A 114,557-nucleotide genomic window follows, 5' to 3' on the forward strand; every position below is an offset into this window, starting at 1 on the left:
ATTTGTTGGACCTGGTGATGTGGTGGTAATGGAAGCACCTACCTATCCGGGGGCAATTGATATTTTTCGTGGAAGAGGTGCCACCATACTCACGGTGCCTGTTGATAAAGATGGCATGAGAATAGATATACTCCAAAATGTATGTGAAAAACATAAACCAAAAGTTATCTTTACGGTTCCTACGTTTCATAATCCAACAGGTGTTGTTATGTCTCTAAAACGACGTAAGCAATTACTTGATATAGCCAGGAGCATCCATTGTATTATTGTAGAGGACGATCCGTGCAGTGAGATTTATTTTGAAAAAAAACCACCTGTTTCCCTTAAAAGTATGGATCAGTTCGGTAATGTGATTTATTTAAGAGGATTAAGTAAAACGATTGCACCAAGTTGTAGAATAGGAATATTAACAGCTTCTGGCTCCATTTTCACCCGTTTATTAGCTGCAAAGGCGAATGCTGATTTAGGAAGTCCTTTACTCACACAAAAGGCAATTCTTCCCTTAATAAACTCTAAAAGAATGATAGACCACTCAGAGAAGTTGCGGACTGCTCTAAAAATCCGAAGAGATTTAGCTCTTGATTTACTTACAAATCTTGCTCCTGAGGGTGTATCTTGGACAATACCAGAGGGAGGATTAAATTTATGGATTAGTTTGCCTTCTTGGATTGATAGTCACCTTCTTTTATCAGAAGCAAAAAAACAACAGATTACATTTTTACCGGGATCAGCATGTTATCCAGTAGGGCAAGAAAATAATCATTTACGGATTAGTTACTCTTATATAAATGAGGAGTTATTAACTCATGGAATTACAACATTATGTAATATCTTTCATGCTACAATTTTATCCCAAAAAATAAGTGAAAATAGACCTACTTTTTAAATTGAGTTATTCCTTAAAAAATAAAACAGATTGTGAGAAAGAAGAGAGGAATAATCTAAAACTATTACAGAACAAGATACAAATGGCCTCAAAGGTGTGAAATAACTTTTTCAAGTGTTATAGAAAGGTGTTGAGTGTTATATATATGACAAACTAATATAAAACATATAGTTCAGCATAACATGACACTTGTAAGAAATTTGGCCAATACCATTCTACTACTGTTTGATGAGGGGGATGATCGTCACTAAAGGAGAAACTTAAGCTAATATTTATAAATAACCTTGTTAAATAAAATGGGATAGAAAAGGTTACACGAAAAATAGTTAGATTATTCCTCTAATTTAAATAACTATTGTAGAAATGCAAACGTTAAAATTACGGAAAAATGAATCCACCATAAAGAAAGAGAGATGGGAAAAATGGAAAAGGTAAAAACGGAGTGGGAGAACCTAGGTTTTACTTATAGAAAGACAGACAAACGATATGTTGCTAATTTTAAAGATGGAAATTGGGATGAAGGAATCTTAACAGAGGATCATACTATTGTTTTAAACGAATCTGCAGGTGTACTTCAGTATGCTCAGACTTGCTTTGAAGGGATGAAAGCATATGCCACACAAGATGGAAAAATTGTTATTTTTCGACCTGAGCTAAATGCCCAGCGTTTAGAAGATTCTGCAAAGAGAATACATATGGCTCCATTTCCAAAAGATCGGTTTGTGGATGCCGTGGTACAGACGGTAAAAGCGAACGTTCCATATGTACCACCTTACGGATCTGGGGGTTCATTATATATTCGTCCGTATCTGTTTGGAACTAATCCAGTTATTGGAGTTAAACCTGCTGAGGAATTCCAGTTCAGAATATTTACTACACCGGTTGGTCCCTACTTTAAGGATGGAGCAAAAGCCCTTACTCTTTGTGTTAGTGATTTTGACCGTGCTGCTCCTCATGGAACCGGGAATGCTAAGTTAGGCCTTAACTATGCTATGAGTCTTCATGGTCTCGTAACAGCAAATGAAAATGGGTTTGATGAAAATATGTATCTGGATTCCGCAACTAGGACGAAAGTAGAGGAAACAGGCGGGGCCAATTTTATATTTGTTACAAAGGACAATAAAGTCGTTACACCAAAATCAGAAACCATTCTTCCTTCTATTACCCGTCGTTCTCTAATGTTAATTGCAGAGGAATATCTTGGACTTGAAGTAGAGGAAAGAGAAGTATACTTTGAGGAAGTAAAAGATTTTGCTGAATGTGGTTTGTGTGGAACAGCAGCCGTTATTTCCCCTGTAGGTAAAATAAATGATCATGGAAACGAAATATGCTTTCCAAACAGTATGACAGGGATGGGGCCAATAACTAAGAAGTTATATGATACACTTACCGGAATCCAATTAGGTCGTATTAAAGCTCCTGAAGGTTGGATTAAGGTGATTGAATAATCAACAAAAATATTTTTAATAGCATTTTCAACTTTTCTAAATATCTTATTTACTAAGATAGAAGGAAAGGGCTGACCAATATTTGCAATGTTCAGCCCTTCTTTATTGTGCTATTTCTTTTCCTCTTTTTAATTTGAATAGATGTTAGTAGGATACTAAGACACACTAATATAGCTCCTATAATTATATTGCTAGTAATTCCTCTTGTATTAAATACCATTTTATCAAAAAATGATTAATGTTCAGTATGTATACTTTATACAGTTTTAATTTACATAAAATATGTTCCAAGTAGAAAAAAAGCGCAAACCTGTTTAATAATAATGAGGTGGCGTTTTTTATATTATGAACGAGTATAATTTGAATATCCAACAATTACCTTTTAACTCCATAAAAAGTGACCACAACCAGACAGTTCGCAAAGTGAACGTCCATAAAAGTGTACTTTTTACAAACTGATTAATTCTAAGAGGAATACAATCTTTTTAATGTCTGTTTAAGTCTACAATTAATTACAAACGTTCTCTAAAACATATCCACTTTAACGAGCATTTTCAGTGAAAGGATGAAGAAGAAATAAAAAAAGCCTCTCTTGATTAGAAGAGTGACTTTGGCATAGAGGTGTAAAATCAGTCAAAACATCCCGTGCGTAGAAAAACTTGTCCTTGCTATCATACACTGTTCTTTTTCCTATCTTCATATTATTTAAAAGAACAGAACAAAAGTTATGTAATGAAGTAGATCAAATCATAGTTTTTGAATTAGCCGTCAGTTAATCAATCTCCCCTTCTTCAGTTTTTTTAAGAGTCATCTCATCTTTAACTTCTAAGAAAGTTTTAAAAAATTCCTTTTTCAGTAATATTTCAGCTCAAATTCGCCATGAAGAACCGTAAAGGCGCGAACGACCATACTCTTTTTGCCTTTCCTTAAGGGCAAAATCCGTTTGTAATCTTTAGTTCTTTCACTTTTTCTGCTGCTCGTCGAAAAAGTTCTGGTACAGACAATGTACTTACTTCCGCTTTAGCCGTCTTCTTTTTAGATGATTCAATATTAAAAATGGCAAGATAACGGATTTAATCATACAAAAAGATAAAGAAGCCGGTCTTATAAGACCGACATCTTTATCCTTTATTTTTGAGCTGTACGATTTGAAAGCTTCATTGCTCTCTCTGTTGCTTCTGCTGCTTCTTTAAGAGCTTGTTTCGGATCTTTTCCTCCATACATCGATTCTAAAGCTTTAACAATGGCTTCACGAGACTCTGGTAACACTGTAATAAGAGCTCCTTGCGTTGCAGGAGATTTCTTTGTTGATTGAAGTTGTTCAACGGTTACCTGAAGCTGTGGATATTTTTTATATTGCTCTTTCACAAGCTCTTCTTTATAAGCATCAGGATTGATTGATGAATATCCTGTTCCTGTATGCCATTTTGCTTGTACTTCTTTTGTAGCAAGATACTTCATAAAGTCCCAAGCTCCTTGCTGTGTTTCATCACTTACCATATTTGTCATCCATAGAGATGCTCCTCCAATAATAACACCTTCTGGATCTACTTCATCAGGATGAGGAATATAAGCAACACCAACGTTAAAGTCTGCTGTATCAATGGTATTCCGAACGCCCGCTGAAGAATCTAAATACATCGCAACCTGCTTTGACTGAAAGGCTGCTCGAATATCGTCCCAATTTGTACCATAGTTTCCAAGAGATCCTTCTTTATTCATATCATTTAATAAATTAAAAACGCGCTCTCCTTCTTTTCCTTGGAATTTTGCTTTTTCTGCTGTACCCTCGCGACCGTTTTCTTGATCAACATAAAGTCCACCTTGCGTTGCGAGAAGTTCCTCGAAGAACCATCCATAGTTAAGCATTGAAAACCCGTATTGCTTTGTGGAATTTCCTTCTTTCTTTGTTAAAGCTTTTGCTGCTTTTTGCAATTCTGAATATGTACGCGGCGCTTTTTCAGGATCTAATCCAGCTTCTTTAAATGCGTCTTTGTTATAAATTAAAACAGGTGTAGACGAGTTAAAAGGCATCGAATACATTTTATCGTCCACTGTGTAATAGTTTGTGATGGCTTCTTCTAGCTGAGACGTGTCATAATTATCTTTATCTATCCACTCTTGCACAGGGGTAATTTTCCCGCTGTCAATCATATATTTCGTTGTAATTTCACTTGATTGGACAAGAGCAGGAGCGGTCTTCGATGTTTTTGTACTTCTAAACTTTGTTAAAGATTCTTCATATGTGCCTTGAAATTCCGCTTTAATCTCATATTTATCTTGTGATTCATTATAATCTTGTACAATATCATCCAATACTTTTTGGGTATCCCCACCCATAGCATGCCAAAACCTAACAACCGTTTTATCTCCTTCTTTTTCAACAGGAGCTACCTCTTTTTTTTCACTTGCATTTCCATTGCTACTATTAGAGGAACAGGCCGCTAAGCTCATGGCCATAACTCCAGCCGCCAACACGGCCGTACCTTTTTTCAAAAGCGTCATAACTTTCACCTTTCCTTCCCTTATTTAATGGCTCCTTTTGTTAACCCTTGCTGTAGCTGTTTTTGTCCTAAAAACAAAAGTATTAACGTTGGAATTACAATAATCGTAGCCCCTGCCATAACACCTCCCCAATCTGTTGCAACTTCTTGAGAACGAAGCTGCTTCATTCCAATTTGAACCGTTCTTGCACTGTCATCGCTTGTGACAAGAAGTGGCCAAAGGTACATGTTCCATGTTGTAAGAAAACTATATACACCAAGCGTAATAAAACTTGTTTTACAGTAAGGCACAACAACTCTCGTTAAAAAACCAAAGTGTCCCAATCCTTCAATTAAAGATGCCTCTCGAAGTTCATATGGAACAGTAAGAAAATGCTGCCTTAATAAAAAGATGCCAAAAGCTGTTGCGAAAAAAGGAATAGTTAAGCCAGCATAAGAGTTCGTCCAACCAAGACCTTGAACCATAAGGAAGTTCGGAATCATCGTAGCTTCCCAAGGAATGAGCATTGTAGAAATAAAAATAAAGAATAGTACATTTCTGCCTTTAAACTGCAGAAAAGCAAATGTATAAGCTGCTAGACTTGATAAAACAAGCTGACCGATCATCACAACTGATGAAACAATAAAACTATTTTTTAAGTAATGAAGAAGAGGCATTTGTTCAAAAGCATTTCCATAGTTAGAAAGTGTAAAATCTGATGGCCACAATTTTCTCCCTCTTACATCTCCCTCACTCATAAAGCTCACAGAAATAGCATAGAAGATTGGAAAAAAGGTAAAGAGAGCGCTAATAATTAATAGTGTATAAAAAATAAATCTCTTTCTCCTTTTCTCTCTCATTGATAATGCACCTTTCGTTCAGCAAATTTGAACTGCAAAATGGTAAGAATGAAGATGAAGACAAAAAGTACAATGGCCTGTGCACTTGCTGTTCCAAAGTGATAGTTAACAAAGGCTTCCTTATAAATGGAGTAGACAAGTAAGTTTGTCGCATCATTTGGCCCTCCTCCTGTTAAAATATCAATTTGCCCAAAGCTTTGAAATGCGTTAATAAGCGTAACAGTTGTAATGAAAAAGAGCGTCGGAGAAAGGGATGGAAGAGTAATGCGCCATAGTCTAGTAAAATACCCAGCGCCGTCAATAGCTGCACTTTCATATAATGTTTGATCAATATTTTGCAGACCACCCAGTAAAATCAAAAACGAAAACCCAAGGTTCATCCATATGGTTGTGATAGACACAGATAAAAGCGCCCAACCTGGATTGATAAGCCACTGAACAAGAGGTAAGTTTAGTGAATGTAATACGTTGTTAAAAAAGCCAACGCTTGGGTGAAATAAAAACAGCCAAATAACAGCACTTGCCGCTGCTGATATGCCCATTGTAGAGGAGAAAATTACTCTAAAAAAACCAATCCCTTTTAGTTTTTCATTTGAGAGAAGCGCAAGAAAAAGAGCTGCTCCAATGCTTGTTGGCACAGTATAGAGTACAAATAGGAAAGTAGCTTTCAAACTCTCATAGAAGACGGGGTCTTGAAATAAAAACAGATAATTTTCCATTCCTACAAAAACGCTTTGTTCTCCTGTTATATCTGTAATATGAAAGCTATAGTAGACGGTTCTTACAAGCGGATAAAAAAGAAAAACAGAAAACAGCAAAATAGAGGGAGCAAGAAAAAGGAGCCCTACTTTTAAATCAGATTTTCTTACTGACACCTTGTTAGACTTTGGTTCTTGATTTATATTTCTAGCAAGTTCCATTACACGCCCACCATTTCCTTCATTTCTTGTATAAGAATGCGTTTTGAAGTTTCTGCATCAAAGTAATAAAGTTTATCTAAAGGGAAACCAAGTTTTATCTTGTCCCCTTTTCCTAACATCACTTGGGAAGAAACTTTTGCTTTCCAAACGGACTCTCCCATATAGAAATTAATAATGGATTCGTAACCTAATACTTCAACAGAATGAATCGTAACTTCTTGCCCATTCTCATCTAGTTGAATATGTTCAGGGCGAATTCCTACTTTTACTCCCCTTCTCTTATTACTATAAAAAGGGATATGAAAATCTCCTATTTCTACTCCGTTATCTATAAAAGTTCCTTTTCCGATATTCATGGATGGTGATCCAATGAAAGAGGCAACAAATTCATTTTCAGGCTCATTATAAATACAAAGTGGAGTTCCAATTTGCTGAACTTCCCCATTGTTTAGAACCATGATTCTATCTCCCATTGTCATTGCTTCAATTTGATCATGTGTAACGTAAATCATTGTAATACCAAGCCGCTGCTGAATTTCCCTAATTTCAATTCTCATTTGCCCCCTAAGCTTAGCATCAAGGTTAGAAAGTGGTTCATCCATAAGGCAAATAGGCGTTTGGCTTACGATAGCTCGAGCTAAAGCAACACGCTGACGCTGTCCACCTGAAAGCTGCCCTGGCTTTACCTTTAAGTATTCTGTTAATCCCACCATTTCTGCAGCCTCTTTCAGTCTTTTTTCTCGCTCATCCTTTTTAACTTTTCGGACTTTGAGGCCAAAAATAATATTCTCCCCTACAGTTAAATGAGGATAAAGAGCATAATTCTGAAATACCATTGCAAGATGACGATCTTTAGGTGGCAAAAAGTTTGCATACTCTCCTTTTATATACATGCTTCCATCTGTAATGTCTTCAAGACCCGCTAACATGCGAAGAAGCGTACTCTTTCCACAACCTGACGGACCGACAAGAACGAAAAATTCTCCTTTTTCAATTGTTGCAGAAACAGCATTTACTGCCCTCTTCTGTGAGTTAGCATACACTTTTGAAATTTCATTTAATGTAATCAACTTACATCCTCCTCTAACTTCTATTCCAACCGTTCCAACAACTAGCCGAACAGTGCTTGTTACAATATTTTACTTTTTTAAAAACACCATTAGTAAAAAGAGGTATTTTTAGCTAACTTCTACCAGAATCTTTCTATGGTCTTTACTATATCGCTGATATATTAAGCTAGTTTTAATAGATGTTGTAGATTTTGTTAAAAGAGGAAGAAAAAAGAGAAAGAAAAAACCTCCTCTGTTTTCAAAGGAGATTTCTATTATCGGACTCTTCTTTTGATAAAGGGAAAGCATAAAAAAAGACTAAGAAAAGCACAGAGGAAAAGAAAAGGAAATGCCGTTCCATATAAATTGCCGAAGCTTTCTCCCATTTTATATTTTGCTTCTTTAGAAACATCAGCAACATAATTTTGTAGCTCCCTTTTAACCGCAAGAGCTTCTTGAACATTTTCTTTTTCATTTTGATTCCCAAACTTACTATGTATGGAACTTTTAATAAGTTCTTCTTGCGTCATCTCGTTGTTTTCATCGATTACGTTGCTTGTTAGTTCTAACAATTCTTCTTTATTTTGAATCAAGTTTGATTTTTCAAGTACCCCTTGTGCATAATTTACGACTTTCTGTTTTTCGGTGTTCATTTGTGCTGTTAAAGAACCAACAAAGATAGCTACAGCAAGAACAGTTCCAACACCGCGAAGCATCGAGAAGACACTTTGCGAAGAAGCTAACAGTTCTCCTTCAAAGTTAGAAGTACTTGCAATCGTAGAAGTCGCAATAAGAAAACTAAATCCTATTCCAAGTAGAATACACAACGTTACAATTTGTTGTGATGTACTTTCAACAGTCAGTTTTGATAGTAAATAATATGCAATCCCCATCGTACAAAAACCAATGACAACAGGAATAATAAATCCTATTTTTTTCACCATAAGAGCTACAAATTGAGAAAAAAGAAAGATAGCTGCTGAAACAGGTGTTACAAGAAAAGCTGCTTCAAGCTCGCTTTTCCCTTGAAAGCGTGTCAGAAACTGAGGTAAAAGAACCATAACACCTATTAAAAAAAGGTAACCTGTTGAAGCGGTAAAAATAGAACCGAGAAAAAGTCGATCTTTAAAAAGTGAGAAATCAATCATTGGGCTTTTCACTCTCTTTTCTATAAAAATAAAGAAAATGAAAGATAGAAAACCTAAGATATAACAGCTCCACCCATAGCCGCTGTTCCAGCCCCACTCATTTCCTTTAATGAGCACGAGAGTCACAGAAAATAAAAAAACGGTCGAAAAAAGAAGGCCACCACCATCCATTTTTGCTTTTACTTTCTCTTCATTCTTCATATTTAGAAAACGTAGACATGCGAGTACTCCTATTAAACAGAGAGGGATATTTATGTAAAAAACCCAGTGCCAGCTTAGTAATTCTGTAATAGCTCCTCCTATTGAAGGGCCAAGAGCTGTGGAAAGGCCTTGCGTAGCTCCTAGCAGCGTTAACGCAAAAGCACGTTTTGTATTAGGAAGAGCACTTATACTAATAACAAGACTTAAAGGAATAAGAGCAGCGGCTCCTAAGCTTTGAACAAAACGAGAAAAAATTAAAAATGTACCGTTTGAAGAAAACCCACATAGTAAGGAACCAAGTCCAAATAAAAGTAGCCCTCCTATATATACTTTGTTCTTCCCCACCATTGTGGCATAACGAGTAAGTGGAATAGCTAACACAGCAATTGTCATCGTATAGATATTCAACATCCATGAGCTTTGTTCAAGCGTTGTGCCTAAATCATTTTGGATGGCTGGCAGCGTAATGTTCATAATAGTAGAATCTAACATGCATAGAAACATTCCAATACACATGATGAATACAATTCGTTTTTCTTTCATCTCTATTCCTCTTTTTCTAAAGAAGCTAGTTCCTTGTTAATCCACTCTAACGTAAATAGCGCTTCATCAATTCCGTAGAGAAGCGTAATTTTTCGATAACGTTCCATTTCAGGGTATTTTTCATTCAAACTTGTTAGTTGTTCAGCTTGTCTGCTCGCTCTCTGTTTTTCTACTAATAGCCACTCTATTAGCTTTTCCCTGCTCGTATGCCTTCCAAAAAAGATGCGAATAAGCAAATCTGAACGAATAAGCGTTGGATGAAGCGGACTTTCTATATAACGTAAAAACTCTTCTCTTCCTTGTTCAGTTATCGCAAATAGGTTTTTATTAGGCTTTCCATCTTGTTGAATAATTTGTTTGTAAATAAGCTGTTCTTTTTCAAGTCGCTTGAGTGCTGGATAGATAGCCCCAAAGGAAGCATCAAAAAAATAGGAAACAGAGTTTTCTATCTTCCCTTTTAAATCATATCCGCTCATTGGCTCCTCCAGTAAAAATCCTAGTATAACGTGTTTAATATTCATCAACAATTCCCCTTTCATATTAACAACATCAATATTAACATTGTTAATATGATAGTCAATCCCTTTATACAAAAAAAAGGAATGATTTTAAAATCATTCCTTTTTCCTTCTTTATAAGTCTCTTTTTATTAACTTTTAATGAACAGGGTCTGATTCATCATATGTGACATATTTGTAGAGTTGTTCTCTTAGCACATCTTTCCCAAATGCTTGCTCATATTCAAAAAGAGCATTTTGCAAACGGGCTTCTGCAATAAGCTTCCGTGTATCTGTGTTTGACAATTTAGCAATAATATTTTCAACAACGTCACGCATAAGAGCTGTTCTTGTAACACCTTTTTGTGCGATGTTTTCAACAAATTCATCAAGCTTTTCAATTGCTTTCCTATCAACACCTATTCTCATTTGTTCTAGTTCTTTTGGTTTATCAAGAAGGTGTTTCACATCACTTGGCTTGTAGTCCTCAAGGATAAATCGCTCAATAACGGCATTTCGATTGCGAAAAGATACGAACTGCTCTAGTACTTCTTTTGTCCCTTTTTTAAAATAAAAGTTGAGTGGGCGCACAGCCCTTTCTTTTGGAGGGATGGTGCTGTTTTTCTTTAAATTTGTGATAAGCTGGGATAAAATATGTCTCATAAGAGAAGATCTATTTGCAATATAACCGTTTTTCCGAACATCTTTTACAAGTTCATTTAGTCTTATATTTGTAGGTTCATCAAATAAAAATTTCTCAAGTTTTAATCCTTTCTTATCACCTTCATTAATAATGCTAAGCTGCTCTGGCAGTTGATATTCATGTAAAATATAATTCCGCAAAATTTTAGACTGCATAGATGAATCAACAAGTGATTTATACGTTCCTGCTTGTCTAGGTAACAGCGAAAAGGATACTTGTTTCATAAACACCTCTCCTTTCTCATCATAATATTTAGTTGCTGAATCGTTTTTATACCACTTGAACACTATAATCTTGTAAAAATAAAGCTCCTCGCATATGCTGGAGTATTTTTGAAACCTTCTGTAATAAGGTTTACTTTTATTGTATCGTATTTCAAACTTTTTTGAAAGTTTCAGCTCCCATCTTGCCTTATTAAGGGCATACACTTTCATCAATCTACCCCAAAACACAAACAGACTTGCTTTTATCAAAACAAGACTGTTTGCTCTAAGCTTTATTTACATAGAAGGATCTTTTTCTTTACCTGTTACAATATCTCTTACATGAAGAGGGTTTGTAGGTGCTTGAATTGTACCGCTTGATGGTGGCGGCGTCCCTTTCTCTACCCAATTAACTAATAAATCAAATGACTGATGTGCATAAGGAAGAAGTGGCTGAAGCTTCTTTTTTGAATCAGCACTTGGATCCCAAACAAGGCTATCAACATGATTGCCATTTTCAATCGTATAAAGGCGGTGTATATGGTCCTTTTTATTTTTCTTTACGAGCTTTTTATACGGATCTGCATGAATGCTTGGTGGAATGAGAGCATCAAGCGATCCAGCTATGCTAATAAGAGGCGCCTGGATGTTTCCTGTATTCTCAATCTGGGCCACGTTCTTTCTTACTTGTTTAGGACGCTTGAAATAGTTATAGTTTTTAAAAATATGGTCATTTGAGCGATCACGTACTCCGTTTATGATCGTTAAATAATCTTCCCACGCTAATTTTTTTGGAGCGTTAGGATCGAATTCATCTCGGTATATATTTAGCGTAACAAACCAGTACGCTAAATCATGGTAAGGCCAGAGTTCTTCAGATCCTTTTGGTAATCCTGCCTTATACATTCTTTTTATTGCTTTTTGCTTTTCCTTTCCTTCTCCATATAGAGCAGGTTCAGCATTGTTTACAACGTCTGTAAGAGAAGTAATTAAATTATCGTTGTTACTTTGCCAAAGAACACCTTCCCAATCTACCCCACCATCATATAAAGGTGGCTCTCCGCTGTATTTTACTCCATCATGCTCAAGGGCATAGCGAACAACATAGCCACTGTTAGAAATTCCAATAGCATATGTTGGAACTTTATGATTTTTTGTAATAAGCTTACTCGCGCTATTTGATTTATCTCCTTTTTTAATCAGAGATGAAGCATGATTGTTCACTAAATAGGTTTGTGCAGCTTTTGTTACCTGCCGAAATCGCTTGTTCCATTCTTTTATGCTATCTTCCTCTGAAACAAGCGCATTTTTCACTTTGCCAAGAGCATCATTAGGATCAATCTCCCCCTGTGTTCCTTTATCTGTTACTGCATAAGCGTATCCTTTTCCTAACATATAGTCGCTAAACAACAAATCTGTACTTGTTTCATTTCGTGTAGCTGGTGAAGCAGAAACAACCAGTTTTCCATTCCATTTGTCTGGCACCCGAATGATAAATTTTGAATCGTCAAAGTTCCCCCTTATTTCCCTTCCCGTTATCTGTTGGGGCTTATAGTAGTCATACCATCCCGTATTGTCTGTTTTGCTTCCCCATTTATAAGGAATTAAGCTTTCGTTTCCAAAAAGTGCAGCCTTTTGATACTGCTCACTATTTACTGTTGTAAGAAACCTTCCTTCTTTCCCATCAAATACAGTAACTTCTACACCATGAGCCCCTTTCACAACAGGCGAGAATGCTCCCTCTGTTTTCTTTTCTCCTCCTAGCATGACAAAGCTTAAAGCTAAAAGAGCTATTCCCCATTTTAAAAGCTTTTTTTTCACTGTACTCCTCCTTTTCGAGAAAACGCTTTCTACCAACTTACGTACTTTTTATATTCTTGTTCTTTCTGTAAAGTCCTGCTCTTTTTGTCCTATGAAAAAAAGCTTAAAAAACGAAAAAAAGGGAAAAAGAACAAGACAAGAAACTAGTAAAAACAAGGTACTTTTCTTTTTGTTTTTCACATATATTTAATAAACAATGCAAGAAAGGAGTTTTTGTATTGCTTGAGGTTATTAGCGCTCTGTATAGTTTCCTTACTTTTATTCCTTTTGCCTTCTGTCTTTCTCTTTTACTCACAGTTGGAGTCTTTCTTCAAAAGAAACGCGGATATAATATAAAAAAAGAAAGCTTTATTTTAAACAGCGTAGGTGGTTTTCTTCTTTTTTATATCGGCCTTTTACTCGTTAATCTTCAAGCAACAGGGCAGTATAGTGGAATTTCTGGGAGCTACCTTTGTCTTATTGCAAGCATTACGATGGTTTTGTTGATTTTGTCTCCTGTGCATATTAAAGCATTTTCTCTTTCAATTGCTTCTTGTGCGCTGATCGCTTTTATATTCTCATTCAGCTTGACCTTTCTTCCGGCTATCCTCCTTCTAATAGGGAGTTCTCTTCCTTTTATAAAAGGTGAAATTCTAAGAAGAATAGAAGAACCTGATGAAGAAAAAAGCGCAGAACCTATAAAAGAAGTATCTATATAAAAAAACGCGCGCCAACAGGCACGCGTTTTTTTAAGCGACAGGGATATTCTTCTCTAATTTGCCGAGCAAATCCACCAACGTTTCTTGCTCTTTTGGCGCTAGAACAGAGAAATAGGCTGTTAGCATTTCTAAATGCTTACCTTTTACTTCTCGCACAAGCGCACGTCCTTTTGTAGCAAGTTCTACTTTAACCATGCGGCGATCTTTCTTATCATGATAGCGATGCACAAGTTCTTGTTCACTAAGACGATCCACAATAAGAGTTGCAGCGCTTGGCTTAATATTAAGCTCTGTAACAAGTTCTTTCACATAAAGAGAACGTTCACAGTCAAGTAAAAACAACGTTTGAAACTGAAGGGGCGTGATGTTATAAGGATGAAGATTATGCTTAGCCGATAACCTGATTTTCTTTGTAATACTCATCATCGTTTTGTGGGCTTTATTAATCGTTTCTCCGTTAGCCATCCTGTCTCATCCCTTCTCCATCGCTATTCATTATCTTTTTTATTCATAGATTTGAGTGCTTGTCGAAAAGCATCGTCGTTCATTTCACTAGATGATGATGATGATGAAGACTCTGGTTTCTTTTCTTTATCACTCATGTTCTTTAGCGCTTGGCGGTACGCATTATCGTTCATTTCGTTTGAATCTCTTTTTACAGCTCTTGGCTCTTCACGTTTTTCAACAGCAGGCTCTTCACTTTTCTTCGTTTCCGTTGGTTGTTGTGTACTTTCTTCGGAAGGCTGAGTTTTCACTGCTTTTTTCTCATTCGAACGAGAAAGACTTCTAATATTCACAGAAACAATAAGTGCAATAAGTACAACAGCAATAACCGCAATGATTATAATTGTTAACATATAATCACCTACAGTTGCTGACCTTTGAATTTAGCTGTTACTCCTGCAACACGTTTTCCTAGTGCCATTCCTAGCTGTTTATCCTCTTCAGAAAGAAGACCATTGCTTTCAACAGGACAAGTAATGCCTACGCCGTAGTAAGAACCGTAAAGGGCATTTTCTGGTATATTTCCAGTAAGACCTGTAATAATCATACCTTGATGAAGCATTGGTGTAATTAAATTAAGCATTGTAGCTTCAAGTCCACCATGTGTTGTAGCTGTTGTGCAAAATACAGCTCCAACTTTATTAATTAATTTCCCTTCTGCCCAAAGATATCCAAGCTTATCAATCCAAGCTTTTAAGCCTGAACTGATTGTTCCAAAGTGCCCTGGACATCCCCAGATAATTGCGTCCATCTCTGGAAGCTCTCTTACATTTGCTTCATGAACAGAGCGGAGAAAAACTTCTCCACCTTGTACCATACGAGCTCCTTCAGCAATTGATTTTGCAAGCTCTTCAGTATGTCCGCCTTCGCTATCATAAACAATACAAATTTTCATAACCATTTCTCCCCCTTTTTCCCTTTAAATTATTAAGAAGTTTTCGGAGCTGGAAGCATTTTTGTTTCTTCTTGTACAGGTTCAATTGCTTCTTTTGTCTGTGGATCTTTACGAACATCACGTAAGAAAAAGCTCAAAATCAAACCAATAACAGCAATTCCTGTTGCCCAGAAGAAAGCATCGTTAATGCCCATTACAGTAGCGTGCTCACTTGCGTTAGCATACACTTGCTTCACAGCTGTTTGCTGTGCTTGTTCCATTGGCACATGCATAGCTGAAGCAATTTTGACTGTTAGCTCATGAAAGCTTTGCATAAAACCAGTGTTTGATGTATTCATATTCTCAGTTAAAGCACCTAAATGGAACGTTGTGCGATTTGTAAAAATCGTTGTGACAAGACTAATTCCAATTGATCCACTAACTTGACGTAGCGTATTTGACATTGATGAACCATGGTTATTCAAACGAGATGGCAACTGGTTTAACCCTGCTGTCATAATTGGCATCATAAGAAGCGACATCCCGAATGAACGGAACATATACACAGTTAGTAGATGTGCATATGACGTTGTTAATGTTAGTTGTGTAAACTGGAACGTTGTAACAACAGTAATAATCATTCCGACAATACCAAGCGGTCTTGGTCCAATCTTATCAAATAGAATACCAGAAATCGGCGACATAATAAGCATAATAATCGCCCCTGGTAGTAGTAATAAACCTGAATCAAGCGGTGTATACCCGCGAATATTCTGCAAGTAAATTGGTAGTAAATACATACCTGCAAAAAGGCTAATTGTAAGTGCAATGTTAATAATGCTTGATAGTGTGAAAATATTAAATTTAAATACGCGCATATCTAGCATTGGGTGTGGTGAACGCAATTGTTGGATTGCAAACACCGCAAGTAGGATAACTCCAATAATCATTGTTGAAAGGACAATAGGATCTGTCCATCCATCTTGACCTGCTTCACTAAATCCGTAAAGAAGAAGTGCCATACCTAACAAAGAAGTTGTCGCACCAAAAACATCAACCTTAATGTTTTTCCCTTCTTGAATATCTTTTAATTTAAAGAAAGCAAAAACAAGTACGATTACACCTAATGGAACCATTCCTTCAAACAAAAGGTGCCAATCATAATTTTCTACAACCCAACCTGATAAAGTTGGTCCAATAGCCGGTGCGAACATCATCGCAAGACCAAAGATCCCCATTCCTTTCCCGCGCATTTCTGGTGGGAAAATCTGAACAATAATTGCCATAACAAGTGGTGCAAGTACACCACCACCAATGGCTTGAATTAAGCGCCCAACAAGCATAATTGGGAACGTTGTTGCAATCCCACAAATAAGCGACCCAAGCGTAAATACAAACATCGCAAATAGGAATAGCTTACGAACTCCAAAACGTTCAATTAAGAAAGCAGATAGTGGAATAAGTGCTCCGTTGACGAGCATATAACCTGTTAAAAGCCACTGTGCACTGCTTGCTGTTACGCCAAATTCATTAATTAAATGGGGTAAGGCTACATTTAATAGCGTTTGGTTCAAAATAGCTAGGAACAAACCAAGCATAACAATAGCAAGAAGCATTCCTTGACCAGAGTTTTTTGAACCTGAGTTTCCATTAACAGATGAAGCCATTAAATTTCCTCCTTTCCCTTTTCAAAAATTATCTATCTTAATTAGTTTTTGTTAATTTTTACTTGTGCGTTCATTCCTGGTAAAACATTCTCAGAGTAGTTAGAGATTGAAATTTTAACTGGAATTGTGTGTGTTACTTTCGTATAGTTGCCATCAGTATTCGTGCTTGGCATTAAAGAGAAAAGTGAGTTTGTTGCAGAACCTACTTCTTCTACTTTTCCATCAATTGTTGTACCTTCGTCACCATCAACAGTGACTTCTACATCGTCACCTTTTTCAATATCTTTTAGCTTATTTTCTTCAATGTTAGCTGTTACATAAAGTTGAGTCATATCTACTACTTCAGCAACTGCTTGACCTTGCTGTACTACCTCATTATTTAAAACATCTTTTTTAACGATTTTTCCATCTTCAGGAGCTGTTACATCTACGCTGCCCTCTCCTGTATTTACATTAGCAACAGTGTTATCTTTTGAAACATCTTCGCCTTCTTCAACAGACCAATCTGCTAATTTCCCTGACTGTGGAGCAGTGATGCTTTTCACATCTCCCATAACTTGTGCATTTTCTGTTTTAATGTAATTAGCGTTTTGGTAGTAGTAGTACCCGCCGCCTCCAACTAATGCTAAAATAACGATGATACCAATGATGTTGATTAAAACTAAACGACCTCTTGACATAATCTTGCTCCTTTCTTCACTTAAAATAATTAATTAAATTTATATTTAACTTTATTAAATAAAAACCGTAGAATAAGCTCTTTTTTTAAGAGAGCTACTTTTTTACTACATAAAATTGTATATTCACTACGGTAATTACTTTCTTATAAAGTTAATTTACATATGGAATCTTACCATACGAATATATATAAAAGCAACAATTTTTTCTCATAATTTTTTTGGTTATTTTTTCAATAAAATCTCCCTTTTCTTCCCTCTTCTTTTTCTTCTATAATAGAGCAGGAATAACTCAAAAGGAGCTTACTATAATGAAGAAAAAAACGCTGCTGTTAATTGACGGCTTCAATTTGCTTAGTCGCGGTTACTTTGCTACAGCATATGGACGAGATGAAGAAGATCTTACAAAAAATATCGATGGTGCCTATATTAATGCTTTAAATGTATTTTTTCGAAAGCTATTTCAGCTTTTTAGACAATATGAGGTAACACATGCATTAGTTGCTTGGGATGTAAAAAGAAATGAGACAGACCGCCGAGTAAAATACGATTTTTACAAAGCAACTCGTAATGAACTTCCTCCTCCTCTTATTGAGCAATATGAAACATGTCAAAAAATATTAGATGCTCTCTCAATCAAACAGATGTCTCTTGCCCCATATGAGGCAGATGACCTTATCGGCTCTTTATCCCTTTCATGGACTGTTCAAGAGGAAGGAAAGTGTTATATTTATAGCAATGATAAGGATTTATTTCAGCTATTAAATGAAGATGTAGCTCAAATTGTCGCAGGAAAACGTGGTGATAACGTTTTTACAATGGAAGATTTTCAAACGGAATATGGCATTTCACCTTCTCAATGGGTAGATGTTAAAGCACTGCTTGGCGATAAAAGTGATAATATTCCCGGCTGCCGTGGCGTTGGCGAAAAGGCAGCTCTTCCCCTTATCCAGCTTTATGGGTCTATTGACGGCCTTTATGAAAATGTTGAAACGCTTGATAAGAAGTTTAATCGATATAAGAAGAAGCTTTTAGAAGGAAGGGAAACAACGCTTGTGAGTAAAGAACTAGCTCAAATTCTCTGTTCTATTCCTGAGCTTCAAGCGTTTGATTTTAATACTCTTTCTCTTGATCTTACTGAAACACTTGTATATAAAGAAATGAATAAGGTGGGTATTTTCGCTTCTTTTTAAAGAGCTCCCCTGTATAAGGGGAGCTTTTATATTATGGACGCAAATCCATCATTTCACCAAAATATTGAGAAGCGGTCGTAAAACAAACAAAAGCGCACAGTTCGCTTATTTCTTTTTCATTAAACGTTTCTTTTAATACTTCAAAAATTCCCTGTGGGATAGCGCTCCCTACTCTTAAAAAAACACTTACAAATCCAAGTGCCTTTATCGTTTTTTCATCCTGGATATTTTTCTCAGGTTCTCTTTTAGCTTTGCAATAAAGACAGCCGTTTCCATGAGCAAGTGCTGTTCGCACATGTTCCTTTAAATCTTTTGAAAGCGACATAGTGTTTTCAAGTACTTCCCCTAATTCACTCCACTTTTTCATTACTTCTTCATTATGTCCTAGAAGCTTTTGAAATGAAGTTTCTCCATTTAATGATAAGGATATTGTTGTCATCGTTCCTCTTCCTTCCTGTTTTCAAGTAATTTATGTTACAATTATAGAAAGAAAAAGAACTTTTTCACATTTCAAATGAAACTAAAAAATAAGAGATAAATTTTATTTGATATAAATTTTGAAGAAGAAGGTTGCGTATGAAAATTGACGAGTTAGATATTAAAATTATGAAAGAACTAAAGAAAAATGCAAGGCTTTCAATACGACAACTTAGTCAAAAAGTCAATTTATCTCCACCGTCTGTAGCTGAAAGAGTTAGAAGACTTGAAGATGAAGAGGTCATTGAACGCTATACCATTGACGTCAATAGAACGAAGCTTGGTTATTCTATTGACTGTATTATTGAAGTTACCGTTAAAAATGGAAAACATGAAGCATTTAAAACGTTTATTGAGCAGCATCCTAATGCTTTATTCTGCTATCGTATTACAGGAAAGTCCTGTTTTATGGTCATGCTAACTGTGGAAAAGCTTGAACAGATTGAAGATTTTATTAACGATGTGACCTCTTATACAACAACGTTTACAAATATTATTTTTTCAAGCGTAAAACTTCAAAATGAAAGTCTTTTTACTTAGTTCGTTAGAAGGAGAAAAGAACAATTTCTAGAAAGGTTTATTTGAAAACGTTTTTTTTATTATTATAATAGAAGGAGAATAAAAAGCGTTTTGGTTTTATTATAAAGGGGGCATTACCAAAAATGAGTGAATATCCAAAAGAGATAAAAGAACAGTTAGAACATATGGATCGTATGAAGGATACGTTTTTTCGCCATAAAAAAAAGCTTGTTGAAGAATTATGTAGTAAGCTTCCTTACAACATTACTCCGACAAAATATTATATGCTTAAATTTATTTACGAAAAAGAAAAATGCATGGTTGTTGATGTATCCAAAAAACTGGAGTTATCGTCTGGGGCCACAACCATTACTCTTAATCAGCTTGAAGAATATGATTTAATTGAAAGACGGCGTGATAGCCGGGATCGTCGCATTGTTTGGCTAACACTGTCGGAACAAGGAAATGAACTTGTTCGCAACGCTCTAAAGAAGCGTGATGAATTTTGGGGCAAAATGCTCGCGGTTTTAACAGAGGATGAAACAAAGGAATATTTCCGTATTCTTGAAAAAATCGAAAACGGAATTGAAAGAAATTTAGATGGGATAAAAAGATAACAGAAATCATTTTGATCTCTATTATCTTTCTACATCAAAATATAAGTTATAAGGTCATCTAATAAATACAAAATATGCTACGCTTTCTTGTGTAGTACAAGTCCGTCATACGTATTTTCCATATGATAATCTTTGAAAATAGATACGATTGTGACAAGGCCAATTACGAGAATAAGCGTAATAGCAAGAGCTGTTGTTATATCAGCAAGAGGTGCAATAATAGCAGCCGCAACGGCTGGGGTCATCGTAATACAAAGATCTTTCGGTTTTTGCTGTACGTTTGCGAGCGGTGATAGAAGCTTTCCGATCATTCCTTTCACCATAATCGTTTGTTCACCGTGAGATACGGCTTTGTGTAAAGCATGTTTTTCTGCTACTATAATCATAAGTAGAAACCTCCTCTAGTTTGCGTTATTTAGTTTAATATTCGCTACGAAGAGGAGATATCCTGCTTTAAAATGTAAAAAATATATGAATTTTCAATCACTTTAACAAAAAGCCCTTTTAGAAAGGGCTTTTTTTGTTAAGATTTCGTTATATATGTCCAACCATCTTCTTGATACACTTTCTTTTGTTTCATTAACCCCCCAAGCGCACGCTTGAAAGCTCCCTTGCTCATTCCGAACTGTTCTAAAATATCATCTGGATGACTTTTATCACTATATGGCATCGCACCATTTCGACCTTCCATATAAGTTAAAATTTCTTCTGCGTCATCACTCATTTTATCTTGCTTACGTGGAAAAAGAGATACATTTAAAGTGCCATCTTCTTTTACATCAATAACGCGACCGCTTACTCTTTCTCCTAATCGTGGTTCACGTTTACGTTCGCTTTCATGAATAAAACAGCGATATCCCTCTTCTGAAATCATGAAACTGCCAATTTTCATTAAACGATACACATTTCCTGTAATGTCGCTGTTATATGCAGTTTTAGGAGCTTTACGCGCTACTTGTTCCATAATATTTTCTGTTGCGAGGCGGCCAAGAAGACGACCTTTACGATCCGTTTTAATGCTTACATATAACCAATCACCAACTTCAGGCCACAAATGTTCAAGCGCTGATAAATCATCAAGGGAAACAAGCAAATCTGTGCTTATGCCAATATCAACAAAAACCCCTAAATGACGTTGAACGCCAACAACTTGCGCCCATCCATAGCGTCCTTTTTGAATGTTTGGTTTCTTCATTGTAGCTGTAATACGGTCTTGTTTATCATGATAAAGGAAGACTTCTACATCTTCGCCAACTTCAATTTCACCAATAATTTCTGATTCATGTAGTAATACATCTTCACTGCCATTTGTTAAAAATACGCCGAACGGTGCTTCACGCTCCACTTCTAGCGTCACAATCGTTCCTGCTTCAATCTTACTCATGCTCTTTCTCTTCCTCCTCAATGGTGCATTTGTTGCTCCTACTAAATCTACCATGATTTAGTATAGATGTATAGATTATTTCAAGAAAGACTCGTTTTAGATTGCGCTAGTTTCTCCTACTTTTATTCTTCAACTCGATATTTTTGCCCTTTTTTCTTGTTTTTCAATGTTGCCTTTTTCATCTTTAAAAACAATATGTTCTTTTGAAAAATGAACAGGAGAAGTGATACCCGCTGCTGCAGCTAAATTGTATAACCCTTCTCGAAGAGACAAAATATAATTGCATACACGGAATGATTTTTCTTCTACTATAAGGGCTTTCTGCAGTTTAGGATCTGTTGTTGCAACCCCAACAGGACAATTGTTTGTATGACAAACTTGTGCTCTTATACATCCAACCGAAAACATCATGCCGCGAGCAATATTCACAAAATCAGCGCCCATTGCAAGCGCTACTGCAATTTTGTCAGGCGTAAGCAACTTTCCAGAAGCAAATACTTTTACTTTATCTCGAACTCCGTATTTTCGTAGTAAATCATCTACAATAGGTAGAGCTGTATAAATCGGCAACCCAGCAGCATCAGCAAGTTCTGAATAAGAGGCTCCAGTGCCTCCTTCACCTCCATCAATTGTGAAAAAATCTGGACTTCTCCCACTTTTGGCGATATATGCGATAAGCTCTTCAAGTTCTTTTACATTTCCTACAACAAGCTTCACACCGACCGGCTTTCCGCCAATACTACGGAGCTTTTCAATAAAATCTAGCATTCCTTCTCTGCTGCTAAACTGTTTGAAACGGTTTGGGCTATCAATCGATTCTCCAGCCTTAACTTGACGGATTTCAGCAATTTCCTCTGTTACTTTTCTGCCATCAACATGGCCGCCTCTCGTTTTTGCGCCTTGAGCAAGCTTAAGTTCAAATGCTTTCAGTTCTTTTATTTCACTTTTCTTTTTAAACTCTTCCCATGAAAACTCTCCCTCTTTCGTTCGCACTCCGAAAAGACCTGGACCAATTTGACAAATAATATCTGCGCCCCCTTTCAAATGATGAGGTGACAATCCACCTTCTCCTGTATTCATCCATGTTCCTCCCGCAAGTTTCAGCCCTTTAGAAAGAGCTGTAATAGCCCGGTCCCCAAGCGATCCATAACTCATTGCAGATTGCCCAACGTTTCCCTTTACATAGAAAGGCTTTTCACATGTATGCTCACCAATAATTTGCACATCATCTTCATGAAGAAGATATGGGGAAGCCTCTACCTCTTCTCGATGTTCTTTTCTTCTCAACAAGTTATCTTCGTCTATTTTATAAACTTTTGTTTTTACTTTTTGCTTATTATCCACCTTCAGCTCCTCACGCTGAGCTGGAAATAGAGAATTTGCGATATAGTAACCAGCACGCTCAAATTCACGCTCTGAACCAAAACCAATTAACCTGCTTTTATATTTAGCAGATTTCATTGTTTGCTCATATTCTATCCGTGAAAATGGCTTGCTTTCATTATCATTATGAAATAAATACTGTCTCATTTCAGGTCCAATTTTCTCTAAGATGTAGCGTACCTTCCCTAAAACAGGAAAATTTCTTAGCACGGAATGTTCCTTCTGTTTTTCATCTCTTATGTAAATCCATAAAAATATGGCTCCTGGGATTAATAATAATAACAGCAATGCCCCGACTAGAATTGTAATCGTCCATCCCATTTCTTTATCCCCCTCTTTACTTTATAAAAAAGAAGCATGAGAATTCTCATGCCTCTTCTTTTGTTAAAAGAAACGCTTTAAGCTCTTCTTAAGCGGCGGCATTTCTACTTCATGATTTTCGAAGAAATTCTTCAATAAATATTTGGAATAAGAGAAAGCCTGGCTGTATCCAATTTTACCTGGAAGAGGCGGCTGTTCTTCAATATGAATATCCAGAATAACAGGTTTTGTGGCAAGGGCCGCTTTTTCAAAGGCAGGAGCAAGTTCTTCAAATTGTTCTACTCTATAGCCAATACCTCCTGATATGTCTGCAAATCGAGCAAAATTGAATGGTTGAAGATCAACTGCATAATCAAGGTGACCTCCCACTTCCTGTTCGTATTTAATCATCCCGATTTTTTCATTGTTCAAGACAACAACAATAATAGGAAGCTTGTATTTTACAGCAGTTAAGAAGTCTTGCATTACCATTGAAAATCCACCATCTCCGCATACAGCTACTGCTTGGCGCTCAGGATACGCCATTTTTGCAGCGATGGCTCCTGGTAGCCCACAACCCATTGTAGCAAGCCAACTTGAAATGATAAATTGTTGGTTTGTTATGCGGAAATGTCGTGCCATCCACACCGTAACGTTCCCAACATCAACAGATAAAATAGCGTCATCTTCTACAATTTTTTGAAGCTGTGGAATGACTTGGTGAGCTGTAATAGGAGTTTCTTCTTTTTGCTCATCTTTTCCAATATGTCTCCACCAATTTTCCATATTTTCTTGGCATTTCTCAAGAAAATGTCGATTTTCTTGAAAAGCTCCGTGTGCAGTAAGCCATGGAAGTACTTCCTTTGCATCTCCTACAATTCCTACTGAAACTGGATAGCGTTTTCCAATTTGAGTAGGTTCCATATCAATTTGAATAGCTTTTGCTTTTTCAGGAAGATAATCTCGGTATGGGAAAGATGTCCCTACCATGATAAGTAAATCCGTCTCCTCCATTGCCTCATATGCTGGCTTTGTCCCAATTTGACCCAGGTTTCCGAGATTTGAAGGGTGCTCGTCTGGAATTACTCCTTTTCCTGGTAGTGTCACAACAACTGGAGCACCAAATCTTTCTGAGAATGCCTCCACTTCTTTTCTAGCATGCAGTGCTCCTTTTCCAGCTAGGATAACAGGACGTTTTGCTTCATTTAAATATGTAACAGCTTTCTTTAGATCCTCTCCATTTGGAACAATCTGAACTTCTCTAAAAACTGATGAGGTATACATTAAACTCTCGTCAATTTCTTGAACAGGGATATCATCTGGAATGGTTAAAACAGCAACCCCTTTTTTAGCATATGCCGTTTTAATTGCTTGATTTAAAAGATCTGGGAGCGTGTCTGCTCTTTGCACCGTTTTATTGAACACGGCTACGTCATCAAACATGCGCTGCAAATTAATTTCCTGAAAATCATCTCTCCCAAGTTTTTCAGTTGATACTTGTCCAGCAAGAACGAGCATTGGTACTCCATCTGATGATGCATCATACATCCCATTTAAAAGATGAACTGCTCCAGGACCTGCAATTGATAAACATACCCCTATTTTCCCTGTAATTTTTGCGTAGCTTGAAGCGGCGAGAGACGCTGCTTCCTCGTGGCGGACTCCAATAAATTTAATTTGCTCTTTTGCTTTTCTTAACTCCTCCATTACATTGTTGATAGAATCTCCTGGAAGACCATATATATGATCAATATTCCATTCTTGTAGTGAACGAATTAACGCTTGACCAGCCGTTGTTTTAGCCATAATGTAGTTCCTCCTTTTTTAGGTAAATATTCCACGTTGTCTAAAATTCAAACATTCTTAAATAAAAAAAGCTTCACATAGTGAAACTTTTTATTTCTCTATTCGTTTGTAACTATGTGTCTTTGTTGTTCTCTTTCATCAACGTGGATTACGATTACTTTACAAGGAGATGGAAGACTTATGTCAAAAGAATCTTTTTTACAAATGAATACGGTTTTTATTAGTATATTAGTAGAGGCCCTACCATTCGTCGTTCTTGGCGTCATTATCTCGGGCGTGATTCAAATGTTCATTACGGAAAATATGCTAGCTAAAATTATTCCTAAGAATCGTTTTCTCTCTGTTATAGTGACCTCTGTGCTTGGAAGCCTTTTTCCTGCTTGTGAGTGCGGCATTGTCCCTATTACAAGACGACTTATCGGAAAAGGAGTTCCTCTTCATGGAGCTACAAGCTTTATGCTAACAGGACCTGTTATCAACCCTGTTGTGATTTTCTCCACATATGTAGCATTCGGAAACAATTGGAAGATGGTTGGCTATCGGTGCATTTTATCCTTTATTGTAGCTCTTTTTGCTGGTTGGATTATCTCTCTTCAATTTAAGGACGGGCAGCTACGCAATGAGGCTACACACCATCATCATGACCATTCTCTTGCTTTTTCAAAGAAGTTTAGCGATATGGTACGTCACACATTAGATGAATTTTTCTCAGTTGGTAAGTTTTTTATCATCGGAGCCTTAATTGCAGCAGCGATGCAAACATTTGTTAAAACATCCACACTTCTTTCTTTAGGAGATGGACCTATTATGTCTATTATAATAATGATGGCACTCGCTTTCGTTCTGTCTCTTTGCTCATCAGCTGATGCTTTTGTTGCTTCATCTTTCCGAAGCACGTTCAGTAATGGCTCACTTGTTGCATTCTTAGTATTTGGTCCAATGTTTGATATTAAAAATATGCTTGTTATGCTCGGAACTTTTAAGTCTAAACTCGTATTTTTCCTACTCTTTTACGTTACGATTTTCGTCTTTTTAGGAGCACTTATTATTTCTTATTTGTAAAGGAGGAGACAAAGTGGTACGCATTTTAATCTTAATTGGTTTTAGTTTTATTTTTATGCACCTGCATGCTACAGGAACAATTAATAAATATATTAATATGAAATACAGCTATATCTCATTTAGTACGATATTTATCTTTATTTTACTAACCATTGCTCAAGTTTATTTTTACGTAAAAGATGGCGATAAGAAAAATCACAATGATCATGAACATGATCATTCATGTAGCTGTGGCCATGATCACAGTCATGATGAAGATAAATGGTACAAAAAGCTCGTTGTGTACCCGATTATGATTTTCCCTCTCGTTGCTGTTATGTGCTTCCCAATTGCAACGCTTGATTCAAAAATGGTTGAAGCAAAAGGATTTCACTTTCCTATTCTAGAAGGTGATGATGCGTCAAGTAACCATCAAATTTTGCAACCTGATACAAGCACATATTACGGAGCAGAAGATTACGAAAAATTAATGGATAAATCAAAGAAACAGTATGAAAAGAAAAACTCCATTATTCTAAATGATGACAATTATTTAAAGGGAATGGAAACCATCTATAATTTCCCTGGAGAGTTTACAGGAAAAACGGTATCGCTAACCGGTTTTTCTTTTAATAATGATGACTTGAAGAAGAATGAAGTTTTTCTATTTAGATTCGGAATTATTCATTGTGTAGCAGATTCGGGTGTCTATGGGATGCTCATTCAATTCCCAGACGATATGAACTTAGAAAATGACGAATGGCTACGCGTAAGTGGAGAACTAGACACAATGTATTATCAACCATTCAAAAAAACAATTCCTGTTTTAAAAGTGAAAAAGTACGAGAAGATAAGCGAACCAGAAGATGCTTATGTTTATCGTCAATACTAATAAAAAAGCCGCTTAATGCGGCTTTTTTCATTAGGCATTTGTCTATTTTTTTTAGGACAAATCCCCGAATTTTATCTTTCGTATATATTATAAGAGACTCGTAAAAGGAGGTAATACATGTGCATCATCACTCTTACTTTCCTCATTATTATCAAAGAAACTATAAGCCGACCGACCAAAATGAAAAAAATTATTCTTCCTCACATCATGAAAATTTTGTCCACCCTACTGCTTCCTCATTTCCATATGGAGAAGGAAGTTATGAAAAAAATTATTCTTCCTCACATCATGAAAATTTTGTCCACCCCACTGCTCCCTCATTTCCATATGGAGAAGGAAGTTTAGAATATCGTTTGAATTATCTTTCTTATCAAGTTCAGCAACTTATTGAGCAAAACAAACAGCTTCTTGAGCGTTTAGATCGAAAAGCTCCTGAACAAAGTCAAACGGTCACAGCACCAAGTGGAGGCGGCTCTATTATTGTCCGGATGTGAACACTAGAGTGGAAGGTCTTCCTCTTAAAGGAGTCCTTCATTGATAAAAAGTGGACAAGTTTAAGTGAATTTCTCCATAAAAAAAGCTCCTGCTATTTTGCAGGAGCTTCTAAGTTTTCTTTCCTATCCGTGCTTTCGTTCCGTATCCTCTTCCATTTCTTCATTTAATTGTTTAATTAAGAAAGAGACTTGAAGAATTTGATGATTTTCAACTTCTACTACTTCAAAACGGTACTGATCATCTTCAACAACAGGATTCTCATCTGGGGTTGAAGCCATCTTCACTTGCATCCATCCCCCTATTGTATCAACGTTCTCTCGCTGATCAAACGTCATTCCGAATCGCTCTTCTAAATCATCTAAAAGAACGCGTCCATTTAAAAGATAGTAGCCCTGTTCTTGTTCTACTACGTCGGGGATTTCATCAGTATCAAATTCGTCTTGGATGTCACCAACAATTTCTTCTAATATATCCTCCATCGAAATAATTCCTGAGGTTCCTCCATATTCATCCATAACAACGGCAATATGAATGTGTTCTTTTTTCATCTTCACTAACACATCTTGCAAACGTGTTGATTCATGAATAAAAGGAATCGGATGGATATGTTTTTTCATATTTAATGACCGTCCAAGAACAAGGTTTGTGACCATTTCCTTAGCATTTACAACACCGATAATTTTGTCTTTATCTCCTTCTTCTGTTACAGGGTAACGTGTAAAGTGGTTTTCATCAATAATTTGTAAAAGCTCTTCCTTTTCCATCTCCTGATCAAAAACAATCATTCTTGTTCTTGGTACCATAATATCTTTTGCAACCCTTTCATCAAATGAAAGGATGTTTTGCATATATGAAAGCTCTGTTTGATTGATTTCTCCACTTTGATAACTCTGCGTCATAATAATTTTAAGCTCTTCTTCTGAGTGTGCTTGTTCATGACCGGCAGGCTTTACCCCAAATATGCGAAGGATAATACGCGCTGAGCCGTTTAAAAGCCAAATGAGAGGAAATAAAATTTTCCCAAATAGCACAAGCGGCTGAGCTAACAAAAGCGTAACTCTTTCAGTATACTGAATAGCCAATGTTTTCGGAGCAAGTTCTCCTAAGACAACATGTAAAAACGTCATAATACCTAATGCAAGCGCGTAAGAAACAACTGTTGTCCAAGCTGTAGGAATGCCCAATTCATGAAATACAGGGTGCAAAAGTCGTTCTACAGTAGGTTCTCCGAGCGTCCCAAGACCTAAAGCAGTCACTGTGATTCCGAGCTGACAAGCTGAAAGATAATAATCCAAATTGGTTACTAGTTTCTTTACAGCAACCGCTTTTTTATTTCCTTCTGAAATAAGCTGCTCAATGCGCGACATTCTTACTTTTACAACAGCAAATTCGGCCCCTACAAAAAAGGCTGTCAATACAATTAAAAGAGCTACTAATATTAAATTAATGATAATGGTCGTGTCCAACTTATCCCCTCTAAAAAGAGGGAATCACCTCCGCTATAAAAATTATTTATATCTACCCGTAGAGTGATGACCATGAGATAGGTACTCAAGCCAAAATGGTCCTTTGTTTTCAATTAATACGGTTACATTCTTCTGACTAATCGTTCTCCATAGCGCCTTCCCAACGTCTTCACCCCCTTTTTATTAGCTTATATTTTAGCATATATTAACTTCTATGTATATTTATTATTCCGGAACCGTTTTTTACTCTTTTCACTATGTATTACAACACATTTGTAAAATGCAGAAGAAGCACAGCCCCTCCTAAAACGACACACGATACATGCCCTTCCCTTTTTTCTTTTTTAAACCCTGTTATGTTATTGAAGATAAGTGACAGAGACATAGCTACTAGCATCCAAGAAACAACGTTAAAACTCTCGATATTCCCTTTCTTTTCCATAATGAGTGTAGTTAAAGCCAATATGATGGTGAAAATAGAAAAAACTATACCACCTGCTTTACATAAGCGATCCATCTTTCCATCCCTTTCTCAAAACTTCTCCTTTTCTTCTTTTTTCAAAAAGTTTACGAAATGTATGCCTTCCCTTTATTTTAACATATAGTAAAGATTTACAAAAAGTATAGAAAAAATATTCAGTGAATTTAAATTAGTTAATATCTTCCGATAATTATCATTTTTTACCTTATATATTACACTTTTATTACATTTTTATTGCAAATGTAAAGATAGTCTATTATACTCACAAATAGAGAAAAAAATTTAGGAGTTTTTGAGATGAAGAAAAAAGGGGTTATTGTTTTATCTTGTTTGTTTTTAATGTTTATTGTCGGATCTGCTTCATATCTCTTCTATAAGAAAGAAAATGCAGAAGAAGCTCCACAAGCTCTCGTAACAGAAAAGGAGTACACGCCAATTTATTCTGTTCCTTCTCCTTACACTGAAAGAGAAGTTAAAGGATATTTAACTAAGAATACTGAGTATCGCAACTACATGGCATTTAACCAAGACTGGTGGCGAGTTGCTGTTGGAAACGACGTTGGCTATGTTCCACGCAAGGAAACGAAAATAGCGAGTGCAACAGCTGTCAAAGATCAGTCGCTAACGAGTGCTTTTGAGGGAGAAACATTCTTAGTAAAAAAAGCAACTCCGATTTATCGTTCAATGTCTAAAACGTCTAAAAAAATTGGCGAATTTGATCAGCGTACTCAAATTGAAGCAAAAGATACAAATCAAGATTGGATGGAAGTGAACGTTGGCGGTCTTATCGGTTACATTCCAAAAGATAGTGTTGAAAAACAGAATGGCGTTCCTGTTCTTATGTATCATCACCTTTTAAAAGATGAGGAGAATCATAACTTCAGGGATGTTTCCACAACTATTACTCCTGAAGCCTTTGATGAACAAATGAAGTGGCTTCATGACAACGGCTATACTGCTATTACGCTCAAAGAATTAGAGTCTTACATACAAGGAAAAAAAGCGTTACCTGAAAAATCTGTTGTCATTACATTTGATGATGGGATTATTTCTTCGAGAGAGTATGCTTATCCTATTCTTAAAAAATATGGATTTAAAGCAGAAAACTTCATTATTACAGGTAGAATTTCAAAAGAAAGTAAACCATTCAATCCAGATCGATTAGACTTTTTAAGCTATCAAGATATGGAGAAAATGAAGGATGTGTTCTCGTTTGGTTCTCACACAAATGTACTTCATTCAATGAATGAGGAAAATAAACGCGGGATGATTACCCAACTTCCTTATGAGCAAGTGTTAGCAGACTTCAAACAAAGTAGACAAGCACTTCCATCTCACTCTGCATACTTTGCTTATCCTTTCGGACACTTAAATGAGACATCTGTTCAAGCTGTCAAAGATGCAGGCTTTACCCTAGCCTTTACAACACAAAAAGGCTACGTCTTTCCTGGGGATAACCCACTGCTTCTTAACCGATTCGGTATCGGACCAGACATAACATTAGAAAAGTTTCAAGAGATCTTCAAATAAAAAAAGATTCAGCAGTTATGCTGAATCTTTTTTATTATCCAAACTGTGCTTGGTGAAGACGGCTATATATTCCCTTTTCTCCTAGCAATCTATCGTGTGTTCCTTGTTCTGTTATACCATTTTTTGTGACAACCATAATACGATCTGCGTTTTTGATTGTAGCAAGACGATGAGCAATAACAAGAGTTGTGCGCCCTTTTGAAAGCTCATTTAACGCTTGTTGGATGGCAACTTCTGTTTCAGTATCAAGAGCAGAGGTTGCTTCATCTAAAATTAAAATTGGTGGGTTTTTAAGAAAAATTCGTGCAATAGCAAGGCGTTGTTTTTGACCGCCAGAAAGTTTTACTCCTCGCTCTCCAATAATCGTGTCAAGTCCGTCAGGCTGATTTGAAATAAAGTCAGACAGCTGGGCTTTACGAGCTGCTTCTTCTATCTCTTCCTCTGTTGCGTCTAACTTACCATAGCTTAAATTCTCCCGAATCGTACCTGAGAAAAGGAAAACATCTTGCTGCACAATGCCAATTTGGCTACGTAGTGATTGAAGAGTAAAGTCCCGAATGTCTACGCCATCAATTGTAATTTTTCCTTCTTCAATCTCATAAAAACGAGGAAGCAAACTGCACAAAGTTGTTTTTCCTGCTCCTGATGGACCTACAAACGCAACTGTCTCACCCTCTTTAATAGAAAGGGTTAGTCCATTTAAGACTCTTTCCATATTTTTGTATCGAAATGCAACGTTTTCGTAACGGATTTCTCCTTTTACCGTCATATCTTTAGCGTGCTCTGCATCAACGATATCAGGATGTGTATCCATGATTTCAGTATAACGCTTGAACCCGGCAATTCCTTTTGGATAACTTTCGATCACCGCATTAATTTTTTGAATTGGTCCTATTAAAATATTAGAAAGGAGAAGAAACGCAACAAACTCTCCATATGTAAGCTGACCTTTTATAACGAAAAGCGTCCCAAACAAAAGAGTAAAGAGTGTTACAGTGCGCATAAGCATGTAGTTGGCCATAATATTTTGAGCCATAATTTTATAAGATTGAAGCTTTGTTTGGCGATAGCGTTCATTGTTTACTTCAAAGCGTTTTTGTTCATGTTCTTCATTTGCAAATGCTTTTACAACGCGAATGCCTCCAATGCTATCCTCTACGCGGGCATTAATATCCCCTACATCACTAAACATTTTACGGAACGTTTTTGTCATCTTTTTGTTAAAGTGAATAGCACAAATCATTAAAAATGGGATAACGATAAAAGAAAGTACAGCAAGTTTCCAATTAATCGTAAGCATAATTCCAAATGCGCCTAGAAGCGTCATAATAGCGACAAATACATCCTCAGGTCCATGATGGGCAACTTCCCCGATCTCTTCTAGGTCTTTTGTCAGTCTTGAAATCGAATGTCCTGTTTTATTTTCGTCATAGTAGCTAAAAGAGAGCTTTTGCATGTGACCAAAAAGCTTTCTTCTCATATCTGTTTCGATATTAATACCAAGTTTATGTCCCCAAAAAGTTACAATGTACTGAAGACCTGTATTAAGAAGATAAATAGCCAAAAGACCTAAACATGCCAATGAGATAACAGTCCAGTTTTCCATAGGAAGTAAACGATCAATCACTTCATTTACAGCAATCGGAAAAGCAAGCTCTAAAATCCCAACAAAAACAGCACATGAAAAATCAAGGATGAAAAGTTTCTTATATGGTTTATAGTACGAAAAAAACCGTTTTAACACCTTTTTCCTCCCTTATCATTATAGTATAACTCCATACAATGATAATGATTATCATTGTGTTTTACAAGCTTTTTTTATCTCTTTTCTCTCCCTTATCTTGAATTCCTTTTCATTTGTGCCTATCATAAAGAGTAGCTTTTCTATTTTACATATTTTGAAAGGAGGATTTTTTTATGGGAACTACTGTTGCTACACCAAAACCGGATAACATAGAAAAAATAACAGTGTACAACATTTTATTTATTATTGGACTTTGTCATTTATTAAATGATGCCTTACAAGCTGTTATCCCTGCTATGTTTCCAATTTTAGAAAGATCAATGGGATTGACATTCACACAACTTGGACTTATTTCTTTTACCCTTAACATGGTTTCTTCTGTCATGCAGCCTGTTGTAGGGCTTTATACAGACAAGAAGCCGATCCCTTATGCTCTGCCACTTGGGCTTACAAGCAGCATGCTTGGCATGTTTTTTCTTGCTTTTGCTCCTTCATTTGAAACTATTTTACTTTGTGTATTTTTTATCGGGCTTGGATCTGCAGTTTTTCATCCAGAAGGTTCACGTGTAGCCTACATGGCAGCTGGAAATAGACGCGGGCTTGCTCAATCTATTTATCAAGTTGGAGGAAATTCAGGGCAAGCGCTTGCTCCTTTAATGACAGCGCTTGTGCTAGCAAAGCTTGGGCAAGGTGGAGCTGCTTGGTTTACAATCTTTGGCGGGGTGGCCGTTGCTCTACTTTTTTATATTGCTAGATGGTATAGTTCACGCCTTGTTATGTATACGCCGAAAAAGCGAAAAGCACAGCGCCAGATGAATGTAGAATCTAAAAAGGCAATTAAAGGCGCATTACTTATTATTATTTTTCTCATCTTTGCCCGTTCTTGGTATATTAGTGCCATTTCTAATTTTTATGCTTTTTATACGATTCAAAACTATGAAGCAAGCATCTCTGAATCTCAAAGCTATATTTTTCTTTTTCTTCTCATGGGAGCCGTTGGGACATTTTTAGGCGGACCTCTTGCAGATCGTTTCGGCAAAAGAAACGTGATTTTATTTTCCATGCTTGGAACCGTTCCATTCTCACTTTCCCTCCCATACGTCAGTCCGCTCTTAGCTTACGTTTTTCTAGCTCTCATTGGGCTCGTTTTAATGTCTAGCTTTTCGGTAACTGTTGTATATGCACAAGAACTTGTGCCGGGGAAAATTGGTACAATGTCTGGATTAACCGTTGGATTGGCATTTGGAATGGGAGCTATTGGCGGCGTTGCTTTAGGGTTTTTCATTGATAAAATAGGTCTTAATCCAACGATCATTAGCGTAGGTTTCCTCCCTATCCTTGGATTTTTAACGTTTCTTCTTCCAAAAGATGAACGGATCCAAGAGTGGTATAAATAAGGGTCACGTACAACTTTGATTTATGATATGATGAAAAAAAAAGCTAAGGAGAAACCTGTATGAGACCTTTACAAATATCGGCTGAAACAGCTCAAAAACTAGCAAAGTCGCTGAATATGCCGCTTGAGCAAATTATGCATATGCCACAGCATATTCTACTTGCAAAGCTTGCGGAAATGCAAAAAGATGAACAATAAAAACAAAAGGCAGAAGAAATTCTTCTGCCTTTTTATAATACTATCTTTTTTTAGATTGCTGCTTTTCTTCCAATAAATCAATAAAGCGATGAATCTTCTCGCTTGTTTGTTTCACATCGCTTTCTTTTTCTGAAGACGTCATTTCCTCTATCATATTTGAAAGCTGCTCTCGTTCTTGTTCTGTTAGCATCGTCCAATCTGCCACTGTATCCCTCCTGATATCTTTCTTTTTGAAAATAGATTGTTTTTCTCTCTTTATAGCAAACTTTTCTTTCTATAGTCTCTTCCAATAAACGGTTCTTTCCCGCTTATAAAGTGCTTTTTCCCCATCTTTCCTATTGTACAAATGTCATCTTAGGAGAGCAAAATAAATTTTTTTAATAGAAAAGGTTTATTCTATGAAAGATTCGGTTATTACTGATAACAGGTTATCATAAAAACATATCATGCTTCATGTATAACCAAACTAATTTTTTATTTTAAACAATTTCTCTTGTGTAGAAGAGATGATGCTTGTAAAATGTTTCATATAAAGGATATTTCTACACAAAAGCTAAAATGAAGAGGTGTTTAGTGTGAATAAAACAGATTTAATTAATGCAGTAGCTGAAAAAGCGGAACTAAGCAAAAAAGATGCAACAAAAGCTCTTGATGCTTTGTTTGACACAATTTCATCAACATTATCAAAAGAAGAAAAAATTCAGCTCATTGGCTTCGGTACATTTGAAGTACGTGAGCGCTCAGCTCGTACAGGCCGTAACCCACAAACAGGAGAAGAAATTCAAATCCCAGCTTCAAAAGTACCTGCCTTTAAAGCAGGAAAAGAGTTAAAAGAAGCTGTTAAGTAAACAAAAAATGCCACTACAAAGGAGTCGCCTTCTCATTGGGAAGGCGACTTTTTTTCCTACCTAACCTATACGTTCCATGCACCAGAAGCAATATGTTCGACATATCCACCAACTTCGATATGAAACTTCTCATCCTTTTTTACTTTTACAAACAAAAGAGAGGGTCTCCCTATCTCATACCCTTGTTCGACTGTCATAGATATAGAGCTTTCCCCAAAATAGCTGTGGTAGACGCAGTAGGCACCAAGACAGCCATTAGCACTTCCTGTCGCTGGATCTTCTGGGACTCCATAGTAAGAGCAAAAATCACGAGCATGCAACGTATTCCCTTCTACTGTTTCAGGACAAAACACCATGATTGCTTTTGCTTCTCTATCTTTTATCATTTCAAAATAAGATCTTTCGTTCACAACAATGTTTTTAACGGTTTGTAGTGTTTTAATAGGAGCAATAATGACAGGTAGTCCTGTTGAAACTTCTTGAACAGGATATGCATCACAAAGCTCTTCTATCCCTATATTTAAAACAGCAGCAGCTTCTTCTTTTTCAATCGTTGCCCCAAATGTTGGTTCGTTTTGGAGCATAAAAACTTTCCCATCTTCTTCAAATGTAACTGAAATCGGGCCAATTTTGTAACGCAAGGTAATATTTTTCACATCTTCTTCTAATAAATGTTGTCTAATAATATGTGCTGTTCCTAATGTAGGATGACCTGCAAATGGAACCTCTTCTGTTGGGGTAAAAATCCTTACGTCCCACGCTCCGTCTCTTTCTTTATCATCCGAAATAAAAGTTGTTTCAGAGAAATTCACTTCTTTTGCAATCTTCTGCATCTCTTCTGTTGATAAATGACGAGCATTTTCAAAAACAGCAAGCTGATTTCCGCTGTAGCGCCCTTTTGAAAATACATCAACAATATGAAATTTAAGGCTCATTACACGTCCTCCTTTTTGTGAATTTTACCATATCCTATTAAAATATAAATTCTTATTTGTTAGTTTTCGAGTCTCATGCTTCAGGTTGCTGTTATTTACTAGTTACAATAAGAACGGTAGCAACTTATAAAAAGAGCTAATTTCCCAGCTCTACATTAGAAATTAACTCTTTTTATTCTTTTAACTTCTTTGATTGTAGGCAAGACAGGTTTTGTTAAACAAACGTTCTTACACTTTTATTTCGACTAAATTTATAGATAGCAATCAAAAAGAAAGCAATCCCAAATGAAAACAGCACAATAAAATTCATATACAAATCTTCTAATCCTCTTCCTTCTTGAAATGATGTAATCGTTTCTAATACCCATTTTTGTGGAAGGAAGTCAGCAATTTTCTGGATAGAATCTGGCATGACTTCAATAGGCCAAAAGCAGCCTGATAGCATGCATGTAGGAATAAGCACGGCATTTTGTAAAGCAGGTGCTGCAGAAGTTGAATTCACAAAAGAAATGAGCGCTAATGAAAGCCCGACGGAAACAAAAGAGAATAAGAACATAAGAGAAAAAAGTTTCCAAGACGGCATTCCGTAATCAATGTGAAACACAACTTTCATAACGGTTAACGTTAAGATAACCTGTACGCTCATTACAATCATATTTACAATAATATTTGCTGCTACATACTGTCTTGCTGTAATAGGGGCTGCCGTAATTCTATAATAAGTTCTCGTCTCTTTCTCTTTTAAAATAAACAGTGATAGTGTCATAGCAAAGGACAACATGATGACAATTAGAAAACCAATGGAGCTGTACGTCATTTGCTTATACTGAGATGTGTTTTCAAGGGCTGCAGCTGTGACCCTAACTTCAGAGTCCTGATAGCGGTTATAAACAAGCTGAAACTCTTCATTCCCCTCTGTTCCACGCGCAATTGAAACTACATTATCAATATAACTAGAAAGATAGCTTTTTACAAAAGCTGTCGCTTCTTCTCCTTTAAGAGATACAAGCTCAATCCCTTCTGGTTTTCCCCTTTTAACACTTTCTTCAAATCCGCTTTTAAAAATAACAATAAGATCTTTTTCTCCTGCTGTTAAAGATTCCTCTTGTTGTTTAATTGAAATTTTTTCAACGTTCGTATTTTCTAGCCCTTTTAAAAAGGAGAAAGTGTCTTTTGTAAGTCCGCTTTTATCTTCATCAACAACGCCAATTCGGATGTCCGGATTGTCACTTCCATGTATAACCGTTGATAAAATAATCCCTGCAAGAGGAATGAACAAATATAAAAGAAGACCTCCTTTCATATTTAACAAGCTTTTTATAATATTTTTTATAATCCATCCTGTTTCTTTCACTTATAGTCCCTCCCGTCTCTGCAGAGCAAAAATAGTGATTAAAATAAGCAGTAAAGCAATCCCAATATTACTAAAGAGAACAGTGAAAGCTGTGTCAAAACTTCCGGCATATATAACATCTAAAATTCCTTTATTTGCCCAATGAAGGGGAGAAAGATTTACGATAAGATGCAAAAATGTGCCTTTTTCTGCTGTGAAAGGAAAATATGCTCCTCCAAAAAAGTTAGCGAGCTGTACAAAGACAATGGAAATAACGCTTGTTGTTTGAGGGGTTTTAGCAATATAGCTAATACAAATTCCTAAGCTGACGGCTAGAAATACTTCCGTAGCTAAAAGGAGGAAAATAAGAAAAAGATGATCCCCCCAATTCGCTTTAAAAATGTATTTACTAAATAAAATAACTGCTAAGAGGAACATCATATTCACTACTAAATTCCCTAAAACCTTGCCAACGAAAATTTCAAACTTGCTAATTGGTGAAGATAGAAGTCTGTCACTCGTATGAAGCACTGTTTCTCCTCTTAAAAGATGAAAACTATGAAACAAGCTAAAAAATGCTGTCATTGTTGTCATTACAACAGCGTAGTAATCCATCGCATTTGGCTTATCAGGTGAGTTTAGTGATCTTTCTTTCATGTAGTCACTGTTGCTTGCTGTTATAGCTTCTTCTATTCCTTTAGGATTTATTTTAGCTACTTCATATACAGCATTATATCGATCTACGAAATTTTGCATAATAGCTTGAACAACGCTTTGTTCAACAGAAGCAGTGCTATTTTTATAAATTTTCACATCTTTTGACTGAAGTTCAATATAAGCTGTGTATTCCCCCTTCCTTATCGCTTCTTTTCCATCTAATCTTCCCTTTGCTTCCTTAAAAGATAGATCATTTTCTTTCTCCATTTCTTTTATAAAACTTTTAAAACTTTCGGTAAATTCACTGTCTCCTTTACTTTTATAAAGAACGTTCACCTCATTAATAGACACATCTTTTGAAAACGCTCCTGAAAGAGCTGTTCCTAAAATAAACATAAGACCAATCGGAAGAGCGAGATAAAAAAGAAACATTTGTTTATCTCGACAGTAGCTTTTTATTTCTTTTACCATCAGATTAATGATTCTCATAAATCCTCCCTCCTTTCCTAGTCTCTTAGATTACGTCCTGTTAATGTTAAAAACACCGTTTCTAAATTAGGCGCTTTTTCTTCCAATGAACTTATTTCCACTTCGGCTTTCAGTAAAGTTTGGATGATTTTATTCAAGTTTTGAATTTCTACATCTGAATAAATTTTAATTATATTTCCTTCAATGCTTGCACGCTTTACTCCACCAATTTCTTCTATAGATTCACAATTAACATGCAAGGGATCTTTCACTTCAACCCATAGCTCTTTTACATCTGTAATCAGCGACTTAAGATTTTCTTTTGATCCTTTTGCAATAATTTTGCCATGATCAACAATCGCAATGTTCGTACATAGCGCTTCTACTTCCTCCATATAATGACTTGTGTAAATGATGGTAGAACCTATTTCATTAAGCTTTTTGACTGATTCCAAAATGTGTTTACGAGACTGAGGATCAATACCAACCGTTGGTTCATCCATAATCAATAGCTTTGGTCGATGTGCAATCGCACATGCAATGTTCAGACGGCGTTTCATTCCTCCTGAGAAACTTTTTGGAAAACTTTTTGCTTTATCTATAAGCCCTACAAACTCTAAAGCTTCTTCAACACGCTGTTTTAACAAACTTCCTCTTAGTCCATAAAGTCCAGCGAAGAATTTAATATTTTCACTTGCTGTTAGATTTTCATAAATGGCAATATCTTGCGGAACAATTCCAACATTCATTTTGGCAAACTTCCGGTGTTTAGTAATGCTTTTTCCTAAAATCTCAATTTCGCCTTCTGTAATTTGCAACAAGCTTGCTATCATATTAATCGTTGTACTTTTTCCAGCTCCATTCGCTCCAAGCAAACCAAAAATCTCACCTTTTTGGATTGATAAAGACATATTATCAACGGCGATAAAGTCATTAAATTTTCTTGTGACATTTCTCAATTCTAAAACGTTCATACCATCACCCTTTCAGTTCCTTATCTTTTCTCATTGTAAATAAAAAACATGAACTTCCGTAGTGCAGAAGTTCATGTTTTTCAGATGAGAATATTCACTATTTTTCAGGAAGAAACACATTTAAGATGATAAAGGGAGCAGCGTTGTAACAGAAAAGCCGTTTGATCCATCTACAATAATCTGTCCGTTTAAAGAGGCAGCACGCTCTTCCATTCCCATAATTCCCATTCCTTTTATTACTTTCTCTGCTCCTGTTCCGTTGTCTTTTATTCCGGCCTTAACCACTTTATTTAACACAGCTACTTCAACTGTAATCTCACTTGCATTGCTATGCTTGAGGGAATTTGTAAGTCCTTCCGCAATATTTTCATACACAATCTTCCAATAGATGGGTCCCATTTTATCTAAATCTCCGCTATACAAAAAAGAGGTAGAAACGTTCGTTCGAACGATAAACTCATTAATAAGCGTTTTAAGCTGATTTACGCCCATTTGTTCTGAGGGAGGTTTAATTTTTTTTAACGTCAACCTGATACTTTCAATTCCTTCACTGGAAATATTAATAGCATTTTGCAAAAGTTCTCTTGCTTTTTTTTCATCACGCCCTAGAAGCTGTTTTGAGGCTTCCATCTGAATTAAAGCTCCTGTCATTGCATGCCCAATTTTATCGTGAATTTCTTGAGAAAGACGATTACGTTCTTCAAGCTTAAACATATACTGAGATTGCTTTTTCCATTCCTCTTTTTCATGAAGATTTCGCTTTGTATCGTGAAGGTCCTTGCGAAGATTTAATTCTTTTTGTTCCAAGAAAACAATTCTACTTGTATAGCGAGCTAATATTATAAACGTTAAAAATGTAAAGACAGTCACAAATCCGTATAAAATTTGCACATGATAAGGAAGAAAAAAGAGAACAATAAGAGCGGCAGGCATACCCCATTCTAGTCTTTTTCCCTGATAAAAAAGAAGTTCGTATATGTTTAATGGAAGAAGTAAAAGAAAGAAGATATGAAGCAATGTAGCACTCATAACAAGTACTGTAAGAGATAAAAGCAATACAACAAGCTTCACGTTTCTTTTCTTCATAATATAAAGTAAAACATTGAGACAAACGTAAAGTAAAAGTGAACATACTATCCATGGAACTTTTTCTCCACCCTCATTTACATACTGGAGGATAAAGTACAAGAGCAGTACCGCTTTACTGTATAAAACCCATTCTTCCATTAGCTGTTCTTTTCTAACCATTAATCTACTTTCCCTGTTAAATAATAGATGGCAATTTTTGTTCGATGTCCTAAATTACCTTTTGATAAAATCGTACTCACATAATTTGCGATTGTTCCCTCTGACATAAACAGCTTTGCGGCGATTTCTTTATTAGAAAGTCCTTTTGCAATAAGAGACATAACCATAATTTCTCTTTCTGTAAAAAGATTTTGATCAATTCTTACCTCTTCTTTAGCAGGCTGTAAGTTTGATTTAATTTTATCAAGTACAACATCTTGCATAACAGTGTGTCCCATATAAACACTTTTGATAGCATCCCGGATTCGCTCAGGATCGTTGTTTTTTAGCAAGTAACCACGCGCCCCGTTCCTTATTGCATCCAATACGTATTCATCATCGTCAAATGTTGTGAGAATAAGCGGTTTTACGTTCGTTTTCTCGCTCAAAATCTTTGTTGCTTCAACTCCATTCATATTAGGCATACGAATATCTAACAAAGCTACATCAGGAGAGTGATGTTCACAATACGCTACAGCTTCTTTTCCATCTACAAAAAGGCCCACTACATCAAATTCTTCATATGTACTCAAAATAATTTTCATTCCTTCGCGGACGAATGAGTTATCATCTGCAATAATCACCTTAATTTTCTCCATTTATTTCCCCACTTTTATGCATTTAAGTATTTTTTTGTTTATTATAACACGGTGCTTTATTGTTCATTTTACAAAGTCTTGTTATTTTTTAAAGATTCTTCGTACATATTAGAAGTAAAACCTCATCATTATAGAGTTATTTTCCATTGCATTCGCTATTACAAAGTTTTTCATTTTGATTACAAAGTGCAAAAATAAAGCTCAAAGGTTTCTTTTTCTATCGATATGCTTTACAATGCCCACTAGATACTTTTTTAGAAAGGATATCTATTTTTGTTTCAGAAAGGAGAAAGTCATGAAGAAATTCACATATCCTCTTATCGCAGGATTATTAGCCGTTACGCTCACTGCATGTGGTTCAAACGATGACAATGCAAGCGATAAATCAAAAGATACTCAAACTGAACAGCAAACAAGTAAAAAAGATCAAGAAAAACAAATGAAAGAAATGCAAGAAAAGCTTGCTAAACAAAAAGTAGATGAGAAAAAAGTAGTTGCAACAGTTAACGGACAAAAAATACTTGGAAGCGACTATAATATGGCTCTCTCTACTTCTCAAAGTCAAATGCAACAATATGGACAAGATCCAACTTCAAAAGAAGCTGCTAAACAAATAAAGAAACAAACGTTAGATGGTCTAGTCAACCAAGAATTGATTTCTCAAGATGCTGCTAAAAAAGGCTATAAAGCAACAAACGAAGAAATTCAAAAAGAGCTTGATGAAGTTAAAAAACCTTATAAAACAGATAAAGAATTCAATAAAGCATTAAAAGAAGCGGATTTAAGTTTAGATGACTTGAAGGCTCAAATTAGTGACGTTGTTCAAACGAACAAATATGTGGAAAAAGAAATCCCTAAAGGAACAGTAACAGACAAACAGATTCAAGATACTTATGATCAACAAGTACAACAGCTGAAGCAAAGCGATAGTAAGCAACAGCAAGAAGTTCCAAAATTAGAGGATGTAAAACCTCAAATTAAACAAAGCCTTGAAGAGCAAAATCAGCAAGAAAACTTGATGAACAAAGTAAACGAACTGAAAAAAGACGGAAAAGTAGATGTTAAGATATAAAAACCAGCCTAACGGCTGGTTTTTTATAACTTTCGGCTTATGGAGTTTTTCTTAAAACGAACGTTTCCTTTGTTTTCAACAAATTTAATATCGACGCCTCCATCCATCCGTTTTCCTGCAATCATCACCATAAAGTACGTAACAAGGCACGAGATGACAATCAAACTAATAAACCCTATTGAAATGCCAAGTGGAGTTGATTGGCGCTTTAAATCCAATAAAAAAGCTGAGTTATCAACAATAAAAGAGAAAAAGCCCCTTGTTTCACCTTTTAAACTTTCAACAAGCTTTATCGCTTCTGTTGGAACGATTAATAAAACGAACGGCACAAACATCAACAAAAGATAAGCGTAAGACAAGAGTAAAAGAAAAAGACTTGAAATTACACTGTTACGCTGCTGAGGACTGTTTGGATTGTACCTCGCTCCTATGGTTCCGATCCAAATTCCAATGGAACTAATGCCAAGTGCTACAAATGCATTCATAATCAGTACAATAAAATAATAATGAATCGGCCAGATTAAGAAAATTCCAGCAACAACTTCAAGGAATGATAAAATTCCAAATGGTAAAAGCCAGCTAATCCAAAGCTTCCCAAGAGCCACTTGAACCCCTGTAACAGGCAGAACACTAAGCATCCAAGCTGCAGGGCCTTCTCTTCCGATAGAGGCAGCTGCTAGACTTCCTGTAAACACAGCATAAATAAATAAAAACGCACCTTGAACAATCACCAATGTAAGCTCTGTATTTTGGATAAGAATTTTTAGCCCCTCTCCATTATTCATAAAAGCAATTATAGGGAAGATTAAAAAGAACCCAAGAGGCATAAATATCATCCATTCCCTTAAATCTCTTGAAATAGCCTTCCATTCCTTTAAACCTAGTGCCATAACAGGATGTCGCACAGCACCTGAACTTTTGGCTTTCTTGCTTTTTTTCTTTTTCCTTGACCCTTCACTAAGTCGAATCCACCCTGTTCTGAATCCTTTTTCAACAAGAAGTGAGGAAAGAAAAAAGAAAATAACAGCCTGAAGAAGAAGGAAAAAAAGCGGCAGAAGAAAATCGATGCTTCCAACTCTAGCCTGAAAAAGTGCTTCTCCTCCAAGACTCATTGGTGTCCAATTCGGAAACTGATAATTCTCGATCATATTGGCCCCTCTTGAAGAATCGTTCAAAAGATTTGGAAGCTGAAACAAGGCATAAACAAGCAATCCAGATAAAGCACTCATAACAGTCATAAGTTCGTTTACACGAGAAGGAGGCACAATCTGAATAAGTCCAAGATTAAATAAATAAGCAATTGATAATCCAATCAACACAATGCTTGCTCCCACAACAAAGGCAATAAAATAAAATAAAATGGATACATTTCCGTGAATTCCAAATGTTAAAGCTGGAATAAAAAACAACAGGAAAACAAGTAGTGGAATCCCTACAATGCTTTGAATATACTTGACCCAAAAAATCGTTTTCGTAGGAATTGGCATTGTAAATAGGAATTGAAGGTCCTGGGCTGAATAAAGATTTTTAAACACTTGAGGAATTCCCATTAATAAAATGAATGATAACATGGCTAATAAAATATACGGTAAAAAACTTTCGAACAACCCATCTGGTAGGTTCGAAGCAAGGCTCCACGTAAGCCGCGCTAAAATGATCATTAATACGAGAATGAACAAAGCGGATATTCCGTATGTAAAAGCGCCTTTTGCTCCTTGGGATCGTATGCTATTAAAAAGCATGCGCTGCTGAACTTTAAGCATCTCCTTCATCATGAAGCATCATCCTCATCTTTTGAAATTTCGGCCATAAGAGCTTCCCCTTCTTCACCACCTGTTAGCTCTAAGAAAATATCTTCAAGTGTTGCTCCTTCTCTTCCTCCTTGCTCACGAAGTTCTTTCATCGTTCCAAGGGCAATAAGCTCTCCTCCTAAGATAATTCCGACTCTATCACACATCACTTCTGCAATTTCTAAAATATGCGTTGATACAAAAACCGTTGTTCCTTCATCACATATTTTTCGCAAATAGTTTTTTAACACTTTTGCACTTTTGGGATCAAGACCAACTGTAGGTTCATCTAAAAATAAAACATCTGGCTTATGAATAAGAGCGCCGCACAAGGCAATCTTTTGCTTCATTCCATGTGAATATCCTTCTGTAAGCTCATCTGCACGATGTTTTAAATCAAACAAATTTAATAGTTTTTCAGCTCGCTGTCTAAACTCATCTTCTGGAACTTGATAAATAGAAGCGATAAACTCTAAAAACTCCCACCCTGTTAACTTCGGATAAAGGTTAGGCTGATCTGGAACGTAAGCAATCTTTTTCTTTGCCTCAATTGGTGATGTCCATATATTTGTTCCTCCAATTACAGCCTTGCCGCTTGACGGTTCTAACAGACCTGTCATCATCTTAATCGTTGTCGTTTTCCCTGCTCCATTCGGACCAAGAAAGCCAAATAACTCTCCTTTTTTCACAGCTAAATTTAACGGTTTCAAAGCTTCGAATTTCCCATACTTCTTTTGTAGATTTTGAACCTCTAATGCAAATTCACTCAATAGGGGCCATCTCCTTCTAAAAAAATCTTATTTTTACATATTTACCCATAACTATCGTAACATGCATTTCTTCTTTTCTACAACAGAAGACAGTAAAAAAGCTCTCCATTTTATTGGAGAGCTTTTCCTTACTGAGATTCTTTTGTACTTCGCAATTTCTTTAATGCCCTGCATAACGTTACTTTCACTTTGCTTTTCGGCCATGAAAGCAACGCAGAAGTTTCATCAAGGGAAAGCCCTTGAATCTTACGCATCGTAACGACCGATTTATAAGAAGGTTTTAGCATATTTACCGCTTGAACCAGTTCTTTTGATGCTTCTCTTATTGAAACAACTTCTTCCGTTGAAGGAGCTGGAAAATAGCTAAACTTCATGTTTGCTTCTGTTTTATCTTTTGTTGTTTCTCTTCTTAAAAAGTCAATGGCTAAATTATGAGCAACTCTATAGAGCCATTTCTGTGGTTTTTTAACGGCTTCAAGTGATTCAATATGCTGAAAAGCTTTGACAAACGTCTCTTGAATAATATCTTCTGCTTGATAAGCATCTTTTACAATGGTGCGTACATATCGGCATAAATCATGGCGATATTGCTCATACCAAGCTGTCATAAGCTGTGACGGTGTAGAATGTGTCACGACTCCTCTCCTCTCTTATTCTCTTTTTCTAGTTTAGTTGCTTTTTAATGTCATTTGGTAAGTCTTCATATTGAACATTTACTTCATAATTAGAATGTCCATTTTTTGATACGAAGTTTATGCTATATTCATAACCTTTATCAGAGCTTAATTTAATAAGCTGATTAATTTTATCTTTATCTGTAATTTCCTCTGTTGAAGCAATTTCTTCATAAGTTCCATTAATGTTATATTTCTTCACAATCACATAATCAAACTCATCTGCTTTTGGAACAACTTTATCATAGAGATGATGTGCTTTGAGCCATTTTATAGTTTTCGTAAATGTAAGAGGAATCTGATCCGTTTGCATACGATCTTTTCCAGTTATAAATTCTGCATTAATTAACATCCCTTTTCCTCTTATAATATCTTCATATGTTTGTGCCCTTGCATCTTGTTTCATAAGACTTAGCAATTCTTTAACATTATTTGAATCAGCAATTACTTCTTGCTTCTCCATAAAACCTATCCCGTTTGTTAGAATAATTTGCTGAACTGCATTTTCTTCCAAACTTAAAATAGGATAAAGGTTTTCTCTATATTCGTCAGATTCTACAATTGGTTTGTATACATTATCATATTTATTATTTGGTAAACTATATTGACGCATAACGTGACTTCCATCTTTTAGCTCATAAACGAAAATCACCATATTATCCCGACTGTTATGCAGCGATTGCAGCTTTTCTTTATCATTTACGATAGACTTATGAAGCGTAATCACATTGTTAATATCATTTTCACTTGTAAAGAATTTCTTCTTATAGTACCTTCTTGCTTCAGCTTCAGAATTAAATTCGCCGTCCTTAATCGATTCTTTAATATATCTGTTAAACTCATTATCATTAGCTAAAAGTGTTTCTATATCAGCATATTCTGAGCTTACATAAACACGTTTAACTTCACTGTTTGCCGGTACATGATTCTCATACCCAAACACATCCGAATTAAGTGTAAACATTATAATAAAAGCAGCAATGGCAAACCCGATATATTCTTTCCATTTCGAAAAGATACGCCATGTTTTTTCTAAAATCATAGTTCCAATACTATACCCGATGAAAGAACCTACAATAAGCCCTACAATAAGCCATTTTATATCTTCCTGATTGCTCCAAAAGTAAACTCCACCTACTAACATAAAACAAGTAGTGACCCCATATTTGAATACAGGTCGAAGTGGCCTCACAACAATGGCCTGTGTAGCTGCTTCCGTCTTTCTATGTCTGTATATAAGCAGGGCAACAATGTAGAAGAAAGCCGTTAATAAAATATAAACAAGCCATTCTAATAAAGAAAGCGAACCATCTGTTATATTCTCCATACGCTCTATAGGAAAAATCTTAGAAGAGTATCCACTCTGTACGAGTTCGGAAGAAAATCCGAAAAGAAATAAATCCTCATACTGTAAGATAATCATAAAAATCCCAGTTGGCAGTATAAACATAATATAAGTTAGTGCTCCCTGAAGAAGAGACATTCCTGTGAACATGGCAACAAACGTGCTACCTGCAAATACAAATAAGTTAAATAGGAGCAAAGTAACAAACCAAAGTGATAGACTTTTAAAAGAATAGGCTGTTCCTAAATCATATCCTTGTCCAACCCCAAACATAATAAAAGTATCTATTACTAGTGGCAAGAGTAATAGTAAACTACCTGTTAGCATTCGCTGATGAAATAGAGTACTTCTCTTCATTGGTAAACTGTGAATATAATTGGCTGCCATTTTTGTATGAAGATAACGAAATAAAAAGATAGACAACACAACAGGAACAGTAAAAGTTAATAAAACGTGAGCACTATCCAACTCAAAGAAGTTTATCACTCGACTTTGCATATAGGATTGAGGCTCTAGGACAGATTTACGATAATCTTCAACGTTAAGTAAAGTTTGCAACGGCCCAACCGCTAAAAGCAACAGAAAATATACAATCCCAATCCATCCAACACTTCGTAAATCTTGAACAAAAAGCCCTTTATTAAACAAGGAGGTTTTCTGCCGCATATCCAACACCTCCCATTTCATAAATAAAGATCTCTTCAAGTGTCAACGGTAGAATATCAAAAATAGCAGGACTATATTCTTTGATTAACGAAGAAATGCGCTCTTCTTTTCCTTTTACAATACAAAGTAGAACGCTTCCTCGTTTTTCTTCATATAAAAGATTAAGCTTTTCTAACAGTGCTTGTGGAATATCACCTTTAAAAGCAAGCTGAACTTTGTGAACGTCTGATTTTAAATCATCCAGGTCTTTTTCAAACAAAAGTTCTCCTTTATGTAAGATTCCAATATGATCACAAAGATCCTCAACCTCCTGTAAATTATGAGAGGAAATTAAAATTGTCATGTCTCTTTCCGCAACATCTTCAATAAGAAGATTCTTTACTTTCTGTCTCATCACCGCATCTAACCCATCTAGCGGTTCATCCATAAGCAAAATATCGGGCATTGCGGAAAGCGTGAGCCAGAACGCAACTTGACGCTGCATTCCTTTTGATAACCGCTGAATTTTCTTCTTAGGTGAAATGTTAAATACGTGATAGAGTTTTTGAAATCGCTCTTCGTTCCATGCTGTATACGTATCCCGATAAAAGTTAGCAGCTTGGCGAATCGTTGTTTGCGGAAAGAAATAAAGAACGTCCGGAATGAAAATAAGCTTTTGCTTTAATTCAACGTTTTCGAATACAGGGTGATTATCCACTGTCACAATGCCGCTGTCTTCTTTATAAATTCCTGCTAAAATCTTCATAAGGGTGGTTTTTCCCGCGCCGTTCGAACCAAGCAAACCATAAATAGAACCTTTTTCAATCGTTCCACTTACACCTTGAACGGCCTCAACGCTCTCAAATTCCTTTTTTACGTTCTCAAACTTAATCACGTATCTCTCCCCCCTTCACCGTTTTCTCTGCTTCTTCAATCAACCGCACAATTTCTTCTTTATCAAGCCCAAGATACAAGGCTTCTGAAAGTATTTTCACTAAATCACTTTTCACTTTTTCCACCTTCTCATTGTTTGTTGTAATAGCTTGTGGAACAACAAAACTCCCTTTACCTGGAATAGAATAAATATATCCTTGATGTTCAAGCTCTCGATATGCTTTTTGGATTGTATTCGGATTTACCGTTAGTTCTTTTGATAAAAATCGAACAGACGGAAGTTTTTCATCTGCTTTAAATACTTCATGAATAATTAGCTCTTTTAATTTCTCAACAAGCTGTTCGTAAATAGGCTTACGGCTGCGTAGATCTAATGAGATCATCTCTTTCCTCCTTCCGCTGCCCTTTATTTTATGTATTAACTGTATTAACAGTTGTACTACAGTTAGTATTATATAAATACCGTAAGAAATTTGCAATAAAAATTTTAAAAGTTCATTTAGAAATATGAAACCAATTACTCCTTTCAACCGTATACATTAGAAAAGGAGTGATTGATTTGAGTCTTTTTAATGGATTGATGGGAAATGCAACAGAAGCAAACAAAGAGGAAATAAAGAAAGAACTTAGTCGACTTTTAATGACTGGAGAAGAAATCGGTGCTTCTTACAAACTAGTTCGAGATCTTATTGTTTTTACAAACAAACGACTGATTCTTGTTGATAAACAAGGCGTTACAGGAAAGAAAATAGAATATCTTTCCCTTCCTTATAAAAGCATTACACATTTTAGCGTTGAAACAGCAGGAACGTTTGATTTAGATGCTGAGCTAAAAATTTATGTATCAGGAAGAGCAACACCTATTGCTAAACAATTTAGAAAATACAACAGCATTTTTGACATTCAAAAAACGCTTTCTGAACTTGTAATATAAAAGCAAGCAGTACTACAGCTGCCTGCTTTTTTTATCGTTTTTTCCCCTTTAATTTCCCTACGAATGTTCGAGCAAACTTAACTTCATTTTTCACACTTTGACGTTGTTTTCTCATTACCTCTTGCTTATTTTCCTCTATCTTTCCGCGAAGACCTAATGAATCTAAATCTTTCACCATTCTTGAAAACTGCTCGCTGTTAATTCGATCTGTGGCATGTAAGAAACAGGCTAGTGCATACGCAAGCGGAGATGTATCAAATTGCACTGTTACATCAACATCTGCATTACCACTAGAGTGTATTGATGCACCTGACGACTGCTCCATAACTTTTCTCTCCTTCTTTTCCACTTTGTACTAGGTTATGTACGTTTGTCTTGTTTTGCTTAGACAAAATCACTAGCTCTTCTAAAAAACGCAAAAAAAAGCGAGGTTTTTCTCGCTTTCTTTTATGGTATTCACTCTTCATCATTGTTGTTTGAATTTGCTCTTGAGCGCACGCGTGCTCTTGACTCGCCATCTACATCGATATCTAACGTTAGCTCAACGTTAGAGTTTCCACTGTCATATACATTAGCTGTTGCTCTGTTTCCATTTCGATTTCTTCCTCCGATATCATCAAAATCGTTAATGTCGTCAACTCCGCCTACTTGGTCTTGATCTTGGTCTCGGTCACAGCCTTCTACTGCTCTAATTCTTCCTCGGAATCTTCTTGGCATTTCTATCAGCTCCTATCTCCTTGTTACTGAAAGTATATGTACATTTATACTTTCATGATTAGACAGAAATACTAGTTTTGTGTAAATAAAAAAAACCTGCTATCTAAAGCAGGCTTTTGGATTCAATTCATCTGATGTGCAAGATCTTTAATGTTCTCCATCGCAACTCTATCTTCCCCGAAGTGATAACTGTAGACTACTTTTTGCTCTAGCTCAATAAGACCGAGTCGGCCATTTTTCATAACGCTTGCTCCAAGATCAATATTTAACCTTGCACCATCACAAATGGCAAAACATGTTGGTGTATGACCATGGATAAGAATTTTTCCATTAAACCGTGCTAAAAAAAGCTGAGGATTCAATGTGTAAAGCTCTTTCTTTTTAAGCCAAAGGTTGCTGCGCTTGTTTCGATCTTCTAAAGATAACATCCCAGCATGTGCATAGATAAATTGGTTATCTTCCATATAAAGCGGCAACGACTTCACCCATTCTACTGCTTGTGTGACACCTTCTTCTTTGAATACATCATTAATGTCTGCTGCAGACTCTTTTCCTCCGAAATGAGCCCACATGTCGCTTTTTTGATCTAAATACCACAGCATCATTTCTTCATGATTGCCAATTGTAGCATAAACATTTTCATATGTTTCGTGAAGCTGTTTGATTTCTCTTAACACCTCACCGCTCTGTGGGCCTCTGTTAATCATGTCGCCCATCACAACAAGCTGATCTTTCAATGGATCAAACTTAGCGAATTGAAATAGTTTCATCATCCCATCATAATTTCCGTGTATATCGCTTATCACAAATTTTCTCATGTGCTAAACCCTCTTTGTTTTTAAATATCCTTTACTAATTTAACATACTTTAGTAATAAACAAAAAGGGGAACATAATGCTCCCCTTTTTTAATGAATGATTTTGCTTTCTTTCGCTTTCTTCGCTACGTTTACAGCCCAACCTGATAACGGTTTTTTTAGAAGGAAGGCAAGTAAAATAGCTATGAAAAGGAACAAGGCAAGTAATAGAATATCATGAATCATTATATCTCGCACAATTCCACCTGTTGTTTCACGCAGCAAACCAATAGCATACGTAAAAGGTAAAAATGGATTAATTGCTTGGAAAAATGGCGGCGTTGTTTGAATAGGGAACGTCCCCCCAGAGCCTGAAATTTGTAGCACAAGCAAAATAATCGCAAACGCTTTGCCGATGTTTCCAAATACAGAAACGAATGTGTAAATAATCGTCAGGAAAACCATACTGATAAAAATTGCCGATAAGACAAAGGCCGTTGGTTCTGCTACATATGACCCTAATATAAATAAGTCCCCAAGTGTAACAATGAGCGCTTGAAAGAATCCAATTGTTAAAAAGGTGAGAAGACGTCCGAAGTAAATATGCATTCCTTTTGTTCCTTCTTGAACATCTTCTACATCAACTCGGAGTAATGAAATAAGGAGAAGTCCTCCTACCCATAAGCAAAGAGCTGTATAAAATGGCGTCATAGCTGATCCGTAGTTTGGAATTGGAAACTGTTTATCTTCTTTTAATTGAACAGGACTTGTAAAAAAGTCACTTTCTTTTTGAACATCATTTTTTAAGAGCTCAATGATATCTCCTAGATCATTTTCGCCTTCAAAATCTCGAATTTTGTCTGCAGCATTTTTAACAGAGTCTTCAAGGTCTGGCAAGTCATCACGAACAAGATTTGCTACTTTGTGAACTGTCTCTTCTACTTCTGGAAGTTTTGTTTGAACAAGATCTGCTGCCTTTTGGATTTCTTTCTCTGCTTCAGGCAAATCATTGTTCACAAAATCTGCTGCTTTATGAATTTGAGCCTCAACAGCTGGAAAGTCATTTTGTACAAATGCAGCTCCGCTGTTTACGGCGTTTGTAAAGTCATCCATTTTACTAGAAATAGTTGTTGCTGCTTCATGAATACGGTCGCGGATAGTTGGTAACCGCTCCTGTAAACTTGTGAGTTCTTGTTGTCCATATTGAAGACCACTTGAAGCATCATTTAACACACCTTTAATGTCTGGGAGCTTTTCTTTTGCTGTTTGTACAGCATTATTTGCGTTTTTTGCGTTTTCTGTAAGCTTATCTAACCCACTATTAACAGCTGGAACGATAGAAGAGTCATAGTTTGTCAACACATTAGATAGTGTGTTGTTTGCATCTGTTGCAAGTGTATTTAAGCGATCTAGCGCTTCACTTGAAGGCTGCTCACCTCTTTTTAAAGCATTTTCAATGTTTACAACCGCTTCACGCTGATTAGTAAAACTATCTTTTACGTTATTTACCCTGTTAATGACTCCTGCTAGAGCATTATTTCCCGTGTATTCATTTAGCTTTGTAAGTAAATCAACTGTACGATCTGCCGCATCAATGCCTGAAGACAAACGTGTTTCTAAAGCACTTAGCGTTTCAATATATGTTGCTCTATTTTCATCATTAACGTTTTTTAATTCCTCTGTGACACCTGCAACATCTTTTGCCGTTTGATTAAGAAGGACAAGATTTTGTTTTATAACAGGAGCTACTTCGTTAAACGCTCCTTCATTTTTTTCTAAAAATTCATTTAGTCCTTGTGAAAATTCGCTTCCTTTATTAGCAATGTTCTCAATAGTCGGAAGGGTAGACTGTGCTTTTGTGACAATTTCATTTGCTTTTTTAGCATCTTCTAGCGCTTTATTTAACCCTTCTTCAATTTTATAAAAGTTTTGGTCAATCTCTACAACTCGATCTCCCGCACTTTTAATTTCAGGAAGTTTCTTTTGAAGCTCTATAATCTCATTTCCTGCTTCCTTAACTTTTGGAAGCTCTTTTTCAATTTTTAAAACACTTTGCCCTGCTGCTTGAATTTCAGGAAGCTTTTCTTCAAGCTCCACAACTTTTTGTCCTTGTTCACGAATTTCAGGAAGTTTCTGCTCAATTTCAAGCGCTTTGTTCCCCATATCTTCAATTTCAGGAAGCTTTTCCTCTAGTGCAAATACACGATTTTCAAAGTTTCGAATTGTTGGAAGTTCTTGCTCAAGTTCAATTCCTATTCGATTAAACTCTTCAAACATTGATTTCGTTGCTGTCTTAACAAACTTTTCACTCACTTGTTCTGTGACGTTTGAGGCACCTTTTGATGTAATCTTTGGAGCCACAGCATTAATTTTTTCGTTCACACTATAATAAATTTGTGGTTTCTGAGGATTTTCTTCGAGAACTGTTCCAATTTTTTTGGAAAAATCTTTTGGAATAACAAGGCTTGCGTAGTAATCCCCATGTCTCACACCGCGTTGTGCTTCCTTCTCACTTACAAACTTCCAACCTAAGTCTTTATTCTCTTTAAGAGACTTTACTACTTCTTCTCCGACGTCTATCTTTTTGTTAATTTTTCCCTTGTGAATGAATGTTCCTTCATCTTTGTTCACAACAGCAATCTCAATATCTTTTGTATTGGAATACGGATCCCATGATGCTTTAATATTAAACCATGCATAGAGGGATGGAAGAATCATAAGCCCTACAACTAAAAAAAGAGCCATTGGAACTTTAAAAATGCGAACCCAGTCATTTCGATAAATTTGAAAAATATGCTTCATATACCTCTCACCTAACTCGTTTAATGTCTTGTTGCTGTTAAGGAAATAAAATGCATGTTCAATTTACTTCTTTTTGTAAAATATTATTTCCCTAAACTTTACGGAATAACTATATCTTTCTTAGGGTAAAGTGCGCTGGAAAAATTGTCAACATTTTTATATGCTCTTTTTCTTTTTAGAAGTTCTTTCTATTTTGCACCATTTCTTTTAAAAATATTAATATCCCGCAGAAAAATTTCTACGGGATATTTGCTAATCTTTCTTCTGTAATGCTTGTTTTAATGCATCTCCTAAGCTTGAACCGAATGAACCATCATCACTATATTTCTTAAGTAAGTTTCTTTCTTCTCGTTTTGATACTTTCTTCTTTTTATCCTGCGCTTTTTCAGTAATTTGACAGGGACGACATTGAAAGTACGTGCCTGCTTTGCCATTATGAATCTCCATTTTCTTATGACATTGTGGGCAGCGACGATTTGAGAGCTTCGGATCTTTTGCTCTACGGTAAGAACATTCATGACTTGAACAAACGAGCATTCGTCCATTTTTCCCCTTGCGTTCCCGAAGCAACTCTCCACATTCTGGACATTTTGACCCTGTTAAATTATGAGGTCTGTACGTTTTTTCACTTTTTTTCACGTCACTTACGATCTTTTCTGTTTGCATTCTAATATTAGCCATAAACGTTTTGGCGTTTCCTTTTCCTCTTGCAATATTTTCAAGTTCTTGTTCCCATTTTGCCGTAAGTTCTGGTGACTTTAATTCTTCTGCGACTAGGTCAATAAGCTGCTTTCCTTTTTTAGTTGGGTAGAGACGATGATTTGTTCTTTCAATAGATTCTGCGCTAAGCAGTTTTTCAATAATATCAGCTCGAGTTGCTGGTGTTCCAAGATTATGTTTTTCCATTTGAGCTAATAAGTCTGCTTCTGAAAAACGTTGTGGTGGTTCTGTTAGACCTGTTTTAAGATCTATGTTTTGTACAGTAAGCTCTTGATTTTCTTTTAAAAGCGGAAGAGCTTGGTCATTGTCCCCTCCACCAAATAGGCCTTTGAATCCTTGTTCAATCGTGCGTTTTCCATGTGCAACAAATCGTTCTTCATTAATATCAAGCTCAATTGTCATCTTTTCATATTCATAAGCAGGGTAAAAAAGCTCAATAAAACGTTTTACAATAAGCTCGTAAAGCTTTCGCTCATCAGCTGATAAATCGCTTAAAAATAGGGGCTGGTCTGTAATAATAATCGCATGGTGGTCGCTTACTTTCTCATTGTTTACAACTCGTTTTGGCAATGTTGGAGTTCCCTTTAAGAGCGGGCGAACTTCTTCTTTATAAGTACCTGCAATACTTTCTAAACGATCTCGCATTGTTGCAACCATATCTGTTGTTAAATAGCGAGAATCTGTTCTAGGGTATGTAACAAGCTTATGTTGCTCATACAGCTTTTGCAATACATTAAGCGTCTTTTTCGCTGAAAATTGGAATCGCTTGTTTGCTTCACGCTGCAACTCATTTAGATCATATGGTAATGGCTGAGCTTCCGTTCCCTTTTTCTTTCGAATGCTTTTGACAACCGCTTTCGTTCCCTGAAGTTTTTTATATCTCGAGTTTGCTTCTTCTTCCTTAAAAATACGCTTGTCTTTGCTTCCTTGCCATTGTGCTTTAAATTGAGTAAACTCTGCTTCAATCGTCCAAAATGTCTGAGGTTTAAACGATTGAATCGTCTTTTCACGTTCGAATACCATTGCAAGTGTTGGAGTTTGAACACGACCGGCTGAAAGCGGCTCTTCAAATTTTGTTGTAAGTGCTCTTGAAATATTAAGGCCAATAAGCCAATCTGCTTCAGCTCTGCATAGAGCAGATTCATATAGGCGGTTAAATGCTTGCCCAGGTTGAAGATTTTTAAATCCATCTCGAATCGCTTTATCTGTTTGTGAAGAAATCCACAGACGTTTAAACGGTTTATTGAAATGAATTTTCTCCATAATCCAGCGAGCAACAAGCTCACCTTCACGACCGGCATCTGTTGCAATCACAAGTTCACCTACATCTTTTCGTTTGGCAAGTTGTGATACGTGCTGAAATTGAGCACCTGTTTTTTTCATTACTTTTAGCTTCATTTCTTTTGGCATGATTGGTAAATCTTCTAATTTCCACGTTTTATACCGATTATCGTAATCTTCAGGCGTTTTCAGCTCAACTAAATGTCCTAATGCCCATGTGACGATATATTTAGCACCTTCAATGCTTCCTTTTCCTTTTTTAGTGCAGCCAAGAACGCGTGCAATTTCACGAGCAACGCTTGGCTTTTCTGCAAGTACAAGTGTTTTCATTTTTATAACCTCCAATATCCACTTTTCATTATACTTTGTAAGTAAGAGAAACAAAACCTTTTCGTTCCTTGTGAAGAAGAATCGGTATTTCTTGCCCCTTTTCACGTTTTTTTCGTATATAATAAGAAAGGTATATATGATTCATTTTGTACATAGAAAGGACAAAAAAATGAAGAAACACACGATAACAGCTTTACTATTTTTTCTAGGTATTTTACTAATGCCACTGACAGCACAGGCGGAATCATCTTCTCCAACAAAAGACGAACTTTTTTTTCGATCTCAAAATCAAGATAACGTAGAACAGTTAATACAAGAAGTGTTTGGAAGCTATGATGCTTTTAAACACTATGGAACCGTTTATTTTGCTGATGATGGGACAATTACGCTCGGCTTTACAGAGAGAAATGAGAAAGTAAAAACATTCGAAAATAAAGTAAATGACCTTTTACGTGAAACAACTCTTGCTTACCGACCATCTCTTATGAAAGAAACGGCTCCTATTGTACATTATAAACGTGCTACTTACAGCACAAGCGATTTAGAACATGTAGAAGAACAACTTTGGAACAAAATGAGACAGCTAGGATTAGCCGAACAAAACAAAACAATGATGACTTCTATTGATACAGAGCATGAAAAAGTGATTCTTGAGGTCCATAACATGTCATCTATTGATAAGGAGAAGTTAACACAAGCACTTCCTTCAATCGTAGAAATTCAAGAAAATGCTGACCTTTCTTCCCCACGCATCCAGCTTTCCCGGGAAAGAGACTGGACGAAGCTTGGCGGAGGGATTCGCGTACATGATAGCGAAGGAAACTATTGTACAACAGCTGGAGTGGCTCAAAAAGGAAGTCGTTATTTCTTGCTTACAGCAGGTCATTGTCTAAATGGGGATAAAAGCGTCGCCTACCAAGGATCAACCGTTGTTGGTCATGATCATTCCACAGCTAACTATGCTGGCATTGATGTTGGTCTTATTTCACTTGATGCTAATACTCTTGCAAGCGGACGCTACGCAACACGCCTCTTCTATGAACATGCTGAAGATAAAAGTGACTACGATTCATTTATTACAGGTTATGCTCCTGTTTATCAAAATGCCTATGTTTGCAAATCCGGTATCACAACAGGTGTTACGTGCGGTTATGTAACGAAGAGCAGCACAACTGTAGATTTTGCAAATGACAGAGCTGGAGAGCTAAAAACAGCCTTTATTCGCGGTGAAAAAGGTTCTTTTTATTCTAGAGGGGGAGACAGCGGAGCTATTACATATGACCCCGTTACACATAAACTCTACGGAATTCATGTTGGTGGCGTTGCTAATGGCACATATGGCTGGATGACCAAAATTACGGATGTCATCGATCACTATAGTTCACCAAATGAACCATTTCTTCCATACTCAAACTCTCAAAATATCAAACTCTCGTAAAAAAACAGCAGGGAAACTCCCTGCTGTTTTTTTATTTACCTTTTACAGTGTCCACTCCAGCTGCACTACCAACTCTTGATGAATCAGCTGCACCCAGATAAAAAGAATCATAAATATCAATTGTTTGTACATTTCCAATCTCTTCTGGCTCATCATCAAATTTGTATCCTAACTTTTCAAGCTCTTTTATTGTCTCAGATGGAATTCCTTTTTCATATCTAATATTCGGATATGTCGGAGTATAAATACGTGGTTCTTCAATGGCAGCTTCTGCCGACATACCGTAGTCAATTTTATTAATCAATGTTTGAGCAACAGAAGCGATAATAGTCGGTCCTCCTGGAGATCCTACTGTCATAACAGGCTTGTGATCTTTTAGAACGATAGTCGGCGACATACTGCTCATCGGACGCTTATTTGGCTGGACTTCATTTGGCCCTCCTGGATAAGCATCAAAATCGGTCATTTCATTATTTAACATTACTCCATAGCCAGGTACCATAATTCCTGTTCCGAAAACTTGTTCAATTGTTGTTGTATAGGAAACAAGGTTTCCCCACTTATCAGCAATTGTAAAATGCGTTGTTTGCCCAATTTCTTTGTCATCTTTTTTCGGCACGTATTCTGTTTCAGGTTTTCCTCCTTGATAACTCCATGGATCTCCTGGTTTTACATTTTTATTTGCTTTCAAAAGCTCGATTTCTTTACTTCGTTTTGCTAAATAGTTTTCATTAAGCATGCCAGAAATGGGAACGTTCACAAAGTCCGTGTCACCAATATACTTATTTCGGTCTGCGAAAGCGAGATGCATTGCTTCAGCGACAAGATTGTACTTCTCTTTCGACCGTGCACCATACTGACTAATATCATAAGGCTCAAGCATTTTTAAAATTTGTAAAACCGTCAATCCTCCAGAACTTGGGGGAGGCATTGAGATAATATCATAACCGTGATATGTTCCTTTAATTGGCGTTTGTTCTTTCACTGTATAATTTCTCAAATCTTCTTCTGTCATACTTCCGCCATGATCTTTGACTGTTTTTACAATGGCTTTTCCTAATTCTCCATCATAAAGAGCTTGAGAGCCTTCTTTTCCAATTAATTGTAAGGTTTTAGCTAAATCCCTTTGTTTTAAAAGTGCTCCTTCCTTTAAAACTTGTCCATTTGGTGCATACACCCTTTTTGCTTCTTCCGACAGCTTGTCCTTACTATCTTCAATACTATCTGAAAGCGTAGTACTCACATTAAATCCATCTTTTGCAAGATTTTCAGCAGGCTTAACAAGAGCTTTCCACTTCAGTTTTCCCCATTTTTCATGTGCTTCTTCGAGTCCAAGGAGCGTACCTGGCACTCCCACAGCTTTCCCTGAGGTATGGCGTTCTTTAAATGGAACAGCTTTTCCATTTTCGTCTAGAAAAAGATCTGCTGTTGCATCACTTGGCGCTTTTTCCCGGCTGTTCATGATAGATACTTGCTTTGTTTTGCCGTCATAAACCATCATAAATCCTCCGCCACCAATGCCCGACATCATCGGCTCTGTTACATTTAAAGCAAGCTGAACGGCAACCGCTGCATCAACAGCTGTTCCACCTTTTTCAAGCACCTCTTGACCAACTCGAGTTGCATAAGGCTCTGCTGTTGCTACCATGCCTTCTTTTCCAACATCAACTTTGCTTACAGGCAGAGAAGACGTGCTTTTAGCAGATACGCTAGATAAACTGCCCCCTAGCGTAAGAGAAAAAAGAATAAAGACTGTTAAAAATTTAGATAAAGTCTTTCTCATAAAATTCCTCCTTTTGCAAACTTTTCTGACTTTTCAATTATCTCATGTTTATACCTAAAAAATGAGAGCCTTTTTCCCTAACTCCCCTGTTCTTTCCTCGACAGAAACAGTCAAAATAAGTGTTTTTCCTCTTCTTTATAAAGAAAAGCACGCCACTAAAGGCGTTCTTTTCTTCAATCTATGAGGACTATTATTCTAGAAAGCTTACGATGTCTTTACAAGTTTTTTCTCTTCAAATTGACTATTATAAATCGCTAATATTAATTCCTACATCATGTAAGTCATTTAAACTTCCGTTTAGCGTGACGCTTAACATTGGTATGAGACCCGTCATGTTGTTTTCTTCTTGTTCGTTGAGCTATTAGGACCTTTCTTCATTTAGATCACCTTTTCCATAAAAAAATTGCTGCGAGCATCGCAGCAATTTTAAATAGCCTTTAAACGACTTTCTTCTCCCTTTTGAAATAAGTGGCCATAAATAGGGTACTTCTTATCGATTTTTCCCTCTATATAATAAACATGTTGGGCTAGATTGCAAAGATGCCTCACTATAAGCTGTATATGATGTTGTGACATATTAGCAATATAAAGCTTAATTTCGCTATTTTGTTTTTTTTCAAGCGTTGAATCCGTTCTTCTTAATGCTTCTATAACAGCCCCATGCTCTTTATAATCCCACTCCGTTTTTTCTGAAAGAGAATAGAGGGCGCTTAAAATTGAAAAGTTGTCCCAATGCTTTTTGACCACTTTTTCTAACGTAATTTTCTCCATCTTCTCATCCCCTTAACTGGAAATGTGTTTTTCACGTTTACCCTTTATATATCCTTTTCCATAAAAAAGAGCTCGTCTTTCTTTTCAACAAAAAAGAAAAGAATCCTGTCATGACATTTTATTTCATTCATACGCTATTTATGATAGGGCTTTTCCAAGATATCAAAGAGAACGAGGTGAAGAGAGATGACTTCTAAAGAGCGCATGATTTCTTATATAAAAAAACTTATCTTGCATACAGATCCTTTTATTGAGAAAATGCGTACAAAAAAGAAAGAAACAGAAGCCGATGTGTCGCCTTTTTCCCTTTTTCTTTATATGATGCGTTCTCTTTTCTTTGTAGGAATGAAAATGCTTGGTGATTGGCGAAACCTCTTTTTAACATTATCTTGGCTTTTCTCTTTTTTTAATTTTCAGAGTATCCCGAAAGAATTTCATTTTATCTTTCTCTTTCTTATGATATCTGTCAATGGATTTAGAGCACTTCGTTTTTATACAATCACAAGTATGAGCAATCCCGAATCAGAGCACTTTCATTTTCATATTTATAAAAAATACAGATCTGAATATAAAGCAATACAAACTCTTTTAGACGAAGAATACTTTTCATTTAGTGAAATGAAGGAAGGTATAGAAAAGCTTGCAGATAAAGAGGAGAAACTAACAGGAGAAAAGCTTGCTCACTTTGTAGAAAAATGGCAGGAAGAGCGAGATAATCTCCTCCAAAAGTTAGCAAAAGCAAACGAGTTTAATCGTGATTTTTATGGGCTTCTTTCTCAAGCTCAAGAGAATATGGAGGAGCTTCAAATATTCGGAGAAAAAATGACAAACGAGTACCGAGATCTTCATCATCTTTTACTTCGCTTTTTACAAAAAGTAGAACTTTTAAAAAAAGAAACTTTAACACTATCAGACTTAGAATTTGGCAATCCTTATTCCATATATAGATATGATCAGAATTGCTTATATCATCTTTATAGCAGCCTTGGAATGCTCCGTAAAGTTCCTGATCATACCCTTGCTCTAGATCATCCTTCTTTAAAAGATCGTGCCATCGTTAAAGTCGCTTTTTCTCAAAGTATTTTTGAGATTGATACAAACGATCATCTTGCTTTTTTAGTTCACATCTCTAAAACGGAAAGGTGGATTATAGAAATCAAATTTCGTCACTACAAAAAGGAACTTCTAGATATATTAAGAGAAAACCCTGAAAACGAGGAGCTTACTCTGTTAGAATTAAAAGAATTTTCAACAATGTATGTACACACTCTCTTTGATATCTTATCTTTTTTATGCCGTACAATGTGTGTAGTTGCTCAACATGAAAAAGACTAAGCGTTATGCACGCTTAGTCTTTTCATTTTCATATTTTTGTAATGCTTTCTGAATCTTTTCAGTCAGAAGCTTAGCTTTAAGTTTTCGTTTTCCGCTAATTTCGTTTGCAACTTTATGATGTGTATTGTACTTATTTTCCCCCAATGTTAACGACTCCTCTCTCATTTCTACTGCTTTTTATACAGTATATTCTCTTAGACTCGTTAACTTGCGGTCTTTTCTTTATTTTATTAAAAGTTGGTACAAGAGCACATCTTGCCACTGATCAAATTTATAGCCAACTTCCTTTAACTCTCCACATAGGAAGAAACCATATCTTTTGTGCATGCTAATGCTATGCTCATTTCCTTTTGTAATGAGTGAAATAACAGCACGATGTTCATTCTCTTTAGCTAAGTGTAGTATTTCATCCATTAGGGCACGTCCAATTCCTTGGCCACGTTCCTCTCTATCCACATAAACAGATAGTTCTACCGTTTTGCTATACGCTTCTTTCTTGTTATAGGGAGAAAGTGTAGCATATCCTATAATTTTCTCCCCTTTTACTGCAACAATAAGTGGATAGCGGTGAACATGTTCATCAAACCATCCTTTTCTGTCCTCTATACTTACTTTCTCTAGATCAAACGTTGCCGTTGTATGTTCAATTGCATCATTATAGATGTCTACAATCCCTTGTAAATCTTTTTCTACTGCATACCTAATATTCATTCTCTCTCTCCCCTTTTATCCTTATCCTTTTATTTCAGCACATTTTATAAAAAAAGAAAAGAGAGAAAAATAGTTAATTAACGATCTTTTCTTGTGGACTGAAATTTTTCAGTCTTTGCTCGAAATGGACACTGTCCAACAGGTCTATCATTTGTATCACGTAAAAAGTATTTTCGCCATTCTTTTTGCTGCTGTAATGTGTTCCATCCAAGTGCTGGGTGTGGAGAAATTTGATCATACGCTATAACTTCTTTTTTCACTCCTGTTACAAGGTCCCTCAACTCTTCATTTTCTTCTTTTAGAATCTCTCTTGGTTGAAAAACAATTGTAAAATTAGGACTATACCTGCTTTTTCGTTTCTCATGTGCAGGAGTCTGACAGATAAGAGAAAATGGCTGTCCAGCGAAGCAAAACTGCCAGTTTGGATGATTAGGGGTTTTAGCGATATGCTGAGGCCATCCTCCTTCATCAACAACGTGCAAATATTGAATAGTATCCCAAAACTGTCGTTCATATTCTTTTATATCTTGAACAGGCCCACGCTCTCTAAAAAGTGCAATAAGAGCCGTTTTTTTATTTTGTGGAGCTATTTTTTCAACATAATGTTTAATCCCTTCAGCAAACTGCTTAAGCGAATAATATTTATAAATAGAATCTACAAAAGTAAAATAAAGCATCTCATCTTTAAAAGCATCAACAGCAGCTTGACAAGGGTAGTTTTCGATAAGTACTTCTCGTTCAAATTTTGCAAAAGCTTTTTTCCCCCATTCAGGGATATCAACTGAGCCGTGGATTTGTTGTGGTGTATAAAGATATTGGATGTTCATGCTTCTCCTCCTCCAATGTACTCATATCAAAGTTTATTATTCTCCTAAAAAAATTATGATTAGTTTTTCACATCCCTCTTTTTTACTCAAAAACTTGAATTAACAATTATTATTTTTGTATAATAAAATTAAACATAAATTGGAAGGTGTTCTAATGAATATTCATACTTTACGTTCTTTCTTTTTGTTTAGTGTATGTAGTCTTCTTTTTTATACTTCTTGGCATTCTCTTGTGTTTTCTCCCCTCATTAGTGCTTTACGCTCCCCTTCTTTCCCTTTTTTTCAAATTCTCCTTTATCTTGCTTTTACATTGGGGCTTACAACCTCAATTGGACGAAAGCTTCATTCTTTCATTGCGCAAAACTGCTCAACAAAAAAAGAGCGGTATAAAATACTCGCTCTTTTTGGTGTTATTCATATAACTGCGTTAACAGTATATATTTCAATGCTGTTTTAAGGGAGAGTCGCGAAAACTCACGACTCTTTCTCTATCCACATCGAAATAATTTTTCCAACCTCAGCTTCATCCATTATAAATGAACCATTACTGTACAGCTCGCTAACACGAATATTAGCTGGAATTACTTTTTCAGACATTCCTTTTGCTGATTCTATCCTAATAGCTCTGTTTTCCTTTACAATTGTAAAGCCAATTAGGTTATGAGGATTAGATTTAACCGTTCTGAGAATCATTGTTCCCCTTTTTGCTCTTGATGTTTGCTCCACTTCTTTTAAGTTCATTTTCTTAACGGCTCCTCTTTGCGTAACAAAGATGGCCTGTGTTTCCTCATGCTGTGTTATAAACGTTTCAGCCCCTATAACAACATCCTCATCTTTCAGATTGATTCCTTTTACTCCTGCTGCCCGTGGTCCTACAACATTGATTTCTTCCTCATTATAAAGTAAAATATAGCCTGCCTTTGTACCAAGTAAAATGCGACTATTACCTGATGTACGCATCACAGAAACAACTTCGTCGTCTCCTTTAACATTTAAAGCCATTAACGGTCTTGAATAGCGCTGGGCTTTAAAACTTTTTAACTCCGTTCTTTTCACCATACCGTTCTTTGTTGCAAAAAGAAGATAATCCTCCTTCTTAAAGTCCTCAATTGGCAATGCCTGAATAAGATGCTCTTCTTTATCAAGAGGAATAAGGCTTGATACATGCTGTCCAAGATCTTTCCAGCGGATATCTGGAAGCTCGTGAATTGGCATATATAAGTAGCTCCCCTTATTTGTAAATAATAGAAGAGTTTCAGTTGTATTCACCTCAAAACAGCCTAAAATATGATCTGTTTCTTTCATACCAAAATCTTGGCCATTTGAAGCATTGTAAGAGCGAAGGCTTGTTCTTTTCACATATCCGTCATTCGTTACCGTTACCATTACATCTTCTGACGGTACCATCACTTCTAAATTAATTTTTAGCTCTTCAATCTCTTCCTCAATTGCTGTAAAACGATCTGTTTTATATGTTTTCTTAACTTGGCGAAGTTCCTTTTTAATAAGAGAGAGAAGCTTTTGTTCACTATTCAAGATTTGCTCAAGCTCTTCAATTTTCTGCTGTAGCTCTTCACTTTCTCCTCTTAATGCTGTGATATCAGTGTTCGTTAAACGATAAAGCTGGAGAGATACAATAGCTTCAGCTTGAGCTTCTGTAAATTCATAGTTTTTAATTAAGTTATTTTTCGCATCTCTTTTATCTTTTGAAGCTCGAATTGTGGCAATCACTTCATCAAGTATAGAGAGAGCTTTAATAAGTCCTGCTACAATATGCTCGCGTTCTTTTGCTTTTTCCCACTCATATTTCGAACGATTAATCACAACTTCTTTTTGATGATCAATATATGCATCTAAAATGGTTGGTAACGTCATTAATTTTGGACGTCCTTTGTGGATAGCAACCATGTTGAAATTGTATGGAATTTGTAAATCCGTGTTTTTGTAAAGATAATGCAGAATTCCTTGAGCATTTCCATCCTTTTTAAGCTCAATTACAATGCGAAGACCAGTGCGGTCCGTCTCATCTCGCACTTCCGCAATTCCTTCTACTTTGCGATCTAGACGAAGTTCATCCATTTTCTTCACAAGATTTGCCTTATTTACTTCATATGGAATTTCTGTAATGACAATCTGTTCTTTTCCGCCTTTAAGGCTTTCAACACTCGCTTTACCACGAACAATGATTTTTCCTTTTCCTGTTTCATATGCCTTTTTAATTCCTGCTACACCTTGGATAATACCACCCGTTGGAAAATCCGGTCCTTTAATGACGCTCATAAGCTCTTCTACTGTAGCTTGTTTTTTGTCAATTCTCATGATTGCAGCATCGATAACTTCCACAAGATTGTGAGGAGGAATATCTGTAGCATAACCAGCTGAAATTCCTGTTGATCCATTTACAAGTAAATTTGGAAAATGAGCTGGTAAAACGGTTGGCTCAGTGCTTGTATCATCAAAGTTTGAGACAAATTCTACTGTGTTTTTATCAATATCCCGTAAAAGCTCTTGTGAAATAGAAGATAGGCGTGCCTCTGTATAACGCATTGCAGCTGGAGGGTCTCCATCAATACTTCCGTTATTTCCGTGCATTTCAATTAAAACATTGCGTACTTTCCAATCTTGACTCATTCTGACCATTGCATCGTAAACAGATGAATCACCGTGCGGGTGATAGTTACCGATAACATTTCCCACTGTTTTAGCAGATTTACGAAATCCTTTTTCAGCCGTATTTCCATCTACGTGCATCGCATATAAAATACGACGCTGCACTGGTTTTAATCCGTCTCTCGCATCAGGCAGTGCACGTTCTTGAATAATATATTTACTATAGCGACCAAATCTGTCACCTAAAACATCCTCTAATGGTAAATCTAAATAGCGTTCTGTTTGTTCCATTTTCATTCCTCCTCCGCGACCGTTACATGTTCGTTATCTAGAATGTTTGGATCCTCGTCAAGCCCGAACTCTACGTGGCTTTCAATCCATTTACGACGCGGTTCTACCTTGTCACCCATAAGTGTTGTAACGCGACGCTCAGCCCGTGCCGCATCATCAATACGTACTCGAATAAGCGTTCTCGTGCCAGGGTTCATCGTTGTTTCCCAAAGCTGATCAGCGTTCATTTCCCCAAGACCTTTATAACGCTGAATCATATAGCCTCTTCCGACCTTTTTAATGGCTCCTTGAAGCTCATCATCACTCCATGCATATTCAATGACTTCTTTTTTACCGCTTCCTTTACTTACTTTATAAAGCGGTGGAAGAGCGATAAATACTTTTCCTTCTTCGATTAAATCTTTCATATAGCGATAGAAAAAAGTAAGCAGGAGAACTTGAATATGAGCCCCATCCGTATCTGCATCTGTCATAATCACAACTTTATCGTAATTTGTATCTCCAACCGAAAATTCAGGCCCAACGCCAGCACCAATTGCATGAATGATCGTGTTAATTTCTTCATTTTTAAATATATCTGCAAGCTTTGCTTTTTCGGTATTAATGACTTTCCCTCTTAGCGGTAGAACAGCTTGAAAGCGACGATCACGACCTTGTTTAGCAGATCCTCCTGCTGAGTCTCCCTCAACAAGGTAAAGTTCATTTCGATTTGGGTTACGCGATTGAGCAGGCGTCAATTTTCCGCTTAATACAGCCTCTGATTTTTTTCGTTTCTTGCCTGTTCTCGCTTCTTCACGAGCTTTGCGAGCTGCTTCTCTTGCAAGACGTGCTTTAATTGCTTTTTTGACAAGCATAGAGCTTACATCTGCGTTTTCTTCTAAATAATAAGATAAATGCTCTGCAACTACAGCATCAACGGCAGAACGTGCTTCACTTGTACCAAGCTTCCCTTTTGTTTGCCCTTCAAACTGCAAAAGCTCCTCAGGCACACGAACAGAAACAATCGCAGCAAGCCCTTCGCGTATGTCTGTCCCTTCAAGGTTTTTATCACGTTCTTTCAACAAGTTTGTTCTGCGTGCATATTCATTAAACGCACGCGTCATTGCGCTTTTAGCACCAGCCTCATGCGTTCCTCCATCTTTTGTACGAACATTGTTAACAAATGATAAAATATTCTCTGAATATCCATCATTAAACTGAAAGGCAAAATCAATTTCAATTCCATTTTGCTCCCCTTCGAAAGAACACACTGAATGAAGGATATCTTTATCTTCATTTAAATATTGAACAAAAGCTTCAATTCCATTCTCATAATGATAGAGCGCTTTTTCATCATGTCGCTCATCAATGATTTCAATCTTCATGCCTTTTAATAAGAAAGCAGATTCTCGTAAGCGCTCACTTAGTGTCTCATAGTTATAAGTTGTTGTAGAAAAAATAGTTGGATCTGGTTTAAAGTGGATGGTTGTTCCCGTTTGATTCGTTTTTCCAATCTTTTCAAGCGTTGTGACGGGTTTTCCGCCATTTTCAAAACGTTGTTCGTATTTAATACCATCTCTCTTGATGGTAACAACGAGCCACTCTGATAAGGCATTCACAACAGAGGCCCCAACACCGTGAAGACCTCCGCTCGTTTTATAGCCGCCTTGTCCAAATTTCCCTCCTGCATGAAGCACAGTTAAAATAACTTCTGGCGTCGGTTTCCCTAATTTGTGCATTCCTGTTGGCATACCGCGCCCTTTATCACTTACAGAAATTGAATTATCCTTGTGAATCGTTACCTTTATATAATCTCCGAAACCAGCAAGTGCTTCGTCGACTGAGTTATCTACCACTTCATATACTAAATGATGAAGTCCGCGACTGTCTGTACTTCCAATGTACATTCCCGGACGTTTTCGTACTGCGTCAAGCCCCTCTAGCACTTGAATCGCATCTTCGTTGTAACTAAATGATTGTTTCGTAGTCAAGCAACATTCCCCTTTCAAACAACTTCTTTATGTATAGCAACACATTTTACCCTAATATCTCACAATTTATAAATGATATGTGATGATGTCTTTTCTTATATTAAAACAAAAAGGGAACGTGTGTTTTGTATTTTACCATAACTTGCTTAAAATGAAAACGGCGTTCTTCATAAACAAGCTATAATAAGCCTTTTTCTCTATATTATTGTAGCATAACACTAACAGGTAACCCGATGTCATATGACATCGGGTTATGGTTTATTTTGTTAAAGCATGTTCAACTTTAATACAGCGGTCCATAACAGGCTTGTATCCTTTGGAAACAAGCAGATCATATGCTTCTTGATTTACAACTCCGAGCTGGGACCAAAACACATCTGCATCAATTTCTAAAAATTCTTTTGCAACGTCTACTAAATGTTCCGAGCGGCGAAACACGTTTACAATATCAACATGTTCTTTAATATCAGTAAGAGAGGCAACAGCAGGAACACCGAGTACTTCCTTTACGTTCGGGTTTACTGGGATAATTTCATACCCTGCTTTTTGCATAGCCTCTGATACAAGATAAGATGTTCGATCTTTATTGTCTGAAAGACCGACAACCGCAATCTTTTTGCTATCTTTCAATATTTTTCCAAGCTCTTCTCGAGAAGGTATATTCATGTTCTTCACTCCTTAGCTATTCTTTAGATTAAACGAAAATCCTGTTAATTTCAAAAAAGTTGTCCAATTTGCCATAAGTTAATGTCCTTCATAAAACGTTTATTCTTAAGTTTTTGTTTCAAAGCTTATAAATTTATTATAGCTTTTACTATTTTGCCATACATTTATGAAATATTTCTATTAACAATATAATATTTCATGATAAAATGAGATGAACTTGTATGTGAACGAGTGTAAATTAGTGAACATATACATATAAAGGAGCTTAACACATGACCATTTTTCTTTTGGTACTTGCTTATCTTCTCGGCTCTATTCCATTTGGTTTAATTGTTGGGAAAGTAGGCTATGGCATTGATATTCGAGAACACGGAAGTGGAAACTTAGGGGCCACAAATACATTCCGTACATTAGGAAAAAAAGCTGGTATTATTGTAACAGTAGCTGATATTTTAAAAGGAACTGTCGCAACGGTCATTCCACTTCTTGTTGGTGCTGATATGAATGCATTATTCTTTGGTATTTTTGCAGTTGTAGGACATGTTTTCCCTCTTTTTGCAAAATTCCGCGGTGGAAAAGCGGTTGCAACGAGCGCAGGTATTCTTCTTGGATATACGCCGCTGCTGTTTGTCGGGATTCTTGTATGCTTCATCATCTGTCTTTATCTATCTAAATATGTATCCCTATCCTCCGTCATTACAGCCGTTCTTGCTTTCGCCTATACATTTTTTGTTGATGATATTCCACTTCGTATTATTATGGGTCTCATTGCTTTTATTGTAGTTTACCGCCATCTTGCCAATATGAAACGTATTTTAAACAAAACAGAGCCAAAAATCACTTGGCTATAAGGTAAAAAAGGTGACAAGATTGTCACCTTTTTACGTTCCATTTCTATCGCCCAATTAAGATAGCGTTTAAAAAGATGGCTTCATCAACAGTCAATGTTTTATTTTGAGCTTTTTTTGTCCACTGATCGCTCTTTAAAACACCGCTTTGGTTTGCTTTGGCATAAACTTCTGCAAGCTCTTTCCATTGCCACTCTTGTAAGTTCAACGTTCTTCCTCCTTCATTTTCCCCCGGCTGCTCCGGCGCTGGCGTCGGTTTTGGCTGAGAAATTGGTGCAACACCTAGTGTTTTGGCAATTGCTCGGGCATGAGCTTCTCCTACCGCTTTTAAAAACGCTTCATTTTTCAAAAGATTTGCATCTGCTGTTCGGTCAATAAATAAATTTTCCGTTAAATTAGCAGGCATTGTTGTTTGACGAAGAACTGCATAGTTTGCTTGTTTTTGACCTCTGTCTCCTACATTTCCAAACGACCTCATGGCTGTTAAAATTTCAGAATGAAGATTGCTCTGTAAAGAGAGGGTTGTTGAACTCGCTCTCCCTGTAAATCGGTACGTTTCAAAGCCTGTCCCTCCACCTGAATTAATATGAATGGAAACAAAGAGATTCGCTTTAAAAGCATTAGCTTGTTGACTTCTGCTATTAAGAGATATAAACCGATCGTCAGAACGCGTCATTCGTACAACAATTCCCCGGTAGTTAGCAAGCAAATAATCTCTTGTATATATAGCGATTTTTAGTGTTAAATTCTTTTCCTGAAGTCCATTGGCTACTCCACCTGGATCTGTTCCACCATGTCCTGGATCAAGCATCACTTTTACCATGTTTTCACCACCTCATTCTTTTCTATTTCTATGAAAAATGCTTATACTCTACTATATGAATTCTATTAAATATCGGTACAAAAATGTGCATTCCCCCCCCTTTCTCTTTCTTTTTACAAAAATCCAAGAAAAAAGGGGTAAACAAAAAGCCGCTTAAGTTTAGAAACTTAAGCGGCTTTTTATTTACTCTGTAGAAAACGTCCCAACTGTTCTTTCATCCAACTTCCGAACAACTTCGACGATGAGCTTTGTAGCATCTTCAAGATCTCGCTTACTTACCATTGAAACATGGCTATGTATATAGCGGGCTGCAACACTAATGACAATGGTCGGAACTCCCTGTTTATAAAGGTGGAGCTTCCCTGCATCTGTTCCTCCTCCTGTCATAATTTCAGTTTGATAAGAAATATTTTGCTCTTCTGCTGTTTGAATGACAAGATTACGAAACGGGATGTTTGGAATCATTGAAGCATCTAAAAAACTGATAAGGGGGCCTCCTCCAAGCTTCGGTTTGTCTTCTCCTCCCATGCCTGGTCCATCTTCTGCAATCCCAACGTCCAACACAATAGCAACATCAGGGTCAATCATGTAAGGCGAAGTTCCCGCTCCTCTTAAACCTACTTCTTCCTGAACAGTTGCTCCAGCAAACACCATATTAGGATGATCCTCTCCAAGCTCTTTTAAAGACTGAAGCGCAAGATAGCAACCAGCTCGATTATCAAGGGCTTTAGCTAAGATTGTATCTTCATCTGGGAGCATTTCAAAAGGACAAATAGGAATAATAGGATCTCCTTGATGAATGCCCCATTCTTTTACTTGTTCTTTGTTTTTGGCACCAATATCAATAAACATCTCACGAATGGGGTATACCTTACTTCGTTCCTCAGGTTGTAAAATATGGGGTGGTTTAGAACCAATAACTCCTGTGAATGTCCTTTTCTCTGTTACAATTTGAACACGCTGTGATAAGAGAACCTGATCCCACCATCCACCAAGCGGTGAAAAACGTAAATAACCGTCTTTTGTAATCTCAGAAACCATAAACGCTACTTCATCCATGTGGCCAGCGATCATTACTTTAACTTTATTTTCCTTTCCCTCTTTCCCACCAAAAATACTACCAAGACCGTCATATACAATCTCTGCCCCACAAGATGTCAGTTCTTCTTCCATAATATTACGAACGTGCTTTTCAAATCCAGGAGCTCCTGGTGTTTCTGTTAGTTTCTTTAACAAATCCATCTATTACACCTTCTTTTTGGTTTCTCATTGTTTAGAATGAGAGAAACTAGGTACTTTTATACAAAAAAAGCAACTTATCCTAAAACTCATGTTATAAATCTAAAATGAAAGAGAAACAATATGGAAAAGAGGTGAAAATATGCTTCATACAATTTGGAAAGGTCAGCTTCATTTTGGAACGATTGAAGTACCTATTAGACTTCATTCAGCTGTTGAAAATTCTGATGTTAAGCTCCGATTGCTTCATCGAGAATGCTCAACACCGATCAAACAGAAACGAATTTGTCCACACTGTAATGTAGAAGTTGACCACAATGATTTAGTTCGTGGGTATGAGCGTGAAGACGGAACTTTTATTCAGCTAGAAGAGGAAGAAATAAATATGGTAAAAGCTCCTTTCTTAGGTAAAGAACTTTCCATCTTTCATTTTCTAAAAAAAGCAGAGGTTGATCCTCTTTACTATAATAAAACTTTTTTTGTACTTCCTTTAAAAGAAAACATTAAAGCCTATGAAATTCTTCGAGCGGCATTACAAGCTACAAATACGTTTGCTTTGACAAAGATATTTTTATATTCAAGCGATCAATATGCTGTTATTCGCGCCTATGAAAACATATTAGCTCTTCACACTCTTCATCCTTATGAAAATATACGTCATGTAAGAGACGATAGGTTATCAAATCAGGTTTCAGGTCAAGACCAAAAGCTTGCTGTAGACCTTATCGAAAACTTAACAGAACCTTTTCAGCCAGAAGTATTTCATGATGACTATCAAGAAGCGCTTCTTAAGTATATCCATGAAAAAGAAGAAAAGCCAAAGCAAGAAAGAACAATTGCTCATATGATGGAAGCGCTAAAAGCAAGTATTGATCAATCTATGATTGAAACAAAGCCTCCTAAAAATATGAATAAGAAACCACGAGCTACCAGCTAATTATTTCCTTTCACTTTGTTCACATTCTCATATCCAAATTTCAAAAAGTCGGTATATAATTATTTCAGCATGGGGATTAGTTTTAACCCTTATTGTACAATCGGGATGAAGAATGTAACTTACATCAAACTTGAACGTAAGTTTGAATATAAAGGAGAATTTCTTAACATACTGCTCAACAAGAGACGTTTTATATGTTCAAGCATATCTTCCAATTGACGTGAACTATGTATCGTATTGGTTGGTGGGCATATTATGGAAGCGTACTGGCGGATACGTGGAGAATTTCATACGAAGGCATTCCAGCAGAAGCGCTTGATCTTGTTCAAAAAACCGATTCTTCTCTGAATATTAACCATACTGGCTTTGATGTTGCCATTTGTAATGGCAACATGCACCTTTTGAATTTAATGTTATGTTTGGAAATCAAGGGCTTCGAAGTCCTCATTTTTACCAACTTTCACCCAAAATCAAGCTGGATAACTAAAAATCCCCCTTAAAGAAGGGGGATTTTATTAAGTAAATTTATATACATTTTCATCATCTGTTGGAGTAAGCGTTCCGTACTGAGACGGTACTTTAGCATACCGAGTTACTTTATTATCTTTAACGAACACGATAAGCTGATGGCTGTCGCTTTTTGAGATTCCTGTGGAACTAGCATTTGGCCAAGCAAAGCCTAATGTTTTGTTAATTTCTTTCACAGACGTATTTCCTGGGAATACATATAGGTTGTCCCATTTAAAATCAAAAGCTTGATCAAAATCAATAATATGACTTTCCTGTGCTTCTGCGATGATTTGTTTTTCGAGAAATAATTTATTTTTTTCGCTTAAGCCTTGATCAATGGCAAAAATTGCGAGCAGAAGCAACATCGTGACGAATAATATTCTCCTCACCATAGGATCCTCCCTATTTTCATCTACTCTTTTATTTTACTCACTTGCTATATGACTTACAACCCCTTTTTCATTACGGAGACATTACGAACTTTTTGCATTTTTGCAATAAAAAAGCATCCCAAACGGATGCTTTTACATAACTAAAAGAGAAACAACCATCGTCACGGTCACAGCTAAAATAATGAGGGCAAGCAAGAAGCGAAATAATCGCTTGGGCGTTAAATGAATCTCCTCATTTTTTCCATCATCTAATAAATGTACCATTAACCAAGCTGCTAAAATTAAAATAATAACAGAAGCAAACAACTGCATGACCATTTCTTACCACCCTTTCGCCCTTTTTTATAACATATGCATAAAAAGGGCGGATGGTTTATATAAATAGTTAAAAAACCGTCACAAACAGTTTATATCTGTACACAATATATACAAAAGCAACAAGTGCTACAACAAGAAGTGCTCTCTCCTGAACCGTTCCTGTTTTGTACGTAAGTGGTGCACGAAACTTCTTTTTTGTAAACGGAAAGAAAAGCGGTACACCTTGCCTAGAGAAGAAATCCCCAATAATATGAAAAACATACCCTAAACTCAATCCAAGGGTGAAATCATTCTGAAACTTGTAATAAAGAAGCGAAAACAAAAGCCAAAATAAAAGCGAATGCGTTAGCCCTCTATGCCCAAACGTTTTTTTGATTAGTTTTGATAAACCAAACGTTCGGCGCCCTACAAAAGAATTTGGCTCGTCAATGTCAGGAAGCAAACTTCCAATCACAATTCCTCCTAAGCAAGCAACAGAAAAAGGCACGTTCGTAACCGTTGTAAGATATGTACCGGCAGCAAGTGATGTTGCCACATGTGTAGAATAGTTCAAATTTGCCACCTTCTCTAAATTAATGCAATAAAAGATAATTATAAGAAAGATTTTCCTTTCTGTCAAAAAACATAAAAAAGACCTTTCTGAAAAAGGTCTTTTTACTCTTCTAGAGCTGACTGCGCTAAATTCATAATTGTCATGTCATCCATAGGTGGATTGTGCAATCCTGCACGTACGTCGCGATAGTACCGTTGAAGTGGATTTGTACGCTGTAAACTTTTTGCTCCAACAATGCGCATTGCTTTATCTACGACATTAATAGCACAATTCGTCGCGATAAGCTTTGCTGCTGAAAGCTCTTCAAGCAAGCTGTCTTTTTCATCTTTTGTTTCACATTCGTCCCATTTTGACGCGACAGCATACAAAAATTGACGTCCTTTTAGAAGCTCTAATTCCATTTCTCCAATTCCCATTTTGACGTTTGGTAATGTGCTAATCGTGCCTTCTATGCTGTTAGGAGAGTAAGTTTTAGCGAATTCTATAGCATAGTTTCGAGCAGCGAGTGCCACGCCTAAATAACATGCTGGAATATGCAAAAGCCAGCCGCTTGCTTCACGCTTATTTCCTCCTTTTAATAATCGAACAAGCTTATTCTTCTCAAGGAAAACATTCTCTAAAAGCAAATCATGACTACCTGTACCTCGCATAGCAATCATGTCCCATGTTTCTTCGATTGAAACCCCTTTTGCCGTTTTAGGCACGATAAACTCTCCAACTGCTCCTTCTTCTTCTATCCATGCCTTCACAAGAAAATAATCTAGGGCAGGAGCCATTGTTGTAAATGTCTTATGACCATTCATAAGAAAACCATCTTGTTGACTTATAGCTGTTGTTTCAGGGCGTCCTCCTCGCGTTGGACTTCCTGTTTTGGGCTCTGTCGCTGCTCCATTTAAAAGTTTTTTATTTTTAATCTCTTGAAACATAGTATGAAGAGTGTTTTCAGGCCAATTCCTTTTATCATTTAAATCCATTGTAATTCCCATATGCCAGCCGATAGCAAGAGCTGTCGAAGCATCTCCACTTGCAATTTTCTCTTGAAAAAGAAGAAGATCATAAAGCGCTAATCCTTCCCCACCTGCTTCTTTAGGCAGGGATAAAGACGTATAACCAATTTTCTTTAATTTCTCAATATGTTCAGTTGGAAAAAGAGACTTTTCATCAATTTCTGATCCATTGCTTGCAAATTCTTCTATAAGGGGATTAAGTCGTTGTAGCCATGCCTTTTGAAAGTCTGTTTTGATAAATGTTGCTGTCACAAAATCACGCTCCGTTCAAATCATTGTAAACTTATCGGGTTTTATAACTATCATATCAATGAAAAAGGACCAAGTACAGAAATAACCTTTAGGGGTACGTTGCCATATAGTAAAGGAGAATAAGATACTAAGGAGGAAAAAGCGTGTTTCCATGGAAATCTAACTCTTGGCCTTTTGAACAAGGAAAAGAGCAAAACAATAAAGAGACGGATCAATATTTAAAAAGCGTGCTATCCTCTGCAATGTCACAGCCTTTACCAGACTTCATTAAAAATAATGATTTCTTTAAACAAGCGTTGCAAATGTCCCATACTAAAACTTCAGAAGGTGAAACAGCGCTTATGTATGATATATTTCAAACGCATGATAGCTGTATCATACAAGTAAAAGTTCCAGACCGTTCTACATTAGCTAATCTAAAGGTTTCTCACAGTCCATTCTCCTGTTTTATTGAAAGTAATGGAGAGAAAAAATTTCAGCAAGAAATATCTCTTCCTTCGAGCGTGCGAAAAAAAGGCGCAAAAGCAACTTATCAAAAAGGACTGCTCGAGATCTCGTTATCAAAATCCTCTCAGCATTCCCTCTCTGAAATTCCCATTCACGACTTAGAAGCCTAAGATAAACTCTTAGGCTTCTGTTTCTGAAAACATCGTATGAAGAACAAAAAGATCAAACGTTTCTTTTCCTAAGGAACATCCTGCTGCTTTTGGATGTCCTCCTCCATCAAAACGAGCGGCAATTTCGCTTAAATTCACATTATCTCTTGCTGTTCTAAAACCAATACGGCGTTTTCCCATATCGATTAGAGCTACAAAATCGAGCTCTTCGTCTTCTACACAAAGGGCATTTCCAAGCTCTGATTGGTAGTTCTCTGCAAATACAATTCCAGCAGTATATTGCGTCTCTCCAATTTCTAGCTGTTCCTTGATCATTTGATGACTTTTATTATGGATATAGCGATCAATTTTTTCTTGTTCAAGAGCTAAAATGGTTTCATGGACTTCTGTAAATGCAAATTCTTCTTCTTTATCTAATGCGGTTAATACGGTTTCAATAAAATCTTCTCGTTTAATTAAATAAAACAAATGATTTAATTTCTTCGCTTTTTCATTATTATTTTCATACCAGTCCCATGTATCAAATTGACGAACAAGTTCAACATACTCAGACATCACAGAAGTTTGTTGTAATTTCCCTTCTTTAAGAAGATGGTGGTAAAAAAGCTCTGTCCCACACGTTTTTTGTCCCTTTTCATCCACTGCTTTTACTGTAGCCCATTCATAGGTTTCATCAAGCCATTTTGCTGATGAATGATGATCAAACAGAAGAATCGTTTGTCCACGTTGTACGCGTTCATTTAATTTTGCAGCCACTTCTTCATTAACCGAAATGTCTGTAATATAAATTTCTTCTTCTATATCTTCATTTTCTTCTAAATACTCTTCAATTACTTCATCAATTTTATAAATGCCAACGCATGAATAATGAACATTTTCCTTTGAAAACGCACGAAGAGCTAAAATAGCTGGACTTACTCCATCCAGGTCATTATGTGAAAATAATCTCATAATAAATTCCCCTCTTTTATGTAGTTATAAATCAGTATACCCTTTTTAAAAAGAACAACTCAAAAAACAAAAGCTAGCGTTTCTAAGCTTGCTTCTGTCTTTGGAATTCTTCTTCCACATGATAAATTTCCAAAACAAAGTTGCAAATGTAAAAGAGCAAAAGTGGCAAAACAGATTCTGTCAACACATAAAGCGATGACAAAAAGAGCCCGATAATAAATGGCTGAATGCTTAACCGATCATACGAAAACGCAAGCTGCACCACATAGTAAGCGCACGTGATAAAAACGAGTACAAGCCATATATTCGTTACATGAAAAATGTGAACATATAGGAAATAAAAAAATGGAAAATAGACAAGCGATTCTACTGCTACATGAAGACACGAAAAAAAGGACCAGCTTGCAACTTCCTCTTTTTTTTGCGGTGTGAATACATGATAGGATGAAGCTAGCGTTTCCTCTCCAAAAATGTTTGCTTCTTTGTTTCGTTTAATCCATGCAACTAAAATAACCGTAATAATAAAAAAGGCAAAAAGGGCAAGAATTAAGTATTTGAAAAAACTAGGGAGTGGTGAAGCATGAAAGGCAGAAACAGACGGTTCATAGCTCGAGATTTTACGGTTCTTGTAAGAGGGACGTTCTTCTTCTGGTAAAAGTCGCTCATAGGAAGAAAGTAAATCACCGTTTACAATCACTTTTTCCCCTTCTATGATTTCTTCATTTTGAAGAAGAACTCCTTTTGCCTTTTTCTCTTTTGTGACAATTTGTTTTACTTCTGTATTATTAAGAATACGACCGCCAAGCTTTTTAAAAAGGTGGGCAAAACCTTCAGCAATTTTAGTGTTTCCTCCTTCAACATAGTAAACCCCATTTATCCGTCTAATCAAAAAAAGAAGACACCTTTTGATGTCTTCTTTCCCTACTTCTATCTAAAAACCCTGCTTATATACTGCTCTTCATCCTTGTCTTTTCACAAAACGATTTGGTAAAAACGTAATATGTGGTTTTCCTAACGTTTCATGTTGATGTATGATCGTTTCAACTTCAAAGACCTCTCTTAACAATGTTTCATTTAGCACGTCTTCAGGTCTTCCTTGTGCAAATATCTTTCCTTCTCTCATTACAAAGAGATAATCACAGTACATAGAAGCAATATTCAAATCATGCAGAGCGGCGATAACCGTCATATTAGTATCTTTTACAGCATCCATAATATGAAGCTGATGATGAATATCAAGATGGTTTGTTGGTTCGTCTAGTATAAGGACGGCTCCTTGTTGAATAAGAGCTCTCGCAATGATAACGCGCTGTTTTTCTCCTCCTGAAAGCGTCAAAAAGTTTCGATTAATGAACGTTTCCATACCTACCTTTTTCAACATTTCTAGGGCAAGCTCGTCGTCTTTTGAATGATCAAAATCAAACATCCTCTTATATGGTGCTCTGCCCATTAAAACCATTTCTTTTACCGAAAAATCAAATGTAACCGGTGTTTCTTGGCTAACAACGGCTAGCTGTTTTGCAGCTTCCTTTGGCTTCATTTTCAAAAAGTCATGGCCGTTAATCATTACCTTCCCACTTGATAGCGGCAATACTCTGTAAATATTTTTGAGAAGCGTAGATTTCCCGCTTCCATTTGGTCCAATAATCCCAACAAACTGTTTTTTTTCAGCAGAGAGAGAAACATCATCTATAATAAGCTGATTTCCAATAAGCGTTGTTACATGTTCAATGCTAATCATTTACTCTCCTCCAAAAGCATACGTACTTTTTCTCAGTAGCCAAATAAAAAACGGACCTCCAACAAGAGCCGTAATAATTCCAATTGGCAGTTCTTGCGGAGAAATCACCGTGCGTGCTAATACATCGGCCCATATTAAAAAGATGGCGCCCCACAGTGCGCTAAATGGAATCACATATTTGTAATTAGAACCAACAAAAAGACGAACAATATGAGGAATCATAAGTCCTACAAATCCAATGGCTCCACTCACAGAGACAATCACACCTGTTAGAAGAGCTGTTGCAATAATTAAAAGCTTGCGAAACATATGAATGTTGATCCCTAGTGTTACGGCTGACTCTTCCCCAGTCAATAAAATATTAAGAGTTCGGTATTGAGACCATAAAAATAAAAATATAAAACAAAAGACAGCAAAAGGAACGAATAAATAGTCCCACCTTGCCCCTGTTAAACTGCCAATCATCCAAAAGAGGGCGCTTTTTGCTCCTTCTGCATTTGGTGCAGATAAAACAATAAAGTTTGTGAGCGCTGTTAAAATCATTGATACAGCAACCCCGCTTAAAAGGAGTCGAACTGTAGAAATTCTTCCTCGTACTTGAGCAAGAAAAAACACTCCTAACACAGATAAAAGCGCGCCACCAAAAGCCGCAATTGAAAGAGCATAAATGCCTAAAATAGAAAAAGCGCCTGCTGTAATAACAAGCGTCGCTCCAACAGAAGCTCCTGACGATACTCCAAGTATGTATGGATCTGCGATTGAATTTTTCACAAGTGCTTGAACCGCAGCTCCTGCAATTGAAAGTCCTGCCCCAACAATACAAGCTAATAAAACACGCGGAAGCCTAATTTGCCAAATGATGGCAGATTGAGCAAGTGATCCTGATCCGTCTATGTAATGATTTATATAAGGCATATGTGAAAAGATAATTTTCCATACTAAAAGTGGTGATAAGGAGACAGACCCTATCATCACAGCAAATGTAATTGTAAAAAGCAAAAATAGGACGGAAAAGCCTAATATTAAAAACGTCCTTGCTTTTTTTCTAGCCAATGCATGCAACCGTATTTTCATCCCTTCTTCATCCATCTTCCTTCTGATTGTATGCGTTAAAAGTCCTCTCGTCAAACCTTATAAGAAACGAGCCTTATAAAAGGCTCGTTTCTTATAAGGTGCTTCTCCACTCCTCAAGCACTTCCTGACCTACTCTACGCTCCAAGGCATTTCTTGCCCAGGCAACGCCGTCTGCAATAGAAGATTCATAGCCAAAGAGATAGAGACGAAGAGCTGTATTTAGCACAACTTGATTATAAGCATAAAGATCACTCTTTTCTCCTCTTAGGACGCTCTCTATTGTTTCAACTTGATTTTGTAATGAACGTTTTTTCACAAACTCTTCTTCAGAAAGATAAAGATCATACTCTTTTGGACTTACAATAAAAGAAGACTCTTGTCCATCTTGGATTTGAAAAACAAAGCTATTACGATGAACAGCTAAATCATCTGATCCTTCTATTCCTTGCACAACAACTGCTTTTTTCACATCGAGTGTTTTAAAAACAGGCAAAATTTTATTAATAGCTGTTCGATGAAAAGCTCCCAGCACAATATGTGGGGCATGAGCTAAGTTCAGCATTTTTTCAACTGTATTGAATGTTGTACGAATTCCCATTTCCTTACGAATTGAGCGTAGACGCTTGAGTGGAGGTGATAGCTTTTCTGTATGATAAAAGCCAATCTTAACTTTTTCTAATGACGTTGCAATTTCATCGACACTTTCCTCTGTCTTAATGTCTAACTCTGTTAAAACCTCTTTAATGGTTGTTCCATATTTTGGAGGAAGTGAATCACTGCTATGTAAACAAACAGGCATCCCTCTTGAAGCTAACAATATATTTGCTGGGATTGTCGCAAAAAACGAATTTCGCCCTGCATATGGACTTGAATAGTCTACAAGTTTCTCTCTTATATTTTCATCCACTTTGATTTGCTCGCTATTTTCTCTATACACTTTTACAAACGCATCTAGTTCTTCTGGTGTTTCTGTCTTAATACGCTGACCTGTCAAAAAGGTAGCAATCTGCACATCTGTTGCCTCACCAGTTGCCATCACGCGTGCCGCTTTCTCTGCCTCTTCAAAAGGCAAGTCTTTTGCTCCACGCTGTCCTCTTGCTACTTCTTTGATCCACTGTTGCATAAAACCCTCTCCTTTATTTCTATCTATTATAACAATATCTGAAATATCGAAATTTTTCCATAAGAAAAGAAGCTATCCTCTAGCTTCTTTTCTCTTACTTATTAGAAAATCCTTTTTTCTCAATATATTCTTTCATATACGTCCGTTTTGGTGTATGAAGCATATTAGCCATTTGAGCTGTCCACGTATCTTCACGTTTTCCATCTGTGCGCTCTTTATAATAAGATGAGGTGACTTCATTGTATGCTTCAAGCTCTTTTTTATATTTTTCTTCATCTTGTTCATAGCGCTCTTCATGGTAGATGTGCGCTTTTGGTAAGCGTGGTTTTTGACTTGATTCATGCGCTGGATATCCAACTGTTAGGCCAAAAAGTGGAATAACGCGTTTCGGGATGTCTAGTACTTCTTCAACGCCTTCTAAATTGTTTCGAATGCCGCCAATATAGCACGTGCCAAGCCCCATTGATTCAGCCGCAATTACAAGGTTTTGTGCTGCAAGAGCCACATCAATAAGAGAAACCATAAATGTTTCTGTGCTTTCTAACGAATCTGTCACCTTCACTTCTTCCATAGTGCCAAGTATCTCATGACGATGCAAATCTGCACAAAAAACAAAGAGATGGCCATTCTCTTCTACATAAGGCTGATTTCCTGCAAGCTCAGCAAGTTTTTTCTTTTTAGCAGGATCCTTTACTCCAATAATAGAATAAGCTTGGATAAAACTAGATGTTGAAGCTGCTTGAGCACTTTGAACTAAAGCGTCAATTTGTTCATCTGATAATGGCGTATTGTTATACTTTCGTATAGAACGGTGATTTAATATTGTTTCGATTGTTTTATTCATTTCTTTTACTCTTCCTCTCTTCTTTGTTGCTACTATCTTAGCATAGATAAACTTCTCCCTTTTAATACAATGCTCAAACTATATTTTTCATAATTTTGTTAGTGGTCGCTTCATAAAAAATAAAATCGGCAAACCAATTCGTTTACAAATGGTGAAATAGTGCAGAAGCGTAAGCAGAAGTGTTTCTGCATTCATTGCTAAAATAACACCACTTACTCCCCATTCTCGCTGAGAAGCGAGGAGAAAAATAAGTGAAAAGGAAATAACATGAACCCATATTGTATGATACAAGGCATCTTTCATAAGCCCTAACCCAATTAAATAAGCTCTCATTGGGATTACAAAGAAATGAAGTAAAAAACATGGCCAAAGCGCTCTTAAATAGAAAGCAGCTTCACTTGAATGAAAAAAGAGATTTGTAATAGGCTCAGCAAAAATGTTCATAATGAGAATCGCGGGAATTCCGTATAAAAACGTAATTCGTAAACTTTGCTGTAATAGCGAGCTTAGCTTATCACGGTCACCTGCAGCTTGCGCTTGAGAAACAGCTGGTATTAAGGCTACAAGAAGAGAATGAGCGATAAAAGCTGGAAAGAACCCAATCGTCATAGCAACTCCTGCAAGCATACCGTAATGACCTGTTGCAATGGAAGAGGTCATTCCGCTTAACATCAAACTTTTCTTAATTAAAAACGGCTGAATGGCTCCAGCTGATGCGGAGAAAAGATGCAGTCCTGTTGTTGGCAGAGAAACGGACAAAAGTCTTTTTCTTACTTCTTTTCCCGTATACGAAAATCGATAACCTCTTGAAATTACGTTTGTTTGCATTACATATGTAATCAAGAAGTAAGTAAATACAACTGCTTCACTTGCTACAAGAGCACAAATGGCCACAAGGAGAGCTGTGCCATGATCTTCAAAATGAAATGATCTAAATACTAAGAAAAGAAGAGTAAGCTGAATGGATTTTCTAACAAAATTTGAAACAGCAATAGCGCTCATATTATCAACGCCCATAAAGTAGCCGCGTAAAATTGATGAATAAGAAACAATGGGGATAAATACAAGCACAACCCAACCGATGTACGGATGATAATGGTTAAAAAACGGTATAAAGGTAATCACAAGAAACCAAACAGCCATAACAGAAGCAATAATTCCTGTTGCAAACCATGTTGCATGCTTCATCATGTTGCGATGCTCTTTTTGGTTATGTTCTGCCAAAAACTTCGAAATCGAAATTGGAAGCTCTATCGTTGCAATTGTGACAACTAAAAAAACGATAGGCAACACAGACATGTACATCCCCATTCCTTCTTTACCGAGCTCACGTGCTAGAACCATATTTGTTAAAAATTCAATAAGTTCGCCTAAAAAAGCGGCCAAAGTTAGAATTAACGCTGACTTTAAAAAACTATTCATTATCCGTTCCCCTTTATTTAGGATCTCTAGCAAGTGAACAATAGAGCATCCACTACGAGACGTTTTGACAACGTTGCTTATCTGAACTTGTCCTTATCCTATGTATATAGGGAACCCCTCTCTTTCATGCGTAGAAATTCATATGTAATAGTTGGATTGGATAAAAAAAAGCGTGATAGGAACTGAGCCCTCCTATCACGCTACTTGTCTATTTTTATTTTGCTTTTACCGTAACTTCAATATTTCCTCGCGTTGCTTTTGAATATGGACAAACTCCGTGAGCTTTCTCTAAAAGCTCCTGTACTTTGTCACGTTCAACACCTTCAACATGTCCAACTAATTCAACTTCCAGTTTGAATCCACCGTCTTCAGGGTCTTTCCCAATTGAGACGTGCGACGTAATTTCTGTGCTCTCTGCTTTGATTCGTTCTTTGTTTAAAACAAGCTGTAGCGCACTTTCAAAGCAAGCGGCATAACCTGCTGCAAAAAGTTGTTCTGGATTTGTGCCGTCTCCACCTTTTCCACCTAAGCCTTTTGGAGATGTAATGTTTAAATCAAGTGTGCCGTCTGAGGTTGTAACATGCCCTTCTCGTCCACCTCGTGAAGTAGCTTCTGCAACGTATAATGCTTCCATTTCATTTCACTCCTTAACTATTTTATGTAGTAACTCTACTGTTACTATAACCGCTTTCTATGATTTCAAACCTTGGCGTTTTATAGAACTCCCTCTTTTAGCCCGTACAAATCCTCTTTAAATATCATAGAATACAAAAAAGAAAGGAGCGTATGTATGACTTTTTCATCGCACGTAACAATTCAAAATGTTGCCAGCGGCGCTATTATTAATTTTGGGAACTGTGCTCGGATTGCTCCAACTATTATTAATCGAGAAATAGCTGGTGCTGGAGAAGACAACGCATCTCCAGCAGACGTTTTTTTAGATATCCAAGAAAGCCTACCTGTTCCAACACCATCTATTGATTAAAATTACAACGTTTCTGAAACATCTTGCTTGCTTAAACGTACTTTATTGCGAACCGCGTAGAAAATAGCGGCGGCCCACCCAATAAACAAGACGATATAAAATCCTAGAATCTTATCTCCTCCAACATTAAAAGACGACAGAAGCGTATTGGCATTTGTTAGAATAATAAATCCGCCAATAAAAACACCAAGCAAGTAAGATGGTAAGATTTTAATAAGCCACGCGGCTAAAGGAGCAGCTAGTACTCCGCCAATAACAAAAGCAAGAATTAACAACCAGTTTAAGCTTTCAGTTCCTAAAAAAAGCAAGAAACCAGCCGAAGCTGCCACTGTTGTAGCAAACTCACTCGTATCAACTGTTCCAATGACTCTTCGCGGAACAGCTCCTTTGCGTGCTAGAAGAACAGGTGTATTAATAGGCCCCCATCCTCCTCCGCCAATCGCATCAAAGAACCCTGCAATAGATCCTAAAACAATGTAAAACGGCGTTTTTAGTTCCTTTTCCCCTTTATTAGCCTGTGAAGGATTCCATTTAAATAAAAAGCGAAATAAGATGTAAAAACCAAGCGCTGTTAAGAAAATCGAAACAAAAGGCTTCATAACGTCTCCAGGCAAGCTGCTTAAAAACGCAGCTCCAATAAAAGCGCTAATCGCTCCTGGAATCATTAACTTCCACAATACCTTTTTATCCACATTTCCAAATTTGTAATGTGAAACACCTGAAGCTGCCGTTGTTGCGATTTCAGATAAATGAATGGAAGCTGAAGCAACAGCAGGCGCAATTCCAAATGTTAATAAAAGAGATGAAGATGTTGCCCCGTATCCCATTCCAAGTGAACCATCAATTAATTGAGCAAAAAAACCAACAATTGCAAAGATAAATAACTTTCTCATTTTTTCTCTCCTTTTTTGACAAAAAAGGTCCTTCGAAATGATGCATATCATTTCAAAGGACCTTTGGTTTTCCAATCAGTCTCATCATATTCAGTAAGATTATATATACTATATATCCCATAATCCTCATTTGTCAACTTGGTTTTAAAGATTTTGATAAAAAAACTGCAGATAAGAAGATCTGCAGCTTTTTATTGCTTGTTCCCCCATGTATCTTCAAAGATTAATCCATCAAGTTCCCTTCGTTTTTCCCATTTTGCTTCTTCTAAAATGGGAGAAGACGGATAATCTTCTGTATATCCAATGGATAAAAGGGCAACTGGATCAACATGTGGAGGAATAGATAAAATATCTCTCACATCATTTTTTTTATAAAAGCTTACCCATCCAAGTGCAAGACCTTCTGCACAAGATGCGAGCCACATATTTTGTATAGCACATGCCGTTGATAAAATATCCGTTTCCGGAATTGAATTTCTCCCTAAAACATGCGAACCTCCTCTTGTTGGATCACATGTTACGCATATTGTTACAGGAGCTTCCTTAATTCCTTCTACTTTTAATTCTAAAAACTGATTTGCTTTCTCTCCTTCATAATGGATAGAGAGTGCTTTTCTTTCTTTTTCTGCTGCCCATGCTAGCTTTTTCTTAAGATCACCATCCTTCACTAAGATAAAGTTCCACGGCTGCATAAATCCAACAGAGGGAGCGTGATGTCCCGCTTCTAATACTCTTTGCAACACATCTGATGGAATGCTTTTTGACAAAAACGTTCGTACATCTCTCCGCTTATAAATCACATCATATAAAGCTTTCTTTTCTTGTTCATTGAACATTAATATCCGCTGTTCTATAACGTTTTGAACTTTAAAAACGGTACCTTTTACAAAACAGCTTACCTCCTTTTCCTATACCTGTACTGTATATTAAATCGGCATTAGCTTTCTTCTAATTTATGAAACTCTTCCTTTAAAAGAGAAAACATATAAACATCAATAAGTTCTCCTTTAGAGCATTCATACTGACGCAAGCGCCCTTCATTAGTAAAAGCTAATTTAGAAAGCGCTTTAATAGAATTTTCATTTTCCACTTCTACTTTTGCTTCGATTCGATTTATATGAAGAGAGAAAAAAGCTTCTTTTATAAGCGCTGCTAACGCTTCTCTCATGTACCCATGTCCCCAGTAATTTTTGCCTAAGTCATAGCCAATCTCAACACGACTATTCTCATGGTCAATAGAGTTGAAACCACATGTGCCAATTAACTCCCCGCTTTGCTTTAAAAAGATAGAATATCGCACTGCCTTTCCTTCTTCTTTTAACGTTGTTAAAAATTGAATCATTTCCTTCGCTTGTTCTACTTTATGAAGCGGAGTAATATTCATATACTTTGTAACTTCATGATCTGACCAGTATTTATAAAGTATTTCTCCGTCCTCTTCTTTCATGTCTTTCATTATTAAACGATTTGTTGTAACCATATGTTTTGGTTTCCTGCTCATTTATACTTTTTTCTCCCCCCTCATTCTCGATATTTTCATTTTACCGAATTTTCTTAAGAGAAAAAAGATATGTTCTTACTGTTTACGCTGAAAGGCTTGAAAAGATGTTTTTAGAGAGGCGTACACTCCTACAGCCCCATTCCCATAAAAAAAACCCATAAATATTCCTGCTGATAGGCTATGAGGATGACTAAAAAAAACAGAAATGATAAGACCTATAACTGTTGAAAGAGTGGGGATATACGAACCTTTAATCGAAAAAAGAATTTTTAAAACTTGCACCAAAATTAACACAAGGGGAACAGCGATGATGCCATCCCAAACATTTGTATAAACAAGTGGAAATTCTTTCACTTTCTCACCTTCTTACCGAAAAGAACTCTTTACAAGCACCTTTCCTTTTCCTCTTAATATAATACAGATATATATTAATATTCAGATGTTTTAATATTAAGCTGATGGAATTTCCGTCAGCTTTTTTTCAGAAGAACTGTGCACAGTGCTCCAAACAATATTCCAACTGTATAAGAGACTAAATCACTGAATAGAAAACCGTACCCCAGCACTAATCCACCGAGCGTTGTGCTCCTAACTGCATCAATCCATTCTGCATGATAAAGTTGACTTATTTCAATTCCATAACAAAACAATAAAGATAGAAAAATAACGATTTTTAATTCTTTATTCTCCATTAAAAATGAAAAACCTAAAAATATAAGTAAAGCCCAAAGGATATCACCCAAGTATAAGTTTATAATATCCGGAAAATAGGCGCTTTTTTTTCGCACTTCAATTCCTAAAAAGATAATGATTATCATAAGTATAATATAAATGCTATTCCGTTTTATTTTCATTGTGGCATTCCTTTCTTATTAAAAAAAGCTCACTTCTGAAAAGAAATGAGCTTCTTGTTTCTACCATGTTTTCGCTACAATAAGTGCAATCGCCATACTTCCTAAACCTGCTATAATGTACGAAAATGTGAAGTAAGGAGCAATATCTAATTGAATAAATTCGATAACAGGAACATCTTTCGCAAGAAAAGCTCCTAATGCATATATAAAAACACGCTCAAGTACAACAGGTACAATCATAAAGAGAAGAAAAATTTGCAAATCTCCATTCATATTTAAACGCCCATATACACCTGCCACAAGGTAAGGAACAGTAAGCAGACACATCCCTAGTATAATAACTGAGGTTGTTACACTAAGATCTAATGGCGTTTTGTACAGTATTTCTAAGCTACGAGCAACGCCAAGCAGAACAATTCCATATGTAATCACCATAATAAACCAGCCTGTTAAAACCGTTTTTAAAACATGTGACATGGTGGGAACACCCCTTTTTTCTTTCATATGTAGTCTTTTGTGGTATAAAAATCAAAGCCTTCTCTTTGTTAATAACGATTAAATGATAATTTCGTTTCATTTCTGTCCAAGAATTTCTCTAAAAGTCTTTTCAATTAAATCCTTACTTCAATGTGAGGTAGCTTCGCAGTGTTAAGAAGATAGCCACTATTCGTTATTTTACAAATGACAAAGTTCAAAATCAAGTTGCATTTTCCCCTATATGATTGTTGCCAATAATTCTTCATTACTATATACGCATGACATTGGTTACAATGGGAAAAACTTTTAGAAACTCGTTAGAAAGGATTTAAATATGGAACACATCTTTATAGTGAGCATCGTTATTGCCCTCATTTTAACTGTCACAGGTACGCTTATCTTTATCATTGCCTCTACTTTTCAAACTGATGAGCAAGAATATGTACTAAATAAGCAAAAAACAGATATCCTCCATGAAAAGCTAAGTAAGGCGCTGGATATGTGCGGCTACGATTTGCGCTTAAATGAGCCATATGGGCGATTTATGATTGATGTTATGATTCCTAAATACAAAGTTGCTATTATTCTTCACCGCCATCCACAAACGCTTGCCAAGAAACCAGATAAGAAAGAGGAAAAACTTTCAACATTGCTTCGAAGAAGAGGATGGAAAGTGGTAGAAGTAAAAGAACGTGAAGTTATGAAACATGTTCATCAAGCTGTTTTAAAAGTACAGCGTGAAATTTTCAAACAACCTAGCGGGTCATAAAAAAAACCTGTGTGTACATTGTACACACAGGAACGTTATGATCAAGGGGGCATACCTTAACCATGCTCAGAAACAACACGAGGCGTACTGTTTCATATGCGTTTGAAGATTACATGTAAATTATATCATATTTTGGATATGAGTATATACAAAAATTTAATTTAGTTCAAAAATCCCCTTCTTACTCAATAAGAAGGGGATTTTTAATCAATGTATAATTAAATCTTTTTCCTTTGGGTTGTATTCAGAAACGCCTGTATGTTGGTTATACCACATAAGGAACATTAAGATTGTCCAAAGCTTTCGGCTATAGTCACCTTTATTTGCTGCATGCTGACTTAATAGTGCAGTAAGTTCTTTCTTATCAAATAAGTGATCAACATCACTTTCTGTAATAAGTTTAAACGCCCAATCGTACAATTCATCTTTTAACCATACTCGAATTGGCACTGGGAATCCTAATTTACGACGATCTAAAACATGATCAGGTACAATCCCTCTCGCAGCTTTTCGTAAAATATATTTTGTGGTTCCGTCTTTTATTTTCATGTTTTTTGGAATTCTTGAAGCGACTTCAAAAACACGACGATCTAAAAACGGAACGCGTAGTTCAAGGGAATTAGCCATTGTCATTTTATCCGCTTTTAATAGAATATCGCCTCTTAGCCATGTATTCATATCAACATACTGCATTGTTCCTACTGGATCATACTGAACTGCTTGTGCATAGAAAGGAGCCGTAATATCAGTATAATGGACTCCTTTATGCTGAAGATGATAAAAACGTTCTTTTTCTTCTTCTTCAAACATTTTAGCATTTCCAATATAGCGATCTTCAAGTGGAATTGTTCCTCGTTGTAAAAAGCTCTTCCCTTTGACGCCGTCAGGTAACATATTGCTCATTTTTCCAAGAGCTTTCTTTAGCGGAGAGGGAATGTTTTGAAACATTTTTAAGGAATCCGGTTCGCAATAAATATTGTATCCACCGAAAAGCTCGTCTGCTCCTTCTCCAGATAAAACAACTGTCACTTGCTTTGCCGCCTCTTTGGCAACAAAGTATAAAGGAATCGCTGCAGGATCTGCAAGCGGGTCATCAAGATGCCACACAATTTTCGGTAGCTCTTCCATGAACTCCTCTGCTGTAATGACTTTTTGAATATTTTCTACACCAAGCGCCTGAGCCGTTTCTCCTGCTACATCAAGCTCGCTATAGCCATCTGTTTGGAATCCCACAGAGAAAGTCTTAAGATTATTATGGTAACGTTTAGCAAGTGATACGACAAAGGACGAATCAATCCCACCCGAAAGGAAAGACCCTACTGGAACATCACTTCGCATATGAATATTCACTGAGTCTTCTAGCACATGCTGAATCTCTTTAATCCATTCGTTTTCTTCCTTTTGAATAGGATGTAGAGTTGGTTTGAAATAACGTTCAAACTTCAATTCTTTATCAGACTCTAAATCTTGATAAAAACAATACCCAGGCTCTACTTTTTTCACCGCATCCCAAAGAGTGTAAGGCTCTGGTACATATTGAAAGCTTAAATAATGCTGAAGAGCTTGAGCACTTAAATCATGGTCTCCCGGCACAACTTCTTTAATCGATTTTGTTTCTGATGCTAAAAAGATTTCGTTCTCTGTTTGAGCAACATAAAGCGGCTTAATACCGAAAGGATCACGTGCACCAAAAACCGTTTTTGTTTTTGTATCCCAAATTAAAAACGCAAACATTCCTCTTAATTTTGAAACCATTTTTCTTCCTTCTTCACAATAAAGAGCGAGAAGAACTTCAGAGTCTCCATCTGTTTTGAACGTATAACCTTTAGCAAGTAATTCTTGACGCAGTTCTATGTAGTTATAAATTTCTCCATTAAATATAAGCTGATAACGGTTATTATCGTATGAAAGAGGCTGACCAGCTTTTTCTACATCAAGAATGCTTAAGCGGCGAAAACCAAGCTGTACATATTGATCTTCATAAATACCTACATCATCTGGGCCGCGGTGAAAGATCTTTTCCACCATTCCTTTGAATACATCTTCTTTTATATTTTCAAAATCCGCATTTTTTTTAATATGTCCTACAAATCCACACATAGCGGTTCCTCCCTACTCCTTCTCCATAAAAACCAAACACTTTTATATAAAACACTTTCCTTATTTCTTTCTATAAAAATAAGAAGAACTAAGTATATTCTATAGTTATGGTTTGTTGCATTTAGAATATGTCTTTTTTTGGATAATTTTAGCTATAAATTGACAATAACATTATTACTATAACAAATAAAATAATAAATTTGTTACAAAAAGGTTACAAAACAAGAAAAAAACCTTTCTTTCTACAACTTTTTTGTAAAAAGAAAGGTTTTTTTTGTAAAAACATTATTATTCTATTTTGTTTGAGCTGGTTGACCTTTTAGTTCTTTAATGAAAGCTTGGAATTCTGGAATATCCATTTGCTGTGCTGAGTCACTTAAAGCTACCGCTGGATCTGGATGAACCTCTGCCATTACAGCATCTGCACCAATTGCAATCGCTGCTTTCGCGCATGGAAGTAATAGATCACGACGACCAGTTGAATGTGTTACATCAACAACAACAGGTAAGTGTGTTTCTTTCTTTAAGATTGGTACAGCTGAAATATCTAATGTATTACGTGTTGCTTTTTCGTATGTGCGGATTCCACGCTCACAAAGAATGATGTTTGTGTTTCCACGTGACATAACGTATTCTGCTGCATTTACAAATTCAGAGATTGTTGCTGCTAGACCGCGTTTTAGAAGAACCGCTTTATCAACAGAACCAGCTGCTTTTAAAAGCTCGAAGTTTTGCATGTTACGTGCACCAATTTGAATCACGTCAACGTATTCTGTTGCCATTTCGATATGAGCTGGATTTACGATTTCGCTAACAACTACCATGTCTAGCTCGTCTGCTACTTGACGAAGGATTTTTAGACCGTCAATACCAAGACCTTGGAAGTCGTATGGAGATGTTCTTGGTTTGAACGCTCCACCGCGAAGAAGGCGAATTCCTTGAGCTTTCATAGCCTCTGCAACTGTTCGTACTTGATCGTATGATTCAACAGCACAAGGTCCCATGATGAAGTTAAGGTTACCGTCTCCAATTTTTTCACCTTTCAAGTCAACGATTGTGTCTTCTACTTTATTTTTACGAGATACAAGTAGTGCTTTGCTATGGTCGTCTTCTTGAAGTTCAAGGCTTGCTTTGAAGATTTCTTTGAAAATATGTTGAATAGTTGATGCTTCAAATGGACCCTCGTGTTTTGCTAAGATAGCATTCAGAGATTCGCGTTCACGAACAGGGTCAAAACGCTTTGTTCCTTGCATTTCTTTTAATTTTCCAATTTCTTTAGCAATTTCTCCACGTTTGTTAAGAAGCTCTAAAATCTCTAAGTTAATTTCGTCGATTCCTTTACGTAATGTTTCTAAAGTTGGCTTTGTCATATTTATTCCTCCTAAGTTTACTGTTCTCATTTTTTTAAAAAAGATGTTTGAATCTATAAAAAAAGCCCCTACTGATTCCATGCCAGTAGGGACGATTTTATCGCGGTACCACCCTAATTATGAATATCGAATTTTTTGAAACATTTCGAAAATAGTGTATGATAAAAGGCCGCTAAAAAGAAGTTTTCATCTCTTTTTATACAAAAAGTCCCTACTGATTAAATAATCAGTAGGGACGATTTTATCGCGGTACCACCCTATTTTAATAAATGTCTCATATTCAACATTCATCACTTCATTGAGATAACGGTTAAACCGACTTCCCTTTCATCTTGTAACGTACAAGATGTCTGAAAAGCTGCTCGAGGGGCGTACTTCACATTGTTCTTTGTACTGATTTTCACCAACCATCAGCTCTCTGAAGAACAGGGAGATCAATGCTACTATTGTCCTGTCATTGCATTTAAACATCTATTTGGTTTTTTAAATTTCGATTGTTTTGAAAACATTTGATATGTTTGATTTGTATTATAGAACCATTTTCTATCATTCGTCAAGCGCTTTTTAAAAAAAGTTTCCCTAAAAATAAAAGTGATATTTTATGCTATGCTTGGCACCTTTATTTTGTGTAGGCATGTTGTTTATTGAATTTTTGTTTCTACTGCCTCTATCTTGCGCTCCATCGTATGTTTAAGGTCTCGACGATCGTCGATGCGAATATTTGTACATACGCGGTCAAGTCCTTTAGAGAAAGGAAGCTCATGCATTTCTTTCACAACCTCAAACAAGTCGTCTAAATCACCTTCAATGAGTGTACTCATAGGTGTTAGCTGTACTTTTACTTTTCCTTCGTGCCGCTTTAATACTTTGTGAATGTCTGCTACGTATTGGCTTACGCTTGGCGTACTTGTGCCTACTGGAATAACAGTTACATCTAGAATAGCCATAAAAACGTGCCTCCTTGTTTTCCATCACTTTTCTGTAAATTTTTTATGCTTTTTCATCATATTACGATTAAAATTATGTTGCAATGAAAAAGCATAAAAAGTATTAAAAATCCCTGCTAATCTACTAGCAGGGATTTAAGAATTAATATGTTTTAGCACCAAGGTAACGAGGTGCCCAATATGTGTTGTGAAGAGATGAAATTGTTACACCTGTTGAAGAACCAGCGTGAATGAATTGACTGTTTCCTAGATAGATACCTGCATGTGATGCGCCTGGCTTGTATGTTTCAAAGAACACAAGATCCCCAACTTTTGGCGATGAAACAGACGTACCTCTGTCATACATAGCCGCAACTGTACGTGGAAGGCTTGGTCCACCAGCTTTATTAAATACATACTGAATAAACCCACTGCAGTCAAATCCGCTTGTTGATGTTCCTCCCCATACATATGGAACTCCGCGAAGTGATTTTGCAATAGAAATAATCTTTTGTGTCGTTTGTGATGACGATGTTGAACCGCTTCCTTGTGATGGCTTAGACTCAGCAACAGGCGTATTTCCGTTCAATGCTGCTAGTGTTTTTGGTCCAGCAATTCCGTCTACTGCAAGACCTGCCGCACGTTGGAATTTCATAACAGCATCTCTTGTAATTGTGCCATAATAGTTTGTTGTACGACTATATGTGAAATAACCTTTTTTCTTCAGAGCAGACTGAAGTTGCTGTACTTGTGGACTGCTCATTCCAAGTCTTAATGTTGTGCTTGTAGATACTCCAGAACCTGAAGAACCCGCTGATACAGAACTTCCGTTAAGCTTCGCTAATGTTTTTGGTCCAGCAATTCCGTCTGCTGCTAGGCCATTTGCACGTTGAAACTTTATAACAGCATCTCTTGTAATTGAACCATAGTAGTTTGTTGTATATCCAAAGTTGAAATAGCCTTTTTGTTTTAAGGCAGACTGAAGCTGCTTAACTTGCGGGCTACTCATTCCATATTTTAAAAGAGTACTAGATGAAACTGTTCCTGAACTTGAAGAAGTAGAATTGTTAAGTAATACACGATATGTATTCTTTCCAGCAATTCCGTCTGCTGCTAGGCCATTTGCACGCTGAAAGTTTTTCAATGCATCTTTGGTAATTGTTCCAAAATATGTAGTTGTATAACCAAGCTTAAAATAGCCTTTATTTTTCAGCTGTTGCTGTAAATCTTTTACGTCAGAATTGTTCATACCTTGTTTTAAAAGTCCGTCACCTAGCGCTGCATCTGCACTGTTTGGCGCTGTTGCTACTGCTGCCGAGATTGTCGAACCAAGTACTACAGAATATATTAACTTTTTCATAAAAGTTATCCTCCATTACTAATATTTTCTTCACCGCCTCCCATTCTAGCAATCAATTATTACAAACGTAAAATCTAAATATTACAATTAAGTTACATTTTTCGACACATTTGGCCTACACATTAAAAAACAACGGTCTTTTTAACGATTTTTTTATTAAAAAAACCGAAATAAAGCCCATTTATTGTAAAATTAAAGTATCTTTTTTTGTCATCGTGTATGTTTTTTAAAATTTTCATTACATATTATAACTTCTATAACGATTTAGTATGTTATTTAGTTTCACCTTTTCTAACCTTCCCGTTCTTTTGTAATAGATGGGGAGGTTCGCATTCTCTCTTTTTCTTTGCTATACTTTTTTATATTATCCCCTTGAAAGGATGAGTTGTTTGGCCTTAAGCTTGTTTAGTATTGCTTACTTTGTATTTAAAATTTTACTTTATGGTCTTTGTGTATATGGGCTTATTGTCGGTATCTTATTTCTTAACCGCAAACAGCAACTTGATGAAGAGCGAAACGAAAAACTAGCAGAACTTGTGCGCATAGCCTCTACACAAAAAGAACTACAAAAAGAAGAACAGTAACGTCTGGACGCTACTGTTTTCCTTCTCTTTTATATTCCCCTTTTTGATCCTCAAATTGCTTTTCATTTCCAACAAAAAAATATTCAATCGCTTTTTCTTCATTATTTTTTTTCGTTGTCGTTGCACCGTGGATTTTTTCACTCAGTTTAAGCTCTTTCCGATCACCATTTTCAGCGAAGTAATAATACCGGTTGTTTGTCCATCCTTGCTCTGGCGGGGGCTCTTCTGTTTCAGCTTTTCCATTTTCATCAACCCATAGCACGTTATAGGTTCCTTCCTTACTCGTCGGGAAAGCCCCTTCTTTATTATATTCCACTTCCACCCATCCAACATATCCGTCTTTTATGTAAAATAGATTTGGATACTGTTTGTCTTGATTACACGCACATAATACGAAGAGAAGAAAAGTCCCTAGAAATACCCTTTTCATGATAACGCACTCCTTGATCTTATTTCTCTTAGTATTTGTGCGAATAAAAAAACTATACGAAGTGATTAAAAGAGTGGTTCTGGTTTCCAATAAAGGAGTGCTGCTTTAAAAGGGTGAACATAATAGAAATGGCCATCTTTTTCTTCGAGATATTTATCAATAATAGAAGCCAATTTCATTTCGTCCCGTTCTTCTGTCATAATCTTGCTTGTTAAAAATGAGAAAGCTTCTTCATATGTATTAAAGCAGTATGTATTAGCCAAATCAATTAGCTGACAGTTTGCATCAATTCCAAGTTGATATAAAATGTTTTGTAACATAATATAATCACGTCGCGCATAGCGAATTGTATACCCAAGCTTTTTTTCAATTTCCCGATAGTGTCTTTGTTCAGGACCGCTCGTCATTCCAACGATAGCTAGACGACTTGCCGTATTGTTCATTTTGAAAAGTGCCTTATCTATATCATGAGTACGATAAAAACAATTGAATCCAAATACAACATCATAATTCTGCTCTAGTCGTTTTTCTTCCCATTTCCCGTGAATGAAATTCATATTATTGAGCTGTTCTTTTTCTGCTCTTTCTTTCAAATAAGAGATCATCGCTGCTGAGCTATCTACACATGTTAAAGCTTTAGCACGCTTTGCAATAGGGAAAGTATAGGTTCCCCAACCAGGACCGATCTCCGCTACTGTATCGCTTGATTTAACGTGCAGAAGGACCTCGCGAACGATATCTTCTACAAACGGCTTTTTCTTTTCTTTATGTTTTCCTTTTTCCAAGAACGCATTCCAAAACTTTTCTTCTAACTTATCATCTATCATCCGCTTTGGCATCTCATTCTCCCAATTTTTCATTCCATCTTGCCAAAGCTTTACATAATCACTCTCTAAATTTACTCCAAAGTACACATTATTCACTCTCCTATCTCTCTTTGTTTATAGTAGCAAATGTAAAGAGAATTGAACAAAAAAAAGAATGCTTAGAAGCATTCTTTTTAAGATAGGGAAGAATGACGGGAAAGCTGTTTGATCGTTTCATTTGTTTCACGAATAATATCTCGCACAACGCTGTGTGCAGACTTCAAACGACAGTAGCGACTCCCTTGTCCGCCCCACATTCCCATATACTTTTCATCGTTGACTAAAGTGGCTTTTTGCCGAATTGGCGCTGTTAAATAATGCTGTAAAGGATATGGTGCAATAGAAGAGAGGTCTTCTGAAAGTTCTTTCATAAGCTTATTTGTTAGGCCACGCGCCAACTTTCCAGAAAAAGCGGTCGTTAATTCCGTACTGCTTTCCGTTGAAGAGAAGAGAGCCTCCTTATGCTTTGGATGAGCTTCACTTTCAAAGGTGCTTAAAAAAGCCGTTCCAAGCTGTACGCCACTTGCCCCAAGACTAAATGCTGCTACAACGCCTCTTCCATCCATAATCCCCCCTGCTGCAATAACAGGAATTTGAAGATGATCAACGATTTGGGGAATTAAAGCTAGTGAACCAACAAGAGGATCGCTTTCAAAAAAGCCACCTCTATGACCTCCCGCTTCCAAACCTTGAGCAACCACTGCATCAATACCAATTTCCTCAAGAAAACAAGCTTCTTTTACACTTGTTGCTGTTCCAATCGTTTTAATTCCTTTAGAGCGAATATATTTTAAAGTAGATTCATCTGGCACCCCAAAAGCAAAGCTAAAAATCTCTACTTGTTCTTCGATCAATACGTTAAGCTGATCACGCCACGTATAGGAAGGAAGAACAACTTCATTCATATTAATATTAAACTGTTTATAATAAGGCGCTAAACGTTTCTTTCCTTCTTCAAACATTTCTTTATTATATTCGTCATCTTGAATAAGTAAATTAACTGCAAAAGGACGCGTTGTTAATTTTCTTATCTCGCCGATGTGGTAGCGAATCATTTCTGGAGACATATACCCTGCCCCAAGCGTACCTAGTCCACCGCCGTGACAAACAGAGGAGACAAGTTTGGCATTTGTAACTTTACCGGCCATTCCTGCTTGAATAATTGGAAATTCGATTCGAAATATTTCTGTAAGAGCCGTGTTGATCATTTTCCCCTCTCCTTTTATTAAAAGTTTTAGCAATGTTCCCTTCTTACTACTTTCGGTCTCTCTATAAAAAAATCCTCTATGTATAAAAAAAACTCAAGAAGCATGACATGCCTCCTGAGTAATTGTAATCATTATGCATCCGCGATTGCTTTTTCCCCATTCACAAAACCATAATCATAAATATTTTGGTCTTCCCTTAAGAGGTCTGCTCCTTCTTTAAGAAGAGCTTTAACTTCGTTTGGCGTTAACGATGGATTACTTTGTAGGATGAGAGCAATAACACCGGCACAAATAGGCGTTGCCATCGAAGTTCCTGATAAAGAGAAATATCCACTACCAATTCGATTTTCCGGTTCATTACGATCGATTATGGAATTTGGAGAGCGCAATGAAATAACATTAACTCCTGGTGCTAAAATATCTGGTTTTTCTACTCCATAAACCGTTGGTCCGCGACTAAAAAATGGAGCAACTGTATCGTCTTCTACTGTATTTTCCGTATTTTGATGATCCGAAGCTCCCACTGTAATAATTGTGCTACTAACTCCTGGCGAATCAATTGTAGATAACGCTGGACCGCTATTCCCAGCTGCTGCCACTACAACGATTCCGTTTCGCCAAGCCTCATTCACAAGATGAACAACAGGATCTTCCTCTTCTTCCTTGTAGCGAATAGCTTTGCTTCCAAGTGAAAGAGACATTATATGAATAGGTGCATGCTGATGGTGCTTGTTGTATAAAATACACCATTCAATTCCTCTCATAACACTTTCAAGAGACCCATTTCCCTCACGATCTAATACTTTTACCCCTATAATATTAGCTTTCGGAGCCGGTCCCTTATAACGTCCGTTTGATACTTGCCCATTTCCGGCAACGTCACCTGCACAATGCGTACCATGACCGTTATCATCATAAGGTTTTGTACGATTGTTAATCACATCTTTAAAAGCGATAATTCTTCCATCTAAGTCAACGTGCGAATAAACGCCAGTATCTAAGACAGCTACATTAATCCCTTCCCCTGTAAGGTCCTTGCCGCTTTTCATAACGTTTTTAGCACGTGAGGCTGGAACTGCTTTGTCTAGTAAAGCTTGAAACGACCGGTTGAAATGAACTTTTTTTACACATGAACATGTTTCTAATACTTCTTCGAGCGCATATGGCGTTAGCTCTGCTACGCAGTAGTTGCTAACATTAAAACCTTCTCCCATACGGCATTTTTTATGTTTCTGAAGAACACTTTCAATATCTTTTGCCCCATCTTCAGCTTCTTTATGAAAAGAGAAGATAACATTTAGTTTCTTATTTTTGCGTAAATGACGTTCATAGCTTTTTTGCAAAAAGCACGGCATCCATCTAAATGCTTTGTAGAAAGAAAATATTTCATCTCGAGTTGTTCGATCAAGCTTTGCTGTGTACTTGCGAACCATTTTAGTCATTGGAAAGTGAAACATCTTTTTGCCCCCTCTTTACCTCGCAAGTCTCTATTAATCTATGAGGAAACTATTAAAGTGAGAGGGCCTTTGTCCTTAATTATATAATTTGTATACTTGCCTACTTAAAAATGATAGAAAGTAAAAAACCTTGCACAATTCATGCAAGGTTTTAATGTCATTCAGCTACTTTTACAAGCTGTTTTCCTAAATTATCTCCTGAGAAAAGTCCTAAAAATGCATGGGGCACATTTTCGAATCCTTCTACAATATTCTCCTCGTATTTTACTTTCCCGTCTCTGACCCATTTGCCAAGCTCTTGGGCAGCTTCCTTAAATCCATCTGCATAGTCGCCTACAATAAATCCTTTCATAAGAGCGCTTTTTGTTAAAAGGAGAGGCTGAAGGCGAGGAACACGTTCTGCTTCTTCTTTATTATACTGAGAAATTTGGCCACAAATTGGAATACGGGCGAATTTGTTAATGAGCGACAGAACATCATCCGAAATTGAGCCACCTACATTATCAAAATAAACATCAATACCGTTTGGACATGCTTCTTTTAAGGAAGCTAAGACATTATCTTCTTTATAGTTAATAACGTAGTCGAAGTTTAGCTCTTCTTTGAGGTAGTCTATTTTTTGCTTTGAACCTGCAATTCCGACAACGCGTGCGCCTTTCAGCTTCGCGATTTGACCAACGACCATTCCAACAGCCCCTGCCGCTCCTGATACAACAACAGTTTCATTTTCCTTTGGCTCACCAATATGAAGAAGTCCAAAGTATGCTGTTAAACCTGTTAAACCAAGTACACCAAGATAAGCTGTTAGCGGAGCGATGCTTTCATCAATTTTTTGAAGACCGTCACCATTAGTTGTTGTGTAGCGCTGCCATGGAAGTCTTCCTGTTACAACGTCTCCTTCTTGGAACGCATCATTTTGTGATTTTTCTACTCTTGCAATAATACCACCATTTAATGGTTCATCAAGCTTGAAAGGTGGAACATAGCTCTCCTTATCGTTCATCCTTGATCTCATGTAGGGATCAACAGATATGTAGAGCGTTTTAAGAAGAATTTCTCCTTCGCTAGGTTCTTTTATATCTTCGTTTTCGAAACGAAACGCATCTTTTGTTGGTAATCCTTTGGGTCTTTCTGCTAGTATAATTTTTTCATTTTTCATAGTCTCTCTCCTTTTGTCTTTTTTATATCGTACCCTTTCTTTCTTTTTCCTAACAAAGAAAATGCTCAGTTTTTGTATTAATAAGTCAAAAATACTATACTATAAGTATATGAAAAAGGAGGAATGTTTTTGGAACTTGTACAGTGCAAAGTGTCCATCACAAAAAAAGTAGGAGCTGATTTCATTGAAGCATATCCCAATGAGCTTCTTTTTAAAGAAGGCTACTTTTATCCTATTTATCCAACAGAAGATGGGCAGTGGATAACGCTTGATGAAGAAGGAGAGCAGCATATTATTGCTGGTGAAAGAAATCCTAAACATGACTTTTGGTTTATGACTCATTTTGAACTCAAATAAATAAGCGACGGCAATTTCACTTGCACGTCGCTTATTTTATAAGTATATAGCCTTCTTCTCCCTGGCACTTCTCTGTACTGCTTCAATGATTTCAATTGTTCTTAGCGCCTCACTTGCTGGTACTGGCACTTCCTCATTGTGAACAATAGCATCATATATTTTTTTGTAGTATGAAACATAGCTCCCTTTTTTAGTTGGGATAATATGTGTTACATCTTGATTTCCCTCTGTCAGAGTTAATTTACCATATTGCTCAATATCATCTTCCCCATAACTTGGATCATTTATATTTGTTAAGGATTGAAGAAACTCCCATTGATTATCTTGCCCATATTTAGTAAAGCTCCCTTTGTCTCCATGTATTTCGAAAGTCGGGCCAGATTTTTTAACAATTGAGCCCGCATGTAAAATAACACGAAGCTTTTTATAGCCTAAAATCAAATGAAAATAATCATCTACTTGTGCTTTTTTGCGCTGCTGGAGGATGTCTCCATAAACAAAATTAGGCATACCAAATAATATAAGAGCTTGATCAATTAAATGCGATCCTAAGTCGTACAGCACCCCTCCTCCATGTCTACTGTTATTACGCCACTCTTGCTCTACATAAGGACTAAAACGATTCATTGTTGCTTCATAAAAGTAAACGTCTCCTAATTTCTGCTCATTTAGCAATGACTGCACAGTTAAAAAGTCATTATCCCATCGCCTATTTTGGTAAACACTTAAAAGAACGCTGTACTCTTCTGAAAGCTCAATTAAATGACGAGCTTGCTCTTGTGATACAACAAATGGTTTCTCAACAATCGTATGCTTCCTTCCTTGAATCGCTTGCACTGCCATCTCATAGTGAAGATCATTTGGAGTTGTTATCACAACAACGTCAATCTCAGGATCTTCTGTAATGTTTTCAAGTTCTTTGACAACTTCTACTTCCGGAAAAATTTCGCTTACTTTATCAGGTTTTGTTGACATTACTTTTTTTACATTGAATTCCTCTAAATCTTTGAAAATGGGGGCATGAAATGTTGCTCCAGAAAATCCAAAACCTACTAATCCTACGTTAACTTTTCTCACAAAAACCACTCCATTATATTAAATTCCTCTTTGTTTCTGTTCCCCAGTGATAAAATACCCAAACTTTCATATAAAATCCATCATTTTACACATACTATACTTATTACAAATAAGGAGGAAGAAAAATGTCCATTTACAAAAGATATATTCTTGTTCTTTTTTTCATCATGTCTTTTAGCTTACTTGTTGGTTCTCTTGCCACAACGCTCTTAACAGAAGAAGGGGGAATGATTTTTTCTCTCTTTGCTTACTTTTTGCTTTCCCTCACTTTATTATGGCTCCCCCTCAGAGTTGAAAATCGCTTTTTTGAAGCTTATAAACGTTGGATGGAAAAGGGAGGAAAATGGGGAGAAGGAAAAACAAATGAAGACTAAATTAAAAAGGGCAAACGAGTTCGTTTGCCCTTTTTACGTTGATCTTCTTTTTTCTCTTTTTTCTTTTTTTCCTCTTGTAAAAGAGAACAGAATAGATAGGAAAATGAAAATGCCTCCTGCTAGTAACAAAACATCTCCTAAAAAAGCGAAGTTAAATAGACTCATCCAGAACGCTCCTTTTTTCTTACTCTATTCTCTATAAAGGGGTTGTATGACTATTAGTAAGTTAAGCTTCCAGCTACAATAAGTCCAACGGCAATAGAAGCACCAAATAAACTTACTCCAATTGCTACATTTCCTTCTTCTACTTTCTGAGCAAGATTAGTTTTGGGAGTTAGAATATATTCAATAATCCAGTAGGATATAACTTGAGTTAGAATACCGATAACTCCCCAAATAAATGCATCAAACAAGCTTAAGCTATGTCCCCAAACTGTATACAATACAATCGCAAGCCCTATACCTTTCCCCCATAACTTAAGCGCAACAGCTATATTCCCCTGTCTTATTAATTCACGATCTGAAAACTTTGTTGTTAATTCAAAAACAAGTACACCTAAAAGAAGAAGAAGAAGCCCTGTTCCTGTATAGGATAAGAAATTAATAAATCCTTCCGCTGTTAAATACGTTTTCATTTTGAACGTTCCCCCTAGTCTAATTTTGTGCTACAGGCAAAAAATAAGCTCCGTTATCTGTAATCTCTCCACCTGCTCGAATTCCGATTGCGCTCGCTTTTCCGCTCACTAAAAAACATCCGTACATAATGCGCGCTTCTTTTACTCCATCAATCGTTTGAATATTAGATACTGGTAGACTTTCATACTGCTGATAAACACTTAAATACTCGTCATACGTGTGATAAGGGTTTTGACTTTTGTTTTCTCCTTTTTCACTGTAAATTTCTACTGTATCTCCCTCACGTCCAAATGCAGGTTTTTGTACAAAAGCTTTCTCTTGTTCTCGAAACGGTGCAGAATCTAAATACGTTGGTAGAAAGTAAGTAGAAATCCAGGTATGCTCTTTTTTCGTAAAAAAAGAATGATTTGTTTCATGAAGACCCCAAATAAGTGCTTGCACAGCTTTTGACTGAAGTAAAAATGCCGCTGAGGGGTTAATAATAGAGAGCTTATTCTCGTTAACAAGCCTCATCAAAGCTTCTCCAACAGCCTCATTAGAGTCGTCTTTATCTAAAATAAGATGTTCTAGAGGATATGTTTGTCTATACAAAACATCTATTTTTTGGTAAAAAGAGTCGTAAATTCCTCTAGCTATCTCTTCTTCATCCTCTATCACAATTTTAAGGTTCTGAAGGGGAACATAGTGAGCAGGAAGAGAGCTAAGATCAAGAAGATATTTTGTTGTATAGAAATCCTCCATATCATCTTCATGTGAAGTGAATACAATATTTGGAGGTCCGCTCTTATGTAAGCATCTAAAGCTTTGACTTACGGCCTCTTCAATTGCTTCTTTTAGCTCTCCTTCGCATCCTTTGTTTGGATTCTGAACCCCAAAATGCTCACAAACTTTTCCATTCACAAAAAAAGTTTCTTTAATAAATGTGGGGGTGTCTGCATTTAGTTCAAGTAGTTTAATTTTGCCCTCTTTCACAATTAGATCTGCCCGAGCAATCACGCTTGGTACGTTTAAAGGTGAAGAAGATTTCAGAAAGAAGAGAGTACTAGCTGGAAAACCAAGCTGAAGCAGTACATCATCTTCTAAGTTCTGAAGAAGGGGAACTGTTTTAAAAAACAAATGTCCAATTCGCTCTGTTGCTGTTCGAATTTCATCGATTGTTTCTTTTTTCTCTTCCTTCACATCATAAAGAGCATACTCTTCGTTATATAAGTCAGGCCAAAACTCGGGAATATGGCTAAAAAAGTCCTTCCTTTTACGTGAGAAATCTTCCATACTTAGCCACCAAAGCTGCCTTTCGTGCCGCTGCCAATGCCAGATTTAAATTTTGAACTGTTCTTATATGACTTATAGCTGCTGCTTTGCTGCAAAGCTGATTTATTCGAAAACCACCTTCCACCATAATAAAAATAGCCGCTTCTGTGTGAAGAAGAATCATCACAATAGTATGTTTGTGTTTCCTCGTCCCAATCCCAGTCTTTACACTCATCTGTATCAGGTTCCTTTGGGCGTGAATCAGAAGAAGAACAAGCTGTCATTGAAAATGTAAAAAGTGAAGCAACTACACCTGTCATCATCTTTTTAGTTTTTTTCATGATAAACTCCCTTTTGACTTAGATTATCTGTCACTTTTGTTACATATAAAGAATATGTACGCCGGTCTTCGTCAATTTCAGCTGAGTCACGCTCCCACTCTACATCTTCAATATATGTATAAACACTTCCGATTACGCAAAAAACATCCAAATGATTCTGAAAATATTCAACCTTTAAAATGGGATGATCTTGATTTGGAGCATATTCTCTTATTTCAAGTTTCAGAGAGTGACTGGATGCTTGATCAACATTTAGAATTTCTCCTTTTTCATATTCTTCAACATAAATAATAAAAAGACTGCCTTCTAGAGCTGAGGATGTTTGTTTATACGTTATCCCCTGTTTTACAAAAAATTCACACTCTCGTCTTGCAATAATTTGCTCAATTTCAATATTCTCATAGAAATAAAGAGCTTCAATTTCCTTCCCTTTTAAAAGCCGATACTCTAATACTGGATTTCCGTGATACATACTTTATCCCCCTTTGCCTTTCACTTTAATTATGACAATGTATTAAATGTGAGAAGCATACCGAATAAAATGACTAAAACAATAATCCAGCTGAAAAATACTGTGAGAAAACTTTTTCCAAAAGATAAACGATGTGCTTCACTAACTGACGCTACTGTTAAAATAAAGGACCATAAAAGAGCAATCACTTCAATAATAGAAAAAACAAGCAAAGTAATTGAGGAAAACGTTGATAATGTATTACTTTGAATTTGAAAGAAATGCTCCTGTAAAAAAAGAAGCGGAATAAGGGTCAAAATAGTATTAGTAGCAAGCGGTGTTAGACTATAAGCTGTTGCAATTTGAATATGGCTAAAATCACTTCTACCTCCAAATAATGAACCAAAAAACATATATAAAACACTAAATAAAAACCATCCCAAAATCCCCATTACAAATCCACCGATAATAACGGAAAGTAAAATAGTTAAAAGACTTGTATCATCTCCCACGTTTTGCAATCGACTAATAATGGTGATTCCGCTTATTCCTCCTAACCATAATATGAGGAAGGCCCAGAGAAACCGAGCATCATAAAAAAGTGATGTTAACGTTTGCTTTGGACTTTTTAACATTCCTAGAAAAGGATGTTGATCTCTTGTTGACATTCTTAACATTATTGTACCTCCATATTTTTTGCTTTTTTCCCTCATAAAGTATAACAAAATTTTCAAAAGAATATCGTAATCCTTTAAAAATGCTTCAGAATTCCTTCAAAAAGAGGCACGTTTTTTTCTTTACTAGTTCTTTTTACACGTCTATTTTCTACATTTTTCTGACTTTCTCTTCTTTTGATATAATGAATAGGCGAGGTGAATAAAAGATGGATTTTTTAATTGATACACTAATGTGGAGCGGTATTGTGTTTGTTGTGCTTTTTTTAGCCTTACTTACAACATTAAATAAGCGAAAATAACTAATGTTTATATAGAGACATTTCATAGAGTAAGGGAGCTATTTTTTGAATTTTACTACTTTTAAAATGCTGTAGATTGTCCTCTTATGCGCTGTTATACTACATACATGAAAAAAGAGAGGACTTACATTATGAAAAATTTAAACAACAAAGAGCTTCTTCTACTAAGCTTTATGCTTTTTTCTATGTTTTTTGGAGCGGGTAATCTCATCTTTCCTGCTTTTTTAGGAAGAGCTTCCGGTGAAGAGATGGTAATTGCATTAATTGGTTTTATTATTACAGCCGTTGGACTTCCAATTTTAGGAGTAATGACAATTGCTAATACAGGAAGCATCCAAACGTTAGGATCTCGTGTTCACAAAAGTTTTGCTTTCTTATTCCCACTTGTTATTTACGTTTCAATTGGTCCAGGCCTTGCTATTCCTCGTGCAGGGACTATTGCGTATGAAATGGGAATGAAGCCTTTTCTTCCTTCTTCATCCCTTCTTCTCGGAATCTATACAATAATCTTTTTTGCACTTGTTCTATGGCTGAGCCTTTCACCATCAAAGCTTGTTGACCGCTTTGGGAAACTGTTGACTCCTATTTTATTAGGTCTTATTTTAATGATTTTTGTAAAAAGTCTTATTACGCCGCTTGGCAATTTTCAACAAGCAGAAGAAGTTTATCAAGAAAATACGTTCTTCAAAGGATTTTTAGACGGCTACCAAACAATGGATGCTTTAGCTGCGCTTGTGTTTGGAATTTTTGTAGCAAACGCGATTTTAGCAAAGGGAGTCCAAGAACCAAAGAAAGTTTCAAAATATATGATGATAGCTGGACTTGGTGCAGGGACACTTCTTGCTTCTATTTACGCTATACTAGCATACTTAGGTGGTTCAAGTTCTTCAATTGGAATGGCTAATAACGGTACTGACGTCTTAACAATCGTAATGTCTACCCTTTTTGGAGAATTTGGCACGCTTCTTTTAGGTATTTTATTTACTTTAGCTTGTTTGTGCGTTTCTATCGGGCTTATCATTTCATGCAGTCAATATTTTTCTACACTTTTTACCTTTTTATCATACAAAGGGTGGGCAACTTTACTCACTATAGTCAGTTTAGCTATTGCAAACTTAGGGTTGAATCAAATATTGGCTTTTTCCTCCCCTTTGCTTGGTTTTATTTACCCCATGGCTGTTGTTTTGATTGTACTTGGTCTTTTTGATCGTACGCTTCGCTATCGAACATCTGTATATCGTTATGCAGTTGTTTTCTCTGGTCTCTTTAGCTTTTTTGAAACAATCAACACTGTATTTTTAAACAAGAAACTTGATGCAGTACTCTCTTTGGTTCCACTCTATGAGGCTGGAGTTGGATGGGTCGTTCCAGCTCTTTTAGGCATAGCAGTTGGATTTCTTTTCTCTTCTCCTCTTTCATTAAAAGAAGAAAAAAGGCTATCTGCTTAATAAAAAAGGCCTTCATATGAAGGCCTTTTCTATTCTTCAACAGGAAACCATCCTGGCGTATTCATAATTGCATTCCATAAATCATCAGGGATAACGAGCTCTTTCTGACTCTTCTTACTGAGTGTCGTCCGAATATTTTGTTCTTCACCTTTTTCTACTTTTTGAATCCACTGAGGCTCCATGACCAACTCTCTGCCAAGTGCAACGAGCGGCACTTCTTCTAGAGCTTTTGCAACATCTGCTGGTGTATGTAAAGATCCAACGCCAATAAGCGGCACCTTATCACCAATGCGCTCTTTCGCTAGTAAAACCCGAGAAGCTTTATCCTCTTTATCACGTATTGATCCTCCCCAGAAATCTTGAACCGAAATATGCAGATAGTCTAAATTTTGTTCTTTTAAAAAGTCTATAAGCTTAAACGTATCCTCCATTGTAATGCCTGGGCTTTCAATTTCTTCAGGTGAGAAACGGTAACCAATTACAAAAGGACGATTTTCTACAACCGATCTTACCTCTTTAATGACTTCTTTAATAAAGTTCATTCGATTGTAAACATCACCTCCCCACTTATCCTTTCGACGATTGGAATGAGGAGAGAAAAATTGCTGAAGCAAATACGTATTAGCTCCGTGAATTTCTACGCCATCAAACCCTGCTTCAAGTGCACGTTTGGCAGATTCCTTAAATCCTTCAATAACACGTTCAATGTCCTCCTCCGTCATTTCTCTTGGCGTCACACTTCCTTCACGTTCGGGAGCAACAGCACTTGCACTAATAGGAATTCCATCTTCTAGTAACTCTGGTGGGCACATGCGTCCCCCATGAAAAATTTGCAAAATAGCTTTTGTTCCTCGATGTTGAATTGTATTTGCTAACTTTTGTAAACTTGGTACAAGATTATCTTGGTGGGATCCGATTTCTCCTTTAAAGCCTTTCCCGTCTCTCGTTACGTAAGCGCAAGCTGTAATGATAGCTCCAACCCCTCCAGTTCGCTTACTGTAATAAGCAAGTTCTTCTTCTGTCACTTCGCCTGTTTCATCATCAGAAGCATAGTTTGTCATTGGGGCAAGCATTACTCTATTTTTTAATTCTACGCCGCTTTTAAACGTAAACGGCTCTAGGATATGCTCATAATTAGAATTCATCTTTTCATTCCTCCAACCAACAGTTTAAGGTACCATTACTTTTCGTTATCTTTCCCTTTTTACTTTTTTATTAAACCGTTGCGTTGCTTCCATTCTTTACTTAGCATACTCATTTCAATACTGTTCCAATATCCGCTTGTTGTTTTGAGCTTCTCGCGCAGAATTCCTTCTTGAACAAAGCCAAGTTTTTCATATGTTTTATAAGCCGATATATTGAAATCATATACTCCAAGACTGATGCGATTTAAGTTCAGCTCTTCGAACCCAATCTGTAGCATATGCTTCATCATCAATGTTCCATAACCTTTTCCACGGCTATTTTCTTCGACAACAACCCTTCCAATTCGTCCTGAACGGTTTTGATAATCAATGTGAGCAAGACTAATGTGTCCGACAACGTCATCATCTTGAACAAGGACAAAAATATACCGGTCACTTCCTATCCCATTTGCTCCCTTTATGTACGCTTTTAATTCTTCTATTTTTAAAGGATAAGAAAAACTTGAACCTGCCCATGTCATTAGCTCTTCTTCACTAGAAGCCCAGTTGACGATTTTCTTTAAATCTTTTCTAGTAATTTCTCTCATATACACCACTGCGCTCACCTCTCGCCTTTTCTATAAGATACCTTAAAAGAAAAGCCTCGTTCAAACTTTTTTGCACGACAAATTTTTTCATACAAAAAAGCTCTCACATAAAGAGAGCTTTTAAGCTTCTAAAAAGGGTAGAATAACAACTACTTCTGTTCCAATTCCTTCTTCGCTATTCACATCAATTTTCCCACCGTGAAGAGCTACAATATTGTAGGCAATAGCCAAACCAATCCCAGCACCGTTATGCTTCATATCTGCTTGATAAAAAGTTTTTGAGATATGGGGGATATGTTCTTCGGAAATGCCTTGTCCATTATCACAAATTTTCACACTTACCGCTTTTTTAAATTTTTGCAGAGAAACTTTTACTTCTCCCTTTGTTCCCGTATACTTCACTGCATTATCAATAATATTTAAAAACACTTGCTTTAATCGATTTTCGTCTCCCCAAAATACAGCACAATCACCGCTATAAGTTAGTGAGATTTCTTTTTCCTGTGCTTTTATCTTCCAGTGAAACACAATTTCCTCTAAAAGCTCATTAAGGTCAAACGTATGTTTCAAGAGCGTAATTCGATTAGCTTGCAACCGTGAAAAGTCTAACAAATCTTCTACAAGATGAATGAGCCGGTCTGTTTCAGAAGAGATAATTCCCATACCTTGCGCAATTTCTTCCTTAGAAAGATAGTCGGGGTCTTTCAACGTTTCAGCCCATCCTTTAATTCCGGTAAGCGGGGTTCTTAACTCATGAGAAATCGAAGATATAAACTCATTCTTCAAACGCTCGTTTTCTTGAATTTCATCTGCCATATAATTTAAAGTTAAGGCAAGATGGCCAAGTTCGTCCGGACTTTTTGTTTCAATACGATTTTGAAATTGACCTTTTGCCATTTTCGAGGAAATAGAAATAATATGCTGAATAGGTTTTAAAAAAGAATTTGATAACCTCCAACTTAAGATAAAAGCTGCGGATGCAATAATCAAATTAAGAACAAGCGTTATGATTGTAAAACGTAAAATCATTTTATCAATATCTGTTAACGATGTTTCATAACAGAGATAGCCAATCACTTGATCTTGATGAAAGAGAGGTTGATAAAAGGTCATGACTTTCTCGCCTAGTGGAGAATAGACAATATCTTTTAAAGTGCCCCCTTCTTTTAAAAAAGTCGGAATGTTAACTTTCTTCTCTACTGCCAATCCAGATGAAGATTGAACAACCTCTCCTCTGCTGTTCAAGAGAAGAAGGTTTGTACCAGGCATCTGAAATGAATGAATAATTTCACTGCTATACTCTTTTAAGTCGAATGTATAGAGAGGGTGATATTGATCAAAAAAAGAACGGCTTGTTTGAGCATGCTGACGGATCGTTTCTTCAATGTTTCCATAATAATAATGATAAATAGCAAAAGTAAAGATAGCTTGAAAAAGGATTACAATGAGAAGAATAACCGACATGAAATAGAGAAGAATTCGCCGCCTCATTCTCCCTCGCCTTTCCAGTAATATCCTCTTCCCCAAACTGTTTCAATATAAGTAGGACGTGAAGGATTATCTTCAATTTTTCGTCTCAATCTTCTAATATTAACATCAACCACTTTAGGATCTCCTATGTACTCCTCTCCCCATACGCGATCCAACAGCTCATGACGTGAAAATAATTCCTTTGGGGCGCTCATAAATTCCTGCATCAAACAAAATTCCGTTGGTGTTAAATCAATTTCTTCTCCTCTTTTTTTCAAGACTTCATTAACAAGGTAAAGTTCAAATGGCCCTGACTTTACAATGTCTTGATCTCGTTTTTGAATGCGACCAAGTCTTCGCAAAAGAGAGTGAATTCTCGCCGTTAGCTCGCTTGGGCTAAACGGTTTTGTAATATAATCGTCTGCTCCAATTGTTAATCCTTCTACTTTATCTTCGTCCTGCGTTCGAGCTGTAAGCATAATAATTCCCACAAGTTCATTTTTTTGACGAATTTGCTCGCATACGGAAAACCCATCAATTCCGGGTAACATCACGTCTAATAAAGCAATATCAAAAGAAGAGCTTTCCATAAGTTCTAGCGCTTGTTCTCCAGTATGAGCTTCCGTAACGTCATAACCCGCTTTTTTTAAATTTAAAACAATAAAACTGCGAATTGCACTCTCGTCTTCTAATACTAAAATTTTCCCCATAGCTTTGTCACCTTACTTAGTCTCTAATATTTTCTGATAAAAGATGAAAGAGAGAACCATACTTTCTTTCTTCTTCTGCTTTCATTGCATAGACATGCTTTAATGTATTCTCAATTTCAATATAGCTCTTGCTTTGGCTTTCCCACTCTTTATTTGTAAAACGATAGAGAGTGAAAAGATTTTTACCGTCTTTAACTCGTTCAATCGTAAGCTTGTGTTCATTTGTAGAACGAGCGATTGTGACAAGGCCGAACCACTCTTTTGGAAATGTAAGCTCGTACCCTTGTTCATAGTTTGGATAATGTTCCGCAACTTCTTTTAACGACCCATCTTCTTTTAGTTCATAATAATATACAAACCACGGTAGTGATACAAAAGGCTCTTCTTCCCATCCTTTTGGCACAACCGTCTTTCCTATCTCAATAATTCCATTCTCGTTAACATCCTCGCTATAAACAATCATAGACTTGATGGCCTCTTTATTCTTTGCATCAAGCTTCATAATAAGCTTGCCTTCCTCATATCCAAGAACATATGTTGAAGCAGAATGGGCCCCAACTCCAACATCAATGAAAACTCCTTTTTTCCCTTTTGTATAATAACCATCTTTCATTTGCTCAATGCCATTAATAGATGAATCAAGTTTAAGAGAGGACTGCTCTATAAAATACCCATTGTCTTCTTTAAAAAGGCGAGCTGTAAACTCTTTTCCCTTTTGGAGGCTAAGCGTTATAATTTCGCTGCTCCCATCTCCATCGAGATCTGCTGCAATAGTGCGCGTATAAGAGGTTTGAAAAACATCCTCTATTTTTGAAGCAGAAAATCTATAGATGTGCATTTTTTTCTCGCTTATACCCTCATATCCAAATCCAGCAGCTAAAAGCATTGCCTTCTGTCCTTTTACTTGAATAGGGGACAGATCTGTAATCTCCCCATAATTTTGAATTGTTTTGGTTGCAACCTTTTCCCACTGATCCTTCTTTTGATAGAAAACCATCTTGATTTCAAAAGGTTTTTTTTCATTCTTGTAGAAGAAAACTGCTTCATTTTTCTCCCCGTCCCCATCAAAATCTTCGATATAAATAGAGCGTTTCTCTTCGGAATGTTTTGGAGTAAGTAAAAAGGGGCGTGTCCGATATAAAGAATCTTTCTTTATTTGTTCTTTTAATGCTTGCTCGTTTTTTTCCACTTTTGGGCTTTTCATTAACGAGCTTGGTGGTTCCAAATTTAGACCACATCCACCTAATAAAACTGTTAATAGAAGAACTAAAAGCAGCAAAACGCTTTTCATCATATAACTCCTCTAATCTGCAATGTAAATTCTCATATTACTTTCATAAGTTGCCTTTGCTATCATAACAAATTTTAAAATCTAATTCATCTTCCACAAAAAACAGAAGGCTTGTCCTAAAAAGGAAAAGCCTTCACAATAACACCATTTTTTAAAAATGAACAACTGGTAGCGTATCGTCAAGTGGCTTCATTTTATAGCCATGAGCACTTAAGTAGTCTAATAGGTCATTCAAATGTTGAGCCGTTGTTTGTTTGTCATGTAGGAGAATTACTGGTTCTTTAAAAGATTTCGTTTCAATATCATGAATAACTCCGTTCACATAACGAGCATCTTTGTATTTCCAATCTAGACTATCAATATTCCAATCCCACAGTTCAAATCCATTTTGGTGCACAGCTTCTAAATATTCCGGTTTCATATATGGAACGCTTCCATAAGGAGTACGAATAAGGTTTGTGCGCACGCCTGTTAAATGATAAAGATCATTCTGTGCTTCTTTCATCTCCCCAACAACCGTATCTTTAGATTGGTAGATTTGATGAGCATCATGGCTTACTCCATGTAAAGCAGGCTCATGGCCTCCTTCTACAATTGCTTTCGTTGCTTCAGGGAAACGTTTCATATTAGGTCCAAGCATAAAAAACGTTCCTTTAGCATTATGAGCATCAAGGATTTGTAGAATTTCTTGAGTATGTGTACTAGGGCCATCGTCAAATGTTAGATAAACGACTTTCTCTTCTTGATTCTCTTCGTTTGAGGGAGCTGTTGGCAATTCAGGTGTAGAAGGGGTCGTTTGATTTCCACTCTGCTGAGCAGATGCTTGTTCTTGTTTATTTTCAGATGAAGAAGACACATTCTCTTGTTTCTTCTCTTCTTTATTTTCTTTGTCTGCTTTTTCTTCCTCATCCACTCTTGGTTTTGTTTCTTTCTTCTCTTCTGTCTCTTGTGCTTTTTCTTGTGCTTTTTCTTGTGCTTTTTCTTTTACTTCTTCTTCCTCTTTTTCTTTTACTTCTTCTTCTGCCTTCATGTCTGGTATACTTTTATTCTGTTGTTTAGCTGCTTCTTCTATAGATTGATTCGGCTCTACTGAGTTTTCAGCTTGATTCTCTTTCTCTTGTAAGGATTGATTCGGCTCTTCTTGTTCTTCGTTCTTATGTATAGAAGATTGATCTTTCTTTTCTTCCTGCTGGATTGCTTCCGATTTCATTTTCTCTTCCTGTGAGTCTACACTTTTCTCCGTTGAGCTCTTATCAGTGCTGCTTTGAGCCTTCTCCACTGCCGCAACTCCACCAAGGCTTATAAGTACAACAGCTGCACCAATTGCAATCTTCTTAACGCTATTACTCCATCCTTTTTTGTTACCTTCTTTTTGCTTCATTCTTACAAATAACCCCCAAATATTGTCGAAAATTAGTTTATTATTCTAGTATAAATTGGTTACTTCGACAAATGGTAACAAAAGAGTTACAAGTTTACCGCAATGGCACATTATAAAAAAGACTTGCCAATAGACAAGTCTTTTTTATATCATTCCTTAGTACAAATTGTTTATAAACACCAGTATCCTTTTACTCTAACGCCTTTACGACTTAGCTGTCTCACAGTTAAATTTTTTAAGACAGCATCAGATACGATAATAACAACTTCATTCTTCGGAATATCACCGTATTGCCTTTTCAAATACGGCAATGGAATATGCAGTGCATCTTCACACGGCTTTGTTTTAACTTCGTGAAAATCGCGAACGTCAATTAAGATAGCACTCTCAACTTCCTGACATGAAGTTACCTTTTTGACGCCCACAACAGGGATGTAGCGCTGATAAACAAGAAAAAAAACTAAACAACCTATAAGACCTATAACACTCATTAGAAGCACAATGCCACCTACTTACCCTTATTTTACAAACTTAATCCTACTACACGAAAAAGCAAAAATCAAAAATAAAAACTGAATTAAATAAAATTATATAAATTTTCTAAAATATTTATCAATTTTTCAAAAAACAAGGTGTTATAATGCACCTCAAAAATAAGGGAGGAAAACGTGATTGTCTTGATAAGAAAAATGATGAACTCAAGATAGCAAGAACGTCTAAGGAGTTGACAAACGTAAGTGGTAGAGCATAGCTAAGGAAATTGTTCCTTTTCCCATTCAAAAACTTTTCTCGAATCAGCCCATAATAAAGAAGTATGATAAAAGTAGATGAAAGAGTCTCTTTTTTCACAGCGAAAAAAAATGGTAAAATAGGTGCCCATGCTAATTTTACTCTTCTTCAAAATAAGACAGCTAGCCTTCTAGCGCCTTATGTAGATTGTATTTATCAACGTAAAAAAGTAAATTTCCGCCTAATAATACAACACTTTTTAAACAGAAAAAATAAATAAGGAGTATAGTTCTACGTTAAAAACCATAAAAAAAGCCTAAACAAAAGTTTAGGCTTTTTTTTACTCTTCTTTTGTTGAAGCAACT

General features: G+C 36.5%; 119 protein-coding genes and 1 other annotated feature (2 of these 120 running past the window's edge). Of the genes, 28 read left to right on the plus strand and 91 right to left on the minus strand.

The window, feature by feature from the left end:
* Positions 1 to 886: the 3' portion of a MocR-like pyridoxine biosynthesis transcription factor PdxR gene (pdxR, locus tag ACK3CR_RS17700; RefSeq protein WP_488975875.1), read on the plus strand. Its footprint begins 596 nt before the window's first position; 886 of the gene's 1,482 nt are visible here — the last part of the coding sequence; its start codon lies off the left edge, out of view; it ends in the stop codon at positions 884 to 886.
* A gap of 413 nt (positions 887 to 1,299) precedes the next feature.
* Positions 1,300 to 2,334: a branched-chain amino acid aminotransferase gene (locus ACK3CR_RS17705; protein WP_488975876.1), complete on the plus strand. Its 1,035-nt coding sequence runs from the start codon at positions 1,300 to 1,302 to the stop codon at positions 2,332 to 2,334.
* Between the two features lie 1,128 nt (positions 2,335 to 3,462).
* On the opposite strand, the gene ACK3CR_RS17710 is transcribed toward ACK3CR_RS17705, so the two are convergent.
* From ACK3CR_RS17710 to ACK3CR_RS17745, 8 genes are all read right to left on the minus strand, one after another.
* Positions 3,463 to 4,839, minus strand: a complete 1,377-nt coding sequence (locus ACK3CR_RS17710) for an ABC transporter substrate-binding protein (protein WP_488975877.1) — start codon at positions 4,837 to 4,839, stop codon at positions 3,463 to 3,465.
* A gap of 20 nt (positions 4,840 to 4,859) precedes the next feature.
* The gene (locus tag ACK3CR_RS17715) at positions 4,860 to 5,678 is read right to left on the minus strand and encodes a carbohydrate ABC transporter permease (protein WP_488975878.1); all 819 of its coding nucleotides are present in this window, start codon (positions 5,676 to 5,678) and stop codon (positions 4,860 to 4,862) included.
* A complete protein-coding gene (locus ACK3CR_RS17720) occupies positions 5,675 to 6,598 on the minus strand; it encodes a carbohydrate ABC transporter permease (protein WP_243519202.1) in 924 nt (307 codons plus the stop codon). Before ACK3CR_RS17720 ends, ACK3CR_RS17715 begins: the two co-directional genes overlap by 4 nt.
* A complete protein-coding gene (locus tag ACK3CR_RS17725) occupies positions 6,598 to 7,668 on the minus strand; it encodes an ABC transporter ATP-binding protein (protein WP_243519200.1) in 1,071 nt (356 codons plus the stop codon). Before ACK3CR_RS17725 ends, ACK3CR_RS17720 begins: the two co-directional genes overlap by 1 nt.
* 254 nt (positions 7,669 to 7,922) lie before the next feature.
* A complete protein-coding gene (locus tag ACK3CR_RS17730; protein ID WP_328122724.1) occupies positions 7,923 to 9,539 on the minus strand; it encodes an MFS transporter in 1,617 nt (538 codons plus the stop codon).
* Between the two features lie 2 nt (positions 9,540 to 9,541).
* Entirely contained in the window at positions 9,542 to 10,060 is a 519-nt protein-coding gene (locus ACK3CR_RS17735) for a PadR family transcriptional regulator (RefSeq protein ID WP_243519198.1), read from the minus strand.
* A gap of 135 nt (positions 10,061 to 10,195) precedes the next feature.
* A complete protein-coding gene (locus ACK3CR_RS17740) occupies positions 10,196 to 10,963 on the minus strand; it encodes a hypothetical protein (protein ID WP_243519196.1) in 768 nt (255 codons plus the stop codon).
* Positions 10,964 to 11,239: 276 nt separating this feature from the next.
* Entirely contained in the window at positions 11,240 to 12,763 is a 1,524-nt protein-coding gene (locus ACK3CR_RS17745) for a 3-hydroxybutyrate oligomer hydrolase family protein (RefSeq protein ID WP_488975879.1), read from the minus strand.
* 218 nt (positions 12,764 to 12,981) lie between these two features.
* On the opposite strand from ACK3CR_RS17745, the gene ACK3CR_RS17750 reads away from it, so the two are divergent.
* Positions 12,982 to 13,461 (plus strand): hypothetical protein, encoded by a 480-nt coding sequence (locus tag ACK3CR_RS17750; protein ID WP_243519192.1) that lies wholly within the window; start codon positions 12,982 to 12,984, stop codon positions 13,459 to 13,461.
* A gap of 30 nt (positions 13,462 to 13,491) precedes the next feature.
* Here the strand turns inward: ACK3CR_RS17750 and ACK3CR_RS17755 are convergent, their stop codons facing one another.
* From ACK3CR_RS17755 to ACK3CR_RS17775, 5 genes are read right to left on the minus strand one after another with little or no spacing between them, the layout of a single operon-like run.
* The gene (locus ACK3CR_RS17755; RefSeq protein WP_243519190.1) at positions 13,492 to 13,926 is read right to left on the minus strand and encodes a MarR family winged helix-turn-helix transcriptional regulator; all 435 of its coding nucleotides are present in this window, start codon (positions 13,924 to 13,926) and stop codon (positions 13,492 to 13,494) included.
* Positions 13,927 to 13,949: 23 nt separating this feature from the next.
* Complete coding sequence (locus ACK3CR_RS17760) at positions 13,950 to 14,318, minus strand: hypothetical protein (protein ID WP_488975880.1); 369 nt, start codon at positions 14,316 to 14,318, stop codon at positions 13,950 to 13,952.
* 8 nt (positions 14,319 to 14,326) lie between these two features.
* Complete coding sequence (locus tag ACK3CR_RS17765; protein ID WP_124048959.1) at positions 14,327 to 14,860, minus strand: NAD(P)H-dependent oxidoreductase; 534 nt, start codon at positions 14,858 to 14,860, stop codon at positions 14,327 to 14,329.
* Between the two features lie 32 nt (positions 14,861 to 14,892).
* Positions 14,893 to 16,506, minus strand: coding sequence for a DHA2 family efflux MFS transporter permease subunit (locus ACK3CR_RS17770; RefSeq protein ID WP_243519186.1), 1,614 nt, complete (start codon positions 16,504 to 16,506; stop codon positions 14,893 to 14,895).
* 41 nt (positions 16,507 to 16,547) lie between these two features.
* Complete coding sequence (locus ACK3CR_RS17775) at positions 16,548 to 17,186, minus strand: biotin/lipoyl-containing protein (RefSeq protein WP_243519182.1); 639 nt, start codon at positions 17,184 to 17,186, stop codon at positions 16,548 to 16,550.
* Between the two features lie 308 nt (positions 17,187 to 17,494).
* Here ACK3CR_RS17775 and ACK3CR_RS17780 point away from each other — a divergent pair, with 308 nt between their 5' ends.
* Positions 17,495 to 18,376: a 5'-3' exonuclease gene (locus ACK3CR_RS17780; RefSeq protein ID WP_243519179.1), complete on the plus strand. Its 882-nt coding sequence runs from the start codon at positions 17,495 to 17,497 to the stop codon at positions 18,374 to 18,376.
* Between the two features lie 31 nt (positions 18,377 to 18,407).
* On the opposite strand, the gene ACK3CR_RS17785 is transcribed toward ACK3CR_RS17780, so the two are convergent.
* On the minus strand, positions 18,408 to 18,815 hold the full coding sequence (locus ACK3CR_RS17785) for a carboxymuconolactone decarboxylase family protein (protein ID WP_243519176.1): 408 nt from the start codon (positions 18,813 to 18,815) through the stop codon (positions 18,408 to 18,410).
* Between the two features lie 137 nt (positions 18,816 to 18,952).
* Here ACK3CR_RS17785 and ACK3CR_RS17790 point away from each other — a divergent pair, with 137 nt between their 5' ends.
* Entirely contained in the window at positions 18,953 to 19,393 is a 441-nt protein-coding gene (locus ACK3CR_RS17790) for an Lrp/AsnC family transcriptional regulator (protein WP_040056383.1), read from the plus strand.
* A 122-nt stretch (positions 19,394 to 19,515) separates the two neighbouring features.
* Complete coding sequence (locus tag ACK3CR_RS17795) at positions 19,516 to 19,989, plus strand: MarR family winged helix-turn-helix transcriptional regulator (RefSeq protein WP_019392336.1); 474 nt, start codon at positions 19,516 to 19,518, stop codon at positions 19,987 to 19,989.
* 77 nt (positions 19,990 to 20,066) lie between these two features.
* Here the strand turns inward: ACK3CR_RS17795 and ACK3CR_RS17800 are convergent, their stop codons facing one another.
* The 4 genes from ACK3CR_RS17800 to ACK3CR_RS17815 all read right to left on the minus strand — a co-directional run bounded on the left by ACK3CR_RS17800 (position 20,067) and on the right by ACK3CR_RS17815 (position 24,862).
* Positions 20,067 to 20,375 (minus strand): hypothetical protein, encoded by a 309-nt coding sequence (locus ACK3CR_RS17800; protein ID WP_040056385.1) that lies wholly within the window; start codon positions 20,373 to 20,375, stop codon positions 20,067 to 20,069.
* A 137-nt stretch (positions 20,376 to 20,512) separates the two neighbouring features.
* A complete protein-coding gene (locus ACK3CR_RS17805; RefSeq protein WP_243519173.1) occupies positions 20,513 to 21,373 on the minus strand; it encodes a CvfB family protein in 861 nt (286 codons plus the stop codon).
* Positions 21,374 to 21,502: 129 nt separating this feature from the next.
* The gene (locus ACK3CR_RS17810; RefSeq protein ID WP_430237062.1) at positions 21,503 to 23,077 is read right to left on the minus strand and encodes an FMN-binding glutamate synthase family protein; all 1,575 of its coding nucleotides are present in this window, start codon (positions 23,075 to 23,077) and stop codon (positions 21,503 to 21,505) included.
* 63 nt (positions 23,078 to 23,140) lie between these two features.
* Complete coding sequence (locus ACK3CR_RS17815; RefSeq protein ID WP_480380347.1) at positions 23,141 to 24,862, minus strand: pyruvate oxidase; 1,722 nt, start codon at positions 24,860 to 24,862, stop codon at positions 23,141 to 23,143.
* Between the two features lie 180 nt (positions 24,863 to 25,042).
* Between ACK3CR_RS17815 and ACK3CR_RS17820 the strand changes: the two genes are divergently transcribed.
* From ACK3CR_RS17820 to ACK3CR_RS17830, 3 genes are all read left to right on the plus strand, one after another.
* Positions 25,043 to 25,924, plus strand: coding sequence for a permease (locus ACK3CR_RS17820; RefSeq protein ID WP_328122719.1), 882 nt, complete (start codon positions 25,043 to 25,045; stop codon positions 25,922 to 25,924).
* Between the two features lie 13 nt (positions 25,925 to 25,937).
* Complete coding sequence (locus ACK3CR_RS17825) at positions 25,938 to 26,795, plus strand: TIGR03943 family putative permease subunit (RefSeq protein ID WP_488975881.1); 858 nt, start codon at positions 25,938 to 25,940, stop codon at positions 26,793 to 26,795.
* Positions 26,796 to 26,914: 119 nt separating this feature from the next.
* Positions 26,915 to 27,289: a hypothetical protein gene (locus tag ACK3CR_RS17830; RefSeq protein ID WP_488975882.1), complete on the plus strand. Its 375-nt coding sequence runs from the start codon at positions 26,915 to 26,917 to the stop codon at positions 27,287 to 27,289.
* A gap of 123 nt (positions 27,290 to 27,412) precedes the next feature.
* Here ACK3CR_RS17830 and ACK3CR_RS17835 read toward each other — a convergent pair whose 3' ends face one another.
* The gene (locus tag ACK3CR_RS17835; RefSeq protein ID WP_243519159.1) at positions 27,413 to 28,756 is read right to left on the minus strand and encodes a hemolysin family protein; all 1,344 of its coding nucleotides are present in this window, start codon (positions 28,754 to 28,756) and stop codon (positions 27,413 to 27,415) included.
* Between the two features lie 262 nt (positions 28,757 to 29,018).
* Positions 29,019 to 29,273, minus strand: a complete 255-nt coding sequence (locus ACK3CR_RS17840) for a hypothetical protein (RefSeq protein WP_488975883.1) — start codon at positions 29,271 to 29,273, stop codon at positions 29,019 to 29,021.
* Between the two features lie 261 nt (positions 29,274 to 29,534).
* Between ACK3CR_RS17840 and ACK3CR_RS17845 the strand changes: the two genes are divergently transcribed.
* On the plus strand, positions 29,535 to 30,767 hold the full coding sequence (locus ACK3CR_RS17845; protein WP_243519154.1) for a polysaccharide deacetylase family protein: 1,233 nt from the start codon (positions 29,535 to 29,537) through the stop codon (positions 30,765 to 30,767).
* 34 nt (positions 30,768 to 30,801) lie between these two features.
* On the opposite strand, the gene ACK3CR_RS17850 is transcribed toward ACK3CR_RS17845, so the two are convergent.
* Complete coding sequence (locus tag ACK3CR_RS17850; RefSeq protein ID WP_243519151.1) at positions 30,802 to 32,511, minus strand: ABC transporter ATP-binding protein; 1,710 nt, start codon at positions 32,509 to 32,511, stop codon at positions 30,802 to 30,804.
* A 173-nt stretch (positions 32,512 to 32,684) separates the two neighbouring features.
* On the opposite strand from ACK3CR_RS17850, the gene ACK3CR_RS17855 reads away from it, so the two are divergent.
* Positions 32,685 to 33,908: an MFS transporter gene (locus ACK3CR_RS17855; protein ID WP_488975884.1), complete on the plus strand. Its 1,224-nt coding sequence runs from the start codon at positions 32,685 to 32,687 to the stop codon at positions 33,906 to 33,908.
* A 59-nt stretch (positions 33,909 to 33,967) separates the two neighbouring features.
* Positions 33,968 to 34,105, plus strand: a complete 138-nt coding sequence (locus tag ACK3CR_RS17860; protein WP_243519145.1) for a YycC family protein — start codon at positions 33,968 to 33,970, stop codon at positions 34,103 to 34,105.
* 40 nt (positions 34,106 to 34,145) lie between these two features.
* Here the strand turns inward: ACK3CR_RS17860 and ACK3CR_RS17865 are convergent, their stop codons facing one another.
* Complete coding sequence (locus tag ACK3CR_RS17865) at positions 34,146 to 34,310, minus strand: hypothetical protein (protein ID WP_019392322.1); 165 nt, start codon at positions 34,308 to 34,310, stop codon at positions 34,146 to 34,148.
* Positions 34,311 to 34,680: 370 nt separating this feature from the next.
* On the opposite strand from ACK3CR_RS17865, the gene ACK3CR_RS17870 reads away from it, so the two are divergent.
* Positions 34,681 to 34,953, plus strand: coding sequence for an HU family DNA-binding protein (locus ACK3CR_RS17870; RefSeq protein ID WP_019392321.1), 273 nt, complete (start codon positions 34,681 to 34,683; stop codon positions 34,951 to 34,953).
* Between the two features lie 65 nt (positions 34,954 to 35,018).
* On the opposite strand, the gene ACK3CR_RS17875 is transcribed toward ACK3CR_RS17870, so the two are convergent.
* From ACK3CR_RS17875 to ACK3CR_RS17900, 6 genes are all read right to left on the minus strand, one after another.
* Positions 35,019 to 35,888, minus strand: coding sequence for a PhzF family phenazine biosynthesis protein (locus ACK3CR_RS17875; RefSeq protein WP_488975885.1), 870 nt, complete (start codon positions 35,886 to 35,888; stop codon positions 35,019 to 35,021).
* Between the two features lie 214 nt (positions 35,889 to 36,102).
* Positions 36,103 to 37,242, minus strand: coding sequence for an ABC transporter permease (locus tag ACK3CR_RS17880; protein WP_488975886.1), 1,140 nt, complete (start codon positions 37,240 to 37,242; stop codon positions 36,103 to 36,105).
* Complete coding sequence (locus ACK3CR_RS17885) at positions 37,243 to 38,367, minus strand: ABC transporter permease (RefSeq protein ID WP_488975887.1); 1,125 nt, start codon at positions 38,365 to 38,367, stop codon at positions 37,243 to 37,245. It lies immediately after the preceding gene.
* 17 nt (positions 38,368 to 38,384) lie between these two features.
* The gene (locus ACK3CR_RS17890; RefSeq protein WP_268583695.1) at positions 38,385 to 39,320 is read right to left on the minus strand and encodes an ABC transporter ATP-binding protein; all 936 of its coding nucleotides are present in this window, start codon (positions 39,318 to 39,320) and stop codon (positions 38,385 to 38,387) included.
* A 120-nt stretch (positions 39,321 to 39,440) separates the two neighbouring features.
* The gene (locus tag ACK3CR_RS17895; RefSeq protein WP_430237077.1) at positions 39,441 to 40,568 is read right to left on the minus strand and encodes a sensor histidine kinase; all 1,128 of its coding nucleotides are present in this window, start codon (positions 40,566 to 40,568) and stop codon (positions 39,441 to 39,443) included.
* Complete coding sequence (locus ACK3CR_RS17900) at positions 40,568 to 41,206, minus strand: response regulator transcription factor (RefSeq protein ID WP_410914375.1); 639 nt, start codon at positions 41,204 to 41,206, stop codon at positions 40,568 to 40,570. The genes ACK3CR_RS17895 and ACK3CR_RS17900 overlap by 1 nt, the downstream gene beginning before the upstream one ends.
* Positions 41,207 to 41,501: 295 nt before the next feature.
* On the opposite strand from ACK3CR_RS17900, the gene ACK3CR_RS17905 reads away from it, so the two are divergent.
* Positions 41,502 to 42,278 (plus strand): SurA N-terminal domain-containing protein, encoded by a 777-nt coding sequence (locus ACK3CR_RS17905; RefSeq protein ID WP_040056395.1) that lies wholly within the window; start codon positions 41,502 to 41,504, stop codon positions 42,276 to 42,278.
* Between the two features lie 23 nt (positions 42,279 to 42,301).
* Here the strand turns inward: ACK3CR_RS17905 and ACK3CR_RS17910 are convergent, their stop codons facing one another.
* From ACK3CR_RS17910 to ACK3CR_RS17935, 6 genes are all read right to left on the minus strand, one after another.
* The gene (locus ACK3CR_RS17910; protein WP_488975888.1) at positions 42,302 to 44,053 is read right to left on the minus strand and encodes a putative ABC transporter permease subunit; all 1,752 of its coding nucleotides are present in this window, start codon (positions 44,051 to 44,053) and stop codon (positions 42,302 to 42,304) included.
* Entirely contained in the window at positions 44,050 to 44,838 is a 789-nt protein-coding gene (locus ACK3CR_RS17915; RefSeq protein ID WP_488975889.1) for an ABC transporter ATP-binding protein, read from the minus strand. The genes ACK3CR_RS17910 and ACK3CR_RS17915 overlap by 4 nt, the downstream gene beginning before the upstream one ends.
* Positions 44,839 to 44,966: 128 nt before the next feature.
* Entirely contained in the window at positions 44,967 to 45,473 is a 507-nt protein-coding gene (locus tag ACK3CR_RS17920) for an RNA polymerase sigma factor (RefSeq protein ID WP_243519130.1), read from the minus strand.
* Between the two features lie 28 nt (positions 45,474 to 45,501).
* Positions 45,502 to 47,523, minus strand: coding sequence for a DUF6449 domain-containing protein (locus tag ACK3CR_RS17925; protein WP_488975890.1), 2,022 nt, complete (start codon positions 47,521 to 47,523; stop codon positions 45,502 to 45,504).
* Positions 47,498 to 48,397, minus strand: coding sequence for an ABC transporter ATP-binding protein (locus tag ACK3CR_RS17930; protein ID WP_410914378.1), 900 nt, complete (start codon positions 48,395 to 48,397; stop codon positions 47,498 to 47,500). The genes ACK3CR_RS17925 and ACK3CR_RS17930 overlap by 26 nt, the downstream gene beginning before the upstream one ends.
* Positions 48,390 to 48,779: a GntR family transcriptional regulator gene (locus ACK3CR_RS17935; protein WP_019392308.1), complete on the minus strand. Its 390-nt coding sequence runs from the start codon at positions 48,777 to 48,779 to the stop codon at positions 48,390 to 48,392. The genes ACK3CR_RS17930 and ACK3CR_RS17935 overlap by 8 nt, the downstream gene beginning before the upstream one ends.
* Positions 48,780 to 48,955: 176 nt before the next feature.
* On the opposite strand from ACK3CR_RS17935, the gene ACK3CR_RS17940 reads away from it, so the two are divergent.
* Positions 48,956 to 49,330: a PH domain-containing protein gene (locus ACK3CR_RS17940; RefSeq protein ID WP_488975891.1), complete on the plus strand. Its 375-nt coding sequence runs from the start codon at positions 48,956 to 48,958 to the stop codon at positions 49,328 to 49,330.
* A gap of 31 nt (positions 49,331 to 49,361) precedes the next feature.
* Here ACK3CR_RS17940 and ACK3CR_RS17945 read toward each other — a convergent pair whose 3' ends face one another.
* The 5 genes from ACK3CR_RS17945 to ACK3CR_RS17965 all read right to left on the minus strand — a co-directional run bounded on the left by ACK3CR_RS17945 (position 49,362) and on the right by ACK3CR_RS17965 (position 55,976).
* Positions 49,362 to 49,655, minus strand: coding sequence for a hypothetical protein (locus ACK3CR_RS17945; RefSeq protein ID WP_243519123.1), 294 nt, complete (start codon positions 49,653 to 49,655; stop codon positions 49,362 to 49,364).
* Between the two features lie 131 nt (positions 49,656 to 49,786).
* The gene (locus ACK3CR_RS17950; protein WP_142673089.1) at positions 49,787 to 50,047 is read right to left on the minus strand and encodes a hypothetical protein; all 261 of its coding nucleotides are present in this window, start codon (positions 50,045 to 50,047) and stop codon (positions 49,787 to 49,789) included.
* A 122-nt stretch (positions 50,048 to 50,169) separates the two neighbouring features.
* A complete protein-coding gene (locus ACK3CR_RS17955) occupies positions 50,170 to 50,865 on the minus strand; it encodes a metallophosphoesterase family protein (RefSeq protein WP_243519121.1) in 696 nt (231 codons plus the stop codon).
* An 89-nt stretch (positions 50,866 to 50,954) separates the two neighbouring features.
* Positions 50,955 to 53,645, minus strand: a complete 2,691-nt coding sequence (locus ACK3CR_RS17960; protein WP_488975892.1) for a YhgE/Pip domain-containing protein — start codon at positions 53,643 to 53,645, stop codon at positions 50,955 to 50,957.
* Between the two features lie 252 nt (positions 53,646 to 53,897).
* Positions 53,898 to 55,976 carry a DNA topoisomerase III gene (locus ACK3CR_RS17965; RefSeq protein WP_243519119.1) on the minus strand — a complete coding sequence of 693 codons (2,079 nt, stop codon included), beginning with the start codon at positions 55,974 to 55,976 and terminating at the stop codon, positions 53,898 to 53,900.
* Between the two features lie 169 nt (positions 55,977 to 56,145).
* On the opposite strand from ACK3CR_RS17965, the gene ACK3CR_RS17970 reads away from it, so the two are divergent.
* The gene (locus ACK3CR_RS17970) at positions 56,146 to 57,414 is read left to right on the plus strand and encodes a S1 family peptidase (protein WP_243519118.1); all 1,269 of its coding nucleotides are present in this window, start codon (positions 56,146 to 56,148) and stop codon (positions 57,412 to 57,414) included.
* Between the two features lie 31 nt (positions 57,415 to 57,445).
* Here the strand turns inward: ACK3CR_RS17970 and ggt are convergent, their stop codons facing one another.
* A complete protein-coding gene (gene ggt / locus ACK3CR_RS17975; protein WP_430237095.1) occupies positions 57,446 to 59,197 on the minus strand; it encodes a gamma-glutamyltransferase in 1,752 nt (583 codons plus the stop codon).
* A gap of 426 nt (positions 59,198 to 59,623) precedes the next feature.
* Complete coding sequence (locus tag ACK3CR_RS17980) at positions 59,624 to 59,968, minus strand: hypothetical protein (protein WP_430237098.1); 345 nt, start codon at positions 59,966 to 59,968, stop codon at positions 59,624 to 59,626.
* Positions 59,969 to 60,154: 186 nt separating this feature from the next.
* On the opposite strand from ACK3CR_RS17980, the gene ACK3CR_RS17985 reads away from it, so the two are divergent.
* Positions 60,155 to 61,303, plus strand: a complete 1,149-nt coding sequence (locus ACK3CR_RS17985) for a hypothetical protein (protein ID WP_488975893.1) — start codon at positions 60,155 to 60,157, stop codon at positions 61,301 to 61,303.
* A gap of 3 nt (positions 61,304 to 61,306) precedes the next feature.
* Here the strand turns inward: ACK3CR_RS17985 and ACK3CR_RS17990 are convergent, their stop codons facing one another.
* The 3 genes from ACK3CR_RS17990 to ACK3CR_RS18000 all read right to left on the minus strand — a co-directional run bounded on the left by ACK3CR_RS17990 (position 61,307) and on the right by ACK3CR_RS18000 (position 62,841).
* Positions 61,307 to 61,447: a hypothetical protein gene (locus ACK3CR_RS17990; RefSeq protein WP_019392297.1), complete on the minus strand. Its 141-nt coding sequence runs from the start codon at positions 61,445 to 61,447 to the stop codon at positions 61,307 to 61,309.
* A gap of 78 nt (positions 61,448 to 61,525) precedes the next feature.
* Complete coding sequence (locus ACK3CR_RS17995; RefSeq protein ID WP_019392296.1) at positions 61,526 to 62,014, minus strand: GNAT family N-acetyltransferase; 489 nt, start codon at positions 62,012 to 62,014, stop codon at positions 61,526 to 61,528.
* Positions 62,015 to 62,091: 77 nt separating this feature from the next.
* Positions 62,092 to 62,841, minus strand: a complete 750-nt coding sequence (locus ACK3CR_RS18000; protein WP_328122705.1) for a YqcI/YcgG family protein — start codon at positions 62,839 to 62,841, stop codon at positions 62,092 to 62,094.
* A 154-nt stretch (positions 62,842 to 62,995) separates the two neighbouring features.
* Between ACK3CR_RS18000 and ACK3CR_RS18005 the strand changes: the two genes are divergently transcribed.
* Positions 62,996 to 63,298: a hypothetical protein gene (locus ACK3CR_RS18005; RefSeq protein ID WP_243519107.1), complete on the plus strand. Its 303-nt coding sequence runs from the start codon at positions 62,996 to 62,998 to the stop codon at positions 63,296 to 63,298.
* Between the two features lie 17 nt (positions 63,299 to 63,315).
* Here the strand turns inward: ACK3CR_RS18005 and parC are convergent, their stop codons facing one another.
* The 3 genes from parC to ACK3CR_RS18020 all read right to left on the minus strand — a co-directional run bounded on the left by parC (position 63,316) and on the right by ACK3CR_RS18020 (position 68,378).
* A complete protein-coding gene (parC, locus tag ACK3CR_RS18010) occupies positions 63,316 to 65,742 on the minus strand; it encodes a DNA topoisomerase IV subunit A (RefSeq protein ID WP_488975894.1) in 2,427 nt (808 codons plus the stop codon).
* A gap of 2 nt (positions 65,743 to 65,744) precedes the next feature.
* On the minus strand, positions 65,745 to 67,712 hold the full coding sequence (gene parE / locus ACK3CR_RS18015) for a DNA topoisomerase IV subunit B (protein WP_488975895.1): 1,968 nt from the start codon (positions 67,710 to 67,712) through the stop codon (positions 65,745 to 65,747).
* Between the two features lie 258 nt (positions 67,713 to 67,970).
* Positions 67,971 to 68,378, minus strand: coding sequence for a CoA-binding protein (locus ACK3CR_RS18020; RefSeq protein WP_243519097.1), 408 nt, complete (start codon positions 68,376 to 68,378; stop codon positions 67,971 to 67,973).
* A gap of 272 nt (positions 68,379 to 68,650) precedes the next feature.
* On the opposite strand from ACK3CR_RS18020, the gene plsY reads away from it, so the two are divergent.
* Positions 68,651 to 69,229: a glycerol-3-phosphate 1-O-acyltransferase PlsY gene (gene plsY / locus ACK3CR_RS18025; protein ID WP_019392290.1), complete on the plus strand. Its 579-nt coding sequence runs from the start codon at positions 68,651 to 68,653 to the stop codon at positions 69,227 to 69,229.
* Between the two features lie 43 nt (positions 69,230 to 69,272).
* Here plsY and ACK3CR_RS18030 read toward each other — a convergent pair whose 3' ends face one another.
* Together ACK3CR_RS18030 and ACK3CR_RS18035 are read right to left on the minus strand one after the other, a co-directional pair.
* On the minus strand, positions 69,273 to 70,049 hold the full coding sequence (locus ACK3CR_RS18030; protein ID WP_430237106.1) for an N-acetylmuramoyl-L-alanine amidase: 777 nt from the start codon (positions 70,047 to 70,049) through the stop codon (positions 69,273 to 69,275).
* 183 nt (positions 70,050 to 70,232) lie between these two features.
* Positions 70,233 to 71,291 carry a M42 family metallopeptidase gene (locus ACK3CR_RS18035; RefSeq protein WP_328122703.1) on the minus strand — a complete coding sequence of 353 codons (1,059 nt, stop codon included), beginning with the start codon at positions 71,289 to 71,291 and terminating at the stop codon, positions 70,233 to 70,235.
* A gap of 139 nt (positions 71,292 to 71,430) precedes the next feature.
* Between ACK3CR_RS18035 and ku the strand changes: the two genes are divergently transcribed.
* Together ku and ACK3CR_RS18045 are read left to right on the plus strand one after the other, a co-directional pair.
* On the plus strand, positions 71,431 to 72,225 hold the full coding sequence (ku, locus tag ACK3CR_RS18040) for a non-homologous end joining protein Ku (protein WP_243519092.1): 795 nt from the start codon (positions 71,431 to 71,433) through the stop codon (positions 72,223 to 72,225).
* Positions 72,226 to 72,452: 227 nt separating this feature from the next.
* Positions 72,453 to 72,725 (plus strand): hypothetical protein, encoded by a 273-nt coding sequence (locus tag ACK3CR_RS18045; RefSeq protein ID WP_243519091.1) that lies wholly within the window; start codon positions 72,453 to 72,455, stop codon positions 72,723 to 72,725.
* A 15-nt stretch (positions 72,726 to 72,740) separates the two neighbouring features.
* Here the strand turns inward: ACK3CR_RS18045 and ACK3CR_RS18050 are convergent, their stop codons facing one another.
* From ACK3CR_RS18050 to ACK3CR_RS18065, 4 genes are all read right to left on the minus strand, one after another.
* Positions 72,741 to 73,127 (minus strand): hypothetical protein, encoded by a 387-nt coding sequence (locus tag ACK3CR_RS18050; RefSeq protein WP_328122701.1) that lies wholly within the window; start codon positions 73,125 to 73,127, stop codon positions 72,741 to 72,743.
* 132 nt (positions 73,128 to 73,259) lie between these two features.
* Positions 73,260 to 73,445, minus strand: coding sequence for a hypothetical protein (locus ACK3CR_RS18055; protein ID WP_061804027.1), 186 nt, complete (start codon positions 73,443 to 73,445; stop codon positions 73,260 to 73,262).
* Positions 73,446 to 73,512: 67 nt separating this feature from the next.
* Complete coding sequence (locus ACK3CR_RS18060; RefSeq protein WP_019392284.1) at positions 73,513 to 73,998, minus strand: metal-dependent hydrolase; 486 nt, start codon at positions 73,996 to 73,998, stop codon at positions 73,513 to 73,515.
* Between the two features lie 101 nt (positions 73,999 to 74,099).
* On the minus strand, positions 74,100 to 75,257 hold the full coding sequence (locus ACK3CR_RS18065) for an acyl-CoA dehydrogenase family protein (protein WP_243519089.1): 1,158 nt from the start codon (positions 75,255 to 75,257) through the stop codon (positions 74,100 to 74,102).
* Between the two features lie 143 nt (positions 75,258 to 75,400).
* Here ACK3CR_RS18065 and ACK3CR_RS18070 point away from each other — a divergent pair, with 143 nt between their 5' ends.
* Entirely contained in the window at positions 75,401 to 75,874 is a 474-nt protein-coding gene (locus ACK3CR_RS18070; RefSeq protein WP_488975896.1) for an Hsp20 family protein, read from the plus strand.
* A gap of 9 nt (positions 75,875 to 75,883) precedes the next feature.
* On the opposite strand, the gene ACK3CR_RS18075 is transcribed toward ACK3CR_RS18070, so the two are convergent.
* The 8 genes from ACK3CR_RS18075 to ACK3CR_RS18110 all read right to left on the minus strand — a co-directional run bounded on the left by ACK3CR_RS18075 (position 75,884) and on the right by ACK3CR_RS18110 (position 83,663).
* Positions 75,884 to 76,825, minus strand: coding sequence for a DHH family phosphoesterase (locus ACK3CR_RS18075; protein WP_328122699.1), 942 nt, complete (start codon positions 76,823 to 76,825; stop codon positions 75,884 to 75,886).
* Between the two features lie 82 nt (positions 76,826 to 76,907).
* A complete protein-coding gene (locus ACK3CR_RS18080; RefSeq protein WP_488975897.1) occupies positions 76,908 to 77,714 on the minus strand; it encodes a phytoene desaturase family protein in 807 nt (268 codons plus the stop codon).
* Between the two features lie 69 nt (positions 77,715 to 77,783).
* Positions 77,784 to 78,566, minus strand: coding sequence for an ABC transporter ATP-binding protein (locus ACK3CR_RS18085; RefSeq protein WP_243519078.1), 783 nt, complete (start codon positions 78,564 to 78,566; stop codon positions 77,784 to 77,786).
* Positions 78,567 to 79,640, minus strand: coding sequence for a FecCD family ABC transporter permease (locus tag ACK3CR_RS18090; protein ID WP_488975898.1), 1,074 nt, complete (start codon positions 79,638 to 79,640; stop codon positions 78,567 to 78,569).
* 91 nt (positions 79,641 to 79,731) lie between these two features.
* Positions 79,732 to 80,763 carry an anthranilate phosphoribosyltransferase gene (locus ACK3CR_RS18095; RefSeq protein WP_488975899.1) on the minus strand — a complete coding sequence of 344 codons (1,032 nt, stop codon included), beginning with the start codon at positions 80,761 to 80,763 and terminating at the stop codon, positions 79,732 to 79,734.
* Between the two features lie 94 nt (positions 80,764 to 80,857).
* Positions 80,858 to 81,607 carry an oxygen-insensitive NADPH nitroreductase gene (gene nfsA / locus ACK3CR_RS18100; RefSeq protein ID WP_328122694.1) on the minus strand — a complete coding sequence of 250 codons (750 nt, stop codon included), beginning with the start codon at positions 81,605 to 81,607 and terminating at the stop codon, positions 80,858 to 80,860.
* An 87-nt stretch (positions 81,608 to 81,694) separates the two neighbouring features.
* Positions 81,695 to 83,029: a polysaccharide biosynthesis protein gene (locus tag ACK3CR_RS18105; RefSeq protein ID WP_243519070.1), complete on the minus strand. Its 1,335-nt coding sequence runs from the start codon at positions 83,027 to 83,029 to the stop codon at positions 81,695 to 81,697.
* Between the two features lie 214 nt (positions 83,030 to 83,243).
* Entirely contained in the window at positions 83,244 to 83,663 is a 420-nt protein-coding gene (locus ACK3CR_RS18110; RefSeq protein ID WP_061804017.1) for an organic hydroperoxide resistance protein, read from the minus strand.
* 156 nt (positions 83,664 to 83,819) lie between these two features.
* On the opposite strand from ACK3CR_RS18110, the gene ACK3CR_RS18115 reads away from it, so the two are divergent.
* Positions 83,820 to 84,014, plus strand: coding sequence for a hypothetical protein (locus ACK3CR_RS18115; protein ID WP_019392272.1), 195 nt, complete (start codon positions 83,820 to 83,822; stop codon positions 84,012 to 84,014).
* 2 nt (positions 84,015 to 84,016) lie between these two features.
* On the opposite strand, the gene ACK3CR_RS18120 is transcribed toward ACK3CR_RS18115, so the two are convergent.
* The 6 genes from ACK3CR_RS18120 to ACK3CR_RS18145 form a co-directional block, all read right to left on the minus strand.
* Positions 84,017 to 84,907 (minus strand): sulfite exporter TauE/SafE family protein, encoded by an 891-nt coding sequence (locus ACK3CR_RS18120; protein ID WP_328122691.1) that lies wholly within the window; start codon positions 84,905 to 84,907, stop codon positions 84,017 to 84,019.
* 191 nt (positions 84,908 to 85,098) lie between these two features.
* Entirely contained in the window at positions 85,099 to 85,743 is a 645-nt protein-coding gene (gene bluB / locus ACK3CR_RS18125; RefSeq protein ID WP_243519065.1) for a 5,6-dimethylbenzimidazole synthase, read from the minus strand.
* A gap of 101 nt (positions 85,744 to 85,844) precedes the next feature.
* Positions 85,845 to 86,408, minus strand: a complete 564-nt coding sequence (locus ACK3CR_RS18130) for a GNAT family N-acetyltransferase (RefSeq protein ID WP_243519063.1) — start codon at positions 86,406 to 86,408, stop codon at positions 85,845 to 85,847.
* 75 nt (positions 86,409 to 86,483) lie between these two features.
* The gene (locus tag ACK3CR_RS18135; RefSeq protein WP_243519060.1) at positions 86,484 to 86,762 is read right to left on the minus strand and encodes a hypothetical protein; all 279 of its coding nucleotides are present in this window, start codon (positions 86,760 to 86,762) and stop codon (positions 86,484 to 86,486) included.
* A gap of 116 nt (positions 86,763 to 86,878) precedes the next feature.
* The gene (locus tag ACK3CR_RS18140; RefSeq protein ID WP_243519058.1) at positions 86,879 to 87,262 is read right to left on the minus strand and encodes a ribosomal maturation YjgA family protein; all 384 of its coding nucleotides are present in this window, start codon (positions 87,260 to 87,262) and stop codon (positions 86,879 to 86,881) included.
* A 60-nt stretch (positions 87,263 to 87,322) separates the two neighbouring features.
* A complete protein-coding gene (locus tag ACK3CR_RS18145; RefSeq protein WP_243519055.1) occupies positions 87,323 to 87,739 on the minus strand; it encodes a hypothetical protein in 417 nt (138 codons plus the stop codon).
* A gap of 334 nt (positions 87,740 to 88,073) precedes the next feature.
* Here ACK3CR_RS18145 and ACK3CR_RS18150 point away from each other — a divergent pair, with 334 nt between their 5' ends.
* A complete protein-coding gene (locus tag ACK3CR_RS18150) occupies positions 88,074 to 88,508 on the plus strand; it encodes a very short patch repair endonuclease (RefSeq protein WP_243519052.1) in 435 nt (144 codons plus the stop codon).
* 207 nt (positions 88,509 to 88,715) lie between these two features.
* Here the strand turns inward: ACK3CR_RS18150 and asnB are convergent, their stop codons facing one another.
* The 4 genes from asnB to ACK3CR_RS18170 form a co-directional block, all read right to left on the minus strand.
* A complete protein-coding gene (asnB, locus tag ACK3CR_RS18155) occupies positions 88,716 to 90,608 on the minus strand; it encodes an asparagine synthase (glutamine-hydrolyzing) (protein ID WP_243519049.1) in 1,893 nt (630 codons plus the stop codon).
* A gap of 293 nt (positions 90,609 to 90,901) precedes the next feature.
* Entirely contained in the window at positions 90,902 to 91,978 is a 1,077-nt protein-coding gene (locus ACK3CR_RS18160) for a bifunctional 3-deoxy-7-phosphoheptulonate synthase/chorismate mutase (RefSeq protein ID WP_243519047.1), read from the minus strand.
* Between the two features lie 228 nt (positions 91,979 to 92,206).
* Positions 92,207 to 92,445, minus strand: a binding site (T-box leader).
* Positions 92,446 to 92,619: 174 nt separating this feature from the next.
* A complete protein-coding gene (locus ACK3CR_RS18165) occupies positions 92,620 to 92,925 on the minus strand; it encodes an MTH1187 family thiamine-binding protein (protein WP_061805487.1) in 306 nt (101 codons plus the stop codon).
* 142 nt (positions 92,926 to 93,067) lie between these two features.
* Positions 93,068 to 94,264 carry a C40 family peptidase gene (locus tag ACK3CR_RS18170; RefSeq protein ID WP_243519046.1) on the minus strand — a complete coding sequence of 399 codons (1,197 nt, stop codon included), beginning with the start codon at positions 94,262 to 94,264 and terminating at the stop codon, positions 93,068 to 93,070.
* Between the two features lie 389 nt (positions 94,265 to 94,653).
* Between ACK3CR_RS18170 and ACK3CR_RS18175 the strand changes: the two genes are divergently transcribed.
* Positions 94,654 to 94,848 carry a hypothetical protein gene (locus ACK3CR_RS18175; RefSeq protein ID WP_019392260.1) on the plus strand — a complete coding sequence of 65 codons (195 nt, stop codon included), beginning with the start codon at positions 94,654 to 94,656 and terminating at the stop codon, positions 94,846 to 94,848.
* Between the two features lie 10 nt (positions 94,849 to 94,858).
* On the opposite strand, the gene ACK3CR_RS18180 is transcribed toward ACK3CR_RS18175, so the two are convergent.
* The 5 genes from ACK3CR_RS18180 to ACK3CR_RS18200 all read right to left on the minus strand — a co-directional run bounded on the left by ACK3CR_RS18180 (position 94,859) and on the right by ACK3CR_RS18200 (position 99,968).
* On the minus strand, positions 94,859 to 95,278 hold the full coding sequence (locus ACK3CR_RS18180) for a DUF6843 domain-containing protein (protein ID WP_243519045.1): 420 nt from the start codon (positions 95,276 to 95,278) through the stop codon (positions 94,859 to 94,861).
* Positions 95,279 to 95,343: 65 nt separating this feature from the next.
* Positions 95,344 to 96,192 carry a class I SAM-dependent methyltransferase gene (locus ACK3CR_RS18185; protein WP_243519044.1) on the minus strand — a complete coding sequence of 283 codons (849 nt, stop codon included), beginning with the start codon at positions 96,190 to 96,192 and terminating at the stop codon, positions 95,344 to 95,346.
* Between the two features lie 86 nt (positions 96,193 to 96,278).
* On the minus strand, positions 96,279 to 97,352 hold the full coding sequence (locus ACK3CR_RS18190) for an NAD(P)H-dependent flavin oxidoreductase (protein WP_243519043.1): 1,074 nt from the start codon (positions 97,350 to 97,352) through the stop codon (positions 96,279 to 96,281).
* 131 nt (positions 97,353 to 97,483) lie between these two features.
* The gene (locus ACK3CR_RS18195; RefSeq protein WP_488975900.1) at positions 97,484 to 98,809 is read right to left on the minus strand and encodes a S8 family peptidase; all 1,326 of its coding nucleotides are present in this window, start codon (positions 98,807 to 98,809) and stop codon (positions 97,484 to 97,486) included.
* A 157-nt stretch (positions 98,810 to 98,966) separates the two neighbouring features.
* Positions 98,967 to 99,968, minus strand: a complete 1,002-nt coding sequence (locus ACK3CR_RS18200) for an NADP-dependent oxidoreductase (RefSeq protein ID WP_243519041.1) — start codon at positions 99,966 to 99,968, stop codon at positions 98,967 to 98,969.
* A gap of 129 nt (positions 99,969 to 100,097) precedes the next feature.
* On the opposite strand from ACK3CR_RS18200, the gene ACK3CR_RS18205 reads away from it, so the two are divergent.
* Positions 100,098 to 100,325: a hypothetical protein gene (locus ACK3CR_RS18205; protein ID WP_019392254.1), complete on the plus strand. Its 228-nt coding sequence runs from the start codon at positions 100,098 to 100,100 to the stop codon at positions 100,323 to 100,325.
* A 36-nt stretch (positions 100,326 to 100,361) separates the two neighbouring features.
* Here the strand turns inward: ACK3CR_RS18205 and ACK3CR_RS18210 are convergent, their stop codons facing one another.
* Complete coding sequence (locus ACK3CR_RS18210; RefSeq protein ID WP_243519038.1) at positions 100,362 to 101,402, minus strand: oxidoreductase; 1,041 nt, start codon at positions 101,400 to 101,402, stop codon at positions 100,362 to 100,364.
* Positions 101,403 to 101,527: 125 nt separating this feature from the next.
* On the opposite strand from ACK3CR_RS18210, the gene ACK3CR_RS18215 reads away from it, so the two are divergent.
* Entirely contained in the window at positions 101,528 to 101,776 is a 249-nt protein-coding gene (locus ACK3CR_RS18215) for a hypothetical protein (protein WP_019392252.1), read from the plus strand.
* 33 nt (positions 101,777 to 101,809) lie between these two features.
* On the opposite strand, the gene ACK3CR_RS18220 is transcribed toward ACK3CR_RS18215, so the two are convergent.
* Genes ACK3CR_RS18220 through ACK3CR_RS18245 form a run of 6 tightly spaced genes read right to left on the minus strand, consistent with a single transcriptional unit; the run spans position 101,810 to position 105,132 of the window.
* Entirely contained in the window at positions 101,810 to 101,941 is a 132-nt protein-coding gene (locus ACK3CR_RS18220) for a hypothetical protein (protein WP_276517240.1), read from the minus strand.
* 53 nt (positions 101,942 to 101,994) lie between these two features.
* Complete coding sequence (locus ACK3CR_RS18225) at positions 101,995 to 102,411, minus strand: DUF350 domain-containing protein (protein ID WP_019392250.1); 417 nt, start codon at positions 102,409 to 102,411, stop codon at positions 101,995 to 101,997.
* A 19-nt stretch (positions 102,412 to 102,430) separates the two neighbouring features.
* Positions 102,431 to 103,684, minus strand: coding sequence for a glutathionylspermidine synthase family protein (locus tag ACK3CR_RS18230; protein ID WP_488975901.1), 1,254 nt, complete (start codon positions 103,682 to 103,684; stop codon positions 102,431 to 102,433).
* A 2-nt stretch (positions 103,685 to 103,686) separates the two neighbouring features.
* Positions 103,687 to 104,004: a hypothetical protein gene (locus tag ACK3CR_RS18235; protein ID WP_019392248.1), complete on the minus strand. Its 318-nt coding sequence runs from the start codon at positions 104,002 to 104,004 to the stop codon at positions 103,687 to 103,689.
* A complete protein-coding gene (locus ACK3CR_RS18240; protein ID WP_243519030.1) occupies positions 103,991 to 104,476 on the minus strand; it encodes a hypothetical protein in 486 nt (161 codons plus the stop codon). Before ACK3CR_RS18240 ends, ACK3CR_RS18235 begins: the two co-directional genes overlap by 14 nt.
* Before the next feature lie 29 nt (positions 104,477 to 104,505).
* Complete coding sequence (locus ACK3CR_RS18245; RefSeq protein WP_328122687.1) at positions 104,506 to 105,132, minus strand: Yip1 family protein; 627 nt, start codon at positions 105,130 to 105,132, stop codon at positions 104,506 to 104,508.
* A gap of 430 nt (positions 105,133 to 105,562) precedes the next feature.
* Here ACK3CR_RS18245 and brnQ point away from each other — a divergent pair, with 430 nt between their 5' ends.
* Positions 105,563 to 106,879 (plus strand): branched-chain amino acid transport system II carrier protein, encoded by a 1,317-nt coding sequence (gene brnQ / locus ACK3CR_RS18250; RefSeq protein ID WP_243519025.1) that lies wholly within the window; start codon positions 105,563 to 105,565, stop codon positions 106,877 to 106,879.
* 29 nt (positions 106,880 to 106,908) lie between these two features.
* Here brnQ and ACK3CR_RS18255 read toward each other — a convergent pair whose 3' ends face one another.
* The 8 genes from ACK3CR_RS18255 to ACK3CR_RS18290 all read right to left on the minus strand — a co-directional run.
* Positions 106,909 to 108,024 carry an NADH-dependent flavin oxidoreductase gene (locus ACK3CR_RS18255; RefSeq protein WP_243519022.1) on the minus strand — a complete coding sequence of 372 codons (1,116 nt, stop codon included), beginning with the start codon at positions 108,022 to 108,024 and terminating at the stop codon, positions 106,909 to 106,911.
* Positions 108,025 to 108,083: 59 nt separating this feature from the next.
* A complete protein-coding gene (locus ACK3CR_RS18260; protein ID WP_410914354.1) occupies positions 108,084 to 108,611 on the minus strand; it encodes a GNAT family N-acetyltransferase in 528 nt (175 codons plus the stop codon).
* A 120-nt stretch (positions 108,612 to 108,731) separates the two neighbouring features.
* Positions 108,732 to 110,102 (minus strand): sensor histidine kinase, encoded by a 1,371-nt coding sequence (locus tag ACK3CR_RS18265; RefSeq protein WP_328122685.1) that lies wholly within the window; start codon positions 110,100 to 110,102, stop codon positions 108,732 to 108,734.
* Complete coding sequence (locus ACK3CR_RS18270; RefSeq protein ID WP_328122684.1) at positions 110,099 to 110,791, minus strand: response regulator transcription factor; 693 nt, start codon at positions 110,789 to 110,791, stop codon at positions 110,099 to 110,101. Before ACK3CR_RS18270 ends, ACK3CR_RS18265 begins: the two co-directional genes overlap by 4 nt.
* A 16-nt stretch (positions 110,792 to 110,807) precedes the next feature.
* Complete coding sequence (locus ACK3CR_RS18275) at positions 110,808 to 112,085, minus strand: hypothetical protein (protein WP_328122683.1); 1,278 nt, start codon at positions 112,083 to 112,085, stop codon at positions 110,808 to 110,810.
* Between the two features lie 148 nt (positions 112,086 to 112,233).
* Entirely contained in the window at positions 112,234 to 113,463 is a 1,230-nt protein-coding gene (locus ACK3CR_RS18280) for a polysaccharide deacetylase family protein (protein WP_488975902.1), read from the minus strand.
* 170 nt (positions 113,464 to 113,633) lie between these two features.
* Positions 113,634 to 113,954 carry a rhodanese-like domain-containing protein gene (locus ACK3CR_RS18285; RefSeq protein ID WP_100217220.1) on the minus strand — a complete coding sequence of 107 codons (321 nt, stop codon included), beginning with the start codon at positions 113,952 to 113,954 and terminating at the stop codon, positions 113,634 to 113,636.
* 578 nt (positions 113,955 to 114,532) lie between these two features.
* Positions 114,533 to 114,557: the 3' end of a S8 family peptidase gene (locus ACK3CR_RS18290; RefSeq protein ID WP_488975903.1), read on the minus strand. 926 nt of this gene lie beyond the right edge of the window; only the last 25 of its 951 coding nucleotides appear in the window; its start codon lies beyond the right edge, outside the window; it ends in the stop codon at positions 114,533 to 114,535.

The organism is Priestia sp. TRM10, assembly GCF_057808375.1.

What these genes read in the sequence shown, in the direction of transcription:
- ACK3CR_RS17955 (WP_243519121.1), bottom strand. Translation starts at nt 50,865, where the DNA reads ATGAGAAAATTTGTGATAAGCGATATACACGGAAATTATGATGGGATG.
- ACK3CR_RS18110 (WP_061804017.1), bottom strand. Translation starts at nt 83,663, where the DNA reads ATGGAAGCATTATACGTTGCAGAAGCTACTTCACGAGGTGGACGAGAA.
- ACK3CR_RS17790 (WP_040056383.1), top strand. Translation starts at nt 18,953, where the DNA reads ATGAAAATTGACGAGTTAGATATTAAAATTATGAAAGAACTAAAGAAA.
- ACK3CR_RS18260 (WP_410914354.1), bottom strand. Translation starts at nt 108,611, where the DNA reads ATGAGAGAAATTACTAGAAAAGATTTAAAGAAAATCGTCAACTGGGCT.
- ACK3CR_RS17800 (WP_040056385.1), bottom strand. Translation starts at nt 20,375, where the DNA reads ATGATTATAGTAGCAGAAAAACATGCTTTACACAAAGCCGTATCTCAC.
- ACK3CR_RS17705 (WP_488975876.1), top strand. Translation starts at nt 1,300, where the DNA reads ATGGGAAAAATGGAAAAGGTAAAAACGGAGTGGGAGAACCTAGGTTTT.
- ACK3CR_RS18120 (WP_328122691.1), bottom strand. Translation starts at nt 84,907, where the DNA reads ATGAGAAAGTTATTTATCTTTGCAATTGTTGGTTTTTTTGCTCAATTA.
- ACK3CR_RS17970 (WP_243519118.1), top strand. Translation starts at nt 56,146, where the DNA reads ATGAAGAAACACACGATAACAGCTTTACTATTTTTTCTAGGTATTTTA.
- ACK3CR_RS17780 (WP_243519179.1), top strand. Translation starts at nt 17,495, where the DNA reads ATGAAGAAAAAAACGCTGCTGTTAATTGACGGCTTCAATTTGCTTAGT.
- ACK3CR_RS17855 (WP_488975884.1), top strand. Translation starts at nt 32,685, where the DNA reads ATGGGAACTACTGTTGCTACACCAAAACCGGATAACATAGAAAAAATA.
- ACK3CR_RS18280 (WP_488975902.1), bottom strand. Translation starts at nt 113,463, where the DNA reads ATGAAGCAAAAAGAAGGTAACAAAAAAGGATGGAGTAATAGCGTTAAG.
- ACK3CR_RS18220 (WP_276517240.1), bottom strand. Translation starts at nt 101,941, where the DNA reads ATGAGTCTATTTAACTTCGCTTTTTTAGGAGATGTTTTGTTACTAGCA.
- ACK3CR_RS18050 (WP_328122701.1), bottom strand. Translation starts at nt 73,127, where the DNA reads ATGGTGAGGAGAATATTATTCGTCACGATGTTGCTTCTGCTCGCAATT.
- ACK3CR_RS17885 (WP_488975887.1), bottom strand. Translation starts at nt 38,367, where the DNA reads ATGAGAATCATTAATCTGATGGTAAAAGAAATAAAAAGCTACTGTCGA.
- ACK3CR_RS18195 (WP_488975900.1), bottom strand. Translation starts at nt 98,809, where the DNA reads ATGTTTCACTTTCCAATGACTAAAATGGTTCGCAAGTACACAGCAAAG.
- ACK3CR_RS17980 (WP_430237098.1), bottom strand. Translation starts at nt 59,968, where the DNA reads ATGGAGAAAATTACGTTAGAAAAAGTGGTCAAAAAGCATTGGGACAAC.
- plsY (WP_019392290.1), top strand. Translation starts at nt 68,651, where the DNA reads ATGACCATTTTTCTTTTGGTACTTGCTTATCTTCTCGGCTCTATTCCA.
- ACK3CR_RS18140 (WP_243519058.1), bottom strand. Translation starts at nt 87,262, where the DNA reads ATGAAAATAAAACGGAATAGCATTTATATTATACTTATGATAATCATT.
- ACK3CR_RS18055 (WP_061804027.1), bottom strand. Translation starts at nt 73,445, where the DNA reads ATGGTCATGCAGTTGTTTGCTTCTGTTATTATTTTAATTTTAGCAGCT.
- ACK3CR_RS17900 (WP_410914375.1), bottom strand. Translation starts at nt 41,206, where the DNA reads ATGGAGAAAATTAAGGTGATTATTGCAGATGATAACTCATTCGTCCGC.
- ACK3CR_RS18265 (WP_328122685.1), bottom strand. Translation starts at nt 110,102, where the DNA reads ATGAGGCGGCGAATTCTTCTCTATTTCATGTCGGTTATTCTTCTCATT.
- ACK3CR_RS18020 (WP_243519097.1), bottom strand. Translation starts at nt 68,378, where the DNA reads ATGAATATACCTTCTCGAGAAGAGCTTGGAAAAATATTGAAAGATAGC.
- parC (WP_488975894.1), bottom strand. Translation starts at nt 65,742, where the DNA reads ATGGAACAAACAGAACGCTATTTAGATTTACCATTAGAGGATGTTTTA.
- ACK3CR_RS17910 (WP_488975888.1), bottom strand. Translation starts at nt 44,053, where the DNA reads ATGATGAAGGAGATGCTTAAAGTTCAGCAGCGCATGCTTTTTAATAGC.
- ACK3CR_RS18225 (WP_019392250.1), bottom strand. Translation starts at nt 102,411, where the DNA reads ATGAAAACGTATTTAACAGCGGAAGGATTTATTAATTTCTTATCCTAT.
- ACK3CR_RS17875 (WP_488975885.1), bottom strand. Translation starts at nt 35,888, where the DNA reads ATGAGCCTTAAATTTCATATTGTTGATGTATTTTCAAAAGGGCGCTAC.
- ACK3CR_RS18115 (WP_019392272.1), top strand. Translation starts at nt 83,820, where the DNA reads ATGACTTTTTCATCGCACGTAACAATTCAAAATGTTGCCAGCGGCGCT.
- ACK3CR_RS17895 (WP_430237077.1), bottom strand. Translation starts at nt 40,568, where the DNA reads ATGGTTAGAAAAGAACAGCTAATGGAAGAATGGGTTTTATACAGTAAA.
- ACK3CR_RS18170 (WP_243519046.1), bottom strand. Translation starts at nt 94,264, where the DNA reads ATGAAAAAGTTAATATATTCTGTAGTACTTGGTTCGACAATCTCGGCA.
- ku (WP_243519092.1), top strand. Translation starts at nt 71,431, where the DNA reads ATGCTTCATACAATTTGGAAAGGTCAGCTTCATTTTGGAACGATTGAA.
- ACK3CR_RS17985 (WP_488975893.1), top strand. Translation starts at nt 60,155, where the DNA reads ATGACTTCTAAAGAGCGCATGATTTCTTATATAAAAAAACTTATCTTG.
- ACK3CR_RS18165 (WP_061805487.1), bottom strand. Translation starts at nt 92,925, where the DNA reads ATGGCTATTCTAGATGTAACTGTTATTCCAGTAGGCACAAGTACGCCA.
- ACK3CR_RS17845 (WP_243519154.1), top strand. Translation starts at nt 29,535, where the DNA reads ATGAAGAAAAAAGGGGTTATTGTTTTATCTTGTTTGTTTTTAATGTTT.
- ACK3CR_RS18150 (WP_243519052.1), top strand. Translation starts at nt 88,074, where the DNA reads ATGGAACACATCTTTATAGTGAGCATCGTTATTGCCCTCATTTTAACT.
- ACK3CR_RS17760 (WP_488975880.1), bottom strand. Translation starts at nt 14,318, where the DNA reads ATGTTAACAATTATAATCATTGCGGTTATTGCTGTTGTACTTATTGCA.
- ACK3CR_RS18245 (WP_328122687.1), bottom strand. Translation starts at nt 105,132, where the DNA reads ATGTTAAGAATGTCAACAAGAGATCAACATCCTTTTCTAGGAATGTTA.
- ACK3CR_RS17815 (WP_480380347.1), bottom strand. Translation starts at nt 24,862, where the DNA reads ATGGCTAAAACAACGGCTGGTCAAGCGTTAATTCGTTCACTACAAGAA.
- ACK3CR_RS18005 (WP_243519107.1), top strand. Translation starts at nt 62,996, where the DNA reads ATGAATATTCATACTTTACGTTCTTTCTTTTTGTTTAGTGTATGTAGT.
- bluB (WP_243519065.1), bottom strand. Translation starts at nt 85,743, where the DNA reads ATGTTCAATGAACAAGAAAAGAAAGCTTTATATGATGTGATTTATAAG.
- ACK3CR_RS18160 (WP_243519047.1), bottom strand. Translation starts at nt 91,978, where the DNA reads ATGACAAAGCCAACTTTAGAAACATTACGTAAAGGAATCGACGAAATT.
- ACK3CR_RS17710 (WP_488975877.1), bottom strand. Translation starts at nt 4,839, where the DNA reads ATGACGCTTTTGAAAAAAGGTACGGCCGTGTTGGCGGCTGGAGTTATG.
- ACK3CR_RS17785 (WP_243519176.1), bottom strand. Translation starts at nt 18,815, where the DNA reads ATGACAACAATATCCTTATCATTAAATGGAGAAACTTCATTTCAAAAG.
- ACK3CR_RS17770 (WP_243519186.1), bottom strand. Translation starts at nt 16,506, where the DNA reads ATGGCTTCATCTGTTAATGGAAACTCAGGTTCAAAAAACTCTGGTCAA.
- ACK3CR_RS17820 (WP_328122719.1), top strand. Translation starts at nt 25,043, where the DNA reads ATGTCAAAAGAATCTTTTTTACAAATGAATACGGTTTTTATTAGTATA.
- ACK3CR_RS18240 (WP_243519030.1), bottom strand. Translation starts at nt 104,476, where the DNA reads ATGTATCACGGAAATCCAGTATTAGAGTATCGGCTTTTAAAAGGGAAG.
- ACK3CR_RS17765 (WP_124048959.1), bottom strand. Translation starts at nt 14,860, where the DNA reads ATGAAAATTTGTATTGTTTATGATAGCGAAGGCGGACATACTGAAGAG.
- brnQ (WP_243519025.1), top strand. Translation starts at nt 105,563, where the DNA reads ATGAAAAATTTAAACAACAAAGAGCTTCTTCTACTAAGCTTTATGCTT.
- ACK3CR_RS17960 (WP_488975892.1), bottom strand. Translation starts at nt 53,645, where the DNA reads ATGAAGCATATTTTTCAAATTTATCGAAATGACTGGGTTCGCATTTTT.
- ACK3CR_RS17945 (WP_243519123.1), bottom strand. Translation starts at nt 49,655, where the DNA reads ATGGAGCAGTCGTCAGGTGCATCAATACACTCTAGTGGTAATGCAGAT.
- ACK3CR_RS18090 (WP_488975898.1), bottom strand. Translation starts at nt 79,640, where the DNA reads ATGAAAATACGGTTGCATGCATTGGCTAGAAAAAAAGCAAGGACGTTT.
- ACK3CR_RS17730 (WP_328122724.1), bottom strand. Translation starts at nt 9,539, where the DNA reads ATGAAAGAAAAACGAATTGTATTCATCATGTGTATTGGAATGTTTCTA.
- ACK3CR_RS18035 (WP_328122703.1), bottom strand. Translation starts at nt 71,291, where the DNA reads ATGGATTTGTTAAAGAAACTAACAGAAACACCAGGAGCTCCTGGATTT.
- ACK3CR_RS17740 (WP_243519196.1), bottom strand. Translation starts at nt 10,963, where the DNA reads ATGAAACAAGTATCCTTTTCGCTGTTACCTAGACAAGCAGGAACGTAT.
- ACK3CR_RS18215 (WP_019392252.1), top strand. Translation starts at nt 101,528, where the DNA reads ATGTCCATTTACAAAAGATATATTCTTGTTCTTTTTTTCATCATGTCT.
- ACK3CR_RS18285 (WP_100217220.1), bottom strand. Translation starts at nt 113,954, where the DNA reads ATGAGTGTTATAGGTCTTATAGGTTGTTTAGTTTTTTTTCTTGTTTAT.
- ACK3CR_RS17925 (WP_488975890.1), bottom strand. Translation starts at nt 47,523, where the DNA reads ATGCGGCAGAAAACCTCCTTGTTTAATAAAGGGCTTTTTGTTCAAGAT.
- ACK3CR_RS17810 (WP_430237062.1), bottom strand. Translation starts at nt 23,077, where the DNA reads ATGGGATGGACGATTACAATTCTAGTCGGGGCATTGCTGTTATTATTA.
- ACK3CR_RS18130 (WP_243519063.1), bottom strand. Translation starts at nt 86,408, where the DNA reads ATGAGCAGGAAACCAAAACATATGGTTACAACAAATCGTTTAATAATG.
- ACK3CR_RS18200 (WP_243519041.1), bottom strand. Translation starts at nt 99,968, where the DNA reads ATGAAAAATGAAAAAATTATACTAGCAGAAAGACCCAAAGGATTACCA.
- ACK3CR_RS17775 (WP_243519182.1), bottom strand. Translation starts at nt 17,186, where the DNA reads ATGTCAAGAGGTCGTTTAGTTTTAATCAACATCATTGGTATCATCGTT.
- ACK3CR_RS17905 (WP_040056395.1), top strand. Translation starts at nt 41,502, where the DNA reads ATGAAGAAATTCACATATCCTCTTATCGCAGGATTATTAGCCGTTACG.
- ACK3CR_RS18270 (WP_328122684.1), bottom strand. Translation starts at nt 110,791, where the DNA reads ATGGGGAAAATTTTAGTATTAGAAGACGAGAGTGCAATTCGCAGTTTT.
- ACK3CR_RS18255 (WP_243519022.1), bottom strand. Translation starts at nt 108,024, where the DNA reads ATGAATTCTAATTATGAGCATATCCTAGAGCCGTTTACGTTTAAAAGC.
- ACK3CR_RS17965 (WP_243519119.1), bottom strand. Translation starts at nt 55,976, where the DNA reads ATGAAAACACTTGTACTTGCAGAAAAGCCAAGCGTTGCTCGTGAAATT.
- ACK3CR_RS18075 (WP_328122699.1), bottom strand. Translation starts at nt 76,825, where the DNA reads ATGAGATTATTTTCACATAATGACCTGGATGGAGTAAGTCCAGCTATT.
- ACK3CR_RS17805 (WP_243519173.1), bottom strand. Translation starts at nt 21,373, where the DNA reads ATGAGTAAGATTGAAGCAGGAACGATTGTGACGCTAGAAGTGGAGCGT.
- ACK3CR_RS17935 (WP_019392308.1), bottom strand. Translation starts at nt 48,779, where the DNA reads ATGATCTCATTAGATCTACGCAGCCGTAAGCCTATTTACGAACAGCTT.
- ACK3CR_RS18030 (WP_430237106.1), bottom strand. Translation starts at nt 70,049, where the DNA reads ATGGTAAAAGTGATGCTTGATCCAGGACATGGTGGAACAGATCCAGGT.
- ACK3CR_RS17950 (WP_142673089.1), bottom strand. Translation starts at nt 50,047, where the DNA reads ATGCCAAGAAGATTCCGAGGAAGAATTAGAGCAGTAGAAGGCTGTGAC.
- ACK3CR_RS17995 (WP_019392296.1), bottom strand. Translation starts at nt 62,014, where the DNA reads ATGAATATTAGGTATGCAGTAGAAAAAGATTTACAAGGGATTGTAGAC.
- ACK3CR_RS17860 (WP_243519145.1), top strand. Translation starts at nt 33,968, where the DNA reads ATGAGACCTTTACAAATATCGGCTGAAACAGCTCAAAAACTAGCAAAG.
- ACK3CR_RS18190 (WP_243519043.1), bottom strand. Translation starts at nt 97,352, where the DNA reads ATGATCAACACGGCTCTTACAGAAATATTTCGAATCGAATTTCCAATT.
- ACK3CR_RS17755 (WP_243519190.1), bottom strand. Translation starts at nt 13,926, where the DNA reads ATGGCTAACGGAGAAACGATTAATAAAGCCCACAAAACGATGATGAGT.
- nfsA (WP_328122694.1), bottom strand. Translation starts at nt 81,607, where the DNA reads ATGAATAAAACAATCGAAACAATATTAAATCACCGTTCTATACGAAAG.
- ACK3CR_RS17890 (WP_268583695.1), bottom strand. Translation starts at nt 39,320, where the DNA reads ATGAACGTTTTAGAATTGAGAAATGTCACAAGAAAATTTAATGACTTT.
- ACK3CR_RS17840 (WP_488975883.1), bottom strand. Translation starts at nt 29,273, where the DNA reads ATGGATCGCTTATGTAAAGCAGGTGGTATAGTTTTTTCTATTTTCACC.
- ACK3CR_RS18085 (WP_243519078.1), bottom strand. Translation starts at nt 78,566, where the DNA reads ATGATTAGCATTGAACATGTAACAACGCTTATTGGAAATCAGCTTATT.
- ACK3CR_RS17735 (WP_243519198.1), bottom strand. Translation starts at nt 10,060, where the DNA reads ATGAATATTAAACACGTTATACTAGGATTTTTACTGGAGGAGCCAATG.
- ACK3CR_RS17795 (WP_019392336.1), top strand. Translation starts at nt 19,516, where the DNA reads ATGAGTGAATATCCAAAAGAGATAAAAGAACAGTTAGAACATATGGAT.
- ACK3CR_RS18145 (WP_243519055.1), bottom strand. Translation starts at nt 87,739, where the DNA reads ATGTCACATGTTTTAAAAACGGTTTTAACAGGCTGGTTTATTATGGTG.
- ACK3CR_RS18045 (WP_243519091.1), top strand. Translation starts at nt 72,453, where the DNA reads ATGTATCGTATTGGTTGGTGGGCATATTATGGAAGCGTACTGGCGGAT.
- ACK3CR_RS18095 (WP_488975899.1), bottom strand. Translation starts at nt 80,763, where the DNA reads ATGCAACAGTGGATCAAAGAAGTAGCAAGAGGACAGCGTGGAGCAAAA.
- ACK3CR_RS18230 (WP_488975901.1), bottom strand. Translation starts at nt 103,684, where the DNA reads ATGGAAGATTTCTCACGTAAAAGGAAGGACTTTTTTAGCCATATTCCC.
- ACK3CR_RS17720 (WP_243519202.1), bottom strand. Translation starts at nt 6,598, where the DNA reads ATGGAACTTGCTAGAAATATAAATCAAGAACCAAAGTCTAACAAGGTG.
- ACK3CR_RS18235 (WP_019392248.1), bottom strand. Translation starts at nt 104,004, where the DNA reads ATGAAAAAAACTAAAAAGATGATGACAGGTGTAGTTGCTTCACTTTTT.
- ACK3CR_RS18000 (WP_328122705.1), bottom strand. Translation starts at nt 62,841, where the DNA reads ATGAACATCCAATATCTTTATACACCACAACAAATCCACGGCTCAGTT.
- ACK3CR_RS18180 (WP_243519045.1), bottom strand. Translation starts at nt 95,278, where the DNA reads ATGAAAAGGGTATTTCTAGGGACTTTTCTTCTCTTCGTATTATGTGCG.
- asnB (WP_243519049.1), bottom strand. Translation starts at nt 90,608, where the DNA reads ATGTGTGGATTTGTAGGACATATTAAAAAAAATGCGGATTTTGAAAAT.
- ACK3CR_RS18275 (WP_328122683.1), bottom strand. Translation starts at nt 112,085, where the DNA reads ATGATGAAAAGCGTTTTGCTGCTTTTAGTTCTTCTATTAACAGTTTTA.
- ACK3CR_RS17715 (WP_488975878.1), bottom strand. Translation starts at nt 5,678, where the DNA reads ATGAGAGAGAAAAGGAGAAAGAGATTTATTTTTTATACACTATTAATT.
- ACK3CR_RS18105 (WP_243519070.1), bottom strand. Translation starts at nt 83,029, where the DNA reads ATGAATAGTTTTTTAAAGTCAGCGTTAATTCTAACTTTGGCCGCTTTT.
- ggt (WP_430237095.1), bottom strand. Translation starts at nt 59,197, where the DNA reads ATGAGAAAGACTTTATCTAAATTTTTAACAGTCTTTATTCTTTTTTCT.